Source organism: Veillonella parvula, assembly GCF_042850485.1.
GTDB lineage: Bacteria > Bacillota > Negativicutes > Veillonellales > Veillonellaceae > Veillonella > Veillonella parvula_Q.
In genome coordinates this window covers 483,698-599,040 of sequence record NZ_AP031417.1, presented here as the reverse complement: position 1 = coordinate 599,040, position 115,343 = coordinate 483,698, and the positions used below count along the sequence as shown (strand labels likewise).

Genomic DNA, 115,343 nt, shown 5'->3' with positions numbered 1-115,343 from the left:
CCACCCTTGGTAGCCATATAGAAGGCTTCACTTAGGGTGAGAGGTGCATAGTTTTTGTCTACTTCAACCCATTTCATTTTGGATAAACCAATAGCTTCAGTAAGGACCTTTGCCATCGATACAATATGTCCACCAGAAATATCGGAGCCTAAACCGATTGGTATATTCCGCTCAATCAGCTTACGAATCGGTGCAATTCCGCTAGAAAGATTTACATTCGAATATGGACAATGAGATACCATGGTCTGCGTTTCAGCCATGCGATCCATTTCTACGTCACTCAAATGAATGCAATGGGCCATTACAGTTGGCACGGTACCCATCAAATGATGTTCATAGTACACATCTGTATAGTTTGACGACTCAGGATGTAATGATGCGACCCAATCAATTTCACCGTGATTTTCCGACAAATGAGATTGAACAGGAACATCGTATTCTTTCGCTAATTTAGCAAGTCCTGTCATGAGTTCACTCGTACAAGATGGTACAAAGCGCGGTGTAATAATAGGTTTAACTAAAGGTCCAAATTGAGCTGACGCATCTAACCATACTTTAGTATCAGCTAAGGATTGATTCGTTTCTTCAATCAAAAATTCCGGACTATTACGGTCCATGTTTACCTTGCCCACATAAGCTGACAATCCTGCTTTTTGTAAAAGCTCCATCAACACCAATGTGCTGTCTTTATGGATTGTGCCAAACAAAATACTTCTCGTCGTACCATTGCGCCATAAATCGTGAACAAAGGCACCATATACTAGACGAGCATAGTCAGGATCAATAAATTTTGCCTCTTCAGGAAATGTATAAGTTTCAAGCCATGGTAACAGTTCCTTATCCATACCAAGTCCACGATTACAATATTGTGGTGCATGCGCATGGGTATCCACAAAACCAGGAATAATGAGATTATCACCGTAATCAACAACATCATACTCTGTATAAACTGTAGGAATACTTTCACCACAATGAACAACCACCCCATCTACAGCAATAACATAACCCTGTTGAATAGATACAAGTGCTGATGGATTCGGTGTATATAATATATTTCCTTTTAAAATAATCGTTGAATTCATATAACCTCCTCGCGTGATTAGAGCCCTAAAGTACTGCGCCCATATACTACGCTAGATTTTCATTTAATAGACTATGCTATATGATTCATAGTATATGCTATTTAAATAGCAAAGTGAATGATGAACGCCACAGTCATGATGTACATAATAGGATGAATTTCATGATGACGACCTGTGGCCAATTTAATTAATGTATAAGAAATAAAACCAAAGGATAAACCTTGAGCAATACTAAATGTTAATGGCATAAGAAGAATTGTTAAGAATGCAGGCAATGCTTCCGTGAAATCAGTAAAATCAATATGCGTTACCTCACTCATCATAAATACGCCAATAGTAATCAGTACAGGTGCAGTCGCTTGTACCGGTACCAATAAGAACAATGGTGCAAAGAATAAAGATACCAAGTATAAAAGGCCAGTTACTACTGCCGTAAGACCTGTGCGACCACCATCAGCAACGGCTGCCGCACTTTCAATATAAGAAGTAACTGTAGAGGTACCTACAACGGCACCTGCTGCGGCACCAATAGACGTACATAGCAAGGCACGATTCAAACCTTCAAATTTCCCTTCTTCATTTACTAAGTTTGCTTTTCTCGTTACACCAATCAATGTACCGATATTATCGAACATATCCACAATAGTAATGGAGAAGATAATGGAGAAAAAGCCATACCCAATAGCACTCATTACATCAAGTTGACCAAATGTGTCTACTGGAAATGGTGGTACCAAGTTAAAGATATCCGAACTAGATATAGGAACCTTAGTCAAACCTAACACCATAGCCAAAATCGTAGTGAAGGCCATACCAATTAACAATCCACCCTTAATCTGCTTAGCTAATAAAATACTTGTAATAAACAAGCCTAACAATGTTAATAGTACTGCAGGATCTTTCATATTCCCAAGGGTTACAAATGTAGCATTATCAGAAATAATTATATGAGCATTTTTAAAGCCAATGAAGGCAACGAATAAACCAATACCTACGCCAATAGAGGTTTTCAGCACTTGTGGAATACCATCTACTATTTTATTAAGAACTTTAGTAACTGTTAAAATAACAAAAACTGTACCGGAAATAAAAACGGCACCTAATGCAGTTTGCCAACTAAGGCCCATAGCACCGCAAATGGTATACGAGAAAAATGCACTTAGGCCAAGTCCAGGTGCTACGATAACCGGAACATTAGCAACAAAACCTATTAGCATTGTCGCAAAGGCAGTTGTTAAAATTACAGCCGCTACAGCACTACCATGAGGCATTCCTGATACAGATAATAGATTGGGTATTACTGCCAGAATGTATACTGATGCAATAAACATTGTAATACCCGCAAAAATCTCAGTCTTTACTGATGTTCCATGTTTGGTTAACTTGAAAAACCGATCAAGACAACCATTGGCTTGATTACCTCTTTCATAATCCATTGAACTCATCGCACTTACCTCCTAAACTTTTAGAAATATAAATTTAGTTAAATAAAAAACGGCTACAAGAGCATCATAAATAAGCTCTTGTAGCCGTAAATCTCGGTTCACGCTAGAGAGACTTGACCCATCCCGTCAAGGTTATACAAGGTATGTAGTAGTTCTATACAGTTAATCTATATCATCACATTCAGATTCGATAAAGCAAAGATAAATAAGAAAAACTTTATATGCATGAATTTATATCATATATATTATGTAAATACCACATCTCACACTTAGTATAAAATTATTTTTATACACTGTCAATAACAATTGATGAATAATCATAAACTATTTTATTATCCTAGAAATTATTTTCTATAGACTTTATATCGTTAATTTTGTTATATACTTATAGACTGATACAGGAGCTCAATATATTAACCACTCCATTAATCCATCGTATAAAATTACATATAGCATTCATGTTTCAATACATATTTAAAGGCAGTATCGTAGTAACAGGTTTAAAATGATATTTATATGATACTAACTATTTCATAAATATATAAAAAGCTCCCTACTCAAAGAATAGGGAGCCTTAATAGTGTCGATTATTATTCTGCTTCTTCAGCTTCAAAATGCTTAGGAGCTTCTGGTTTCATCAACGGGAACAATAATACATCTCGAATGGATGCAGAGTCTGTTAAGAACATAACAAGACGGTCGATACCAACACCTAAACCTGCTGTTGGAGGTAAACCGTATTCAAGAGCTGTAACGAAGTCTTCATCCATGCGGTGAGCTTCATCATCGCCCGCTTCACGTTCTTTTAATTGATCCAAGAAACGTTGTTTTTGGTCGATTGGATCATTTAACTCGGAGAAGCCATTTGCCAATTCACGACCATAGATAAAAGCTTCAAAACGTTCTGTAGCCAATGGATTTTCACGACTTGCTTTAGCAAGTGGAGAAATCTCTTTAGGATGACCATATACGATAGTTGGCTGAATCAAGTTTTCTTCTACATAATCTTCAAAGCAAAGATTTAAGATTTTACCAATACCATCATTTTCTGTGTATTCTACATTTAAGCGATCAGCAATAGCACGAGCTTCTTCTATAGTTGTGACTGCATCAAAATCTTCACCAGTGTATTTTTTTACACCTTCAGCCATTGTGATACGATTCCAAGGAGGAGTCAAATTAATTTCTGTACCTTGGTATGTAATTTCTTGTGTACCAAGTACTTCTTGAGCACAGTAGGACACAAGATTTTCTGTTAAGCGAATCGCATCCTCTACATCGCCATAGGCTTGGTAGGATTCGATAGTAGTAAATTCTGGATTATGACGATTATCGATACCTTCGTTACGGAAGCAACGGTTCATTTCGAATACGCGGTCCATACCACCAACGATTAAACGTTTGAGATACAATTCTGGTGCAATACGCATGTAAATATCGATATCAAGCGCATTATGGTGAGTGATAAATGGACGTGCAGCAGCCCCACCAGGGATAGCATGCATCATCGGTGTTTCCACTTCCATGAAGCCATCACGCATCATGTATTCGCGAATCTTAGCAACGATTTGAGAGCGTTTTACAAATGTATCACGCACTTCAGGATTTACAATTAAATCAACATAGCGTTGACGGTAACGAAGTTCTGTATCCTTTAATCCATGCCATTTTTCTGGTAATGGACGTAAAGACTTAGATAACAATGTTAATTTGTTAACTTTAATGGTAACTTCACCGGTATGCGTTTTAAATACGTGACCTTCTACGCCGATGATATCACCAATATCAAGCATTTTAACGTATTTATAAGCATCTTCGCCCAATACATCTTTACGGAAGTATACTTGAATATCACCAGATTTATCACGAATATTCGCAAATGCCGTTTTACCATGGGAACGGATTGTCATCAAACGACCTGCAATAACTACAGGCTGGCCATCATATTTCAAGAAGAAATCTTCTTTAATATCTTTTGCGTAATCTTTTACGACAAAACGTTGGCCAAATGGGTAAATACCATCAGCTTCATATTCGGCTAATTTATCGCGGCGAATTTGCATTTGCTCATTCAGCTCTTCTTGTATATTTTTAATTTCTTCACTCATGTTATCGCCTCTTTGTCGGTAATTGTAAATTATTGGATTGCTAACACTTTGAATGTTACAGGACCATCTGGTGTGGAAACCTCTACTTCATCGCCCTTACGTTTACCCAAAATAGCTTTACCTACAGGAGATTCATTAGAGATACGATTGTTAAATGGATCCGCTTCAGAGGAACCAACGATAACATATTCCAATTCATCGTTGTACATAGTGTCAAGTACAGTAACTTTACTACCTACAGATACAACGTCACCTTTTACAGATTCATCGATAATCTTCGCAGTGTTAATCTTATTCTCTAACTCTACAATATGACCTTCAATAAAAGCTTGTTCATTTTTTGCATCATCATATTCAGAGTTTTCACTGATATCGCCATATTCAATAGCAGTTTTAATACGTTCAGATACTTCAATACGGCGTACAGATTTATAGTACGCTAATTCTTCTTCTAACTTCTTTAAACCTTCGGCGGTGAGTAATGTTTCTTTTACGTCTGCCATGGGTACCCCACTCTTTCTACATATAAATAATAAGAAAAAGTGTCATAGTAAGATGACACCTTATCTCTTGTTTCTAAATTATCTCAATCATTATATAAAAATACTATTTATTTGTCAATCTGACTACCCTTCGGACAGTATTTTGCGATATGATTCTAGCTCATTGTGAAAGCTCGTTACAGTATGAATTGTATTCACTCGATTGCGCCAATATGCAGATTCCGGAAGTCCCTTCATATACCAGCCCGCATGAGTGCGTATCTCCTTAACGGCCATACTTTCACCCTTGTATTGGCATAACAAGTCAAAATGCTTTAATAACATATCTAGACGCTCTATATCGGTCGGAGCTGGCAATACTTCACCAGTGGCTAAATAATGATGAATACGACCAAAGATCCAAGGATTCCCCTGTGCACCACGGCCTACCATTACAGCATCACAACCGGTTTCATCAAGCATTTGCTTAGCATCTTCAGGTTTCACTATATCTCCATTGCCAAGTACGGGTACAGATACAGCTTCTTTCACAGCCTTAATATAAGACCAGTCCGCATGTCCACTATACATTTGCTCCTTTGTACGCCCATGTACGGCAATAGCAGCCACACCTGTAGACTCAATGCGTTTTGCAAAATCCACAACATTGATAGAGTCACTATCCCAACCAATACGCATTTTTACAGTAACCGGTACATCAACAGCCTCAACAGCGGCTTCTGAAACACGAGCCGCTAGATCAGGATTTTTCATAAGTGCCGAACCATCGCCAGAGGTAACTACCTTTTTTACAGGACAACCCATATTTATATCTACAATATCGGCGCCTGCATCGGCCACAACCTTAGCCCCCAAAGCGATTGCTTCTGGATTAGAACCAAAAATTTGCATGGATACAGGACGTTCTGCATCTTCAATACGCAATAATTCATGAGTACGCTCATTCTTATATTTAATACCCATAGCACTGACCATTTCGGTACATACCAAGGCGGCACCTTGTTCTTTGGCCAGTAGTCGATACGCAATATCGCTAACCCCTGCCATAGGCGCTAATATGGCTTGTCCGTCAATTTTAACGGACCCAATTTGCCACTGTTTATTATTCATATAATTCTATATCCCCTAATAAAAAAGGTACAGCATAAGCTGTACCTGAATGTACACTACTTCGTTACATATACGTAACTATATTATAGTAGCATTATTTATTTCTTTCGTAAATAAGGCGTAAGCCTTCTAATGTAAGCATAGGTTCTACATGGTCAATGCAGTCTGTAGCACTGCTAATAAGTTGTGCCAAACCACCTGTAGCCACTACAGTTACATGATTTCCCATTTCTGCTTTCATACGAGACACGAGTCCTTCTACTTGCCCTACATAACCGTAGAACATACCAGATTGCATAGAAGACACCGTATTTCGGCAAATGACTTGCCCTGGGTCTCTCACATCGATACGAGGCAATTTGGCTGCCCGTTGAAATAGAGCTTCTGCAGAAATGGTTACCCCTGGACTAATAACCCCGCCCATATAATCACCATTACCTTGTACCGCACAATAGGTAGTAGCCGTACCAAAATCGATGATAATTAAATCGCCCTTATAAAGCTCATGTGCTGCTACAGCATTTACAATACGGTCAGCCCCTACTTCACGAGGATTATCATACTTAATAGCGATGCCAGTTTTAGTACCTGGACCTACAATAAGAGGATTTACATTAAAGTAGCGCAAACACACGCGCTCTAATGTAGGCATTAATGGTGGTACAACCGAGGAAATAATGATAGCATTAATATCTTTTACATCAACCTTACGGTCGTGAAAGAATAAGTTCATCATCAGCATGCCATATTCATCGGTGGTACGGACCCGATCTGTGGAAATACGCCAGTGACCCACAAGTTCTGTCTTGTCGTATACACCGAGAACAATATTGGTGTTTCCCACATCAATTACTAATAACATTAATGCCTCCTATTTACGTGGACGAATTGATACGTCCCCTGCCACAATACGTTTAATTGTCCCATCTGAGATTCTTACTAATAAATTACCATCTTCATCAATATCTGTAGCTACCCCTTCATAGGTATTGCCAGGAGCACGCACTTCAATTTCTTCACCGAGCGTAACAGATAATTGCCTCCATTCATTAAGGGTTTCTTCAAAGCCGCTATCGAGCACTTCATAATATTGATGTTCTAATTCTTCTAATATAAGTCTAAATGCTTCTGTGCGCTCAATATCAATATCTTCCATCGCAAGGGATGTAGCAATTAATTTCAACTCTTCTGGTAATTCTTCTTGTTTTGTTTTTACGTTGACCCCAATGCCCATTACAATATGAGAAATTTCTTCCATAGAACCAGACATTTCTGTCAAAATACCTACTAGCTTACGACCATTCACAAGAATATCATTAGGCCACTTTATCCCCGCATCGGTGAGCCCCATCTTATGAAATGCCTTCGTCAAAGCTACAGCAGCCATCAAAGTACACTTTGGAGCCTCTACAGGTGGAAAATCAGGCCGTAAAATCAAGCTAAACCACAAGCCTTTGCCAAATGGAGAATACCAACCGCGAGATAAACGCCCACGACCAGCAGCCTGTTCCTCAGTAACCACAACCGTACCTTCTTCTGCACCTTGTTGAGCTAAACGACGAGCTTCTAAGTTCGTAGACTCCGTGGTATCCATATAAACATATCGTTTACCAAATACATCTGTTTTTAAGATTTGTTTCATTGCCAAGGGGCTCAACAAATCAGGTTCTTCCAATAATCGATACCCTCTCTTGGTATAAGATTCAATTTTGTAGCCTTTTTGACGTAACGCCTTGATATGTTTCCAAATAGCTGTGCGCGAAACATGGCAGGCTTCGGACATATCTTGTCCCGATACGAAACTACCTTGGTTTTGTCTCAAGAATTCTAGCACTTCATCACGCATAGTTTAGAGCCCCTTTCTTTGTCAACCTAGGTTTACAATTCGATTGTACAAGTGTACCTTGTAAAATGCAAGGATTATTTAAAATAATTAATGTTATAATGTATATAGTATAAAGGTATACATAAAAAAATAGATAACAATAATGCTATCTATTATCCTTCGGAGAGATATATGAAACAGTTTACATTAGAAGAGAAAAATCAAGTTTTAGAGAACCCTTTTATCCATATTCATCGAAAACTGGATGTACTACTCAATATAGGGAAGTTACTAATGGAATGTGGGGCAAATACAAATCGAATCATTGAGGAAATGCTAAAAGCCGCAACATTTATGGGAATTCCTCATGATTACTTAAATATCCATATTTCATATACCACTATTATGGTCAATCTATTACACAAAGAACGATCCATAACAGTCTTCAGAAAAACACCAGTTCATATTCCGAATATGGCTATGATCAATGCCGTATCAAAGCTCACATGGCGCGCCTTTGAGCGACATTACTCACTAACGACCTATGAACGACTAATTGCCAAACTGGATACAACTATACCAACGTATCCAAACTGGATAAAAGGACTAGCTTGTGCACTAGGTTCGGCAGGTCTTGCATACCTTTACAGTGGCGATATTATCGCATTCATCGTTACCATCATATGTTCTAGTATTGGTTATTTTACGCGCACCCTATCAGGCAGATTAGGGCTTAATGAATATGTAGGAATCGCATTAGGCGGATTTGGTGCCATGATATCGGCTTACGCTTTTTATAGTCATGTAAATAATGAATCCTTACTATATGTACTCGTTTGCTGTACCTTGTTCATGATTCCTGGGGTACCATTGATCAATTGTGTCATCGATATCATTAATAATCATATTTTATCGGGTATGACACGCGCTATTAGAACATTACTCATCGTGGGTAGCATGACTTTAGGTATGGCCATGGCACTCTACTTTAGCCCTGCACCAGCATTTAATTTTGTTGATATTAAACCTCATGTTATTTCCATTGAGCAAGTTATCGGTTCTTTTACAGCTGCAGCTGCTTTTGCGGTACTTTTTAATGCTCCTGTCAGACTATTAGTATCCATTGGTATTGGTGGCGTACTATGTGTATGTATTCGCAATATACTATCCGTAGAATTAGGATTTTCTACACCAGGTGCTACCTTTATTGGTGCTGCCATTATGAGTATTATTTTTGTAAAAGTTTCTACTTGGTTAAAAACATCTAGCACTATCATTATCGTGCCGTCTGCCATCGCATTAATGCCCGGTATACTGTACTACCGATTTCTCTTCGACATGTTACACATCAATGCATTAAATGATGCTAGTCTAATCCTTATGATACAAAATGGTGTAACTGGCACATTTACAACTATAGCTATAGCAATCGGTGTAGCTATACCAAATGTTTTGGCACAAAAATATTTGCAAAAACTAAAAGAACAACGCATGACAGAACTTCTTGCCACACGTCATATAAACGATGGACAGTAAAAAAGAGCTAGCCTTCTAAAAAGGCTAGCTCTTTTTCATTTGGACAAAATCCATTATTTAATTTCATTAGATGATGCTTCACTAGGATCTGCTACAGTACTAGTTATTTCTTTAGCATCAACACTCTCTGGTACTACGCTACCTTCTACTTCAGAAGCTACTTTAGGCTCCTCAGCTTCAGGTTCTTTTGTTGTACCATATTTGTAAAGATTATCTACCGCTTTCGCATCGATTGTTTCCTCTTCTAACAAAGCATTTGCCATGTCATGTAAGAATTTTTCATTATCGCTAAGAAGTTTTGTTACATCTTTATAAGCTTCTTCTACGATACGATGAATTTCAGAGTCGATTTTCGCAGCGATTTCTTCACTATAGTTGCGCTCATGGCCTAGGTTTTTTCCTAAGAAGATTTGTTCTTGTTGTTCACCAAACACGATAGGACCAAGCTCATCGCTCATCCCCCAACGCGTTACCATAGCGCGAGCAGTATTAGTTACACTTTGAAGGTCCCCAGAAGCGCCTGTACTGATTTCATCTAAAATCAAGGCTTCTGCAATTCGACCACCAAGAGCAACTCGAATATCTGCTAATAATTGAGATTTTGTTTTGTAGTTTTGTTCCTCAGTAGGAAGCATCATAGTGTAGCCACCAGCTGCACCACGAGGAATAATCGTTACTTTATGAACAGGATCTGCATGAGGCAATAGATGTGCCACGATAGCATGACCAGATTCATGGTATGCTGTCAATTTACGATCCTTATCGCTCACAATATGACTGCGGCGTTCAGGTCCCATACTAACTTTTTCACTGGCTTCTTCAACTTCAGCCATAGTAATTACTTTTTTGTTAAGACGAGCCGCCAAAAGAGCTGCTTCATTTAACAAATTGCTCAAGTCTGCACCAGTAAAGCCTGGAGTTTTCTTCGCAATTATTTTCAAGTCTACATCATCAGCCAAAGGCTTATTACGAGCATGAACTTTCAAAATTGCTTCACGGCCGCGTAGGTCTGGACGACCTACAATAACTTGACGGTCAAAACGACCTGGACGTAAAAGTGCAGGATCTAGAATATCTGGGCGGTTTGTTGCAGCGATAGTAATAATACCTTCGTTGGCACCAAAGCCATCCATTTCAACGAGCAATTGGTTTAATGTTTGTTCACGTTCATCGTGACCACCACCAAGGCCGGCACCACGTTGGCGACCAACCGCATCAATTTCGTCTATAAAGATGATACATGGGGCGTTCTTTTTCGCTTGTGTGAAAAGATCACGCACACGAGAAGCACCAACACCAACGAACATCTCTACAAAGTCAGAACCAGAAATCGTAAAGAATGGTACCCCTGCTTCACCAGCAACAGCTTTAGCAAGTAATGTTTTGCCTGTACCTGGAGGTCCTGCCAATAATACACCTTTCGGAATTTTAGCACCGATAGTTGTAAATTTGCCTGGATCCTTTAAGAACTCTACTACTTCTTCTAATTCTTGTTTTGCTTCTTCAGCGCCAGCTACATCTTTGAAGCTAACCTTTACATTGCCTTCACCCATCAATTTAGCACGGCTTTTACCAAAGTTCATCACTCGGCCACCGCCACCTTGCGTTTGTTGCATGATGAAGAAGAATAATACTACCAAGATGATAATCGGAATAGCAGAACCTAACAAGCTCATCCACCAAGCAGGTTGCTCAGGTGGAGCTGCAGTAATTTCTACACCATTATCTTGTAAAGTTTTGATTAATGTTTCATCAGTTGGCGCATAAGAATTGAATTCTGTTCCATTTTTTAGTTTACCTTTAATACCATGATCATTGGTAATCGTTACGGACTCAACCTTTTTCTGTTGTACTTGTTGAATAAATCCTGTATAACTGAGTTCAGATTTATTCGCACTTTGACCAGAGAAAGCGTCAATGGCGATAACGAAAGCGGCAATGATAAGTAAATAAAGGACGATATTTTTAGTAAATCGACCCAAAATATTACCCCTTTCAATAATAGTTTAGTGGCATAAACGAATTGAGTACATCTCGTTGAGAGATGCACTCATATATTATATCATATTTTTAATCTTGATACATTTCTTCCTTTAAAATACCTATATAAGGTAAGTGTCGATATTTTTCTGCATAGTCTAAACCATAGCCGATAACAAAGTAGTCAGGAATGACAAAGCCTACATAGTCTACTTCTACATCCATTTTACGGCGTTCAGGCTTATTCAATAACGCTGCAAGGCGTACACTTTTAGCTCCACGGGCATGTAAATTTTCTAGCAAGTAATGTAATGTTGTACCCGTATCTACAATATCTTCTACAACGAGTACATGCTTTCCTTCTACAGAGCGATCCAAATCTTTTAAAATTCGAACTACCCCTGTACTTGTTGTACCGCTGCCATAGCTAGAGCAAGAAATAAAATCGAAGCTTACATCCACATTCTCATCGATAGAACGAGCTAAATCTGTAAAAAAAACGATAGCACCTTTCAATACCCCTACGAGAACTACGGATTCCCCTTTATAGTCAGCACTGATTTGATGACCTAATTCAGCCACACGTGCCTTTAATTGTTCCTCTGTATATAAAATATCTTTTGCATCTTGATGCATCTATATGACCTCCGCAATTCATATTAATGTTTGCAATATACTTTTATTGTATCACATTGAGCACTTACTTTTATACTTTTTATATTGAAAGTTTTCTTTTCCCCAGTGTTAACAATGTCGAGTAATTGCTCTTGATGAGCAGTGGTAAGCTTGATTTCAGGATCAAAGATGCTCACCAGTCTTTGCCACAATCGACGTTGGATAGCCAACGGCTTCTTACGTAACCCCCTACGAGATATAAACGCGCCCTCATCAGAGATAGTTACTAACTCATCAAACGCCATATCCGTTAAATTAGAAATAAGAGAAATGTCTTCGCGTACAGAAGCCCCTAGCCTTACTATAGCATCGATAACGATAGGATTAATGGCTTTTAACTCAGGTATAATGCGATGACGAATTCTATTTCTTTGATATCGCACATCCTCATTTGTACTATCTATACAGTAAGAAATATCTTTCTCTTTTAAATATAGAAGTAATTCTTCTTTTGTGACATCTAACAGAGGTCTTACTACTGGAACAATATAATCATTACTAACAACGGCCATGCCTGTCAAACCATTAAGTCCAGTCCCTCTAATAAGATGTGCTAAAATTGATTCTGCTTGGTCATCTTTATGATGAGCTACTGCAATATAGTCATACCCCTCAGACTGTGCTATACCGGTTAGCCATTGATACCGAACTTGGCGGCCTATAGTTTCCTCTGATAGCTTTTGAGCTTGACTCAATTTAGGCACGTCAAAGACAGCCGTATAAAATGGCAGTCCTAGCACGTCCGCTTGATTTCGTAACCATAGGACCTCATCCTTACTTTCAAGACGAATACAATGATCTACGATAGCAACTCCAAGCTCATATACTGTATGGCGATGTGTAGCAATATCTTGCAATAAATGCAATAAAGCCATCGAATCAGGACCACCAGAACAAGCTACCAAGATACGACAATTCTCAGGAAATATATCATGTAATTTTAAAGTGTGATTAACGGTTCGAATGAGTGCTTTCACATTCACGGGCCATCGCCTCCATACCATCTTGGTCGCTCACAAATACATGAGGGACCTCATAGGAATCCATAAAGGACGTTAAAATCTCTGCCCCAGCAACAATAATGTCGGCACGCCCAGCGGGTAAACCTTTTACTTGTAGTCTCTCATCACGACTCATATACCGCAATTTCATAATAATGCCTTCCACTGTTTCACGGCTCAATTTATGACCTTGTACCTTTGTGCCATCATAATGGTCTAAACCTAAATCAATAGCAGCCAAGGTTGTTAGGGTTCCTCCAATACCGATAAATTCACCAAATTCACCTTCAATCCTCATCGGGTCCCAAAGAAAACGAGTTTCCTCCCACACTCGTTGAGGCCCTTCGTCAGATATAGATTGAAGGCGTACCGCTCCCACAGGATAAGAACGACTCCAGTACACTCCGTCCTTGTTACCTAATGCAAGTTCTGTACTACCTCCACCAATATCGATGGTCGTATAATGACGTCCATCCTTTAATTGATCTCCTAACGCACCATTAAAACCATAAATAGCCTCCTCAGCACCAGATAAAATTCGCCACTCCATAGGACAGTATTCATTAATACGTTCCATAAATGCAAGTCCATTGGCTGCTTCACGAACAGCACTCGTCGCAAAACCAAAGCAATAGTCAGCACCGTATTCATTTGCTATTTTTTGTATATCCGTAAAGGCTTGATAGGATGCTTCCATGGATTCATCTCGCAAGGTACCATCTGTATTTCGTTGACCTAAACGGGTAGTCCACAACTGCTTAGGCTCATAACGCCACTCGTTATTCTCATAGGTAGCCAATAATAAACGCACCGAATTAGAGCCAATATCTATAATTGCTAACTTCATAATTGCTCCTTACATATAAATAGCATTTTTCTAATACTATTATAGCGTTAATACTCTATACATAAGTAAAGAGATGGCTAGATGCCATCTCTCACTATTAATCTCGACGACCACCTCGGCCTCCGCGTTTTCCTTCGGTATTGCGTTTTAAATCGTGTAATCGTTCATTGCTATCGCGCAAGAATGATTTCATCTTCGCTTCGAAAGACTCTATGCTTTGTTTCGATTGAACACGATGAGGACGTTTTTCTTCGTCCATCCCCTCTTTAGGTTGTGTTTGACGAATGGAAAGTCCTATTTTATTACCATCAATAGATAAAACCTTAACCTTTACTGGATCCTCAACTTTTAAAAGGGTATTAATATCTTCGATATATCCATGAGCTACTTCAGAAATATGAACTAACCCTGTTTGCTTTTCTCCTAAATCAACAAATACGCCGAATTTTGTAATACCTGATACGGTACCATCAATAATGTTACCAACTTCGATTGCCATGCAACCTCCTAATTAATGCGGAAACCTTAAACTACAAACTGATGCAAAGAAAAAATAATAGAATACACTCTATTTTACATATGGTACTTCACCAGGCTTTACCAATCCTAACTCCTCACGAGCAACCCCTTCTATGGTCTTTGGATCTTGTAACCTAGCCTTTTCCTGTTCTAACTCTTCATTTCGCTGCTGTAACTCTTGCAATTGTTGCTCTATATGTTGTTTTTCTTGATATACAGCCACCAAGCGATAAGCCTGCCCTAACAGTAACAGCACCATAATCCCTATGCCAATTCGCTTGATCCACATGAGGATAATACGCTGGTCCTGTGCTTTGCGATTAGGACGAACCCGTTTGCGTGGCCTTTTTGGGCGTTGTACATCCATAGTGTCCTGAGTCATAATGTCCCCCAAATATTCATCATCTGTATACTGTCATTTTTAGATTATACCACATAACAGAGCTTGGGACTAAAGAAAATTACAGATATTTCTCATTAAGAACGGTAACATAAATCCGTATAAATTTAAAACTCCATATGCAATGTAAACTTTCTATATACAAAAGTAAATATCCACTTACATAGCCTCAGCCTTTGCAACATGTTCACGAATGACAGCACAAGAAGCTTTAAATAAAGCTAGCTCTTCATTAGTTAGTTGCAGTTCAAAAACATCTTCGATACCATCTTTACCAATAACAGCAGGAGTAGATGCAAATATTCCTTCTTCTCCATATTGTCCATTTAAATAACAGGAGCAAGGCAATACCTTCTTTTCATCATGGAATACGGCGCGAATCAATTCTGTGGTAGCACTCGCAATACCAAACTCCGTAGAGCCTTTACCAGCTAGTACATGATAGCCACCAATTTTAACATCATCTAGTACTTTTGTATGGTCAAGTTTAGGAAATCTATGAGGTAGCTCTCGATATAATTCTAAAAGTGGTTTACCTTGTACACAGACATGGGACCACGGCACCATGGCACTACCTCCATGTTCACCTAAACAGTAGGCCGTAATAGAGCGATTACTAATAGTAAAGATATGAGCTAATTCTTTTTGCAATCTAGCTGAATCTAGAGCGGTTCCCGTTGAAATAATACGCTTAGGATTCCACTCAAGATGTTTACATAAATAGGTAGCTACTACATCAGCAGGATTAGAAATGGAAATGATGAAACCTTGAAAAGAAGACTGCTTAATACGTGGAATAACGTCTTCTAGTACAGCCACTGTTTCACCAAGGCTCTCAAGGCGATCCTGATACAAATTCGGCAAAGGCCCCGCACTAAAAACGAGGATATCACAATCTCCACATTCTTCAATAGGACCTGATGTAGCAGTTACTTGATGTGGAATATAGCTAACGGCATCATTAATATCCATAGCTTGCGCCTGAGCTTTTTTCTCGTCAATATCCATCAAATATAATTCATCAACCTCACCTTGCAAGGCTAAAGAAAATGCCACATGAGAGCCTACATGGCCAGTGCCAATAATACCTACCTTACGTAACTTCATAAGAGCCTCCATACCTTAGCATAAAACGATAGCATATCCTCAAATGCCAATTATTTAAATCACGTATATCTGTATATGATTTATCTTAATAGAATCATAACTCATTTAAATTCATCTCATCCAAATTGAGTGGGAACAAATCTTTTCCTTCCATCGCTTGAGGAGATTTTTCTAAATATTGTTTACGCATGGACCATAAAATATCCAAATCTGTAGGATCCAATTTTGATAATGCATATATCATAGTAAAGTCAGAACCATAGTGCCCACGTAAGCTATCAGGTACACCCTTAGAGCCTTCACCACTAATGCGGTTATTAAAGAACCCTTGGATACGACGATTACCTAAATCTATAATAATAAAACCTGATCCATCATACACATATAATGTATGATTAACACGTTTTAATGCACGTACTGTATTCGTAATAAAATACTGGTCCTTCAAATCAATGAGGGACGACTCATAACCAGAATGGTAAAAGTCACCATAATAATGGGCCCCTCCATCAGTAGACTCCAACAAGCCTTTAAATTCTTTTTGCTCTTCAGCACTGAAATCGGATAAAGATTTTAGCTTTGTTATATTCCGTAAACCTCGTTGGTAATCATCCGATTTAGTTGGCTCTATATGTTGCCCCCTAAAGGTTATTGGCATTAAACGAAGTGCATTATCAGATAAATTATAAATCCCTAGTCCTTCATAACCTAAGAAATACACTTGTGATCCACTAGTCTTCATAGCTAATATTCGTTTTGAAATAATGGCATCACTAGAATTAACCAGTGTATGCGCTTCTGGATCAATACGTACTGTTTTACTATCATAATTTGCTCCTACAGCAAGCCAGTAAGATATCCCCATTATAATAAGTGCCAGTACAAATAATCCAATACGTTTTATATTCATCTACGCTCTCCACGACTTTCCAATCATAAAACGTAAAAGCATGCGTACAATATGTATCGTGTTTACAGTGTATCTAACATTAGATTATATACGATTCTAGCTTATGCACCCAATTGAGCTAATCGGTCAGCAATCTTAGTCCCTTTATATGTGAATGTTGGTAATAGCTGAGATAGCGGTTCTAGTACAAAATTACGATTCCAAAAATGAGGATGCGGTATCACAAGACTCTCATCACACAAAGAAATCATCTTTCCCTCTATATCGTACACTAAAATAATATCCAAATCTAATGTGCGAGGTCCCCAATGAATCAATCGTTTTCGTCCAGCCTCCTGCTCTAATTGCTGAATAAGGCTGAGCATTTGATGTGGATCTAGAGTGCTTTCACAAGACCATACGCCATTGACAAAGGTGTCTTGTTCCGTATATCCCCACGGCTCAGTTTCAATCAGAGGAGAAGTGACTAGCCTGGAAATTGCCTCATGATGTAGTAAGGATTGAAAAGCAGAACTGATGTAGCCTCTCTTATCCCCCATATTCGAGCCTACACCGATGTAATAGGTATACATCAAATTTGTCCTCTTGTGGTGATAACCTCAACATAATCTAAAATACCTGAAATCGGTACAGATGGTTTACGCACCGTTACAGATAGACCTACGATGCCTTGATAATATTGGTACAAGGAATCGGCAATAAGCGCCCCTAATCGTTCTAACAGATTATGCTTTTCACCAGTCATAATTGATTCTACAGTTTCATATACCTCTACATAATTGATGGAATCCTCTAATTGATCACTTTGACCAGCCTTTGTAAGATCAGTTATTATTTCTACATCTACAAAAAATCGTTGTCCTTGTTCTTGCTCAGATGCCAAATTTCCGTGATATCCGTAGAATGCCATATTTTTTAAAACGATTCTATCCATTATTCACCTCGTAACAAGCCGTCTGCTACAGCTAAGGCGCGTTTGTGCATTTTCACATTGTGAACTCGCACCATATCGACGCCTTGGAATACGCCTGTAATACAAGCAGCTACCGTACCTTCATCGCGATCTTCTGGAGGCAATCCGCCTAACATAGATCCGATGAAACGCTTGCGGCTTGGAGCAAGCAAAACAGGGTATTCATAAGCAGTTAACTCACCCAAGCGTTGCATAACTTCAATATTTTGTTCTTCAGTTTTACCAAAGCCAATACCTGGGTCAAGCCAGATTTGTTGTGGCGTTACACCCTCTTTCAACGCTTTATCAATAGCGCAGAAGAAGAAAGCTTTCATATCTTCAATGATATCACCATAGTTTGTATCATTACTATTATGCATGATGATAACAGGTACCTTATATTTAGCCACCACCGCGGCCATGTCAGGGTCATAATGTAAGCCCCATACATCATTTAGAATATGTGCCCCTTTTGAGAAAGCATATTCTGCGGTTTTTGCATGATATGTATCGATAGATACAGGAACGGTAGAGGCCTTTAACACAGGTTCTATCAATAAAGAAAGACGTTCTATTTCTTCGTCCGTAGTCAAAGGTGTAGAACCTGGTCGTGTAGACTCAACGCCTAAATCGATAATATCTGCACCATCTTCAATCATTTGTTTCACATGAGCAGTAGCTGTTTCTGGTGTATTAAATTGCCCCCCATCAGAGAAGGAGTCAGGTGTACCATTCAGTATACCCATGATAAGGGTACGATCACACAAAGATAAGTTTTTGCCATCATTCCATGTATAATTTCTACGTTTAAACATTTACCTGTCCTCCGCCTAACATTGCCAACGCTTCATCCCTTACTGTACCTGTTTCAGCTAATACGCCTCGGCTTTCTAATGTAATTACCTTTGAATCTTGCTGCATAGTTCCTTTAATAAGCATACATAATTGAGTCGATGTAATACGAACAAAAACACCATGAGCAGATAAATCATTCATTATCGCATCTGCTAATTCAGATGCTAACCGCTCTTGTAATTGCGGTCTGCGACTGAGTATATTAACAACATCTTGAAACTTACTGAGCCCTGCCACACATCCATCCTTGGGTTGATACACAATGTCTACAGTCCCAAAGAATGGCAATAAGTGGTGCTCACACATAGAATAAAAGGGAATACCTGTAACGGCTATAAGTCCCTTGTAATCAGTGCTAAACGTTTCACCCCATACCGATTTTGTTTCGACTCCTACGCCACTAAATAACTCACTATATAATTCTGTTACACGACTTGGTGTCTTTTCTAACTCTGGTGCCTCTGTATCAACAGATAAAGCCTCTAAGAATTGCTTTATCCCGTCATTTGCACGTTGATTCATCGGTCCTCCTAAACAATCTTTGTCGTCCAATCTTCAATATTCCAAATATCCGTAACCCAATCTTGATAGAATTCAGGCTCGTGACTTACCAATATAATTGTACCTTTAAAATCACGTAATGCACGGCTCAGTTCTTCTTTTGCATATATGTCTAAATGGTTAGTCGGTTCGTCTAGGACCAACACATTGTACTTATTCTGCATGAGCTTACATAGGCGAACCTTCGCATTCTCACCACCTGAAAGTACGCGCATTTGAGACGTAATATGTTCATTTGTAAGGCCACAACGAGCTAATGCTGCACGCACCTCTGCATTTGTCATCGCCGGATATTCATTCCAAATATAATCTAACGCTGTTTCGGAATTGGATGGCGTATCCTCTTGGGCAAAATAGCCAACTTGTAAGAATTCACCTTTTACCAACTCACCACTAACAGGCTTTAATAGACCTAAAATAGTCTTCAACAACGTTGTTTTACCTAAACCATTGACACCGCGAATAGCAATTTTTTTGTTTCTTTCAATTTGAAAGTCTACTGGTCTTGTTAATGGTTCATCATAACCTAATTGCAGTCCGAAAGCCTCTACGATAAAGCGACTTGGTGTACGGCCTTCTTTAAAGCCAAAAGTGGGCTTGATATACTCTTTTGGCTTTTCTAGAATTTCCATCTTTTCTAAGCGCTTTGCTCGAGAATTTGCCATACCACGTGTTGCAACGCGCGCTTTATTGCGCTGAATAAAGTCTTCCATACGCTCAATCTCTTGCTGTTGACGTTCATACGCCTTAGCTGCTTGCGCTTTTTTCACCTCGTAAGCAGCTTGGAACTGATGATAATCACCAGTATAACGCGTAAGCACCGCTTGTTCGATATGGTAAATAACATTGACTACGGAGTTTAAAAACTCCATATCATGAGAAATCAAGATAAAGGCATTTTCATAATTTTGCAAATAGTTTTGCAACCACTGAATATGCTCCACATCAAGATAGTTTGTCGGTTCGTCTAAGAGCAAAATAGTCGGTTTCTCTAGTAATAGTTTTGTGAGCAAAACCTTGGTACGTTGACCACCGCTGAGCTCTGTTACATCTCTATCTAAGCCGATATCCATAAGTCCCAATCCGGCAGCGGTACGCTCAATAACCGCATCAATTTCATAGAACCCACGTTGCTCAAGAATTTCTTGCCATTCCCCTACCTGTTCAAGTAGCTTATTCATTTCATCTTCGGATACATCACCCATACGATTATACGCATCGTTAATGTTTTGCTCCATGACGAACAAATCATCAAAAGCACGTTGTAATACATCACGGATGGTCATACCTTTTTCAAGAACAGCATGTTGATCCAAATACCCAACAGTTACCTGATTGGACCATTCAATTTTCCCCTCATCAGGTGGCAATTTACCTGTAATGATATTAAGAAACGTAGACTTACCTTCACCATTTGCACCAATGAGGCCTACATGTTCACCTTTTAGCAAACGGAATGATGCATCATCTAAAATTTGTCGTGCTCCAAAACCATGAGTTACATTTGAAACGGTTAAAACACTCATATCTATCTCCACCGGAATAAAAGCCGTCTTGTTGAAGACGGCTTATTTCATACTTACTTAAATATTATATCTATTGTACCTTTTTGACCTCTATATGTCAAAAATTGAACTTACTTACACATCGCATAACGCAAGGCTACAACAGCCATAATCTTAGCACCCTTAATCGCTTGGTCTAACCCATAGTCAGATCCAGCAGCACAAGTAAATTCTGGCGTATGCACTTCTAAACCTAATCCAATCTGCAAGGTAGGCTGTGCTGTTGGTACTTCGTAAGACACATTACCTACATCAGTGCTACCATCCGCCTCATCATCAGGCAATATTCGTGGGCTTTCACCAAATTCAGTCATCACATCTTTAAAGAGATTTAATAACTGTTTATCTTGACGCATATCCTTAAAGAGTGGCTCATAGTGATGCATCTCAACTTGAGCTCCATAGGATGAACCGATTTCTTGGGCTGCCTCTTTAATAGCCGGCAAAATAATACCTTCTAAATCATCCACTGTACTACCACGAACAGTCATACGAATCGTAGCCTTTGGTGTAACCACATTTGGTGCCGTACCTGCCTCTGTAAAGATGGCACCTACAATAGCACCTTTAGGAAAGGTCTTTTTTAAATCTTTTACCCTTTGATATAAGTCTACCGCACAATCTAAGGCATTGATTCCTGAGTCTGTTAAAGATGCAATATGACAAGAACGTCCATGGAACGTAACCTCTAGAGGATGTGTCGCCAAGGATGTACCTCCTACCTCATTTTCTCCACCTGGATGAATGATAAGTGCTGCCTCATAGCCTTTAAAAAGACCGGCTTCTGCCATATATACCTTACCACCAATAGTTTCCTCTGCAGGGCACCCAAAGAATGTTGTACCCCAATCCTGTGGTGCACTTTGACTAAAAGCAACAGCAGCACCTAAGCTCATCATAGCAATAAGGTTATGACCACAGCCGTGGCCTAGTTCCGGTAACGCATCATATTCACCTAAGAAGGCTATTTTATGCCGTGCAGTACCGTTATAGTCGCCCCGTAACGCTGTTTGTAACTCTGGCCGATTAGTTAGACTTACATGAGATATAAAATTATGTGTTTCTAAGAATTGGTGAATTACCTTTACTGCTTTATGCTCATTCAAGCCCAATTCAGGATTATCGTGTAAATATATGGAAACTGCACGCAATTCCCATGCCATACTATCTATGATGGCACAGGCGCGAGCCTCTCGTTCTTGTAGTGTCATAACTCCCCTTGTTATTATCTAATATCTTATTACCTATTATCTTATTACCTATTATTTTATTACCTAATATCACGGTAACTACTATTTTTATCTAATATCTATTTGTCTATTAAGTAAAATCGTTCATCCAAAAGCTCTTAACTATTTCGTATAAGGATGAACGATGATGGTATTAGAAATATATCTAAAGCTAATCGTCGCTCCTAGCGGTAATGTTTGATGTGGCGCCCCATGTCCCGTTGGCACATAGCATACAAAAGGATCTGGTAATTTTGGATTTCTATTTTCCTCCATATAGCGCAATGCTTCATAACCTAAATCGTAATCACGCTCATCTTCATCTCCTTCACAATCTGTAAAGGTACCAATGACTAAGCCTTTAATACGGCTCAACAAACCGCTGAGTCGAAATTGTTGTAACATGCGATCCAGCTTATAAGGAGCCTCCCCGACATCTTCAATAAATAGTAAGGTATCTTCCCATGATTCATTCTCTAAAAAATAAGGCGTTCCCGATAACATGGATAACATCGTCATATTACCACCTCGTAAAATACCCTCACCAAGTTCTGTGCCAATCGCACCTCGGGGAGGCTCTGGCAAGGGTTCTATAACTTTTAATTTGCCTTCTAAAGCATTAAATAGCGTATCAATATCTGACTTACGGTCTAATTTAAAATCTACCCCCATAGGTCCATGATACGTAATGAGGCGGCTGTATCGATTAATAGCCATATGAAGTGCTGTACAATCACTATATCCAACAAAAGCCTTCCGATACTTACGAATCGCTTTATAATCTAATAAGTCTAAATAGCGCATCGTGCCATAACCACCGCGCAAAGCAAGAACCGTATCACAAGGAGCCGCAGTCATCATGTACTGAAATTCTACGGCTTGCTCCTCAGGCGTGCCTCCATATAGCCCCTTTCTCCTTGCACTTTCACCTACAAGCACCTTATAGCCTTTAGTCTTACAAATTTCTTCTATTCTATGTAAATCTTCATCGCTAGCACTAGCAGGTGCCATAATACCTATGGTCATCCCCGGTGCCAAACGTTTTGGTTCAATCCAGTCCATATATCCTCAGAAAATACCTGTTAACTTATAATATATTAATAATCCCATGCAACAAAAGACTAATATATTAATATTCCCATACAACAAAAGACGTACACAAGGTGTACGTCTTAAGTGTATCTTATTTGTATGCTTTTTTAAAGTCAACAAGTCCCAATGTGGTCCAGAAATAATTTTGAATTGTTCCGTTTGTCACATATGGTTGTGTTGTAAAGTACAACGGCATAACAAGAGATTCATCAAAAATCATCTTTTCTGCTTCATGCATCAACGCATCACGAGCCGCCCCATTTGGAGTTGTACGAATACGTGCAATCAACTCATTATACTCATCACTATGATACTGACCATCGTTATCTTCAGCAGAGAATACCTCTAAAAAGTTTTGTGGATCGCTATAATCGGCAACCCAAGAAGCGCGAGCTACTTGGTACTTGCCAGCTTCACGGTCTGCCAAGAATACCTTTGTCTCTTGATTTTGTAAGCGTACATCTGCGCCAAATGCATTTATCCATGCATCTTGAATCGCTTCTGCAATAGCTTTATGTAATTCACTTGTATTATACAAAATCGTAATTTGCGGCAATGGACGATTCTTACCATAGCCAGCCTTTTTCAGGATTTCCTTGGCTTGCTCTACATCTTCGTATACGAGATAGCTACCAGCTTCACGGAAGTCTTCACGACCATTACTTTCAAGCATACCATATGGTACGAATGCATAAGCTGGTTCTTTACCGCCTCTAACAATATTATTAACAATATTAGCACGGTTGATAACCATAGAAAAGGCTTTACGCACATCTGGATCTGTGAAAGGTTCTGCTTTAACATTGAATACGTAATAATAGTTACCAAGCATAGGTCCAATATGTAATAGGCCGGCTTCTTCTAGACGTTTTTGATCCGCTACAGGAGGCTCAACCGTCATATCAGCTTCGCCACCTTCAACTAAGGTAAGGCGTGTACTTTGAGACTCACTAATAGGCCAATTCATTTTCTCTGTCTTCACAGATTCTGCATCCCAATAGTTTGGATTCTTAATGAAATCCATTTCCCCATTATGCTTCCAAGAAAGTAAACGATATGGACCATTAGATACTATTGTTTCCGCATTAGCCGCCCAGTTTTCGTGAGCTTCTACTGTTTTTTTACTCACTGGATAATAGCTATGAGACGCTAATAATTTCAAGAAATAAGCCGTTGGATTTTCTAAGGTAACTACCAATGTATCCTCATCAATAGCTTTAACCCCAACATCTTCAGCTGCAGCTTTCCCCGTATTAAAAGCTTCACCATTTTCCAATACATATAACATATATGCATTATCCGCATGGACTTCAGGGTCTAATACGCGCTTCCAAGCGTATTCAAAGTCATAAGCCGTCAAAGGCTCTCCATTGGACCATTTTAAATTAGGTCGTAAATGGAAGGTATACTCACGACCATCATCGGAGATGTCCCAATTTTTAGCAAGTGCTGCTTCAGGTTCACTTTCATCATTCAAACGAACTAGACCATCGAATAATTGAAGTTGAACCGTAGCCTCCGGAGAGGTAGTAGACTTTGCGGGATCCAATGTGGATGGTTCCTGCTCAATAACATAGCGGATTGTGTGTTCATCGATTGGTTGAACACCACGAGGGTACCCAAATACGAATAAGAGTACGCTCACCCCTAGAGCGAGGACAATGAGTTTTAACAAGTTTCGTTTATCCATCATGGCAATGCTTCCTCTACAAATTCTTTCATGATGCGCCCAACTTGAGCGCCTAACTCTTTACCTCGGTCATTATCGATATCGCTCATTAAAAGGATAAAACAAAAATAACCCCTAAATGTTTCTATTACACCCCCATCATGTTCTACACGATCAAGGGATCCTGTTTTATGGTGAAAGCGTATGCCTTCTCCCCAGTAAAATGGTAAGATATCACGGAATTGTTGGCGACCTAAGATATTCCACATTTCTCTGCCATAAGCATCTCTATCACGACATTCAAAAATGTGTTTATACAAACGAGCTAACGACATAGCTGTAATGTGATTATCACGACCTTCAGCTAGGGCGTTAAAGTCCATCATCATGCGATTAAGCTCCATCTCATCCACACCAAGCTTTTCTGCACGAGCATTGATATTTTCCATGCCGAGCACTGTGATGAGTAGATTTGTTGCAATATTATCACTAAGAACCATCATGAGACGGCATAACTCAAGATATGTAAAACTATGTTTACCAACTAACTCTTGTAGTGCGCCGCCACCTTCAACGCGTGGAGTTCTAGATAAAGAAACTGTATCATTAATGTCCAATTGCTCAGTACGAGCTAAATGAAAGACATATTCCATGATAAGTACCTTAATTAAACTCGCACTAGAATGTACAGTATTTTCACCTCTAGCTGCGATGAGTGTTGGTTCCTCTTCATCATCGAATTGTAGCACCGCATAAGAAATATTCCCTGCTGGTGCCAATTCTTTAATGACTGTATCTAGTTGATGTTCCAAGGACTTGCCAACAATTAGTTTTTCCATACTATTCTCCCATTATATGTGCCAGCATGCGATGCGGCGATCTGCCCAATCTCGAAGTGGCGGACGTTCTGTAAAACAACGACCTTCCGCTTCTGGACATCGACCACTAAACAGACACCCTTTTGGTGGGTCTAATGGATTTGGTGGATCCCCTTTAAGCGGTGCCCCAATTGGTGCATGTGGCATAACTGGACCATTTAAGGCCGTCAATGCACGGGTATACGGATGCTGAGGGAATTCATATAAGTCCAATGCAGGACCTTCTTCCATGACGGCACCTAAATACATAACAACCATGCGATGACTAATGTAGCGCACCATATTTAAATCATGAGAAATAAAGAGGTACGAAATACCATGTTGTTCTTGTAACCGTTCTAGTAATGTCATAATTTGCACTTGGATAGATACATCTAACGCAGAAATCGGCTCATCACAAATGATACATTGAGGCTCCATAATAAGAGCCCGTGCAATGCCGATACGTTGACGTTGCCCACCAGATAGTTCATGAGCATAACGCTCACCAAATGACATATTTAAGCCAACTTGGTCAAGCACCTCTTTTACACGAATCACGCGATCTCGGGGTGTATACTTTGGATCCAGTTCTAAAGGCTCCTCTAAAATTGCATTAACCGTAAGCCGCGGATTAAGGGATGCATAAGGATTTTGAAATACCATTTGCATCACCGGGTGAACAGACTCTCTATCCACATAAGGGTTGATATGTCGACCATTCATATAAATAGAACCAGATGTAGCTTGATATAAACCCATCAAAGTATAACCAAAGGTAGATTTACCACATCCAGATTCACCTACGATACCTAGGGTTTCCCCTGGTGATTGATATAGACTCACGCCTTGTACGGCGTGTACCGTTTGTTTTGGCTTAAATAAGCCACCTGACAGGGTGAACTCTTTAACGAGATTGTCAGTCTCCCATACGTAACTCATTAAAGTCCCTCCAACTTAGCTAACCAACATGTAAACTGGTGACTTTCACCAACATTTGTAACCATCGGAACCCGACTACCGCAGATTCGCATAGCCCATTTACAACGAGGATTAAATGCACATCCACGAGGTAAATCAAATAGATCAGGAGGTTGACCTTCAACGGCCTTCAATTCACCGTGCCATTTACCTTGAGGCAATGCAAGTAACAGCCCCAAAGTATATGGATGACGAGGCTCGCTAAAGATACCATCTACTGTAGCAGACTCAACACATTTACCTGCGTACATAACCATAACGCGATCACAAATTTGAGCAATAACACGTAGATTGTGAGAGATAAAGATAATCCCTATGCCAGCCTCTACGGCTAAGGTTTGCATAAGGCGCAAAATTTGCGCCTCAGTAGTAATATCAAGAGCTGTTGTAGGCTCATCACAAATTAAAATTTTAGGACGACCAGCCACTGCCATGGCAATACATACGCGTTGACGCATACCACCGCTCAATTCATGAGGATATTGAGATAATCGTCGTTCCGGAGTGGATAACCCCATTTTCTTCAACAAATCGATAGCAATGGCCCTTTCATCGTAATCTTCACCATACGCATTAGTACGATGGATAACCTCATACATTTGCTCCCCAATCGTCATGATAGGATTCAAAGAGGTCATAGGATCTTGGAACACCATGGCAACCGTCGTGCCACGAAGTTCATTCCAATCATCTTCTGTAAATCCTAAACAATCATGACCATCAATCATGAATGTATCCGCTTTAATTTTAGTTTTACCATATGGTAATAAGCCCATTAATGAGTTAACTAAAACGGATTTACCACATCCAGATTCCCCGACTATACCTAAAATCTCGCCAGGGTATAAAGAAATATCTTGATTGCGAATAACTCGCAACGGACCTTGGAAGGTATTGATGGTAATAGATACATTACGTACATCAACAATAGCGTTATTCATTATCTATCTCCTTCCTTAGGGTCTAATACATTACGTAAACCGTCGCCAAAAAATGCGAAACCAAGCATAGTAATACTAATAGCAACAGCGGGGAAAATCAATTGGAATGGATAAGAGCGCATGCTACTAATACCTTCAGAAGCCAGTACACCCCAGCTCGCCATAGGTGCATTTACACCTAAGCCGATAAAACTAAGGAATGCTTCTGTAAAAATTGCCTCAGGAATGGCCAATGTTAAAGTAATAATGATAGGCCCTACACAGTTTGGCAAAATATGGCGCAATAAAATGCGATGCTTAGGAATACCCATGGCTTCTGCTGCGATGATGTATTCTTCGTTCTTAACTTTCAAAATTTGGCTGCGTACGATACGGGCCATATTAAGCCAATACGCAATACCCAACGCTACAAAAATAGAGGTTAGCCCAGGTCCAAGTACAACCATCAATAAGATTACGTATAGTAAAAGTGGAATACCGTACAAAACATCTACAATCCCCATCATGATACGGTCTACCTTGCCACCTATATAACCCGCAATGCCGCCATAGGCAACGCCAATCACAAGATTAATAAAAGCTGCTACAAAACCAATGGTTAAGGAAATACGAGCGCCGTACATAACACGTGTATAGATATCACGGCCCAATGTATCCGTACCAAACCAATGGCTAAAGCTTGGACTTTGGTTCGCATCAATTAAGGATTGGTCCGCATAGGTATAAGGTGAAATAAGTGGACCTAGAATAGCAAGCACCATCATCACAATAATGATGGTTGCACCAACTACAGCTAAACGATTTACCTTAAATCGTTCCCATTTACTAGGACGTTTTATAAAGCTAGTAATCTCTTCTTGAGGGGCTCGTTCAATAGGTAAAAAGTCTTCCTTATTCATCTGTCCCCTCCTCCGTTGTAACTCGTGGATCGATTAATGGATAAATCATGTCCACCAAAATATTAAGAAATACTACAAGCGCACTATAGAAAATCGTAATACCAAGAATAACCGTATAGTCTCGGTTATAAATAGATGTTACAAAATACTGACCTAGACCAGGAATCGCAAAAATTGTTTCTACGATAAAGCTGCCTGTTAACAAACTAGCTGCCAATGGACCTAAGTACGTAATAACTGGCAAAATTGCATTGCCAAGGGCATGACGTGTCAAAATGGTCCAAGAACCTAGACCTTTTGCGCGAGCTGTACGAATGTATTCTTGTTGATACACGTCAAGTAAACCACTGCGCGTTAAGCGAGCAATAAATGCCATCGGTTGCGCTGCTAATGTCAACACAGGCAACACCATGTAAGATGGGCCACGCCATAAGGCTACCGGGAACCATCCCAATTCAAAGCCTACTATGTACACAAGAACAGCACCGATAATAAATGTTGGTACCGAAATCCCTATTGTAGATAATACAGTTACCGCATAATCTACAATACTATTAGGTCTCATGGCACTAATCGCACCAGCTGTAATACCACCAACTATAGCTACCATTAAGGATAATAAGCCAAGCTGTGCGGAAATTGGGAATGCATCACCAATTATATCGTTTACACTACGGCCTTCATATTTAAATGATGGGCCCAAGTCACCTGTAATAACGCCACCTAAATAATCTCCATATTGCTTCCACACGGGGTCATCAAGATGATATTTCGCCTCTATACTTGCTTTCACTTGAGGCGGTAATTTTTTTTCTGTTGTAAAAGGCCCTCCCGGTATCGCATGCATTAATGCAAATGTTACGGTAATGATGACCCATAAGATTATGATTGCGCCACCTAGGCGTCGAAATACATACCTCGTCATTGTCACTTTCCTCCATAAAAAGTCTATTCGTTTTATTATACTACATTATGAAGCTAATTTCATGATTAACATCATTACATTTACAGAAAGGCTTACATAACGTACAATAAAATATATGATTATTTGGAGGTGTCTATGATAGCAGTACCTAGAGTTTTAACAATTCAAGACATGAGCTCTATTGGACGCTGTGCCCTTACCGTTATGATTCCTATCATCAGTGCCATGCGCTGTCAGGCGGTTCCTTTGGCGACAGCGGTACTAAGCAATCACTTAGAGTATCCTCACTATGAATTTGTCGATTTATCTGCTCATATGAGAGATTTCATGGATTGCTGGGATAAAAACGAAATTGACTTTCACGCTATCGTAAGTGGATTCTTGGCCTCACCAGAACAAATTCACCTCGTTGAAGAAGCAATCAATCGATTTGCCTCTAATGGTCAGATGGTTATCGTCGATCCCGCAATGGCCGATGATGGTCGCCTCTATTCCATTTATACTCCTGATATGGTTGTAGCTATGCGCCAACTTGTATCTAAGGCCCACATCGTAAAGCCAAACTTTACTGAGGCATGCTTCTTATTAGATATTCCATTCTCAACAAATCCTATTAGCGAAGATGAATTACGTGAGCGATGTAAGCAATTACATCACATGGGCCCTGAAATGGTTATCATGACCAGCGTCCCATCGAAAACACATGCTGTTATTGCGGTCTATGATGGACCTACAGACTTTTTAAAAACATACTCTATACCTCTGGTTCCTGTAAAAGCTACAGGGACAGGAGATATTTTTACTGCTGTATTATCTGGTGCGGTAATGAGGGGATATTCTCCTTATGATGCGGCAGAACTGGCAATGAATTTTACTACCAAAGCGATTCAAGCAACATTAGATACAGTACAATCACTAAAACATGGAGTCGCATTTGAGTTAGTTTTGCCAGAATTAACTCAACTATAAGCTATAAATAAAGGGGAACTTATGGATTTACTTTATGTTGTATTACGAACACTGCTCATATGTACCATCGGTTTGCTCATTGCATTCCAAGGACGTCGCATGGGTTTATCGATTTTTAACTTAACGGGACGGTTAAATCGACTACAATTTATCATATGCTTCATCGCTTTAATGATTTTATTTCATATTGTCCACTACATCGATAACATATTCTTAGATTTTGTTGTATCACTACCAGCATATTGGTTGACTAGGGTCATTATTTGGCTCTTATTGGCAACCCTCTTTCCTTTATCTTGTGTCTTATTTGGCCGTCGTATTCACGACATCGGCTTCAATGCATGGGCAGGAATCCTCTGGTCGGTAATCATGATTTTCATCAATACCTACTCTGCCGTATCTCCATTCAATTACATGCTAGAGCTTTTTATATGGCTCATCGGCTTCCTATTCTGGGTATTGCCAGGACAACCTGAGCCTAATCAATATGGTAACCCTCCATTTATGACTGTAAATCGGACAGTTTATGAACCAATACAGACTCCTATATCTAACAAAAAACAAGAAGGTCGAAAAACAGTTCGTAAGCGACGCAAAAAGCGATAATTAAAAATTAACACCCTACAATAAAAAACGTATCTCTATAAGTAATATATACCTTCTTTACTGGACAACCAGTAAAGAGAGTACATATCAAAGAGATACGTTTTTATTATGTCTTCTGTTTTTACAACATTAGTTCATTAACAACATCAACTCAATCAAAGTACAACCTATATATGCAATAATAAACTTAACCTTTTGTTTACGCGCTCTATCATCATCTGCAATTTTAAGTCGATTTGCAAGGAATCGTTTATCTCGAATTTGCAACAAAAGGTGTTTAATTCGCTCTTGGCTTTCATTAGCAGTATACTCATCACAATCAGCTGTCAATGTAGCTTGTTGCATGAAGATGCGTCGGTGTAGTTTACGCATTTGAATTTTAATATTGTTATGTACAAATGCACTTTGCCACTGTTTGCGAGAATCAAAATACATGTACAAATACCGAGGAATATTCATAACTAAGAAGGAAATGATAAAAATCCCTAAGGAAATTAAAAAGTATGTAGAGAATGAAAATTCCAATGTTTCTGTTGGTAAATAGTGATGCAAGATAATAAATGTAATCCATACACCTATTGGCAATAAAAGAACTGCTGCAATATCGATAGAACGAAGCCAGCTAGTGCGAGTTGGCACATCAGGTACTGTAAAAGTATCTACAGGATCATGGAATGCATAGTAATCCAACTGTAACACAGATTGACTGGTCCGCGGGTTACCCAAGAGAACAGGTCCATTACTACCAATATGGCGCTCAGGCATGGGTATGAATTTCTTCACTTGTGTATTAGGTAATAAGTCAAATTGAATGATACCTTTCTTCTCAAAGCGTACAGTAGATCCTTTTTCACCTAATGCAATAGGGTTAAAGAAAATACCGAAGAGACTTAGACACCAGTTTCCCAACAAGTGTAAAATAGAGTTCAAAATAAACCCACCTGTATCTATATTATTTGTATCTAAACGAATGGCAAAGGATGATGAATAATCATCGAACCATAAATCCTCTAAGGTGAATTCCACATTAATCACATTCCCCCATTTTGTAATAATGGATAGGAATATTTGATTGTTTGGTTCAAATTCAAATGTTACAGCATAAAAGAACCAATGATTACGAAGAGCGGCACGCAACATGCGATTAACCATATCCTCTTCTATATATAGCAAACGGTGGTCAAACAAATCTTGTTCTAAAGGTGCTTTTTCTAATACGGGCGCCTTATCCACCACCGCATCTCGATCAGATAATGCTTCATCCACCAAAGCTCGTAATTTGGTGAAGATTTTAGTCATAACCCCTCCAAGGGTGAAATAATAGCTCTTAATACAAAAATTATACCATATATTGCATGATTTATCGATAAAAGTATACTACATATACTATTAAATATAAATATAATTAAAGCCCCTTTTTGCATAGCAAAAGGGGCTTCATTAATGTAGTTTAATATTGCTCTTATTATAATTTAATATTCATAATAGATCTTAAATTGCAACGTAATATTAAACATTGTCCAAATCTATAATTAAGCATTAATAATAGATACTTTAAATGATATTTAGTTTTATTGAATACTTGCCATAGATAAATAACAATATTCATAGAAATGACCTCGAAGAGCTATCAATTCTTCATACGTACCATCTTCAACAATTTGACCTTTATCCATAAACAAGATTCGGTCCATTTGTTCTAAACCTTCCAATTGATGTGTAATATATAGACATGTCCTACCCTCTACATAATGCATCAAATCACGATGTAAAGCTTTTCTCGTTACTTGATCTAAGCCCTCTAAAGGTTCATCTAATAAAACGATTTTAGGATTGCGCAAGAACAATCTAGCTAATGCAACTCTTTGACGTTCACCACCACTCAAACCTTGCCCTCCACTCCCTACAATCGTATTCATACCTTCTGGTAATTTTTCAACTACCGATCGCAATGATGCACGGTTAATGGCTTGATCTAAATCCGCCATAGAAGCTTCAGGTCTTGCAAGGCGTATATTATCCTTAAAGGAAGCATTAAAAATATACGTATCTTGAGTTATAGTCCCCAATGCATTACGCCAAGTATCAATTGAAATATCTTTCAACTCCACCGAGCCTATACGAATGGATCCACCATAATCATATAACCTCTCAAGCATATTAAATAATGTCGTCTTGCCAGACCCACTAGCACCAACGATAGCAATGGATTTCCCTTGCTGAATATGTAGTCTGAGATTCTCATAAATATGGCGATATTCATCATACCCAAAGGATACATCTGTAAAAATAATATCATCATTAGGGTTAAATGATTTTGGTGATATAGGTTCTACAATAGATATCGGTTCATTACTGAGAGCCATGAGACGACTTGTGGCAACTTTACTTTCTGCACCATGATGAACAGCAGCAATCATAGGTTGTAACGCTTCAAACCAAGCCTGTGTACCAATGGCAGCCACCGCTACCATAACACTAGCCCAAGCACCTGTTAACGCATTAGAGGCCATAATAGCTACAATAACTACAGTTAACTGAACGCCGCCTATGAATAGTGTATTACCCATATTCATGCCCCGCTCAATAGTACCTTTTTGAGCATCTACATTGCGCATCATATGCTGAATACGCTTATATACCATGTCTTCGTTGCCATAACTAATCACATCTTCCAGACTATCCATAGTATCACTTAAAAGCGCTTTATAATCGCCTTGTTGAGGCCCAATCCTACGTAAAGATTCTTTATTATACAAATAAACAACCAAAGGTACTATTACACCTAATACGAAGGCCGACAAAAGAATAGGTATAATCAAACTATTGTCAATTGTAGAAACTCCATATGCAATCAATATAGTCAAGGCAACGGCTGCTACGGGTGGAATCAAAGTGCGCAAGTAGAAGAATTGTAATACCTCTATATCCCCCATGATGCGTCCCAACATATCACCTGCCCCAAACCGTTTGAGTATAGCAGGTGCCAATGGTTCCAAATGAGCATAAAACCACAAGCGCAAGCCATAGAGTCCTTGGAATGCCATGCGATGAGATGTATAGCGCTCAAAATAACGACATACAGCACGACTAACACCGAAGAATCGAACTCCTACGATTGCAAGACTTAAATAAGTAAGTCCTGGTTGCAGTGCGGCAGATGCCAATAGCCAAGAGGATACTGTCAAAAGCCCCACATTCATAAACACTGTTAAGAATGTAAATAGCAAGGCCAATACTAATGACCACTTAGCGGGACTCAATACAGAAAACAACAACTTCCAACCTTGTAAGCTCATATTAGAACCTTTTGCATTATCTTTAAAAGTCTCAGTATATTTAACAGATTTAACAAAATGCTCTGTGCCATTGATAGGTTTATCTACGACCAATGTATTCTCTGAATCAAATTGTTTTCCAATATACAATGGTTCTTCAAGAGTTGCTGATAATTGCCCTAAGCCAGATGTAACAAGGTCTTTAAAATAACCCGCTTCTTGAAGTAGGTCATGATAAGAACCTTCTTGAATAATTGATCCATTTTTCAAGACATATAGTTTAGATGCCCAATGCATAGTTTGTAATCGATGCCCAATAATGATGACAATCTTATTTTCCATCAAACGCTGAATAGCCGTACTTATAATGGCTTCTGTTTTTACATCTAGATGTGCTGTCACTTCATCAAGAATCAATACCTGACCCTTCCGGAGGAATGCACGAGCTAAAGCAATACGTTGCCGCTCGCCGCCACTAAGACCTAACCCACCTTCACCAATAACCGCATCAAGCCCATCTTGTTCTCGATTAATAACATCTAATAGCTGAACTTCTTTGCACGCATCAAGAATCTCTGCATCACTTACATCCATACCAAAGGATAAGACCTCTCGCAAGGACCCTTTCATAATATGTGGATGTTGAGATACATAGATAATTTGCTGACGCCACCAGTTGATATCTAAATCACATATATCAATGCCATCGATAGTAACTGTTCCTTTCGGAGCCTGTAAAAACCCTCCAACAATATGGGCCATAGTAGATTTACCAGCTCCGCTTTCACCAACGAGCATAATAGGTGCATTACGTTCAGCCTGCAGCGTAATGTGGTGTACCCCATTCTCACTATTTTTATAGGTGAAAGTTAAATCTTTAATTGCAATTTCCTGTATAGGCTTATCAAGTTTAGACTCACCACCTACTGGTAAATAAGGTGGACGCTGCATGAATTCTTCATACTTCAGAATAGATGTTTTCCCTGCCATCCCTGTGTGGAAAGCTGCCCCCAATTGTCTAAATGGAGTATAGAACTCCGGCGCTAACAACAAAATAAAGAAGGCTGAAAAGAATGTGACTTCACCATCTAATAAGGTTAGACCTAAATATACCGCAATCAGAGCAGTACTAATTGTACTCACTAATTCAAGTACTAATGCAGATAAAAAGGCTACGCGCAACACGCGTAAAGTGGAATCTTTAAACTCTTGAGATAATCGACCAATAACCTTGATTTGATCCTTTGCACGGCCAAAGAGCTTTAGCGTAGTAATCCCTTGTAGTACATCTAAAAAATGCCCCGATAGGAAGCTCATACGTTCCCATTGTTCCTTATTTAATCGATCAGCTTGCTTCCCAATCAAGATCATAAAAAATGGAATTAAAGGCACCGTAACAATCAAAATAATACCAATTATTGGTAATGTATTTACAATGGCAATCCCCATAATAAGAGGAATCATAATAGCATATAAAATCTGCGGAATGTAACGTGCTATGTAAGCATCTACTTGTTCTAAACCATCGGTAAGCATATGGATGACATCGCCATGACGTTCCTTATGCTGTACACCGAGCTTAAACATATGCTCCAAAGAGCGTTCTCTAAAGGATGCTTTTACAGTACTTCCCAAATGATTTGCCACCGCCTCTTGAACATAATGAGCCACCAATCTCACAATAATAGCAATAAACAAATAAATAATGGTGTTCGTTTCATCAGCTAGTGTATGCTCCAAAAATATAAGATTATTTATTAAGGTTCCAAAGAACCAGGCTTGCCCAACAATGGACAGACTTTCTACTAAACAGGTGAAGCCGAGTAGCACAAGCTGTCCTTTATGTTCTAGCAGCGCTTTAAATGCGGTACGCTGTATCATACTATCCTCTACGGTAAATCTATTTAAATATATAAACTCAAACAAATTTAAATCCCTATTACTAAGCCTACAAGAGTCCAAGTGAATCTAAATTTATCAATATTATATTCATCTTACCATAAAAAAGAGGCGTGCCGCTACGGCACGCCTCACATTAAGACCTAATTTTTACAACTTACATAAGTTGTAAAGCTATACTATTAATAGTGTAAATCTTTTTCTGTTACACGATGACGGAATGTCCAATATACCCAAGATTGGTAAACCAAAATAATTGGCACAAATACGAAGGCTACACAAGTCATCAAAGTCAACGTATAAGTAGAGTTAGCTGCATTAGTAATAGTCAAGCTCCACTCAGGATTCAAAGAAGAAACCATGATGCGAGGGAACAAACCTGCAAAGTATGCAGCTGTTACAGAAATAACAGATAAACAACTGAATAAGAAACCCCATTTTGTATTTCGAGTGCGTGCTGCACCCCAAGAAATGAGGAAGGACACGATAGCTAATGCAAAGCAAACTATAGCTAATACAGAATTAAACAAATCTGTATACACGTAAGTTGCACCTACCAATGCCAATGCACCGATAGCTGTAGGAACACCTACTACCAAGGATGCCGCACGAGCGCGCTCAGAAACAGCACCAGCTGTTTTAATAGAAGTAAATAAACCACCATGGTATGTAAATACCAAAATGAACGCAATACCACAAAGTATGGTGTATGGACTTAATAAATCAGAAAAAGTACCAACATATGTCATACTTGCATCAATTGGAGTACCTTGAATCAAATTACCTACTGTAACACCCCACAATAGTGCAGGAATCAAGGAACCAAAGAAGATGCAGTAGTCGAATGTTTTACGCCATAACAAATTAGGGCTCTTAGAACGGAATTCAAAGGATACACCACGAATAATAAGAGCTGCAAGCATCAAGAATAGAGCCAAGTAGAATCCACTAAATAATGTAGCATACACGTGAGGGAAGGATGCGAATAATGCCCCTCCGGCAGTAATCATCCAAACTTCATTACCATCCCACACAGGACCTAAGGCATTGATCATTTGTCGACGTTCAACGTCAGTTTTACCAATGAATGGTAACAAAATACCAGTACCATAGTCAAAACCTTCTAATAAGAAGAAGCCAGCGAATAGTACAGTAATTAAGATAAACCATACCACTTCAAGGTTATTAAAAATTAATTCCATAATCTTGCCTCCTCTTTTTCAACTACATCATGAGATGGATTTCCATCTGGACCTTTTTTAATGTGTTCTACAGCAAGGTAGATAGCCGCGATAGCAGCCACGATATACACAAGTGTAAAGCCGATGATTGTAGTCATAATTTCTGGAGCCGTTACGGATTTAGACGCACCATCTGCAGTCAATTGCAAACCATATACAAGCCATGGTTGACGACCTGCTTCCGCTACAAACCAACCAGTGGAGTGAGCGATGAATGGCAATGGCAACATCCAGAACATAATTTTTAAGAATGTACGATTTTCAACAAGCTTGTCTTTTGCATTTAGGATAAGACCTACAAAGGCAACAAGTAACATAAGAGAACCGGATGCTACCATGACACGGAATGTCCAGAAGATTGCTGGAACATCTGGAATATAGTTGCCAGGGCCATATTGAGCCTCCGCTTTTGCTTGAAGGTCTTTGATACCTTCTACCTTACCAGACGTAAAGGAGTTTTGAGTCAAGAAGGATAAACCACCAGGAATTTCAAGAGCACCTGTATTCTTTTGTGCTTTAGTATCAATATTAGCTACCAAAGAGAATGGCGCTGGATCTTGTGTTTCCCACAACGCTTCCATAGCAGCCATTTTCATAGGTTGTACTTTTGTGATGTATTGACCTTGATGATGACCAGCTAATGCACCTAAAGTACCAAATACAAGTGCGATAACCATGCCCCATTTAGCGGAGCGGCGGTAGAACTCTGTCGCATTATTACGCAATAAGTGCCATGCACTGATTGCCATAATAATTACACCAGCTGTTAATAAACCATTCAATACGATATGGAAAAATTGTCCAGGTACATAGCCATTTTGAACGATGGTCAGGAAATTTTCCATCTCTGCACGGCCATTGCGTAATACAAAGCCTACAGGATGTTGCATAAAGGAGTTTGCTACGAGAATCCAGAACGCAGATAAGTTAGTACCTAACGCTACAAATGTAGCTACAAGGGCGTGAACACATTTATGTAAGCGGTCCCAACCGAAAATCCAAACGCCCATGAATGTAGATTCCAAGAAAAATGCCATTAATGCTTCAAGGGCCAATGGGGCACCAAAAATGTCACCCATAAAACGAGAATATTCTGCCCAGTTCATACCGAAATGGAATTCCTGAACAATACCAGTCACCACACCCATGGCAAAGTTAATTAGGAACAATTTCCCCCAGAACTTAGCCATTTTTTTGTATACTTCTTTACCAGTCGACACATAGGTCCACTCTAAAGCAGCAACAGTCACTGTCATACCTAGTGTGAACGGCACAAATAACCAGTGATAGATAGATGTTAGCGCGAATTGCAATCGGGCTAAATCTACAGCTTCAAACATGTGTTTTCCTCCTTAGAATAAAATACTAACATCACTTGACGAGCTTTTACAAAAAACCTTGCATCATTGCGACTGTAAAAAAGCTCAAGCCTCAGCACCAATCAACTGTTCTCTTTGGGCAAGGGTCTTAAAATTAACCGCTTCCAACTGATTAATCAATTGATGCTGAATCACGCCCATTGCTTCATTTATAGCGCAATGCCCCTTACAAGACTTAGAGCAAGAACCTACATCATATAAACAACGTTGTAAATACGCATCCCCTTCTACTGCTCTAATTACATCAAGCAACGAAATCTCTTGAGGGCTTCGATTCAGGGCAAACCCGCCATCTACACCTCGGAAAGATTTCATAATTCCTGCTGCAATGAGACTACGCATAATCTTGAGCAAAAAGCGTTCTGGAATCAACTCTTGCTCAGCCAATACAGCACCAGTTATCTTCGAGCCCGAAGGTAGTAGCGCCATATGCAAGACCATGCGAAATGCATAATCCGTGGCCTGATTTAACTTCATAAAGTCTCCTTTCTCAAGCACTCGGACAAACGTATTACTAAATCTAGTATAAATGAAATAAAACAATACTGCAATGGTATTGTTTTAAACAGAATAAATTAATTCACTTACTTCTCATGCTCATATTTTATGGATCAATTACCTACTTTTATATCCATCAAATATTGATTGTCATCATATATAAAAAGACTGCTCTCAAAAGAACAGTCTCCATTTATATTATTTTGTAATTTCTCGCACCAAATGGCCCATTTCAGGAATGATGAGTTTGCTCATCGCTAAGGTGACGGCCCCAACAGAGCCAGGAATAGAAAACATCAAAGTGTTATTCTTAACACCAGCTTCTGCACGAGATGCCATTGCTTTTGTTCCAATATCCTCCGTATAGGATAAATATCTAAAGATTTCACCAAAACCTGGAATATGCTTTTCATATAAGCTATTTACCGCCTCGATGGTAACATCTCTCATAGCAATACCAGTTCCCCCAGTAGATATAATGACATCAATAGACTCATCATTACACCATGGAGTCATAGCATTTATTATAGCCTCACAATCATCAATTACAATTTTTCGATCTGCTACAATATGATTTGCTGCTTCCAAAAATTCTTGAACTTTGTTGCCCCCTTTATCAGTTTCTAATGTACGAGTATCAGATACAGTTAATACTGCAACACGTAATGGTCTTGCTACAACTTCGTAAGACATAGTTCCTCCTAAAATAAAGGCACAATAGATGCCAATATCGGCCATCCATTATCGCGTAATGTATCACGCAATGCCCATGTATACTTAATAAGCGGTGCACAATGTAGGCGCAACCAGAAAGATAAATACGGTGTATCTCCTTGGAATACAGCTAGTCGATTTAGAGCATATAAATTCTCCCCTGGCTTTACTGTTCCTGGTTGAACTGTGAAAGCCATTTTATACCCAGACTGTTTAGTAACATATTGAACGAGCATATCATTAAAACCACCAGGATACGCCAAATAATTGATAGGTTCTCCTAAAATACCTTCCATAGATGTTTTACCACCGAGAATGGCATCAGGCAATTCTGTAGGATCTATATGAGTTAGTATCTTATGATGATTTGTATGCCCTTGAATATCAAATCCTGCCGTCTCCATTTGACGCATTTGTGCTGTATTTACAAAACCATGCGTATTGGCTGCGTCACTAATCATGAACAAAGTAGCTTTCATATTATATGCTTTTAATATAGGCAATGCATGTTCATAATTATCTACATAACCATCGTCAAATGTTATTACGATTGGCTTCTCTGGTAACTCCGTACCATTTTGCAAATACTCATACAATTGATCCAATGTTATCGTATGATATCCATGATTATGGAGGTATTCCATCTGCTCCTTAAACTGATCCACATGCAATGTTAACGCGGAGTGTTTCTCATCATTTATTTGATGATAATTAAGTACCGGTACACCATATAACTTATAATTTGAAGACAGTCCCCACATAGCCCCAATAGAAACCGCTAAAATTGCAATACATATTGCAATACAATATAACAACTTTTTAATGCAGCTCTTGCCATATTTATACATATAAAATAATCACTCCCATCGACTTACATACATAATGAGAATACCACATATAAGTGGCTATTATCAAGAAAATCCCTCATAAGATTAATATAAAAACGGTTGATGCAATGAATCTGTCGTCGCTTAATTCTTATTACCTTTAACTTTCCCTACTTGCTTCCTCACTGTGGATTTCCCTTCACCGCTTAGCAGTTTGGTAAATCTTACGTTCGGAAGAAGGTGGTGTGTGAGCCCCATACGTCGTTTAATCCTAATTACTTTTCGCTTGCCCTACTTGCTTCCTCACTGTGGATTTCCCTTCTCTGCTTCGCAGTTTGGTAAATCTTACGTTCGGAAGAAAGTGATGCAGTGAATCTGTCGTCACGTTGTTCCTCCATCTTCTACTGCCCTACTTTTCCCACGCCGTCTCTATTGATCAATACACATAGACAATACTTCTACAACCTTGGCTGAAAACGGCTCTAGAAGGAATTAGAATGTGCTCGTTAGAGCACAAAAATAGAGGGCCAACCCTTTATAGGGTTGACCCTCTATTTCGTTAATCAGCGAGTTCTTATGTACGGTTCTTTGCTCCAGGATACGGGGTGTTCGTCGCTGTGGAAGGACCTATGTAGCTGCGCTACATATCCATCTTACGCTCCGAACTAAGCGATGCAGTGAATCTGTCGTCGTTTCACTCCTCCATCTTCTACTGCCCTGCTTACCAGGTCCCCTGGGAGGATAGGAAGCTATACAAAAAAAAGACACACCCTCAGGTGTGCCTTTGCTTCAATCAGCAGCTTCCTATCCTCCCAGGCCGTCTCCAGCCAAGTACTTTCGGCGTTTATGAGCTTAACTACTGTGTTCGAGATGGGAACAGGTGGATCCTCATAGCCATCGCCACTGAATCTGTCAGAGTTTGTACTCTGAAAACCACATAGAAGTATATATATATTTATTGCACATTCTGCTTAATGTTTTACGTTGCTTAAGTAAAGCCCTCGATCGATTAGTACCAGTCAGCTCCAAACCTCACGGCTCTTCCACACCTGGCCTATCTACCATGTCGTCTACATGGGATCTTACTAGCTTACGCTATGAGAAACCTCATCTCAAGGCTGGTTTCACGCTTAGATGCTTTCAGCGTTTATCCGTCCCGAACGTAGCTACCCAACTGTACCCTTGGCAGGATAATTGGTACACCAGCGGTTCGTCCACTCCGGTCCTCTCGTACTAGGAGCAGCCCCCTTCAAGTTTCTTACGCCCGCGATGGATAGGGACCGAACTGTCTCACGACGTTCTGAACCCAGCTCACGTACCACTTTAATCGGCGAACAGCCGAACCCTTGGGACCTACTTCAGCCCCAGGATGTGATGAGCCGACATCGAGGTGCCAAACCTCCCCGTCGATATGGACTCTTGGGAGAGATTAGCCTGTTATCCCCAGGGTAGCTTTTATCCGTTGAGCGATGGCCCTTCCACTCGGCACCACCGGATCACTAAGCCCGACTTTCGTCCCTGCTCGACCTGTCCGTCTCGCAGTCAAGCTCCCTTCTGCCTTTACACTCTTCGAGCGATTTCCGTCCGCTCTGAGGGAACCTTTGGGCGCCTCCGTTACTCTTTTGGAGGCGACCGCCCCAGTCAAACTGCCCGCCTAAGACTGTCCGGCCGGTCGTTACTCGGCCCGTTAGAAATCAATTAATGAAAGGGTGGTATCCCAACAGCGACTCCCCTAAAACTGGCGTCCTAGGTTCTCCGTCTCCCACCTATCCTGTACATTCATTAACTAAGTTCAATCTTAGGTTGCAGTAAAGCTCCATGGGGTCTTTCTGTCCAGTCGCGGGTAACCTGCATCTTCACAGGTACTTCAATTTCACCGGGTCCCTCGTTGAGACAGTGCGCAAGTCGTTACACCTTTCGTGCGGGTCGGAACTTACCCGACAAGGAATTTCGCTACCTTAGGACCGTTATAGTTACGGCCGCCGTTTACTGGGGCTTCAATTCAGAGCTTCGACCGAAGTCTAACCCCTCCTCTTAACCTTCCAGCACCGGGCAGGTGTCAGCACCTATACATCAGCTTTCGCTTTAGCAGGCACCTGTGTTTGTGGTAAACAGTCGCTTGCGCCTCTCTTGTGCCACTCATTCATGCTCCAAGCGCTTCTGCTCTTCACACTACATGAGTCCTCCTTTTCCCGAAGTTACGGAGGCATTTTGCCGAGTTCCTTAACGAGGGTTTTCCCGCGCACCTTAGGATTCTCTCCCCGCCTACCTGTGTCGGTTTTGGTACGGGCGATGTGTCTCTACCTAGAAGCTTTTCTCGACAGTGTAGGATCAATCACTTCGCGACTATTGCTAGTCGCTCGTCATCACATCTCAGCTTTTAGAACTACGGATTTGCCTATAGCTCAACCTACCTGCTTAAACACGCTCTTCCAATCGCGTGCTGACCTACCTTACTGTGTCACTCCATCGCTCAAACGATTCACACCGGTACAGGAATTTCAACCTGTTGTCCATCGCCTACGCTTTTCCGCCTCGGCTTAGGTCCCGACTTACCCTGAGACGACGATCGTTGCTCAGGAACCCTTAGGCTTTCGGTGGAATGGATTCTCACCATTCTTTTCGCTACTCATACCGACATTCTCACTTCTCATCAGTCCACAACTCCTTACGGTACTGCTTCAGCCCGATGAGAACGCTCCCCTACCCATATACATTGCTGCATATGACACGACTTCGGTTTTACACTTTAGCCCCGGACATTTTCGGCGCAGAGTCTCTCGACCAGTGAGCTATTACGCACTCTTTAAATGGTGGCTGCTTCTAAGCCAACATCCTGGTTGTTTTGGAAATTCCACATCCTTCGCCACTTAGTGTAACATTGGGGACCTTAGTCGGTGTTCTGGGCTGTTTCCCTCTTGACAATGGACCTTATCATTCACTGTCTGACTCCCGAGTATAAGTATAGCCATTCGTAGTTTGACTAGGTTCGGTAACCGGTATGGCCCCTAGCCCGATCAGTGCTCTACCGCCTATACTCTCTACCTCGAGGCTAGCCCTAAAGCTATTTCGGGGAGAACCAGCTATCTCCGTGTTCGATTGGCATTTCACCCCTATCCACAACTCATCCCAAAGCTTTTCAACGCTCACGAGTTCGGTCCTCCACACAATTTTACCTGTGCTTCAACCTGGCCATGGATAGATCACTACGGTTTCGGGTCTACTATTACTAACTGAACGCCCTGTTCAGACTCGCTTTCGCTGCGGCTCCATGTTTTCCACTTAACCTCGCTAGCAACAGTAACTCGTCGGTTCATTCTTCAATAGGCACGCCGTCGTCCTGATATATATACAGACTTCGACTGTTTGTAGACATACGGTTTCAGGTTCTCTTTCACTCCCCGCCAGGGGTTCTTTTCACCTTTCCCTCACGGTACTATGCGCTATCGGTCGATATCAGTATTTTGGCTTGGAGGGTGGTCCCCCCTGCTTCCCACAAGGTTTCACGTGTCTCGTGGTACTCTGGATACAGTCCCGTGTATGCAAGGTTTCAATTACAGGGCTTTCACCTTCTGCGGCTGAGCTTTCCAGCTCGATTCTTCTACCTCATTTACACTTGATGACTGTCCTCAACCCCGGTGCGGTTGCCCGCTCCGGTTTGGCCTCTTTCCCGTTCGCTCGCCGCTACTAAGAAAATCTCGTTTGATTACTGTTCCTCCGGGTAATTAGATGTTTCAGTTCCCCGGGTGCCCTCCTCATACTCAAAGGTATGGGTGACAGTGCATAACCACTGCCGGGTTCCCCCATTCGGAAATCTACGGGTCACAGGTTGCTTGCACCTCTCCGTAGCTTATCGCAGCTTACCGCGTCCTTCTTCGGCTGATATCGCCAAGGCATCCACCGTACGCCCTTAAAATCTTTACTTATTTTACGCCATAATTTGCGGCTAACTTCGTTGTGCTGCGTTCGGTTTGTCTTGCGTACATAAGTACGCGGCGACATTCCCTCACTGGCACGCCTCGTTATCCATCAAATTCTGACGAAAATCTATTTTTAGATTTTATTGACATGCATTAGATACATTGTCGTTTTTTGTAGCCGTACATTTTCATGTACGTCACCATTAAGTCAGAGAATTATTTCCTATGTGCTCGGGTCAACCTACTTAGAAATTCTAAGAGATGACCTTACAAATATATATTAATTCTTCTATGCAGTTTTCAAAGAACAAACAATTAGTATATCACAGACTCGCTGTCAAATACTAAATGGTGGAGACGAGGAGATTCGAACTCCTGACCCCCTGCTTGCAAGGCAGGTGCTCTCCCAACTGAGCTACGCCCCCGTAATGGGTTCACTTAAGTCTCGATAATCCATTCCGAAGAATCCGTTATCTTTTATAAGCTTTTCCTATTATTTTAGCTCTTAATGTCTGTACTCTACACAAAAGTGTATTTCAAGTTATATGAGCCAACTGGTGGGCCTAGGTGGACTCGAACCACCGACCTCACGCTTATCAGGCGTGCGCTCTAACCAGCTGAGCTATAGGCCCATATCTGTAGATTGAGAGTCTTTACAGATCTCTCAAAACCAAACAATGATAAGTGTGTAAGTACAGCTAGCGCTTATGCTACGTCTACTTACTCGCCAAAGCGTCGACCTAAGTGACATCCAAGCTCTTGGCTCGGTGTATGTCTCCCTAGAAAGGAGGTGATCCAGCCGCACCTTCCGATACGGCTACCTTGTTACGACTTCACCCCAATCATCGACTTTACCTTAGACGGCTGGCTCCCGAAGGTTACCCCACCGGCTTTGGGCACTTCCGACTTTCGTGGTGTGACGGGCGGTGTGTACAAGGCCCGGGAACGTATTCACCGCAGTATGCTGACCTGCGATTACTAGCGATTCCGACTTCACGTAGGCGAGTTGCAGCCTACGATCCGAACTGAGAGAGTGTTTCTCGGGTTTGCTCCATCTCGCGATCTCGCTTCCGTCTATTAACTCCCATTGTAGTACGTGTGTAGCCCAGGTCATAAGGGGCATGATGATTTGACGTCATCCCCGCCTTCCTCCGCATTGTCTGCGGCAGTCTCTCATGAGTTCCCACCTTTACGTGCTGGCAACATAAGATAGGGGTTGCGCTCGTTGCGGGACTTAACCCAACATCTCACGACACGAGCTGACGACAACCGTGCACCACCTGTTTTCTGGCTTCCGAAGAAGAGGAACCATCTCTGGTTCTGTCCATCAATGTCAAGACCTGGTAAGGTTCTTCGCGTTGCGTCGAATTAAACCACATACTCCACCGCTTGTGCGGGCCCCCGTCAATTCCTTTGAGTTTCAACCTTGCGGTCGTACTCCCCAGGCGGGGTACTTATTGCGTTAACTCCGGCACAGAAGGGGTCGATACCTCCTACACCTAGTACCCATCGTTTACGGCCAGGACTACCGGGGTATCTAATCCCGTTCGCTCCCCTGGCTTTCGCGCCTCAGCGTCAGTTTTCGTCCAGAAAGTCGCCTTCGCCACTGGTGTTCTTCCTAATATCTACGCATTTCACCGCTACACTAGGAATTCCACTTTCCTCTCCGATACTCTAGATTGGCAGTTTCCATCCCATCACGGGGTTAAGCCCCGAACTTTTAAGACAGACTGACCTATCCGCCTGCGCGCGCTTTACGCCCAATAATTCCGGACAACGCTTGCCACCTACGTATTACCGCGGCTGCTGGCACGTAGTTAGCCGTGGCTTTCTATTCCGGTACCGTCAATCCTTCTCACTATTCGCAAGAAGGCCTTTCGTCCCGATTAACAGAGCTTTACAACCCGAAGGCCGTCATCACTCACGCGGCGTTGCTCCGTCAGACTTTCGTCCATTGCGGAAGATTCCCCACTGCTGCCTCCCGTAGGAGTCTGGGCCGTGTCTCAGTCCCAATGTGGCCGTTCATCCTCTCAGACCGGCTACTGATCATCGCCTTGGTGGGCCGTTACCCCTCCAACTAGCTAATCAGACGCAATCCCCTCCTTCAGTGATAGCTTACATGTAGAGGCCACCTTTCATCTATCCTCGATGCCGAGATTAGATCGTATGCGGTATTAGCAGTCGTTTCCAACTGTTGTCCCCCTCTGAAGGGCAGGTTGATTACGCGTTACTCACCCGTTCGCCACTAAGATTGATAGAAGCAAGCTTCCATCGCTCTTCGTTCGACTTGCATGTGTTAAGCACGCCGCCAGCGTTCGTCCTGAGCCAGGATCAAACTCTCCAAGATATCTTGAAGCTATTTGAATAGCTCATTATTTGTTGTCGTTACTTTTAAGTAACTTTGAATTATGGTTGGTTTTGACTATGTCAAAACCCGCACTCTGGCATATGTTCAATCGTTTTGATTGATTACCTATCATTGTTCAGTTTTCAAAGATCTGTTATCAATTTGCACTACTTCATTATTAAGTACTGTCGTAATTGACGACTTGATTATAATAACATTATGACCACTTTCATGTCAACACATTTTATAATCTTTTTTGAAGTTCATTTTAAACCTCTAAGTGTATTGCTACACTCATTAAGAAACAGCCGCTCAAACGACTGTATGCATATTATAGTACAATGAAAATATAATCGCAACCCCCAATTCTCAATTTTACAAAATCTTCATTTTATTTTCATTTTTAACTATAAACCTAATTATTGATTTTACACAATTAATCATGTACAATGTAAATGTAGCTGTAATAAAGAACTTTCAGCACAAATTAGTTTTCTTTTATAAGCGTTTACCAATATGAATATTACATTATTGTAAGGAGATTGAGTATGAAACTATCAAAACATTTATTATCAAAAGCTGTAGCTATAGCTACTATATGTGCTACTATGGGAACTACCACATTAGCTGCACCACAGGGCACATTTGATACTTCAGAAATTAATATTACTGGTCAATCGTCTCGATCTGTAGCACCTAACTATGCGATTTTAACCCTTGGTATTACAAGCCAAAATACCAATATCAATGCTGCAAAATCTAATAATGATCGTATTATGAGTAATTTAATTAGTCAATTAGCTAACTTAGGTGTTGCCAAAAAAGACATCTATACATCTAGCATTTCCATCAATCCAACGAGTGACTATCAAGACGGCAAACGCATCAATACAGGTTACAATGTATCAAATCATGTAACAGTTAAGATCAATAACCTTGATAACGTAGGAAAGGTTGTCGATGCCGCTGTTAGCGCTGGTGCTAACGACATCAACAACCTTTCATTCCAAAATGATGTGTCTCAACAATTATCTGATTCTTTAACTACAGAAGCGATTCAAAACGGTCGCCATAAAGCAGAAGTTATCGCAGCTGCCCTCGGTCGTACATTGGGACCAGTAAAAACTGTTTCCATTAGCACAACTGAAACTAGCACAATGGACTCTGGTTACTATCGTAACCCAGTAATGCTAAAAGCAGCTCTCGAAACTGCTACACCTGTAGAAAAAGGCTCTTTAATAGTTTCCCAAGACGCTAACATCACTTATTATCTACAATAGAATTTTCCGGTACCACACCTTCGTGTACAGCTACAATGCCGCCTGTCAATTCATGATAGGTGGCATTTTCATATCCTAGAGATTTCCAGATTTCTAAAATCTCACTTTGATGAGGGTATCTACGTAAAGATTCTGGAAGCCAGGCATAGGAAGAGTTATCTTTGCTCAATTTTCCTATAATAGGCAATATATATGAAAAATAGAAGTTATATAACTGTTTAAACCCAAACATACTTGGTTTTGCAAGTTCTAACACCACAACCTTCCCCCCTGGTTTTACCACGCGTTGCATTTCAGACAATACCTGCTTAATATCTGGAACATTTCGCATTGCAAAGCCACTCATTGCAGCATCAAATGTATTATCCTCATATGGTAAGGCCATGGCATCACCTTGTACTAAATTTACTTGATTAAGTAAACCAGCAGCCTCAATACGAACACGACCTTGATTTAACATTTCACTATTAAAATCTAATGCCTCTACCTTCAAAGTGGGCTCTTGACATAATGCTTCCTTCGTAAATACACAAGTGCCACATGCCACATCAAGTACATATTGGTGAGGACCGATATTCATCGCTTTTACAGAGAATTTACGCCAAAAATAATCTTGTCCAAAGCTTAACACCGTATTCATTAAGTCATAGTTTTTTGCAATATTAGAAAAAACGCCTTGTACAAATTTCTCTTTATCTGCATACGTTTTAAATTCTTTAGTATTCATTATGGACCTTTCACAAATCAAGAACTATGTTCAAGAATTATATATGGCATAGTATACCACACTATAGGAACGCTAAAAAGAATCCTAATATATATACTCTATATAGTGACTATGTAATATATACATACCTACTAAAAACACTGGTATTTAGTATTTTCCGCTACATAATATAAAACTAAACACACATATCTATTTTTTACCTATATTCATAATAAATATATACGACTATCGATTATAATATCTATTGCCACCATTTCATGTTCGTTGTATAATGACATATGTCCATGTTGAAAGGATACTTTATCATGGGATTTTATTTGTTTTTATATAAGTATTGGAGTGTACTATGAATCGATTTGTAAAATCAATCAATAGAGTCAGTCTAATCCAACAAATTATCATAGGTTTGATTATTGGTATTTTAACTGCTCTTTATGTGCCCGATGTGGCCAATGAACTTGCTTTATTAGGAGTCCTCTTCGTTGGAGCGCTAAAAGGTATCGCCCCTATCCTCGTATTTTTCTTAGTAATTGCTGCGATTAGTAAACATCGCTCTGGACAAAAAACAGGTATGGGCTCTGTTATAACCTTATATTTACTAGGTACATTCCTATCTGCGGCTTTAGCAGTAATCGTAAGTTTCTTTTTCCCTACTACATTACACCTAGCAACAGGTGCAGCCGATGCCGCACCACCTCAAGGTATCGTAGAGGTTATGACAACATTACTAAAAAATGTAGTTGATAATCCTGTAAAAGCATTAATGACTGCTAACTACATCGGTATTTTAGGTTGGGCACTTATCATTGGTGGTGCTTTACGCCATGCACCGATGAATACGAAGGAAGTTATGGAGTCCATTGCACAAGCTATTACTACTGTAGTAGGTTGGATCATTCGATTCGCCCCTCTTGGTATTATGGGCCTTGTAGCAGAATCCATTGCTACTAACGGCATCGAAGCCTTGATTGGGTACTTTCAATTACTCGTATTATTACTTGGTTCTATGATCTTTGTAGCACTAGTAATCAATCCAATTTTATCCTTTATTTACCTTCGTCGTAATCCATACCCATTGGTATTCAAATGCTTACGAGAATCTGCAATCTATGCGTTCTTTACACGTAGTTCTGCTGCAAACATTCCCGTAAACCTTGATTTAGCCAAACGATTGAAACTTAATCCAGATATGTATTCCGTATCCATTCCATTAGGAGCTACAATCAATATGGGTGGTGCAGCAATTACAATCACAATCATGACATTAGCTGCGGCGCATACATTAGGTATCGTTGTAGATATTCCTACCGCAATCCTATTATCTGTTATTGCCACTATTGGTGCATGTGGGGCTTCCGGTGTTGCAGGCGGTTCCTTGTTACTCATTCCATTGGCTTGTTCCCTATTCGGTATATCCAATGATGTAGCAATGCAAGTTGTAGGCGTAGGCTTTATTATCGGCGTATTACAAGATTCCACGGAAACTGCACTTAACTCTAGCACAGATATCCTCTTCACTGCTACTGCTGATTATGCAAAACGCGGTTATCATCAAGATTGGAACTAAAATTTTTTTAGACGGTCCTTTGGGGCCGTCTTTTTTTTGTAAACTAATTGTACATTCTTTTATAGGACTTTGTGAAAGTTACATATATCCGCGCCTCTTAATTTTCTGGAAATAATATTATGTATTTGGATCAACTAAATATAAACTTTCACCAATCACTAACAAACTATATTAATTTTCTTCAATGTAGTGGTATAATATAGTTAATGATAATAACTATTAGTAGATATATAGGAAGGAATCAACATGAAACAATACGATATTATTGTAGTTGGTACAGGCGGCGCAACCATCGTAGCTGATGCTGCGCTCAAAAAAGGCCTTAAAGTGGCAATCATAGAAAAAGGTAAATTTGGTGGTACATGTCTAACTCGCGGTTGTATTCCTACAAAAGTTATGGTTACAGCAGCTAATGCAATTCAAGAAACAAAAGAATTCAAAAAAATTGGCGTTAACGTTGGACCTGCTACTATGGACTGGCATACTGTGTCCAAGCGTACTTGGCATAAAATTGACGAATCTGCAGGCATCTATGATTATTACAATGCCTATGACAACGTAGATGTGTATCGTGGTGCAGCAAGCTTTGTATCTGATAAAGTGATGAACATCCATCTTAACGATGGGTCTGGCATTGTAGAAATTACAGCGCCTACAATTATCCTTGGTACTGGTGGCTATAGTAATGTACCTAATGTACCAGGTCTTCAAGAATCAGGGTTCCTTACTAGTGAAAGTCTCTTTGGTGATAAATTCCCTAAACAGCCATATAAATCCCTTGCTGTACTTGGTGCGGGTCCGATTGGTGTTGAGTTCGCTCATGTATTTGATTCCGCTGGTACAAAAGTAACAATTCTACAACATAATGTACGTTTAGTTCCTAAAGAAGATGCAGATATATCGGAACACTTGCTTAACAACTACAGAGAACGTGGTATTAACGTACTTCTAAACCAAGACACTGTTGAAATCCGTCAAGAAGATGGCCTTAAAGTGGTAGTTACTAAAGATCGTACTACTGGCCAAATTACAGAAACTAAAGTTGAAGAAATCCTTGTAGCTGCAGGTATCCGTCCAGCTGTGGAAGAGCTTCACCTTGAAAATACTGGTATCGAAACATGGCCTAAAGGCTGGATTAAAACTAATGAATTCTTAGAAACATCCGTTGATGGTATCTACGCTTTAGGTGATGTAAATGGTGAACCTGCATTCCGTCACCGTGCAAACTACGAAGCAGATATCATTGCTCACAATCTCTTCTATGCAACAAGTGAAGAGGATTACCGTTGGGCAAGGTATGATACATTACCTAAGGTTACATTCTCCTATCCTGAAATTGGTAGTGTAGGTCTCACAGAGGCAGAAGCTATCAAAGCAGGTTACAATGTAGGGGTTGGGAAGAACTTCTACTCCTCCACTGCAAAAGGCTATGCAATGGGTATCAACCCTGGAGATGTAAACGATGGCTTTGTAAAAATTGTAGTAGATAAAGACACCAACCATATCCTTGGTATGCATGTCGTAGGTCCTCAAGCCTCTATCCTCTTCCAGCCTTATGTGAACCTTATGAATAGTGGTGTAACTCCGTTGACAGCCATCAATGAAGAAATCGCTTCTGAACGCACTAAACGTTTACGTGAAAAAGGTATTACTCGTGAAATGGACCCTAGATCCGTTATCACTGTAGGCGAAACTATGAGCCCACATCCATCCCTCGTCGAGGTTATCATGTGGACACAAGTGTACTACGAAAATCGTTGGTAATACAACTATAGTTATAAATAATAAAAGGACTAAACCTAGGCGCAGTCCTTTTGTTGCAAACATATCTATTGTAAAAAAATATTCTAACATAAGAGCACTATCAACCGATATTTTATAGTATCGGAATCGCAAAAAAGAGCCAAAGGCATTGCCTTCGGCTCTTTTCTTATTAATCATCAATAGATAGGTTAGCGGCCCATATCTATATCAGAACCCCAAACGAGATTTGTTTTACGACCATCAAAGCCTTGATCTGGCTCAGGTGGTAATTTATAGGATTTAGATTGTTCTACATAAGCACCTGTCTCAGCATCTACTGTAACAACTACTTTTTTACCATCTTGATGCATAGTCACATAGTATAAAACTTTACCATTATGAGCTTCAATTTTCCAGCCCTTCATAACAGCATCATTTCCAAGTTGTTGTTTTGCAACACGTTCTGCTTGTGTTGATTCAATAACTTTATCTTTATTGAAAATCTCACCAATAACTTTCTTAGGTTTGCCCCCCTCTTCCATATCAGAAGCATTACCAGTGATTACGTCAATTTTCATCTTGTACTGATGATACTTACTATAACCAACTACTTTATAACCATAGTTCAAGTCATTAGAGTTGAGCTCTACAGAATGAAGCGCCGCATTTGGATAGCGATTTTGAAAAATAGTTCCAATTTGGCTCATAGTCATAACTATGGACTCGCCAGGTGCACGTTTTACAGAAATATCCGTACTTGTTTCAGGCTTTGTTTTGCGTGCATCTGCCACACTTGGTGTAGCAACGGATAACATGCCCACTGCTAATACCCCCGTTAATGCCATAGAAATCAACTTTTTATTCATTATAATCCTCCTACTAGATACTATGCTTCTATTAATCAAACTATTAGTACACTAGAATTTCTATAAGTTCATGCTATATTCAGCAACACGAAAAATATGTAAATAGTCATATCATTTAGACAATATACTATAAACCTTCATTAGATGCAAGTCGTCCATCTACATCAGTCATAATCAATTTATAGCATGTAGCCACTAAAGGTACACCGATCAACATACCAGTAACCCCCATCAAACTACCGCCTACGATAACAGCAGCAAATACCCACAAACCTGGTAATCCAACAGAGTTACCTACAATTTTAGGATAAATAAAGTTACTTTCAATTTGATGAAGTACCTCTAAAATAATTACATAGATGAGAGCATCCATAGGGCTAACAGTAAGTAGCATAACGGCTCCAATGATACCACCAACATAAATACCTAATAGTGGAATCAATCCAGTTAGACCAATTACACAGGCAATCGTTGTAGCATATTCAATATTAAATAGCCATAAAGTAATTCCTACCATCACGCCTAGAACCAAGGCATCTATAAACTGACCTACAAAAAAATTGCTGAATGTTTGAACTGCTACGCGAGTTACATAACTAACTCGATTTACCCACTCATCTGATGCATATGCCTTTAATATACGTTTACCTTGTAACATAAGGCGTTCCTTATCAAGCAACATATAAACAGCAAAAATTAAGCCAAGACCTATGTTCAAAGTCCAAGACAATACGGTGCCCATTGCATTTACAATATATGTGCCACCTTTTGTCCCCCATTCACGAGTATATTTAGCAATATTCTCTCCACTTAGGGCATCTATAATCGTTTGATTCGACGCCATTGGAATGGTTTCTGTAATATGTTGCATCCATGTTTGGAAATCCGTATACAATTGCGGTGATGCAGCTACAATAATCGACATAGAATGAATCAATTGAGGTAAAGCCATCCGAGCAATAAAATACACAATAACACTAATTGTTACAAAGGATAGCAAAAGACTCAACGGGCGACGTATTTTATACTTCCATCCAGAGTCACACTTAGGCCATAGCCATCGTTCATAACGAACGACTAGAATATCCAATACGAAAGCAATACAAGCACCCACAATGAGCGGAACAAAAGCCGTAAAGATAGCGTCAAGACCACTAGCAATATCACTTATACGTAGTGCCATCATAATCATAATGCCCGCTAGTATAATAGCTCCTATGAGCTGTTTGTAATATTTGAATTCTTTCATAATAACCTACTTCACATAACACTATTAATAAGCTACACCTATATAACTATACGATTCTCACATCGCATACATTACCAAAGCATAATGAACATTGTATGACCTAGGATTGTATGCAATTTTAGTATAACACAAAAGTCCACCTTATCGCATGCTCGAATTCTCGATAAATAAGAGAGCATGATTGAAGGTGGACTTATTGTAGGCCTAATCTAGATTAGTCTAGAGATTAGCGATGAATATAAACGTCTACACGACGGTTTTCAGCTTTACCTGCTGCTGTAGAGTTAGTTGCAACTGGTTTAACATCACCATTAGCAATACCGATAAGACGATCGGCAGATACACCATGGTTAACTAAATATTGAGCCACATGTTGTACGCGGCGTTCAGACAAAGCAATGTTGTATTGAGGATTTGCATCAGTATCAGCGTTACCCATCAATTTAACTTGGTCTTGAGAATATTGGTTAGCAGCATTTACAGCAGCTGTTAAGTTTGGATATTGGTCTGCACGAGCAACATCTTGGTCGGAGTCAAAGTAGATAGATTGTACATAGTAATCCAATTTAGGAGTTTTATATGCAGGCGCTTCTACAGTAGGAGCTGGAGCCGGAGTGTATACAGGAGCTGGCACTGGAGTGTATACAGGAGCTACGGATTTGTGACCACCGAAACGGTAAGATAATCCTACTACAGGACCTTGGAAGGAAATATTAGACTTATCATCACGTTTAGTATTGATATAACGATACCCTGCATTAATATCCCAGTCTTGGTTAACTTTATAACCTAAACCTGCTTCCCAAGTAGTAGTTCTCTTAGTCCCTACACCCGCTTTACCATAAACGTCTACTTTGGAGCCAAGGTTAGCTTTACCAATTACACCTAATTGAGCAATATTATTTGCTTTAGGGAATGTATCACCAGAAATGTGAGCATAACCGCCATATACTGCGAAATTTTTGTTCAAGGATTGAATCAAATTAACTTCTTGCATTCTGTCACTATAGCTCATACCGTTATATTTATCGTTCAAACCATGGTATTGGTATTGCAACGCTGTTTTATCTGTGAAAGCGTATGTTACACCACCATCAAAGTTCCATTTTGCATCAGAAGTCCAATCTTTAGTTTTTGCTTTAGAATCAGACGCACCAAGATCAACTTGAAACTCACCTTTATTGAATTGAGTTTGAGGAGTTGCACCTGCTACGGACACACCTACAGCAGCAACTGCCAATAAAGCTAATATTTTTTTATTCATTATAATTCCCTCCAAAAACAGCCCTTATAATACTTAGGCTTTGGTAATAATATGCTTATATTTTACACAATTTTTCAATATAATTCAACATTCTTCATGAATATTTGATGAATTTTTAGTTATATCTATCTATAAATATTATAAATATAAATATTTAAACCCTCTCTATTGCCGAATCACTGCGATTCTCTGCACATATTACATTCCGAAATTATAATACTATTTATCTTTTTTAAGATTCTCTAACAATAATAAAATTACTGGTCTTATAAGTTCATCAAAATCATTATTATATATACTAATAGATCTAACTATAATTGAACGAATAAAAGCTCCCTTATGCACTAAGGAAGCTTTTATCATTTCATATGTATATCCCTTACATATATACGTGAAATCAGAAGTTTCTGGTCAGATAACACATTCCCCAATGTGTCATTTTTTTCACATTACGTATTGTACATCAAAAATTTTTAATAGACAAGAGTTTATTCACTTCTTTTTCATGAATCCTTCTAAAACTTTCAATGTGAAAAAGAATTTACATCTCATTAAACAACCTTATGTTGCCATGTTCCTCGAATAAATCTCAAATAAGAACAACATAATCTTAGAGACTGATCGAAGCACAAAGATAACCATGCCCCAAAAAGCCCTAAACCTAGTGTAATGCACAATAAATAAGTAATAATAGGACGAATGATTGCTACGCTTACAAGAGAATATTTCATGATGTAATATGTATCTCCTGCCCCTTTCAACACACCGGAATACACTTGCTGTAATGCTTGAGGGAATGCAGCGATAGCCATAATGCCCATCAAAGTGGCTGAAAGTGTAACAACATCACTTTCACGAGTATATAACTGTACTAAAAAATCACCAGGACCAATAAAGATTAATGCACTTACAAGGCCCACGACTAAACCAATACGAGCACCAATTTTACCATAAGTACGTGCAATATCTGGTCGTTTGTGTCCCAGACTTTGCCCCGTATGTGATGCACCTGCAAATCCAAGACCCATCGCAAAATAGTAAAATATATCCATTAAATTCATACATACGTAATGTGCTGCTAAAGGTACCGCACCTAAGGAAGCAACAATCATAGTGTATGTATACATACCGAACCGCTCAAAGAACTGTTCTCCTAAAGAACTGCCACCGACATGAAACATTGTATGTAATACGGGCCTTTCAAAAGTCCATTTCGACGGATGGCGCAATGTTAATCCAGTAGAAGTATGTTGTGAAATCGTACGCAACAACAATAATGCAATAATAGCACTACTGATCATAGTGGATACACCTGCCCCCATAACGCCAAGTTCAGGGAAGAAACCAATACCATAAATCAAGAAGAAATTCATTATCGTATTCAAAATATTCCCTACTACATTAGATTTAAAAATAACTTTAGTGTTACCATATCCAATGAGTGCAGCCCCTACGATTTGGCTAAAGGACTGAAATATTAAGCTAATAACTATGAAACGACCATACCAAACGGCTGTTTCAATATAGCCATCTTCAGCACCCGTAAAACGTAGAATATGCTCTAAATTCAAGAAACATATCAATAATAACGGTACATAAATAAAAAAATTCAATAAAATAGATTGCTTGAGTACGGCATTCATACCATCTACATCACCTTCACCATGACGACGAGCTATAATTGCCGTCACAGCAATGGATAAGGCTCGACAAAAGATGAGCATTACCATCTCAGGTTGACCCATAATGCCTACCGAAGCAAGAGCTGACGCACCTAAGGCACCAACCATCGCCAAATCAATGGCAGTCATAAATTGTAACATCAAGCCTTGTAATGTAGCTGGCCAAGTTATTTTTAAATAATTACCATATAGCTGCTTTGTAGTTCCTACAGGTCCTAATCGTTCTGCAACAGGCAACATGGTATCTACTGAAAGCCATCGTTGTATACGGTCTAACATCCTATCTCCTATTCATGTAAGATCATATAGTAAAGGCATTACTTCACCTCTTATATCTATTGTATTATATCATATAACATATGAGAAATCATTCATATGTTATGCTTTTTAAATAAGAATATATATCAAAATAGCAAAAAAGAACCTCTTAGACGAAATGTATATACCCTATCAAGTAGAACAATGTATAAGAGGTTCTTTAGTTTTACAGGAAAATAACTATCTTAGACTATTATCAAAATTAGTTCTCAACTCTTAACCTTTAGAGGCTAATAATTGATTTACTACGGCACGCAAGTCATCTAAGCCTTGTTTAGTTTCAGCCAATTCTTGACGTTGACGTTCATTTTCAGCTTCTAATGTATTTAAACGTGCTGCTTGATTAGCAATAACAGTTTTCTGATTACTATTTTCTTTTTTGAGACTAGATACTTCATCTTGCATTACATAAACAGAGCTAATAGGACCTGCTTTATAACGCTCTGGGATAGCGTCTTTTCTTTCACGACTACCACCAAATTTATGCGTTACACCTGCATTTACCATGTTATGGCTAGTGCCAAGTGAAACACCTACGTTGAACATAGTATCTTCAGTTCGGTAGTGAGCAATACCGATGGCACCCGCAGTTTCACCACGGTAGTTACCGATACCAGCCATAATTTGTGTTGGTTCCAATGGATCATATTGAATTGGTTTCAACGCTGCCATAGCTGCCGCATGAGCACCAACACGTTGTGTTTCAGTACCGACACGGTTAACAGCTTCTTGTAAACCAGCATTAGATGCTTTCAATTGGCTAACATTTACTGCATCAGTATCAGCTGTGCCAGGCGCTACTCCATGAATTTTGTTGCCACCATTATTTAAGCCATCTACAGTAAGTGATACAGAGCTAGCTGCTGTATCTGCAGGAGTAATAGTCATACCACCCCCATTAATTGTAGTAGAGTTGCCAGCTGCATCTTTCACAGTTGTACCTGCAGGAGTGATTTTAGTAGATACACCGTTTTCATCACCTACAGTAACACTGTTTAGGCCTTTTAAGTCTTTAGCCAAGCCATATGTGAAAGTAGTTCTATCTTGGTTAACTACAAGATTATCACCAGCTTGGAATTTTACGGTATCACTACCTTGTACTTTTTCAACAGTACCTCCTGCAGCTGTTACCTTCCATGCAGATATATCTTTAACTTGTTGTTTACCAGCATCTGTCAAGTTGCTCAAGTCTTGATTTGCTGCATTATCAATTTTGCCTTTAGTTGCATCATCGAGTTTAACAGTTACATCGTCGCCATTAGCAACCGTAGTAAGGCCATTTTCACCTTTCACATTAAATTTCACATCACCTGTGCTCAACGATTTTTCATCGGTAGAACCAGTATTACCACCTAAAGAAATCTTGCGAGCAATAGCTGTCGTGTTTTTGTCGATATTAGCTTTATTGGTTGCGATGTTATCCTTATTAGTTGCAATATCACTAGTATTTTTAGTGATGGCCGCTTTGTTATCAGCAATATTGTCCTTATTAGTTGCAATATCAGCAGCATTTCTATCAATTGCAGCTTTATTATTAGCTATTTTTTGCTTGTTATCCGCAATGGCATCAGCATTTTTACCAATCTTATCTGTATTATCAGCAATGTTGGCTTTGTTTTCTGCTACTTGATCATCAACATGTTTCAATTGATCTTCTGTGGCGGCACGTCCAGAGACAGGCTGTGTTTGACCCGGAGTCCATGCAGTGTTAGTCAAACCCGTTACTTGAGGTGTTTCTACACCTTCTGTAGCTTTCACTTTTGGTGCTGTAATTGTTTGATTTGCTTTTACAGTATTGAAAGTTACGTCTTGTTTAGTAGCAATTGTGAAATCTTTACTATTTTGAGTAATGGAAATGTTATCACCATCGATAAACTTAACTGTATTGCCACCTTCAACTTTTTCGGCAGTATTACCATTAGCTACTACGTTCCATGCGGATAAATCTTTAACTTGTTGTTTACCAGCATCTGTTAAGTTGCTCAAATCCGTATTTGCTGCATTGTTGATTTTATTAGCCGTAGCATCATCTAATTTGACAGTTACATCGTCTCCATTAGCTTCAGTAACAATACCATTTTGCCCTTTAATATTGAATTTCACATCGCCTGTACTTAAGGATTTCTCATCGGTTGAACCAGTATTACCACCTAAGGAAATCTTACGACCGATAGCTTCTGTATTTTTATCAATATTAGCTTTATTGGTTGCAATATCGCCGGCATTTTTAGTGATGGCCGCTTTGTTATCAGCAATATTCTGTTTATTCGTCGCAATATCGTCTCTATTGGTAGCAATATCAGCAGCATTTTTATCAATTGCAGCTTTATTATCAGCTATTTTTTGTTTGTTATCCGCAATAGCAACAGTATTTTTACCAATCTTATCTGTATTATCAACAATATTGGCTTTGTTTTCTGCTACTTGATCATCAACGTGTTTCAATTGGTCTTCTGTGGCTGCACGACCAGATACAGGTTGTGTTTGCCCCGGAGTCCACGCAGTGTTAGTCAAGCCTGTTACTTGAGGTGTTTCAACTCCAGTTGTCGCTTTCACTTTTGGCGCTGTAATCGTTTGTATAGCTGTTACCGTGTCAAAGGTTACGTCTTTTTTAGTGGAAATGGTAAAGTCTTTACCATTTTGAGTAATAGAAATGTTATCACCATCAATAAATTTAACAGTATTACCACCTTCAACCTTTTCAGCCGTCTCATTATTAGCTACTACATGCCATGCTGCTAAATCTTTAACTTGTTGCTTACCAGCATCTGTTAAGTTGCTCAAGTCTCGATCAGCTGCATTCTCGATTTTACCTTTAGTCGCGTCATCGAGTTTAACAGTCACATCGTCACCATTAGCAACCGTAGTAAGACCGTTTTCACCTTTCACATTGAATTTCACATCACCTGTGCTCAAGGATTTTTCATCGGTAGAACCAGAGTTACCACCTAAAGAAATCTTACGAGCGATTGCTGTTGTGTTTTTGTCGATGTTATCCTTATTAGTTGCAATATCACTAGCATTTTTAGTGATAGCAGCTTTGTTATCAGCAATATTTTGTTTATTCGCAGCAATATTGTCCTTATTAGTAGCAATATCACCTGCATTCTTATCAATTGCCGTTTTATTATCAGCTATCTTTTGCTTATTATCTGCAATATTATCCTTATTAGTAGTAATATCTACTGCATTTTTATCAATTGCTGTTTTATTGTCGGCAATTTTTTGCTTGTTGTCTGCAATGGCATCAGCGTTTTTGCCAATTTTATCTGTATTATCAGCAATATTGGCTTTGTTTTCTACCACTTGATTATCAACTTGTTTCAATTGATCTTCTGTGGCTGCACGACCAGATACAGGTTGTGTTTGACCTGGAACCCATGTAGTGTTAGTCAAGCCTGTTACTTGAGGTGTTTCGACCCCAGTTGTCGCTTTCACTTTTGGCGCTGTAATCGTTTGTGTAGCGGTTACTGTATCAAATGTTACATCTTTCTTAGTGGAAATGGTGAAGTCCTTACCATTTTGAGTAATAGAAATGTTATCACCATCGATAAACTTAACTGTATTGCCACCTTCAACTCTTTCGGCAGTATTACCATTAGCTACTACGTTCCAAGCTGCTAACTCCTTAACTTGTTGCTTACCGTCAGGGGTCAAATTGCTCAAGTCTTGGTCAGCTGCATTCTCGATTTTACCTTTAGTCGTATCATCGAGTTTAACTGTCACATCGTCGCCATTAGCAACCGTCGTAAGACCATTTTCACCTTTCACATCACCTGTGCTCAAGGATTTTTCATCAGTCGAACCAGAGTTACCACCTAAAGAAATCTTACGAGCGATAGCAGCAGTATTTTGAGCAATATTAGCTTTATTAGAAGCAATATCCCCTTTATTTGTAGCAATGTCGCCAGTATTTTTAGTAATTGCAGTTTTATTATCAGCTATTTTTTGCTTATTATCTGAAATAGCATCAGCATTCTTACCAATTTTATCTGTATTGGCTGCGATATCAGCTTTATTCGCAGCAATATTGTCCTTATTAGTAGCAATATTACCTGCATTCTTATCAATTGCTGTTTTATTGTCAGCTATTTTTTGTTTGTTATCCGCAATAGCCTCTGCATTTTTACCAATCTTATCTGTATTGTCAGCAATCTTGGCTTTATTTTCTGATACTTGATCATCAACGTATTTCAATTGGTCTTCTGTAGCTGCACGACCAGATACAGGTTGTGTTTGGCCTAGAGTCCATGCAGTGTTAGTCAAACCTGTTACTTGAGGAGTTTCAACCCCAGTTGTCGCTTTAACCTTTGGCGCTGTAATCGTTTGAGTAGCTGTTACCGTATCAAAGGTTACATCTTTCTTAGTGGAAATGGTGAAATCTTTACCATTTTGAGTAATAGAAATGTTATCACCATCGATAAACTTAACTGTATTGCCACCTTCAACTTTTTCGGCAGTATTACCATTAGCTACTACGTTCCAAGCTGCTAACTCCTTAACTTGTTGCTTACCGTCAGGGGTCAAATTGCTCAAGTCTTGGTCAGCTGCATTCTCGATTTTACCTTTAGTTGCATCATCGAGTTTAACTGTCACATCGTCGCCATTAGCAACAGTCGTAAGACCATTTTCACCTTTAACATTGAATTTCACATCACCTGTGCTCAACGATTTTTCATCAGTCGAACCAGAGTTACCACCTAAAGAAATCTTACGACCGATAGCTGTCGTGTTTTTGTCGATGTTAGCTTTATTGGTTGCGATGTTATCCTTATTAGTTACAATATCACTAGCATTTTTAGTGATAGCCGCTTTGTTATCAGCAATATTTTGTCTATTGGTAGCAATATTGTCAGTATTTTTAGTGATTGCAGTTTTATTATCAGCTATTTTTTGCTTGTTATCTGCAATGTTATCCTTATTAGTAGCAATATCTGTTTTGTTCGCAGCAATATTGTCTTTGTTAGTGGCAATATCTACTGCATTTTTATCAATTGCAGCTTTATTGTCAGCTATTTTTTGCTTGTTATCTGCAATGGCATCAGAATTTTTGCCAATCTTATCTGTATTATCAGCGATAGTGGCTTTGTTTTCTGCTACTTGATCATCAACGTATTTCAATTGGTCTTCTGTAGCTGCACGACCAGATACAGGTTGTGTTTGTCCCGGAGTCCATGCAGTGTTGGTCAAACCTGTTACTTGAGGAGTTTCAACCCCAGTTGTCGCTTTAACCTTTGGCGCTGTAATCGTTTGAGTAGCTGTTACCGTACCAAAGGTTACATCTTTCTTAGTGGAAACGGTGAAGTCCTTACTATTTTGAGTAATAGAAATGTTATCACCATCAATAAACTTAACAGTGTTACCACCTTCAACCTTTTCAGCCGTCTCATTATTAGCGACTACATTCCAAGCTGCTAAGTTCTTAATCTGTTGCTTACCGTCAGGAGTCAAATTGCTCAAGTCTTGGTCCGCTGCATTCTCGATTTTACCTTTAGTCGTATCATCGAGTTTAACTGTCACATCGTCGCCATTAGCAACAGTCGTAAGACCATTTTCACCTTTCACATTGAATTTCACATCACCTGTGCTCAACGATTTTTCATCAGTCGAACCAGAGTTACCACCTAAAGAAATCTTACGGCCAATAGCTGTCGTGTTTTTATCGATGTTAGCTTTATTGATTGCGATGTTATCTTTGTTAGTTGAAATGTCAGCTTTGTTTGTAGCAATGTCGCCAGTATTCTTATCAATTGCCGCTTTATTATCGGCTATTTTTTGTTTGTTGTCTGCAATATTATCCTTATTAGTAGTAATATCAGCTGCATTTTTATCAATTGCTGTTTTATTGTCAGCTATTTTTTGCTTGTTATCTGCAATGGCATCAGCATTTTTGCCAATCTTATCTGTATTATCAGCGATATTGGCTTTATTTTCCGCTACTTGATCATCAACATGTTTCAATTGGTCTTCTGTGGCTGCACGACCAGATACAGGTTGTGTTTGGCCCGGAGTCCATACAGTGTTAGTCAAGCCTGTTACTTGAGGAGTTTCAACCCCAGTTGTCGCTTTAACCTTTGGTGCTGTAATCGTTTGAGTAGCTGTTACCGTATCAAAGGTTACATCTTTCTTAGCAGAAATGGTGAAGTCCTTACCATTTTGAGTAATAGAAATGTTATCACCATCAATAAACTTAACAGTGTTATTACCTTCAACCTTTTCAGCCGTCTCATTATTAGCGACTACATTCCAAGCTGCTAAGTCCTTAACTTGTTGTTTACCATTAGGAGTCAAATTGCTCAAGTCTCGATCAGCTGCATTGTCGAGTTTATTTTTAGTTACATCATCGAGTTTAACAGTCACATCGTCGCCATTAGCAACCGTAGTAAGACCATTTTCACCTTTCACATTGAATTTCACATCACCTGTGTTCAAGGATTTTTCATCGGTAGAACCAGAGTTACCACCTAAAGAAATCTTACGGGCAATAGCAGCAGTATTTTGAGCAATATTAGCTTTATTAGAAGCAATATCCCCTTTATTTGTAGCAATTTCACCAGTATTTTTATCTATTGTAGTTTTATTGTCAGCAATTTTTTGCGTATTCGCAGCAATACTGTTCTTATTGGTGGCAATATCTGTTTTGTTTGTTGTAATGTCACCTACATTTTTAGCAATTGCGGTTTTATTTGTATCAATAGCAGTTTTGTTAGCTTCAGTTTTATCGTCAACTTTTTTCAATTGGGATACATTGACAGCATCTTTATCAGCAACACCATCTGCTACATTGGCAACTTTCAAATTGCCAGCATTAATACCTTTATCACCATCAATTTTTACAGTTTCATTACCGCTAGCATTATTGAAAGAAGCACTGTTTAATTTAGAAAGATCTTTTTTCAAAGCTACAGAGATTTTCTTATCATTTCTAGCAACCGCAACATTATCGCCACCAGAAAAATCTACTGTATTACCTTTTTCAACCGCTACTGGTGTAGCTTCACCATTAGCAGAAAGATTCCAACCATATTTGTTTTGATCAATCGCTTGATTAATCGCATTAGCTACATTAGCAGAATCCGCCATACCAGCCGAGGCTGTAGCGCTACCATTTGCTACAGTAATGTCTTGCTTTTTACCAGAAACTGTAATTTTCTTACCATTAGCTGTAGTGCTAATGTATGTATTATCACCATTTACAGCCAATTTACTATTAGCAAGGTTCACATCGCCTGTACCAGTATCACCTGTAAAAGCTAGATTAACACTCTTTAACTGTGCCACGTTTACTGCATCTGTATCAGCAGTACCAGCAGCAACATAGTTAATTTGACGTGTTTGGTTTATCGTACCAACAGCAACACCACCTAATTTAGACGTTAGGGCAGCACCACTTAAACCAGCATATATATCTGTACGACTAGCATTAACATTATATCCCGCTACGCCTGAAGCAATATCAGCTATAGATTTTGAACCAACAGCTACACCATCTACTACTTTACCTCTAGCGCCATCACCAACAGCTACAGAACGACTCGCAGATGCGTCTGTTGCGGCATTTGGGCCAATAGCAATAGAATTATCGGCCGTAGCACCAGTATTATCTTTATTAGCAGCATCAGAAGATTTTATAGATATATATTTATAAGCGATTTGGTCTACAATAGCGCTAAGTTGAGAGCCATTAATTGCATCTGTGGAAGTAGCACTTACTTCGCCAGGAGCCACATGTTTCAACTGACGTTCATACCCTTTAGAACCAAAAGATACAACGTCACCTGGCAATGTTTTATCACCACCAGCCCAGGAAGCAACAACGTTATTTGGCAAAGTATAGCTAGATTGTTTTGTACCGCCTACATCAGTGTTAGAACCACCACCGATGGCAATAGCATTATCACGATTTGCCCTAGCCCCTGTGCCAATAGCAATAGCATTTGTTACATCATTATTGGCTTGACCAGAAGCCCCACTAGAAGTTCCTGATAAACGATCCTTCGCATTTGCACCTGTACCAATGGCAATGCCCACATTGCCTGACTGACCTTTCATGCCTAATGTGATACCGGATTCACCAGCCGTTGCCGATGTATATAGTGGGTTTCTCATATCAAATCCTGTTAAGCTTTGAACCGCACTACGCAAATCCCCAGTTTTATTCTCACCATTATTCGTAGTGTAAATAACTTTTACACCATCGGCTTTAACTACATCATCGCCACCAATAACAATAGAAGAGTTACCTTGAGCTATTGTATTTCCCCCAATGGCAATTGCTTGCTCCCCAATTACTCTTGCACCTTCATTAGCAGTATTACCACCACCAATAGCGATTCCTTGTGGACTGTTAACACTGGTACTAGAATTAGACCCTATTGCAATAGAATATCCACCTGCAGCTGCTGCATTTTGACCGAAACCTACAGCTTTATCACCAGTAACAGAAGCACCATCCCCTAAGCCTACTGCTGTTGCATGCATATTTGTAGGCAAAGTATTTGCCGCCATAGAGATGCTAGCATTAGTCATTGCTAATGCAGCCAAAATTGCTGCTACAACAATTTTCTTTTTGCCACTATTATTCTTAGCGAACTCAGATACTACTACGTAGCAGTTTTTTGATTTGCTCCAAACCACTTTAAAAATCTTATTCATACTTTCTCCTATAAAATATAGTAATAGTAATGCTCCCTCGATGTTTTATCATATGGTAAGTCATACGAGAATTCCAAAATCTTCAATATTATAAGTATATCAAAACCTTTAATACACTATCAAGCTTTTTCATTTTTTATTCATAATTCTACGCGGCGTACAAATGCAGCATTAATGCGTTTTATAGTGATTTATATCACAAATTTATATAAAATACGGGCTTATTTTATACCATAACGAAGAGATAAAATGAATATAAATTCATAATCATTATTTTAAACTTGTTTTATAAGATTATATTTTCCCACCACCTCATCAATTCATCTTACATTACATAACAAAAAGCTATCTCATAGAAATAACAATCTACAAGATAGCTTTATTGCTAGTTTATATAATTAAATAGGGAAAATCAATTAAGTTACATTAAAGGCATATACACTTTGTTCGTGTGCTAATTGTATGCGCTTATGTAAGCGTTTCATATATGTACGATATATCGCTTGTGCTTCTTCGACAGATATGATATCAAAATGAATTCCATCCCCTACTGGTAATTGGCTTAACCTAGGTAAATCTGCCGTAATCACAGTACCAATCTTTGTATAGCCACCTGTTGTTTGCCGATCTGCCATGAGCACTATAGGGTTTCCATCAGAAGGAACTTGGATAGAACCAAATACAGCGCCATCGGAGATAATATCTGCACCATCTATATGCTCTATAACAGGGCCATCCAAGCGAAAGCCCATGCGATCACATTGTACAGTCAATGTATATATTTTACTACCAAAGGTCTTAATCCCTTTCTCTGTAAAATACTTTGCTTGATTTCCGAGAACAACACGCAAAGGTTCGTGACACTCACGACCGCCGCGGTTATATAAAGCAGTATTGAATAAGTTATGACCACCATAGAAGTCGCACACATTCACTTCGTCTCTAGTAAATGCTTTAATGCCAAACTGATCGCCCGCTTGTAATGAACGCCCCTCAAAACCACCTATTTTAGCCTTTGTATGAGTGGATACGCTACCGTTAATAGCAGGAACATCGATACCACCAGAGAAAGCAATATACATACGCACTCCACATTGGCTGAAGCCACCAGAAATGATATCCCCTTCGTGACAAATAAAAGGTATATATCTAGGCACGACTAAATTGTTAATGGTTGGGTGCATGTCGGCCCCTGTAAAAGCAACAATACATGTACCTTGAACCGTTAGTGTAGGAGGTAACACGGTACATTCTAAAGCACCTAGCGGTTCCTTGTTTCCTACTAGAGCCTGTCCCAAGAGATAGCTTTCACTATCCATAGGACCTGCCACAGGCATACCATATTGTTGAAAGCCAATACGCCCTAAATCTTGAATCGTTGTATACATACCCGGAGCATCTACGCGGATTAAAGCGCGTTGAAACTCATTTATATCCACGTAAATCACCACTTTCTATTTCATATATAGATGGAATATATTCCATACCCAAGGATTTAATCCTATGGAATTCGTTTTCATCGATAGGCACATAACGAACGTAGTCCCCTGCCCTTAATAGGGCAGCTTGCTTTTTAGACATGTCATACATAGTCAAAGGTGTGCGTCCAATAATCTGCCAGCCCCCTGGAGAATCTGATGGATATGTGCCAGTCTGTTCTCCTGCAATACCTACAGACCCGGCAGGAATCAAAGTTCTTGGCGAAGACAAGCGCGGAGTTGCAATGCGAGGATCCATCCCACCTAAGTAAGTAAAACCAGGAATAAAACCTAACATATAAACCAAATAATCAGTACCACTATGAATGGATACAACTTCAGCTTCACTTATATGATTGTGAGAGGCTACAAAACCTAGATCTGGACCATACTCGCCACCGTATATGGTCGGGATTTCAACAATCGTAACACGTTCATTTCCGCTGTCTGTTACAGATTCTTGTAATATTGGATTAAGAGTTCCACAAATGTCGGAATACGTATATACCATTGCATCATATTGAACAAGCAATGCACAGTATGTAGGAACTAGTTCAATAATTCCATCTAGCTGTAAGAGTTTAATCTGCTCTATAACTTGTCGGATTTGTCGATTAATCTTTGGATCGATTGCTTGACCAAAATCAATAGAGATAGCGCAATCCCCTACAGGTGAAATTGTAGGTTTCATATGTACCTCCTGCTATAACTAGAAAGGACCATCACATTCAAGATGAACGTAATGGTGCTTTCACAGATAATTAATTAACCTAGTAACTTAGCAATACCTTTTAAAGATGTAACACCAATGTAAGATGTTACGAGCACTACAATCCACCCTGTATAATATAAAAGTTTATTGTGTTTATATGTTCCTACGATTTCAGATTTATGAGTTGCGACAAGCATAACTGCCAATGTAACAGGTAGTATTAACCCATTTACAGAACCGGCTAAAATCAATAGAGATGCTGGTTTACCAATAAAAATCAGGATACATGTGGAAATAAAGATAAATGCCATAATAGTCAATTTTTCATTTCGTTCTACCACCTTAAACAATGTTTTTAAGAAGGATACTGATGTGTAGGCAGCCCCTACTACAGAGGTCAATGCGGCACAGAAGAACACTATACCGAATAATTTATGCCCGATTTCACCAGCTCCTAAAAGAAAAGCAGAGCCAGCTGGATCCTTAGCATCTAGTACAAATCCCATAGATACCACACCAAGAACAGCTAAGAATAATAATATACGAACTAGCGCATCAACAGACATGCCCATAATCGCTGCACGACGTACATCCTTTAAATGTTCTTGACCTGTAATACCAGCATCAATAAGGCGGTGCCCACCAGAGAATGTTATATATCCACCTACGGTCCCTCCAATAAGAGTTATCGTAGCAAGCCACGGATAATTCGTAGGTACTATAGCATGAGTCACTGCTGTCCCTACCGGGGGATTCGTTGAAAATGCTACATAAGCAATGAGGACGAGCATAACCGTACCGAGTACTTTAGCCGTATTATCTAGAACACCACCCATCTTCTTAGATGTAAATAGTAAGATGCCCAAAATACCACTAATAGCCGCTGCTGTTGTTGTGTCGATACCAAATATAATATTGAGGCCCATAGAAGCACCACCAATATTACCGATATTAAAGGCTAATCCACCAAGGGAAATTAAAAATGCCACTATATACCCAAGGCCTGGTAATACCTTATTCGCAATATCTTGACCGCGCATTTGGGATACACCAATAATTGTCCACACATTAAGCTGTGCAATAATAGAGAAAATAACGGATATAACGATAGCAAATGCAAAGTCTGCTTTCAACTCATTTGTAAACGCTGCTGTTTGCAACATAAAGCCAGGCCCAATAGATGACGTGGCCATTAAGAAAGCTGCCCCTAATAGGACAGAGAAACTCACTTTACCTGTAATTGGTTTCATAGGAACCTCCAAAATAATAATTAATCTATGTCATACTTATTGCTTAAAGCTCATACTTGCTTTTAATACTTATATTCGTATTTTCTGTTAGTATTAATTAAGCATTTATTTTAATGTTCTTAATAGTATTATCGGTGTTGAAAATTCGCCACCGTTATACCAGCTTTTGATAGCCCTTCCCGAATATACTTTGTGAAAGCTATCGCTTCAGGATTATCTCCATGAACACATATGGAATCTGCCACAATATCAATGGTCTTCCCCGTATTAGTAACGACCTTACCCTTTGTAACCATCATCAGTACTCGGTCTAAAGCCTCTTGTGGGTCTTTGATGAAAGCACCTACTTCTGTACGAGGAACCAATGTTCCCTCCTCTGTGTAGCCACGATCGGCAAACACCTCCTGTATAACAGGAATACCTCGTCGCTGTGCCTCTTGAGCAATATAGCTACCGCTCAATACCATAGCCGCAATTTTGGGATTTACTGCTTGTAAACCATCTAAAATTGCATCAGCTATTACAGGCGTAACACAAGCTGTATTGTAAAAGGCACCGTGTAACTTCATATGCTGTAAAATAAGGTCATGGCTATCACAAAAAGCTTGTAGTGCGCCCAGTTGGTATATCATATAGGCTTTTGCCTCAGCAGGATTTACTGCCATCGCACGACGACCAAATCCCATCAAATCTGGATAACCAGGATGTGCCCCTACGGCTACGCCCTTTTCTTTACATATGCGGACAGTCGCATCCATAATAAGAGGATCTCCAGCGTGCCAACCACAAGCAATATTAGCACTTGTTACGTGATTTAATACTTCACTATCCATACCTAATGTATAATTACCAAAACTTTCGCCTAAATCACTATTTAAATCTACATAATGAGACATATACTATTACCTCTCCATCTTCATCTATTTTATAAATTCTATAGAATATTGAATTTAATGATATGATTATACTAAATAAACCTATATCTTAGCAAGGATATTTATCAAATCTACAAAATTATTTTATAAATACAAAAACCACAAGATTTTAATCTTGTGGTTTTTATGTAAACTCAATTTTTTATCTCACTCTACTATATCCAGTCATAAGCTCATAAACCGTATTTTGTATATTGTCCGACTCTGTTATTTCAGAAACGGCACAAATAAAATCGGGATGCGCTTGCCAAACGGTATCAGCATTTGTAGTTTTAATGCCCCCAATAGCAACAATAGGAAACTTACTAAATTGCTTTGCCCAATATATATAAGAAATTCCTACAGGATTAGCATTGGGTTTTGTCTGTGTAGAAAAAATAGGCCCTACCCCAATGTAATCTATAACACCCGTATATCTGTTTGCCGCTTTTAGGTCGGATATACTATGGGTTGACCACCCAATCAACATATTAGGCCCTACAATCCGTCTTACCGTATTAGGCGGCAAATCATCTTGTCCAATATGAACACCATCAGCATGTACAGCTAGCGCAAGATCAACATAATCATCAATAATTAATAGAGCATGATAATCATAGGTCAACCGCCTCAAAATCATAGCCTCTTGATATCGCAGAATAGGCGTTTTTCCCTTTTCACGATATTGAATAATTCGTATCCCTGCGCTTAGCATATCTTTCACAAGCGGGACCACATCTCGAGTACCGCCAGTAATTCCATATATAGGGCAAGCATTTATTACCTCTGTTAGTTTGTCTTTTCTATTCACCTATTACACCTCATTAGACATGGTCTTCTCTAGTAAAAGTGATAACGCTAGATCCGCCTGTTTTGCAGCAGCAATGGCCACACGTGGTGCATAAGGATAGGCATTATCTACACCGGAATGCTCGTCACCAACAATATATAAATTTTGACCTAGCTTTTTAGTTCGTAATGCATCGGAATTACCTATTCCAGCCAATCCGGATACCATGATTTTAGGTACATCTACTGGGGTTGCAGCTTCTAAAAACATAGATTTAGCTTCTACCGCATCAAAGGCTTCTATCAAAATATCGGCTTTTTTATAGATTTCAGGTATATTCTCGGTTGTCAATTTATCCTTATAAATCTTAACGATAACATTTGAATTAATGGCAGTTAACACATCTTGTAAAGCCTCTACCTTATACTGCCCCACATGAGACGAAAAATAGTATTGTCGATTCAAATTACTCCACTCTACAATGTCATAATCTGCAATAATTAGATTTCGAATACCACTACGGACAAGATTAACAGCACAGTTAGATCCCAATCCACCAGCGCCTAAAATACCTACTACTGAATTCTGCAATTTACGAAACTCCTCAGAACTATAGAAGTGAGATATGGCCGTTTCAAATTCGTTATTCATATAAGCCATACACATATCTCCTCATAGTACTTGCCAATCTTTATAAATAGGTTGGTATCCATTATTTTCAAGCATTGTTGCCATTTCACTTACACTGCGATTATCACTAATTGTAAATTGGCTAGAATCATCTTGTTTTGTATGTCCTCCTACAGAAGTCGTTACTCCAGCTGAAACTTTTGTAATCCCCAGTCTCACCAGATTGTCACGCATATACTTGCTTTCACGAGAGGAAAGCGTAATTCCCACACGGGGGAACAAAAGACGCAAAGCCAAAATATATTGAACCAATGCCGTATCATCTACAGGATATTTTGGTGAATAACCTACTGCACAAGGTCGAATTCTTGGAACGGAAACAGATAATTCTACATCTAAATAATGTTGCATAAGATAATTAAGATGTAACATCGTCTTGTATGCCTCTCTATGCCATTCATCAAGCCCCATTAAAGCACCAATATTGACTACTCTAAATCCAGCCTGACAAGCCAACTCAGGCGTATCAATACGCTTTGCAAAATCACTCTTAGGCCCAAATGGATGTAATTGCGCATACAAAGTCGGATTATATGTCTCTTGGAACATCGTTATTCCATCTGCTCCAACTGCGACTAATCCTTTATATTCCTCCAGCGTAAGCGAATACACCTCAATACTAACGCTACTAAAAATAGGAACCAATTTTTCTACGGCGGCCTGTATATACGACGGTGGACTGCAGGATTTAGACTCACCAGTTAGCACCAAAACTTGTTCTAATCCCGTTTCAGCAATCGCTTTCGCCTCAAACTCAATATCGTCTAAACTTAGTTTTTCACGAGCAATCCCACTATGATGGCTATATCCACAATACACACAACCATTGTCGCAATAGTTTGAGATGTACATAGGCGTGAACAGCTGTATAGTATAACCAAATTGCTGTACCGTCCGTTCATGAGCTAACTGCGCCATATTTTCTAAATATGGTAGGGCTTGAGGTGATAATAGAATAAGTGCATCATCAATATCAAGTACTGCTTTAGAGAGCGTTGAAAGTATTTCATCGTCAGTTACAACATCTAATGTTTTAGCTATATCTTCGTCAGAAACTCTTGAAAGCACATCTAAAAATGACATATTCTCACCTTACTTTCGCAAGAAACCAGTTAACGGAGAAGATGCACTGCCTACCAACTTCTTAGGTGCACATTTTGCTAGATATGCCTTACGTCCAGCCTCTACGGCATGATAAAAAGCCTCTGCCATACCTACTGGATCTGAACTCGTAGCAATAGCCGTATTAACAAGAACAGCACTAGCTCCCATTTCCATAGCTATTGTTGCATCGGAAGGTCTGCCTATTCCCGCATCAACAATAATTGGCACATCAATAGAGTTGATTAAAATTTCTATCAATCCTTTTGCTTCAAGTCCACGATTGCTACCAATAGGCGAAGCGAGGGGCATAATACAACTAGCACCAGCATCTACTAGTCGCTTTGCATCCATCAAATTAGGACTCATATAAGGAAAGACGATAAACCCTTCCTTTGCCAACACTTCAGTAGCTTTAATAGTCTCTAGATTATCGGGCATCAAATACATCTGATCTTGAATGACTTCAATCTTAATCAAATCACCACAGCCTAATTCTCTTGCCATGAGTGCAATACGTATTGCTTCGTCTGCATTTCGAGCACCCGATGTATTCGGTAATAAATGCATTCTATCAGGGATATAATTTAATATATCCTCTTCACTTTGTGTTGTACCTGCTCGTCTAAGAGCAACCGTCACAATGTCTGATTTCGATGCTACCAGTGCATCTCGCATCAAATTATAGGATGCATATTTCCCTGTTCCTACTAATAAGCGACTAGAAAATGTTGTATTACCTACAGTAAATGAATCCAACATATCAACCACCTCCTACAAAGCTAACAATCTCTAATCTATCAGCAGCCGTTAATTTAGTGGTTGTATATGCTTCCTTACTAAGAATCTCGCCATTAAGCTCAACTACAAAGTGTTTACCAGAATAGCCTAATTCATCAAGAACCAAATGAAGTTGCTTACCTACAACATGCTTTGGCTCTCCATTAACAATCAAATCCATCATGACCTCCCATATGAAAAAGCTTATAAAATATCAATATATTCTTCTTGTAAAGCTTTATTCATACTGCGTACAGCACAAAACTTGCCGCACATCGAACAGGTTTCACTATGATCTTCCTCTGGTGCTCTACTTTCACGAATAGAACGAGCCCGTTCAGGATCAAGGGCACAAGCATATTGTGTCTCCCAATCGAGAACTTGACGTGCCTTAGCCATAGTGTCATCTATATCTCTTGCATTAGGAATACCACGAGCAATATCTGCAGCATGCGCCGCTATTTTGAAAGCCATAATTCCATCTTTTACATCATCTGCATTTGGTAAGGCTAAATGTTCCGCTGGTGTAACATAGCACAAGAATGACGCCCCATGCATACCCGCTACAGCCCCACCAATGGCAGCTGTAATATGGTCATAACCAGGCGCAATATCTGTTACGAGCGGTCCCAGCACATAGAATGGCGCTCCATCACACAAGGACTCTTGTATTTCCATATTCATTTGTATTTGATGTAAAGGTACATGCCCAGGTCCTTCAATCATAGCTTGTACACCATATTGTTTCGCTCGTTTTGCCAATTCACCAAGCCTTACAAGTTCTTCAATTTGGCACACGTCAGTTGCATCCGCCAAGCAACCCGGACGACAAGCATCACCTAAAGACAAAGTAACATCATATTCTTTGCAAATCTTTAAGATTTCATCAAAGTATTCATAGAATGGATTTTCATGGCCTGTCATGCTCATCCATGCAAATACCAAACTCCCTCCGCGGCTAACAATATTAAGCATCCGTTTATGATTCTTGATTTGATCTATTGTTTTCCTCGTAATACCACTGTGGATAGTAATAAAATCTACACCATCTTGAGCGTGTAATCGGATAGTGTCCAAGAAATCTTGAGCCGTTAATTCACCCAAATCTTTTTGATGATGAATGACACTATCATAGATAGGCACCGTACCAATCATTACTGGCGATGTCTCGATTAATTTACGTCTAAAAATACGAGTGTCACCATGAGTGGAAAGATCCATGATCGACTCTGCGCCAAGTCTAATAGCTCGATTAACCTTTTCAATTTCACTATCATAATCAGTAACGTCTTTCGATGTACCTAAATTAACATTGACTTTCGTTCTAAGGCGTTTGCCAATCCCCTCAGGCGAAATATTAGTATGCTGCTTGTTACAAGGAATAACAACCTTTCCTGCTGCCACTAGGGACCGTAACACCTCTTCATCCATACGTTCTTTTTCCGCGACAACTTTCATTTCCTTCGTAACTACACCAGCCACAGCTGATTCCAATTGTGTCATAAACATTTTTACATCCTCCTATATAAAAGACATATATAGTTAGGTATGCAAAAACGGGTATCGAACAAAATGATCGATACCCGTATTAAGTATTAGCGTGCTTCCTACGCGGGCATGATCCCGATCAGGTATAAAGGTCAGGTGCTCGCAGCCCTTTCTCAGCCTATATAATAGGCTCCCTTGCATACTCCCTATATAATTATGCTATTAATATTACTACTTTATTCAGATTTGTCAAATGATTATTCTGACACTTTTACGTCTATTCTTTATTTCTCAGCCTTATCTTGGTCTTTGCTATTATCGGAATCTGCTTTTTCAGAGATTACAATATGCCCATCCTTAACATCAGCAAGCAAGTGTTTAGCGTCGATATGATCCAAGTAGAAATCAGTTACATTATCGCGGATTTCAGATTCTATAACACGACGTAATGGACGAGCGCCCATAGTTTTATCATACCCTTGTTCCATCAACAATTCTTTAGCTGCATCTGTTACATCAAGAGTGATGTCTTTCTTAGCCAAAGTCTTATTAACTTGGTCGAGCATCAAATCTACGATTTTCTTCAAATCTTCTTTGCTTAATTGATTGAACTCGATAACTGCGTTGAAACGGTTCAAGAACTCTGGACGGAAGAATGGAGCAATGCGTTCCATTACATCTACTTTATTTTCATCATCATTGTCACTACCATAACCGAAACCTGCATTGGATGTAGCGATGATAACGGTATTTTTAAAGTTTACTGTGTTACCTTGACCATCTGTTAAGCGACCATCATCCAATACTTGAAGAAGTAATGTAATAACTTGAGGGTCTGCTTTTTCGATTTCATCGAATAATACGATGGAATAAGGATTACGACGTACGCGTTCAGTCAATGTGTTAGAGTTATCTTCATAACCAACATAACCAGCTGTAGCGCCGATTAATTTAGATACGGCTGTGCGATCACTATATTCGGACATATCCAAACGAATGATTGCATCTTTGTTACCGAACATATCTAGAGCTAATTGTTTAGCTAATTCTGTTTTACCAACACCTGTAGGACCTACGAATAAGAAGCTACCGATTGGACGGTTGCCTTCATCAAAGCCTGCGCGGTTACGACGAATTGCTTTAGATACAGCTTCTACGGCTTTATCTTGACCAATTACATGAGCTTCTAAACGAGATTTCATGTCTTTCAAGCGCTCGATATCGGATGCACCCATTTGAGATACAGGAATACCAGTCATTCTTTCAACGGCTTCGGCTACGTCGTTTACTTGAGCTACCACCTTTTGATTTTCTGTATGGTTATCAAGCTCTGCTTGTAACTTTTGAATACGCATTTTTTCATTAATCGCAGATTCATAGTCTTCTTTTTGAGCATATTCCTCTTGTTTTGCTTTAGCATCAGCAATATCTGCTTCCAATGTTTTAATATCTGTTACAGGATGTTGAGATGCCAAGTGAGCTGCTGTTACATCGATTAAATCAATAGCTTTATCAGGCAAGCTACGTTGTGGAATATACTGTACGGAATAATCTACAGCGGCTTTCAACACCGCATCTGGCAATTCAATGTTATGATGCGCTTCGTACAATGGACGAATGCCTTGTAAGATTTTGAAAGTATCTTCTGCAGATGGTGCATTGACCTTAACTTCATTGAAACGGCGAGCAAGAGCTGCATTTTTCATGATTGTGTTACGGTATTCATCTTGTGTTGTAGCACCGATAACTGTCATTTCACCACGGGACAAAGCAGGCTTCAAGATATCTGCCAAGCCTTTGGATCCTTGACCATCACCTGTGGACCCAGCACCCAAAATTTGGTGAATTTCATCGAAGAACAAGATAATATTGCCTGCGGCTTTTACCTCTTTAATAAGGTTTTGAATGTTTTCTTCGAAGGAACCACGGTATTGAGTACCAGCTTCCAATCCGGAAATATCGATGGAAATGATTTCTTTATTTTTAATAGCTGCTGGAACGTCACCATTTACAATAGCTTGTGCCAAGCCTTCTACTACTGCAGTTTTACCAACACCAGCATCACCTACAAGTACAGGATTATTTTTAGTACGACGTGCTAAGATTTCTGCTGTTTCTTGGATTTCTTTGTTACGACCAATTACAGGATCGAGTTTACCATCACGAGCTTGTTGAGTTAAGTTTGTCCCCAAACGAGCAAGGATGCCATCTTGTTTAATTTTACCTTGTTGCGCAGCTTGAGCAGCTTGCATTTCCTCATTAGATGGTAATCGACCAGTTTGACGATAAAACGCAAATTCTTCTGGAGTTACTTCGCGACCATTAATCTTATAACTACGTCGTTCTGTGGAATACCCCCCCATATTACCCATCAATTGATTAAACAAATCATTCATGCTAGAAAATTCATTACCAAAATTGTTAAAGTTGTTGTTCATATATTTTACCCCCTCATACATCATAGAGTTTAACTATTTGACTAATATTATTTTTACTGGGTTTACTTACCCTATGACATTATAATAACCCTTAAAAGTCAAAAAGTCAATAAGTCAAAAGATAAATTTTCAAAATATTTTTGACCTTATATTCTAACAACAAAAAAGTTTGTAATACAATGTAATCTTTCTACATTGTATTACAAACTTAATCAATCCTATTAAATTTAATATTTATCTAATCGTTTCTTTTTAGAACGTTTCCGTTTTTTATGTTTAACTCGTATTTCATCCCTAAGAATAGCATAACGTAATAAATTTCTTATAAAATTTTGCACATCTGTATTACCCCATTCTAACAATCTAGAATTATCTATTGTTCCAAGATATACTGTATCATTTTGAATTAAGTCTGGTGCTTTCTCTCGTATATAATCAATAACAACTTTATGGCTCATAGATCCACCTCTACCAAAGGATAATGCTCCATTATGTGTAACTGTTATCATATTTGTAGCGGAATCATATTCACAAAATTTATCCATGTTTAATTGTAAAGAATGATGTCCTTTTTTCTTATTTGTTATGGATATATTCAATTGTGTATTATAATCCCCAATCATACTAAGTCCACAAATTATATCTTTTCCTTTATTATCTTTTGCGATGAACAAACGAGTCAACTCTTGATAATTATAACCAGCACTATTGCCAAATCGAGTTCGTTTTATACCAAAATCCTCTGATACGCCTATTCTCATCAAATCTTCAATACTAATAAAAGACTTAAGTAGAATTAAATTCAAAAAATTAAGTACAAATGATTTTATATCATTTGGAGTGAAATCACCTATATAATGCTCTTTTACAAATGCACGTTGAATATTTTTGGATACGATATCAAGATAGCTATATGGTTTTACTTGCAATAATTTAGTATACTCTACTTTATTGTTTAAAAGCTCTATATATGAAGGGATGCCATCAAGCTCTATTGCTAATCCATCATTATATTTATACATCATAATCTGGCGTCCATTAATTAACATACAGTAATTAGCACCTAGAATTTTCTGATACCTTTCTGACTGCTCACGTACTATATAACAGGACACATCTACTTCAGGCGCCTTACATTCGATCACTAAAAGAGCATCTTTTTTCTTGTCATCTCGATAAACAACGATATCCGCTCTACCTCGTGCCCCTCGTTTAACATGAGCCATAGACTCTTCAACGCTAATCCTCTCAAGTGGCACTCCTAAGTCACTCTGTAAAAAATGAATTGTTTTTTGCCGTACCACCTCTTCTGGTGTGCATTGGACAAATATATTTCGTATAGGATCAGCAAAGGATGTTCCTCCTGGTTTATATTTCTGTAATCTGATATTTTTAAATATCTTTTCTATATTCTCCACAATATAAATCCCTTTATAACAGCTGTTCGAAGTTCATTATTTCTTCATTTTTAACATTATATCATACATAAATATTAGTAGTCTTATAAAGGGACACTACAGTTAAAACCAAAAAGGTTCCGTATTTCAGTTGAGGCTTATCGTCCATCAACTTCCTACGGAACCTTTTTCCTTTACGACATCGGATAACACTACAAGAATGTTATAACAAAATCATCGTTTCAATTACTATATTTAGTTATTAACCTTTAGTTGCTAGTAAACTATTAACCATAGCTTTCAACGATTCGATTTCAGCTTGTTGTTTATCCAATACTTCTTTCTGTCTACTATTCTCTTGTTTCAAAGAGGTCATTTCATCTTGCATCACATAAATGGAGCTGATTGGACCGCCTTTGTAGCGTTCTGGTACAGCTTTTTTAGCATCGCTGTTACCAAACTTATGAGTATAACCGGCATTGATCATATTATGACGTCCACCTACGGAAACACCCACGTTGAACATTGTATCTTCATTAGTATAATGAGCAAGCCCTAATGCTGCTGCACTCTTACCACGATAGTTACCATATCCAGCCATCACTTGAGTTGGTTCTAATGGATCATATTGAATTGGTTTCAACGCTGACATAGCCGCCGCATGAGCGCCTACTCGTTGTGTTTCGGATTCAACATTAGCAATTGCATTAGCAAGTTGAGCATTAGATTTTTTCAATTGACCAAGGTTAACCGCATCTGTATCTGCTGTACCAGCTGCAACACCCTTGATTTGATTGTTGCCATTATTCAAGCCTTCAGTAGTTAAAGACACTGTACCAGCATTTGGATTTTGCGGATTAGCAGGTGTAATAGTCACACCAGAGCCATTTACAACAGAAGTATTTCCTGCTGCATCTTTGCTCTTAATAGTGTCACCTTTCATAACAGTAGATGCACCATTATCGTCCTTCACTTCCACACTAGACAAACCATTCAAATCTTTAGCTAATTGTACTTGTAACTTACCGTCTTTTGCATTAACACCGATATTGTTATCGGACAATTTTGCTGCATCAGCACCACCAACAATTTCAAGTTTTTCATTCAAGGTCTTATCGATAACTGTATTCCCATTATCACCAGCGAAATGTAAACCATCATTCATAGTCGCTACGGTTTCTTTTACAGGATTGCCTGCTGCGTCTTTCGTTTCATAAACGATACGATCTTTACCAGCACCAGTACCTGTCAATCCGTCAGCACCTTTAGCCGCTGTGATAGATGCATTCGCACCATCTTTACCGCGTACGCCCATAGTGCCGTCAGCACCGTTCAATACAACGCCCGGTTTATCATTTGCCACATCACCTACGGATACACTTTCAAGACCTGTCATATTTTTATTCAAGGAATACGTGAAAGTAGTACCTGTTTGGTCAATAGTGAGGTTATCACCGGCACGGAATTCTACTTCCGTTTTATCGCCAACTTTAGTTGCTGTATTATTGCCTGTCGCTTGGCCTGTGCCTATAGCACTGCTCTTTGCCATCCAGCCGAAGTCCGCTACCTTATCTTCTACGGCCATTACACGAGTATCTACCGCTTGGATTTGGTCTTCTGTCGCTGCTTGACCGCTCACAGGAGCCTGTCCGCGAGTCCAAGTCTTATTAGATAAACCGTTCACAGTCCCTTTATTGTCCTTGTTAACCGTTACATCGCCCGCTTTAAGATCTTTGCCTTCTACAGTGCCTTCGGATGTAATATTGCCTTTAGTCTTAACAGTACCATCTGCACCATCAAGCACAATATTATCATTTCCTAAGTTAACTTTATTTGCCAACTTGATATCGTAATTCGTATGACCATCAGCAGGATCTACGGTTTCTTCCAGTACCAAATTTGGTGTTTCTGTATCTTTCTTATTAACAGATACTGTCGTTTTAGATGCTGCAGCTGCTTTCTTCACATCACCAATGTTCGCCGCATTAGTATCAACATCACCGCCGCTCGCTACATTGGAGATGACTTTACCACCATTGTTTAAGCCTTTATCGGTAAGAGATATTTCATTCGCACCTGGATTAATGGTCATGCCTTTAGGACCGTATTGAGTTGTATTCGTACCGTCTGTCACAGTTGTGCCTGCACCACTGATTGTGGACACTGCATTACCATTTTTGAATTGAGCGCTAGTCAAGTCATTTAATTCTTTAGACAATTGCACGTGCAACTTACCGTTTTTCGCATTAACACCGATATTGTTATCGGATAATTTCGTTGCATCAGCACCACCAACAACTTCTAGCTTTTGATTCAATGTCTTATTAATAACTTCAGGATTATTATCGCCACCGAATTGCAAACCGTCTTTTAATGTTGCTACCTGTTCTTCAGTACCAGCTGCATTAGTATAAACAATGCGATCCGCTTGGTCTGTTTCACCTATATGAGCATCACCTTTTCCAGTCTTAATAGTTGTCTTTGCACCATCCGGATTTGTAAGACCTAAACTAGTCATATCAGAGATCTCTTTATTTAAGGAGAATGTAATATCTCTACCAGTTTGGTTTACATTTAGGTTATTACCTGCTTTAAAAGTCACTGTATCAGACCCTGTTACAGTACTTGTGGAGTCACCAGAATGAGTTCCGCCATCAGCAGCAGTAGCGACATTCCATGTTGCCAAGGTCTTAACCTTCTGTTCGCCTTCCGGTGTAAGATTATCTAGCTTATTCGTTGCAGCGTTATTGATCTTAGCCTTTGTATCATCATTAATATCAACAGTTACTACCCCATCTGCAGCAGTTGTAGCAGTCGTCATAGTACCGTTTTTAAAGTTCAAACCTTTCTTTAATGTAACGGTCTTATCTGCACCATCATTATCCTTATAAGTCAGGATAGTAGATTCTGCTACCTTAGTTGGATCGATACCAATTTTGTAAGTTGCTGTATCTTTGTCCGCACTAAGCTCCGGTGTCACAGTGATCGGACCATTAGGATCCGCTGCTGCCATTGTAACTGCTTTAACAGCCTCTTGTTTAACTGCTTTTTCTGTCACGGTTACTGTTACATCATCACCAGCTGCAGAAGTCGTTACAAGGCCTGCACCTTTTACATTAAACTTAACATCACCTGTACTTAAGGATTTTTCTGTTGTATTACCTGTATCGCCACCTAAGGAAATCTTACGAGCCAAGGCTGCCGTATTAGTTGCAATATTCTGCGTATTGATTGCAATATTACCTTTATTTGTGGCAATTTCTGTAGCATTTTTCGTGATATTGTCCGCATTCTTTGCAATATTATCCTTGTTCTTATCGATATTAGCCTTATTCGTAGCAATATCATCTTTATTTGTTGCTACTTGTGTATCAACGGCTTTCAATTGATCTTCTGTTGCCGCACGGCCACTAACAGGAGTTGTAGTACCAGGTGTCCAGGACGTATTAGTAAGCCCTTCAACTGCAGGCGCTGTCACTTTTGAACCAGCTGTTACACTGTTAAACGTCACATCATCTTTTGTTGCAACGGTGAAAGTTTTGCCATTTTGCGTAATAGCGATATTAGAACCATCATTAAATGTAACGGTATCGCCACCTGTTACTGTTTCAGCATTACTGTTATTAGCCTTCACCTTCCATGCGGACAAGCTCTTAACCTTTTGTTCACCATCTGGAGTAAGGTTGTCTAACTTATTCGTTGCAGCGTTATTGATTTTAGCCTTTGTATCATCATTGATATCAACAGTTACAACCCCATCTGCAGCAGTTGTAGCAGTCGTCATAGTACCGTTTTTAAAGTTCAAACCTTTCTTTAATGTAACGGTCTTATCTGCACCATCATTATCCTTATAGGTCAAGTTAGTAGTCTCAGCTACTTTAGTTGGATCGATACCAACTTTGTAAGTTGCTGTATCTTTGTCCGCACTAAGCTCAGGTGTCACAGTGATCGGACCATTAGGATCCGCTGCTGCCATTGTAACAGCTTTAACAGCCTCTTGTTTAACTGCTTTTTCTGTCACAGTTACGGTTACATCATCACCAGCTGCAGAAGTCGTTACAAGACCCGCACCTTTTACATTAAACTTCACATCACCTGTACTTAAGGATTTCTCTGTTGTACTACCAGTATTACCTCCTAAAGAGATCTTACGAGCCAAGGCTGCCGTATTAGTTGCAATGTTCTGCGTATTGGTTGTAATATTGCCTTTATTTGTAGCAATTTCTGTAGCATTTTTCGTGATGTTGTCCGCATTCTTTGCGATATTATCTTTATTCTTATCGATATTAGCCTTATTCGTAGCAATATCATCTTTATTTGTTGCTACTTGTGTATCAACGGCTTTCAATTGATCTTCTGTTGCCGCACGACCACTAACAGGAGTTGTAGTACCAGGTGTCCAGGACATATTAGTAAGCCCTTCTACCGCAGGTGTTGTCACCTTTGTCGTAGCTGTTACAGTATTAAAGTTTACATCATTTTTAGTCGCCACAGTAAATGTCTTGCCATTTTGAGTAATAGCGATATTAGAGCCATCATTAAATGTAACGGTATCGCCACCTGTTACTGTTTCAGCATTACTATTATTAGCCTTTACCTTCCATGCAGATAAGCTCTTAACCTTTTGTTCACCATCTGATGTAAGATTATCTAACTTATTTGTTGCAGCGTTATTGATTTTAGCCTTTGTATCATCATTGATATCAACCGTTACGACCCCATCTGCACCAGTTGTAGCAGTCGTCATAGTACCATTTTTAAAGTTCAAACCTTTCTTTAATGTAACGGTCTTATCTGCACCATCATTATCCTTATAGGTCAAGTTAGTAGTCTCAGCCACTTTAGTTGGATCAATACCAACTTTGTAAGTTGCTGTATCTTTATCTGCGCTAAACTCAGGTGTCACAGTAATCGCACCATTAGGATCCGCTGCTGCCATTGTAACCGCTTTAACAGCTTCTTGTTTAACTGCTTTTTCAGACACAGTTACGGTTACATCTTTACCAGATGCAGTAGTTTTAGCAAGACCAGCACCTTTAATATTTAAAGTACTATTAGCAAGATTAACATCACCTGTGCCGGTATCTCCAGCTACTTTCAAATTCACACTCTTTAACTGTGCCACATTTACAGCATCTGTATCAGCTGTACCAGCAGCCACACCTGTAATTTGACGTGTATTCGTCTCATTACCTACAGCAAAGGCACCTAAAGTAGATGTCAATGCTTTACCGGATAAAGCACCATATTTATCGGTTCTAGAGTCGTTTACATTATAGCCTGCTACACCACTAGCTGTGCTCGCTTTAGACTGTGAACCTACAGCTACACCATTCGCTACAGTAACAGTTGCACCAGTACCTAAAGCAGCCCCTTTAGTAGCAGCAGTTGTTGTAGATGCATCCGGACCTATAGCCATAGAATCAGTCGCTTCTGCACCTTTATTAGATTTATTCCCAACCAAATCAGATTTAATAGAAATATATTTAGATAAAGTCTTCTCAGCTATTGCATATAACTGAGAGCCATTCACCGCATCTGTAGAAGTTGCACTGACAATACCAGGAGCTACATTTTTAAGCTGACGTTCATAACCAGGAGCACCAAAGGATACAACGTCACCAGGCAACACATTTTCACCACCGGCCCAGTTAACCGTATCTCCATTACTCATAGTATAGCTTGTTTGTGCCACACCCGCTGCATCAGTATTAGCACCACCACCGATTGCAATGGAGTTATCCCGATTAGCTTTTGCACCGGCACCAATAGCGATAGCGTTAACTACATTACCAGCCTTACCATCTAGGCGAGTAGCGGAATCCGCCCCCATGCCAAGAGAAAGACCCAAGTCACCAGCTTTAGTTTTCATCCCAATGGCAGTCCCTGCATGACTAGCTGTAGCGGTGATATATTGAGGCAATTGGATATTCGCCAAATCAATAGATGCCTGTCTCAATGTCCCCGTTTTAGCTTGTCCAGTGTTAATATCTGTATAAGTTACAGTTCTAGCAAATGCAACCTCTACGTCATCACCACCTACTACAATAGAGGAATCCCCACTAGCTACAGTATTACCGCCGATAGCAATAGATTGAGAACCCGTCGCTTTAGCACCACTATCATCAGAAGCTCCACCAATAGCAATTGCCTGATCTTCTGTTGCTCGAGAATGTCCACCGATAGAAACACTATTATTACCACTAGCAATAATCCCAGAGCCAATACCAATTGCCCTATACCCATCAACTGAAGAAGTTCTAAATTGACTGCTTGTCCCTATAACTATACTAGACATATTACTTGTAGTTGCATACTGACCGATTTTAATAGAGCCTTTGTCTGTTAGCTCCGATGGTAAAGTCGCCCCCATAACATGAGCTGCACCACCAGTTACCGCCAACACAGCAAAAACACTAGTCAATACAGCCTTTTTAGCACTATAATTATTTGCTATCTCAGACACAACTACATAACACTCTTTGCTTTTACTCCAAATCACCTTGAAAATCTTATTCATGAAACACTCCTATTACAACTATAACCTAGATATCCATTTATAAAACCTCATACATACATATGAAAGCTTATAATTAACCATAATATTTATAATTATATAAAATCATCAATATAACAATCAAGGTAAATTCATTTTTTATTCATGCTTTATCATCATACAAAAATCCAGTATTTATAGTATTATTTTAATTCTATTTTAGACTTATACCATCTTATAAGTACATTTTTTTACTCATTCATATATTAGTTTATGAAATTTTATTCATTTTTAATACAGGTTTATCTTTTTACAGTTTTTTTATGTGTAACTATGCTAAAAACGCAAACAAAAACGGATAGCTCATTACGAGCTATCCGCTTATTTCTTTGGTGATCCAGGAGGGATTCGAACCCCCGACCCACGGCTTAGAAGGCCGTTGCTCTATCCAACTGAGCTACTGAACCATGTGGATTCCCTATATAATTATCTATTATAGTATAAATTATGTACTATGTATCGTCAACTACACCCTATCTTAGTATACCCTAAAAAAGGCAAAAAAAAATGGAGCGGGTGAAGGGAATCGAACCCTCGCGACCAGCTTGGAAGGCTGGGGCTCTACCATTGAGCTACACCCGCAAATAAAAAATGGTCGGAGCAGCAGGATTCGAACCTGCGACCCCCTGGTCCCAAGCCAGGTGCGCTACCAAACTGCGCTATGCCCCGTCATTAATTACTTTGCTATTATAGCAAACCCGGTAGTTGATGTCAACCACTACTCTTGCTGAGTTCTTACTCTTTCAAGTATCGCTCTGCAACGAAAATTATTATATCATTGATAGAAACTAGTGACAAGTACTTTTTTACAACTTCATTAATTTTTTTACTGATACATTAATACATTCTTTAATATATATCTATCCTTACTTCTATTATCCTATACGCCTACGCCTCTATATCATTTTAATCTATAGATTATTCGCCCTAATAGTATAAAGCCAATCATATACTTAATCGATCATATAAAAACATGCACCCCTTTCGAGGTGCATGTTGTATTGTTCTATGGTTATATAAGATTATAAAATGCTAGTAAAGCAAATAAATTAACCTTCGTAGCTACCATCTTCTATTGCTTGAGGATTTTTAGCAATACCTTGTTTTACAGCAACTTCAGCAACTGCTTTAGCAACAGCTGGAGCTACACGAGGATCGAATACGGATGGCATTACGTTTTCTTCGTTCAATTCACTATCAGGAATCAAGTGAGCCAAAGCGTCAGCAGCAGCTAATTTCATTTCGTCAGTGATTTGAGACGCACGAACGTCGATAGCACCGCGGAATACGCCTGGGAATACTGCTACGTTGTTGATTTGGTTAGGAGCGTCGGAACGACCTGTACCAGCAACGCGGATACCAGCAGCTTTCATATCAGCATATGTAGCTTCTGGGTTAGGGTTAGCCATTGCAAATACGATTGCATCGTCAGCCAAGTTTTCCAAAATTTCTTTTGTGAAAGCACCTGCTGCAGATACACCAAGAAGAATGTCGGCGCCTTTAGCATTTTCAGCCAAGTTGCCATGTTTTTCTTCAAGTTTGAGCAAATCAATCAATTCAGCTTGCAAAGAGTCAAGTCGTTTGTAGTCTTTGTGCAATACGCCAGAGGATACCAACAATGTGATATCACGAGCACCTGCAAGGTACAATAAGCGAGCAATGTTTGCACCAGCAGCACCAGCACCGTTTACAACGATTTTAGCAGTAGCTAAATCTTTTTTAACTAAACGAAGAGCACCTTTTACACCAGCTAAACATGCAATTGCAGTACCGTGTTGGTCATCATGGAATACAGGAATTTCCAATTCTTCTTTCAAACGATTTTCAACTTCATAGCATTTAGGAGAGGAAATATCTTCTAAATTAATGCCAGCAAAGTTTTTTTGCAATAATTTTACTGTATTGATCAATGTATCAGCATCTTTTGTATCTACAACCAATGGAATGCAGTCTACATCACCGAATTTTTTGAACAATAAGGATTTACCTTCCATTACTGGCAATGCTGCTGCAGCGCCAATATCACCAAGACCAAGTACACGAGTACCGTCAGATACAACGGCAACCATGTTGGAACGGCAAGTTAATTCGAAGGATTCTGCCTCATTATCTTTAATACGCAAACATGGTTCTGCTACACCTGGTGTGTAAGCTACAGATAAATCATGAGCGTCTTTTAATTCATATTTAGTTCCTACAGTAAGGAAACCTTTTAATTCACGTTTTTTTTGTACAGCTAATTCACGTACGTCCATAACAATTCTCCTTTGTGGATACACTCGGACTCTTTAGAGTCGGTAATTTATACCTTTAACTAATTGTATTATACAAAATGCTAAATCATAATTCAAGTTTTTTCGATATAGTTTTTCGAATTTTTTAAAAACAACTATCATTAAGCTCCAGTAGTAATAAAGATTAAGCTCCAATAGTAATAAAGTAAATTATAAAAAAGTAGATAAACCATATAAGGCTTATCTACTTCAAGTCGATCTTCGTATTATACGATAAAAGCTGTCACACCAATGTTATAAAAGCGGTCTTTAAGCTTTTACAGATGGCAAATTGCGTCCATAGAAGATTTCCATCATTTCTTGTTTTAATTGATGTTTAATTTGCTTGATTTCACGATCGCTCAACTCAGACTCAGTGATGCCAAAGAGATAATTATCTAAATCAAATTCTTTTAACATCATCTTTGTATGAAAAATATTTTCTTGATATACATTTACATCAATCATGTTGTACATATTGCGAGTTTTCGCACTGATGTAGTTTTGAATAGAATTGATGCGATGATCGATATAAATTTTCTTACCAGATACGTCACGAGTAAAACCACGCACATGATAATCTAAGGTAAGAATATCAGAGTCAAAACTTTGAATTAAATAATTCAGTGCATTTAGTGGAGAGATTTGTCCACATGTAGAAACTTCAATGTCGGCACGGAATGTACTAATCCCTTTGTGCGGATGACTTTCAGGATAAGTATGTACAGTGAGATGCGATTTATCTAGATGCATAACTACATCTTCTTTTTCAATTTCCTCTTCAGAAATCAAAATCGTAACAGACGCACCTTGAGGATCGTAATCTTGTTTCGCTACATTAAGGATGTTAGCGCCAATAATATGGCTAACTTCCGTCAAAATAGCCGTTAAACGATCCGCATTGTATACTTCATCAATGTACTGAATGTATTGTTTTTTCTCTTCTTCCGTACGAGTATAACAAATATCATAAATATTAAAACTCAATGTTTTCGTGAGATTGTTAAAACCATATAACTTCATTTTAGGCTTTGCTTTAACTGGTGTATCCATGATATGTCATAACCCTTTCCATGTATAGACTTACTATTTCTTTTGAAAGTTTCGCAAACGAAGCTTTCACCATATAACTAAACAATATCTTGTTTATACACAAACTCTACATCAAACTGTCCATTATCGTAGGTAACGATGGCAAAAGTACCACCGGAGCGATCACGAGCCAAAGAAATACTGCCAGGATTTACAAATACCGCATCACGGGCACGAACCTCACCATGATGATGGCTATGACCGGACACGATGAGTCGCGCACCCATGTCAGTTCCTAACTCAATCAGTTTTTGTATTCGATTATAATATGATACCTCATGACCATGAGTCATGTAAATATAGGTATCTTCAAGAGGAATTAATTGCTCTCGTGGTTCAAGCGGTTGCACACGGTCGTTGTTCCCACGCACAGCATATACAGGAATATCCGTATGTTCCTGCATATAACGTGCGTCATCTCCAAAATCGCCAGCGTGAAGCCACATATCAATGTCTTGATCAGCGGTAGCAGCCAAGACGAGGTCGATATCCTCTAGATACCCATGAGTATCACTTAAAATGCCAATTCGTTTCATTGTATTTAATCTCTAATGCCACTATATTATATATTTATATGAACTATACCATATAGTTCAGAAATATCAAAGCTTACTAATTAATTCGCGTAATGCTCGACCACGATGGCTAATCGTTTCTTTTACGTCGATGCTAAGCTCTGCCATCGTCTTTTCAAATTCAGGTACATAGAAGTATGGATCATAGCCAAAACCATTCTCCCCTTTTGGCTCATCTTGAACAAGTCCATCACAATAGCCTTCCGCAGTAACTTCTCGACCATCAGGATATACAAGCGCTAAAGCGCATACATAATGGCCTGTACGGTCACGTTTACCCTGTAGTTCACGAATTAATTTCTCATTATTTGCATTATCATCACCATGATGACCTGCATAACGCGCAGAATATACACCTGGAGCCCCATCAAGAACATCTACAGTAAGACCAGAATCATCAGCTAAACAAGGTCGATTTGTAGCCTTAGCGTAGTATCGAGCTTTTAACAGAGCATTTTCCATGAAGGTGGTGCCAGTTTCCTCTGGTTCCTCAACGGAAATCACTTCTTTCACAGGTACGCAATCGATAGACAAATGAGAGAATGCCTCTGAAAACTCACGAATTTTTCCTTTATTGCCTGTAGCAAGTACAAATTGTTCCATCTTACACCTCTGGCGCTGTTGGATATACCTTACCAACTTTATCTGCTGTCGCACCAAGTACTTCACGTTGTTTAGCCATGAGCTCATCAGTAGCAGTTTCTGCTAGATCAAGTAAAACATTGAGTTCATCACGGTTAAAGGTACCGTGTTCGCCTGTACCTTGTACTTCAACCATATTGCCAGAACCGGTACGAACTACATTCATATCTACGATGGCAGCACTATCCTCTTCATAGCAAAGGTCCGTAATAGGACCTTCTGGACCAATACCTACAGAGATGGCTGCACAAAAATCAGTAATTGGGAATTTTCCTGCTCCGCCAAAGGTGAAGTCTACTGCATCAACGAGGGCTACAAAAGCACCCGTAATAGATGCTGTACGCGTACCGCCATCCGCTTGGATAACGTCGCAATCAATAGTAATAGAGCGTTCGCCTAAGGCTTCAAGGTCTACGACAGCGCGCAAAGCACGGCCGATAAGACGTTGAATTTCTACGGTACGACCAGTTTGCTTCCCCTTTGCGGCCTCACGACTCACGCGAGTTTGCGTAGAACGTGGCAATAAGGAATATTCCGCAGTTACCCATCCTTGTCCAGAACCTTTTAGCCAGCGCGGCACAGAATCCTCAACAGTGGCCGTACAGATAACCTTGGTCTTACCGCACTCAATGAGTACAGAACCTTCTGCATACTCTGTAAAATTCCGTGTTATTTTAATAGGTCGCAATTGACCGGCTGTTCTATTATCGCTGCGCATAGGAACCTCACCATTCTAAAAGTAAATATTAGAACGCCCCTTACATAAAGGGGCGTTATTTCTTATATTATATCACAATTTTACTATTTTTCAGCATTACGAATTATATTGTAATTCGCGATTCTAACATGATAACTCGCGTTATCATTTACGGAGATTAACATTATAGTTCATATTGGCCGTTGCCGAGTGGATCCACCACAACATAACGGCTAGCTCCCCCTTCTGCTTTGGCTCGTTTTGCTTCTACAATAGCATCTTGACGCGTCCCTCCATCTGCTTGCCAAGGAATGAACATAGCATATACACTTTGCGGTCCATACGGTCCATATTGTCCTCGTGAAAGCACGCTATGCCAGCCTACTTTGTTTTCATACATGCGCACCTTTTCAAGTCGCTCCTCTTGTACACCCGTTTCATCGTAGTACACGTTATAATGATTAGACCAAACATCCCCTGCACGTACGCGCTCGTCTTCGGCCATCTTATGCCGGTTAGCCCATTGTATTTTCCACTTGGCGATTAAATCATCTATGTAACTAGTTACATTTTGACTCTGTTTGTATTTAACAGGATCAAAGGCAGGTTCTACGACTTTGCTATAATCAAGACCTGCCATGGATAAAATGATACCCGTATTTACATATGGCAACGCTTCTTGTACGGAATAGCCTCCTTCAAGTACAGCTATATCCGCTTGTAACAAATCGACTAATTCTGCATACCCCTTCGCAGTTACCTGCATATTAGCCAACGGATCACTAAAGTGATTATCTTGTCCTGCCGAGTTAATGACAATATCTGGATTAAACTCTTCAAGAATAGGCAATACAAGCTCACGCATGACCTTCATCAAACCTTCGTCACCGGTACCAGGAGGTAGTGGAATATCTATATTACTACCGATAGCCTGAGGTCCACCAAATTCATCCATAAAGCCTGTTCCTGGATAGAGGGTTCGTCCATCTTGGTGAAAGCTAATATACAATGTATCTGGATCGTGGTAAAACACATCTTGAGTGCCATCACCGTGATGTACATCAGTATCTACTACGGCAATGCGTTTGATTCCATAGGTTTGGCGCATGTGTTGAATCATAACGGCTTCAATATTAATCGTACAGAAGCCACGAATACCATGAACCATAGCCATTGCGTGGTGACCTGGTGGTCTTACTAACGCAAAAGCACGGTCTACTTCACCGCGCATGACTGCATCAGCTGCCGCAATAGCACCTCCAGCAGATACCCGATGAGCTTCAGTCACCCAAGACTCTAAATCTGGAGCACCAACGTGAACCCGCTCTATTGTATCCCAATCCGCTACTATTGGATTATATTCTCTAATATTGGGTATATCTAACAGACCTTCCTCTACGATTTGATCTCGCGTATAGAGTAAACGCTCTTGTCGTTCAGGATGTGTTTCAGAAATTTTCCAGTCAAAAGCAGGGAAAAAGACAAGGCCTAAACTGTGATGATATTTAGCTTTATCAATAGTAGAGCTCGTAGCCTCATCCTGTTTAGTATCCATATTCAGAATACCATGACGCTCTCGATAGGATAGTCCTTTATTCCACATAGTGTTTCACCCCCGCCGCCAGTTGTACTTTCACAGTAATTAAACGCTCCATAGATTGCCATCCCTCTACTACAGGGAAATCCTCAATGCTAATGACCTCTATCTCTTGCACCGTATCTAAACCTAAACGTATCGCCTCTTCACTAAGAGTTTCTTTTGCTCGTTCCACAACTTGTTCCGCTCGTTTCAAAGTACATTTTTGTTGTTTAACACCTAATTCAGGAATGACTAGCAACCGACGTTTTGTGTCTACATGAACAGTGAGTTCGATGGTAGATAAAGCTAGTGCAGCGCCTATAGCATTTGCTACGGCAGCATTCTCAGGAATCGTAACAGGTAACTCTAGATACTCCCCGATACTCGGACCTAAACTTGGTGCTGTGCCCCCTACCACAACGATATGTTCTGGTACAAATACATCAGGATTTACAATATCTGCTACCACATAAATAGGTCGTTTATTTTCTACTTTTACGACCTCGTTAATACCATGTTGAATCGTTTGCAACGCTTTTTCTACGATTAGTCGTGCTACATCAGAGGCAGTCTTAATAAGAGTTAATTGATTATTTGAAGTATTTACATTATTAGATCGTAATGTAGCCTGTATAGCATCCGCTAAATCTTGTAAAGCTCGTGATGCCAGATTAAAGTCACCATAGTTTGCATGACCGAGCACGATAAGTGCATCCCCCAAGGTAGGTTCTATCCCACCTAGAGCCACTGATGGTCCCACTCGTTCAGGACCTACGGTAAGATTACCATTTTTAAGGCGAATTACAGATTCCCCACCAATACCGACGGAAGTAACGGCGAAGGATCGCACTGCACTTGGATACTCACGGATAGATACACCATTTTTTGTCATCAATGGTTTACCATGCTTCCAAAGGGATATATCCGTTGTAGTACCTCCAATATCTAGAGCCACTGTATGCTGATTACCTATAACGCCGAGAGCAGATAGCCCAAGAACTGTTGCTGCAGGGCCTGTAAAAGCTGTTTCTACGGGTCGACTTACCATGTGTTCTATTGGAAGAGAGCCTCCATCTGCTTTTAAAATGTGAAGTGGGGCCACTATATTCCGTGCACGGAGAGCGTCTTCGACATTTTCCTTAAATACCGTAAATACGGGTGTCACAGCACTATTAAAATAAGCGCTAATAGTACGACGAGGGAAATTTAAAGAACCGCTTAACAAACTGCCATTAGAAATTGTATGATACGTATTTTTCAATTCCTCTGTAATAGATAGTTCTTCGTGAGGATTCCGCACCCCAAATTTAGCGGACACAGCAGCTAAATCGGTACCACTATGTGCTTGAACCATGTTGGCTATACCACGTACAGCATCAGCAGGGGTACCCTCTACAACGATACCTCTATGATCTGTATAACCTTGAAGATATATAGGTTCCACGGGGAATATATCATCTACATTACGGCCTGGACCTGTAATCACATAGAGATCTACTACTTGCTCCTTCTCTTCTACGATGGTATTCGTCACCACGGTAGTAGATAAGGTTACTTGTTCAATATTTGATGTATCATAGCCCTCCAAAACCGCATCTAAGGCCTCACCTATACCATTCATTAGATTATCCTTTGTAGTCCGCCTTTTGGCAGTTGCCACTACACGATGTCCATCAATGATAACAGCATCGGTAAAAGTTCCACCTACGTCTAACCCTAGTAACATATAACCTCCTTTTAGCATTAATAAAGAATCCATACAAACTCAAAACGGAGTAAAGAAAACTCCATTTAAGCTAGCATATATTCTCTAATCTAATATGCAATCCCTATTCAAACCTGCGTATAGTCCATATTCAAGCTCATTATATAAAAAAGCTGTACCCATCTCTATGTGATGAGTACAGCCTTCTGTTATTTACCAGATACAGATGCGTAATTTTTGATGATAACAATCGGAGTCATTTGGCTATCATTACCAAATGGATTATCAATCAACAATTGTGCAATTTTTTTAGCGTCAATGCCACGACTTGTACCTAAAATAGCGGACCGTTTCAAGTCATTAACGTCAGCTACAACGGCACCATAACAACCGGTGCGAGATACAATTTTCTCAGCCACTTTATCAGGATCCTTGGGACCAAATACAATATGCTTATCAAATGGAGGCATAGTCCCCGTTACATCATCGGTTAAGGATGCAGCACGAGCAATTGCATAGAACACGCCAGGTTTACGGAAAATTTTAGCAATAGCACCTAAAATAAAAGCACCTAACACCTTCCATTTACCGTCCAAATTCATAGCCGATTGCATACCATAAATAGATGCCATAGAGCCATCTGGATGGATAAAACGATTAATTAAACGAGCTTGCCAGCACACATTTAACTCTTCAGGACGTGTAAAACGGCCTTGTGTAATAGCTACTACTGATTCAGCAACGCATACGATATCTTCAGGTCCAATATTATGGCCCCCAAATTCAACGATAGCATCAACGATGTCATCATTATCTGTAAGAATACGTGTTGGCACACATACTAACTCTAATTCTGCCATTGTTATGCCTCCTTATTGAACCATTGCTGCTTGAACTTCTTCAGCAGTCAAACGAATACGCTGTTTATCGATATGATAGTCTGTCCGACCTACGATTTGGTAGTAAATATCGATGTCCATATAAGGGAATCCCTTAATATCTTCTCGAATATTGCCAGTTTTACCTGTTAATGTAACATATACACGAATTGTGCCACCTTTGCGTGGTTTGATAATTATAGCTTCAAAGTATCCATCTTGACGCGGACGATTAATATCCATAGCCCAAGCATTTACCTTGACTGCATCAAAGTGTTCTTCAGGTAATAATGGACGTGGAAATAAGTCCATTATTGTGCCCAATTGGCGCCCTTTATTTACAAATGGTATATCACAGAACAACGTAATGGATTCAAAACTACGATCAGATACTTGAAAGTTCGTTGCTCGTTTCGCTAATAAGACAATATTTTCATTACCTTGTTTCAATACAAACAAACGGAATAATAAGTACAGAGCTGCAACAGCCACAATAATAGCTATTACTGCACTGAGGATGTTATAAAACCACATAGGGTATCTCCTTTATAATGTAATATGTTCAATGGTACGACGGCTTGTATCAAGAAAGGATGCACTCAATGCATCACCAAGTTCGACATCCTTTGTAAAACACAATGTCACGGTGCCTACAGTATCTTGAGGATTGAAAAGATTTTTACTCTCAAGTCTGTGACGAACCAATTCACTTGTTTCAAAAGCAGGATCAATGAACTGAATGCGACATGACGTTAGTTCCTCTAGTAAAGGTTGTACAAATGGGAAATGAGTACAACCCAAAACGACTACCTCAATTTCTCGAGATAATAAAGGTTCTAAATACTCCTTACATACTTCACGAACAAAGTAATCATCTAAATGACCTTGTTCAATAAGCCCCGCCAACTCTGGACAAGGTTGTTCCCAAACCAAAACCTCATGATCAACTTCTAAAGCCACATGCTTATGAATATGACTATTTACAGTGGCTACGGTTGCCATAATACCGATAGTCTTGCTTTTACTTTTATTAATGGCTGTTTTCACACCTTGTGATACACCAATAACTGGCACAGATACAAGTTCACGTACCGCATCAAGAGCCACAACGGTGAAGGTATTACAGGCAATCACCATCAACTTAACAGGCTGCCTTTCTAGCGTCTCCGCAATACGACACGCCAAATAAGTGATTTCATCATCACTGCGATTACCTACAGGATTATTCGCATTATCACCGATATAGATGAAATCTTCGTTAGGAAATTGTTCTTGTAACACCTTTAACACAGATAATCCGCCTACACCAGAGTCAAATACACCGATAGGCAATTGTTGTACATTACTCATGCGGCATCTCCTCAACAGCTGCTAACATAGGCAGATAAAAAGTATCGTCTAATCGCACAATTTTTCCTGTTAATTTTGACATAAAGGCGTTCTTAGTTTCCCCCGTAGCAAGTAACGCACCATCACTAGCACGGCGCATGCGATAGCGAAACACCATTTGAGCCCTCGTCATCTTAACCAAATACGTTTCGATGTGAAGTTCATCATCGAAATTCGCAGGTTCTTTATAATTGCAAGATACATTCATGATAGGAAATACAATATCCTCATTCATCATATCCCACAAAGTGACACCGATCTTACGAAGGAATTCAATGCGCGCCATTTCAAACCATCTAAAATGGTTACTATGGTGAGCAATCCCCATCATATCAGTTTCATAAAATCGTACATTTACTGAAGCAATATGCATAAATTCTGTCCTTTTTAAATAGTATACAATTTTTATTCTATATCTATTACTTTAGTGTGTCAAATAAATAAAGGCAGTTCAATCACTGTGGATCAAACTGCCTAAAATGGTAAAAGTTAGCGACTGCTACCAAATGGAAAGAATTTTTTTGCCTCTTCTTGATGACTCGTTTTGATATAACGATTCGCAATCTTAAAGGCTAATCCGAGTACTGCCACATCATCTACCCAACCTAATACAGCAATCGCATCCGGCACAATATCAATAGGTAATACCAAATACCCTAAGGCACCTGCAATGACCGCTTTTACATATTTGGGAGTATCCTTGTCACGAAAACAAAGGAACAAGGTTACTGCTTGTTGTACAAAGGCAAGTTTCTTACCATATCGACCAAGAAACCCTAAAAATCTTGATTCGCTAAAATACTTACCATATTTAATAATATTAAATGGATTCATAGTAATAATAATCCTTCAGCGTTTATTTACGCAAACCGCCAATTTTTTCTTTCGCTGTATTAACAGTGTTTGTAGCAACATCTTTTGCTGTCTCTACGGCATCAGAAGCTTTAGTTTTTGCAGTTTCTACTGCTACTTGTGCAGAAGCTTTTGCCACTTCTACACCACCTTTTGCGAATTCTTTGGCTACTTCAATACCTTCTTTAGCAGAATCAATTTTTTCTTTCGCTGCATCAGAAACCTTTGCTACAACCTCTGCTGCGTTATCATGGATTTGGTATTTTGTTTCATTATTCCATTTATTGATGGCAGGTGTTACTTTTTCATCGTAAACTTGCTTTAAAGATTCTTTAGCAAGACCTGTTTCGTTAGCAATCCCAGCCCATACGTCACGTTGACCTTGAGTGAAAGGAATGCTAGCACTTGCATCACGAACGATTTCAGAAGCAATAGCTTTGCCATTTTCAAGGAATTCAGCAACCATCGGTTTGTAACGTTCGATATCAGAAGGCATGCCATCTTGAATCCAAATATGTGCAATTTTACCAATAGCATAAGTTAAACCGATAGCTACAGGAACGCGAACAGCTTTAATTGGAATTAGAAGGGATACTGCAGCTGTACCTACAGCTGTGCTAAGACCACCTACTAAACCAACTACAGCACCTGCTTGCAATTCTACATCATAAAGATGAGCAATGCGAGTTACCATGTACGTAGCATTGGCGCACAAAGCGACACTGCTGAATTTAGAGGATAATGCCAATGCTGCCGCACGACCTGCCCCCCAGAAGATAAATTGTTCAACTTGATAGTCACGATCTTGAGATCCATCCGTAAGGGGCTCAAGTGTTACGCCATTATATTCTGCCATAAGTATTCTCCTTTGTTGTGAACCAACTATAGGTCTTATTATTAGTATTATTATACCATTCTATTGATAGAAGTGAAATGAATTTTTCTAATTATCCATATATAATAGCTTCTAATATTTTCTATATTACCAACTTGTGAGTCCTCCATCGATTGTCCAGGCTGCACCTGTCACAAAAGACGCCTTATTACTCAACAAAAATACAATTACTTCTCCAATTTCATGAGGCTTAGCAATACGACCTAATGGGTAATGTTGGCCCATTTCAGCCTTAGCAGCCGCCGCATCTTGGTGAGCATTAGCAATCTGTTTATCTACTAATGATGTATCTACATCACCAGGACACACACAGTTTACACGAACACTGTGAGGTGCCATTTCAAGGGATAGAGACTTTGTAAAGCTCACTACAGCCCCCTTTGACGCACCATATACAGAACACGCTACATTACCTTGTAAACCTGCATCACTAGCGATTGTTACAATACTGCCCTTTGAGGCTCGTAAATAGGGAAGCGCCGCTTGACATAAGAATACAGTACCTTTTACATTGGTCCCAAACATTTCATCAAAAGCTGCTTCTGTAACATCAGCTAGTAACTCTTCTTCATAATAGCCTGCAGCTGTTACAAGAGCAGACACCCCACCAAATAAATCTACTGTTTCTTTTACAATTCGCTGACAGTCCTCAATTTTAGATACATCACCTTGAATATATTGTACCTTAGAGGAATAACGACGTAGCTTAGTTTTAGCCTTTTGACCAACTTTTTCATTTCGACCATTGATGACTACACACCAACCTTCTTTGAGTAAAAGCTTTGCCGTAGCAAATCCAATACCCGATGTACCGCCACTAATCAAGGCCACTTGAACATCACTTTTATGAGGCATACCTTGCCCTCCTATAATGTTGAAACATAGTCATAAACTAATTTCAACAACATAACTGTCGTTACCGACAAGAATACAACTCGCACCAAAGATGAGCCCTTTGCAATTGCCAAATGCGAGCCTAGATAAGCTCCTATAATTTGACCCGCCCCAGTGGCAAGGCCGTACTTAACATTGACATGTCCTAAATATAAAAATACCAATAAAGACGCCAAATTACTAGTAAAATTCAATATTTTTGCATTAGCAGAAGCATGCAAGAAATCAAAACCTGTAAAGATAAAGCCCATAATCAAAAATGTACCTGTACCAGGGCCTATAAAGCCATCATATATACCGATACCAAGAGCAAAAGCCATACAAATATATAGCGCTTTTCCTGCTACCTGAGATGTACGATTGATTTCACCCCAGTCTTTTTTGAACACCACAAAGAGTGTTACGCAAACAAGTAATATGATGATAATAGGCTTTACATATAGCGGTGGTAAAGAAACAACCGCCAATGTCCCCATCATAGATCCCACAAAGGTAAAAGGCAATAATTTGCGAACTAGGGAAAAATCAACCATGTGATTTCTTAAAAATGTAATCGATGCACTGCCAGCACCAAAAATACTGGATAATTTATTGCTGCCCAGAGCCATACTAGGTGGAAGATTTGTTAATAACATGGCAGGTACAGAAATGAGGCCTCCGCCGCCTACAATGGAGTCTACAAAGCCAGCAAACGCACCAGCTACGGCGAGTAAAACGAGTATAAGGATATCAAATGGTAAACCTGTTACCGCAATGAGCCACTCCATAATAAACCTCCTACAGATAGCACATCAACGGTCGCCAAAGGCCACCGTTGTCATGCTAGTTTATTTTATTTTGCACCTAGACGATTGAGAGCCAATGTATAACCATCCGCACCATATACTAAACAGCGCTTTACACGACTAATCGTAGCAGTACTCGCGCCCGTTTCTTCTACGATTTTCTCATAGCTATCCCCTGCGCGAAGCATTTTTGCTACTTGTAAGCGTTGAGATAATGCTTTTAATTCGTTAATCGTACAGATATCTTCAAAAAATGCATAGCATTCCTCTGTATTTTCAAGCGTTAAAATGGCGGTGAACAATTCGTCATTTTGTTGACTTCTCAATTTTTCATTGATACTCATAGGATCCTCCTACTTCTTATTCATCGCTTTAGACCAAGCATCACCAATCATTTGTACAACTTGTACCAATACAATCAAGATGATGATTGTAGCGATCATAATATCGGCTTGGAAACGTTGGTAACCATATCGGATAGCAATATCCCCAAGACCACCACCACCAATAGCACCAGCCATCGCAGAGTAACCGATGAGGTTAACGATAAGCACCGTTACATTGTCAATAATTGTTGGCAATGCTTCTGGTAATAATACTTTCCAAATGATTTGTAATGGGCTTGCCCCCATGGATTGAGCCGCCTCGATAACGCCAAAATTGATGTCCTTAATAGACGTTTCTACTAGGCGTGCCAAAAACGGAATTGCCGCAATGGTCAACGGCACACATGCTGCAGTTGTACCAATGGAGGTACCTACCACCATACGAGTAAACGGAATGATGGCAACCATCAAGATGATGAAAGGTACAGAACGCGTGGCATTGACAATGGCACCCAATACTTTATTGAGTGTTACATTCTCCAAGATATGACCTTTAGAAGTAACGACCAGAACAACACCAAGAGGAATACCTAATAACATTGCCATTACAGTAGAAATTATCGTCATTTGCAATGTATCAAGGGTACCAGTTATGAGTAGATTAATGATTTGCTCTGACATAACCGATCACCTCGCTTTCAATTGGTAACGTTTTGATGTAGTCCAAACCTTCTTGCGCATTTTCTGGGTCACCATTCAAGATAACGATGAGGCGACCAACGCTCGTATTTTGGATGTAATCAATGCCGCCAAAAAGGATGCTTACATCTAAATTAAAGCGTCTCACAAGGCCTGCTACTACAGGCTCATCTGTTGCTTGTCCTGTAAATTTGAGGCGCACTAAAGGTGCTGTCCCTGCAATCCATTGATCATGTAATTCCAAGTGTTCCAATGCTTCTGGAGGTAAGTTATCACTCACTACAGAGCTAATAAACTCTTTTGTCGTATTTTCGCGAGGATGTGTGAATACTTCAACCGTGCTACCTTCTTCAAGTATTATGCCGCCTTCAATAACCGCCACGCGATCACAGATTTCACGGATAACGTGCATCTCATGTGTAATGAGCACAATAGTGAGCCCCATCTTCTCGTTAATATTTTTCAACAATTTCAAAATAGAATCTGTTGTTTGAGGATCAAGGGCAGATGTAGCTTCGTCACAAAGGAGAACCTTTGGATTAGACGCTAAAGCACGAGCAATACCAACACGTTGTTTTTGACCACCAGACAATTGAGATGGATAGTTGTTCATCCGGTCTGTAAGGCCTACGATATCAAGAATTGGCGTAATGCGTTCCTTGATTTCAGATTTGCTCATTCCTTGTAATTCCAACGGAAATGCCACATTGTCATATACGGTACGAGAAGACAATAGGTTAAAATGTTGGAAAATCATGCCAATATCTTTTCGCGCTTTACGCAAATCAGATTTGCTAAGTGTAGTTAAGTCTGTACCATTTACGATAACAGAGCCAGATGTAGGTGCTTCGAGCATATTGATGCAACGAATCAATGTGGATTTACCGGCACCGGATTGACCGATAATGCCAAAGATTTCGCCTTCTTTCACATTTAGGCTAATATCTTTCAACGCTTCCACACGAGTAGCGCCTTCATAGACTTTACTAATGTGTTCTAATTGTATCAAAATAATTTCCTTTCTTAAGGTAAATGTTTAACATTTGATGAAAGCAGCTTATCTATCAAGGTAGTCCTTCTTCCATCAATTTTTCTAGTGCTTCGCGTAGACGAAGTGTAATAGCACCTGGTTTACCACCAGATACTGGATTTCTGTCTAGCTTAGTAATTGGGATGACACCACCAATTGTATCGGTAAAGAATAGTTCGTCCGCTTCATCTACAAAGGTGCGGTCAAATTCTTTCTCAATAATGGTAATACCTAAAGATGGTGCTACACGGGTTAAGATCATTTGGCGCGTAATACCTTTTAAGATATGATTATCCGCTGGATGCGTGTACAAGATACCATCTTTAACAGCAAACACATTAGATGTAGCGCCCTCTGTACAAATGCCATCACGGAACAAGATGGCTGTATAGGCAAATTTCTTTTCTGCTTTTGTTTGCGCCAAAATATTCGGGATCAAGTTAGTGGTCTTAATATCTACATGTTCCCAACGTTCATCAGGCAAAGCTATCGCTTTTACACCTTCACCCAATTTATTGACTTCATCTAAATCCAAGGTACGGATAGACATAAGCATTTGTGGTTCTAATTTAGAGCGATCATAAGCATGATGACGTGGTGCTACACCACGAGAGATTTGTAAATAAATATAGCCCTCTTTGATTTCACTTTGCTCGATCAAAATTTCGTGCAATTCTGTCAAATCATCAGGGGTCATTTTTACAGGGATATCCATTTCACGCATAGAGCGATACAAGCGATCTTGGTGGTAAGACAAAGCGAAGCAACGGCCTTTTACGACGCGAACAACTTCATATACAGAGTCACCAAATAAATAGCCCCGGTCATCAATGCTGATAACTTTGGCACCTGGTTCGACGAATTCACCGTTAAAATATGTTAATTCTTGCATAGGAGCACCTCTTTTTCTATTCCGTTACTCTATCAAGTGGTAATCATCATGGACTTATTATAACACAATTACTTTTAAATTTTCACACTTTACTTTGTGAAAGATATTAATTCGATATACAAAAATCCGCTAGGATACCATAGTTAAAAACTATATCCTAGCGGATGTATAACAAATATTATGTTTATACTAAATCAGCACTACAAACTAACTAAAACTACGTACACCATTAACGTACTAGCACCAATTAGGTCTCTCTATAAAATAGTTCTCATACTAGACTAATGCCCCAGTATAAATTTACGGATAGATTTAGGCACATTATTAAGGCCTACTGTAGTCAAATAAGATAATGCCAACGCCATACCATACATAATTAACACGTTGGCCACCGTATACAAGAGATTATATTTAGCCATCGCACCCGAAATGATTAACAACCAAAATGGATGTGATAAATAAATACCATACGATTTATCGCCTATCTCAGACCAAATGGACTCCATCGTCACATTCATAGGTAGCCTTTGGAATAGGAACAAACTAAACATCGTCCCCAATCCTGTATAAAGAACGCCCATAGGACTCATTTGATGTACCGTGTAAATTGCTTCCAACACAGTGTAATGCCATACGTCCATGACATAGTAATAGGAGCCAAGCATCAACAATATGGAGCTTACCGCACTGATGCCTAAAAGGTAACGATAACGCCACATATATTCGCAGACGGTTTCATATCGTTCAGCACATACGGCACCTAAAAGGAAAATCCACACATAATGAATAACCCAATAGTTGAGTCGCATATCAAAAAGATATTTAAGAACTGGCTGATTGCTTAAATTTTCTGTTACCCAACGGCCAAGCATGTAAGACGAAACATAATCGATACCAACTTGGATGACAAATAGTAACACCAGCCAAAATACAGGCCGTTTTAAGATGACTTTCACCATGGCCCGCCATAATGGCATCATCACGTAGAACCATAGCAAAATTACCATAAAATATAGATGATACATAGAGGTACCAAAGAGTAGATTTATCGCCAACGGCCCTGGATGTAAATTGCCAAGGTTATGAGCTGTCACCCCTGTATATAGCAAGTAAAAGATGGACCACGTAATATATGGAAATAGCACCACCTGAATGCGGCGGTGCATAAATTCCTTATATGAGAATGGTCCCTCTACCGAGGTATGATAAAACAAGCCAAATGCAGAGAGGAAGAAAAACGCAGGCACTCCAAAGCGAGAGAGAATTTCTAACACGCTGATGAGTTCTAAATTTACAAAAGGATTTTGCAATGCGTAAGATCCTACATGAATGCCGATAACACCGAGCATACAGAGGCCTCGCATATAAGTAATTTCCGGTAAAAACGCTTTTTTCATAGCCATTCCCTATTCACTATTGACCAGGTGCCACTGCAGGTGTCGGTACCACACGTGGACCTTGAGACTCTGTAGCTGGTTGTTTAACTACAGGAGGGGTAGATGTAGGTGTTTGAGGCGTTGCAGCTTTTTCAGGTTGTGCGGCTTGTGCTGGTACAGCCTGACCATTTGCTTTAGCAGCCGCTTCTGCCTTAGCCTTAGCTTCTGCTTCAGCCTTAGCTTTTGCTTCAGCTTCTCGTTTCAAGCGTAATTCTTTTTCAAGTGGTACCACTGGTTTGTCATAAACAGTGATATCCGTTTCAAATAGACGTCCCCATGGGAATGTAGCTTTTACTGTACGAGGATTGATTTTAAGGTATTTTTCAGCGAAATCTTGAATGCGTTCACCTAAATAACTTTCAAGACGTTCATTTAATTCACCAGAGTAACGAACATTGTCTGTTCTGATAGAATCTTGCATACGATAAATATCTTTACGGATATTTGCTTGATATGCCCAGTTATCCAAATATTGTTGCGTCAACATATCACGATGACCTTCTGGACTCATAGATTTAAGCAATAATCCTTGAGCAATAGCGTAACCTACTGTGTTACTTGCTGTATTCCAACCATTATACGCACCGATTTTGTACAACAAATCTCGTTTATACATAGCGGATACCAATGTATTATCTGCACCATTATTGAAAGCAATATCTGCAACGCTTACGTTCACACCAGAGTCAACAGCTTGCTGAATGCGATCTACGAAAGCATTTGTAGAGTTGGAGATCATTGGGAAGTTTTCGAAGTTTTCAGACTCGCCTGTACTCGTAGTAAGAGGTGTATTAACAGCCAATAATACAGTTGGTTTACCTTGTGTCACCATCGTGCCACCTACAGCCTCAACGTGTTGAGCAATTGTTTTATCAATCGTTTGATCTTCGTAACCTGGTAATGTTTTACCTCCGCCACCGAGTGGATAAATTACGGAGAATGTAGGTTTTTCTGTGCTCACATCGGTACGGGAACGCGCCATCAATAAGAGACCAAGTTGGTCAGCACCAGGGAAGCTACCGTATTTTTCAGCAGAAATATCCTTGGAATATTTGTTGAGGTAACGACCTTCTAGAGCGGATTGAGATAATTGAGATGTATCATCATGACCTAATGCAAAGTAGTCGAATACACCACTGCGAGTTTCATCAATCAACTCTTTGTTGATTTTCATATTTTTTTGACGGCGGTCAAACCAGTCTTGCAAGTATTCCACAGGAACAGAGGCTTGTAAGCTCATCAATTTTTGAGTTTCTTCTTGCGTTAAAGAGCCAGAATCTAATTTATCTTGTAATGCAGCAATTTGGAAGATTGTTGGGCCATATTCCGCATAGTAGGCCGGTTCAGTACCGCCACCACTCGCACGTGGGGAACGCATTACGGTGCCAAAGCCATAGATGCGTACATTTTTATTACGCGCTTTTAAACCTTCAATACGTTTCAAGCGATTTTGCAATGTGCTAAGTGGAATATTATGTTTACGAGAATCTACAAGACCTCCATAAATAAGAGTATCTGTACTTAATACCATAACATCAGCACGACCTGCATTTTGCTCTACCCAAGCCATAATTTGATCAGCTTGACCTTGGTACGTCTTACCAGAAATCAAGTGTTGAGGTGGTGTCAACACAGTCATACCCGCCTCACGAGCTGTATCAACTGTATATTGCAAACTTACAGGACGATCATCTTGAGGTACATATAATACGGTTTCTGCATCAATTTTGATGGATGTACCTGTAGCAATGGCTGTAACCATTAATGCTACTTTCAACCATTTATTTGTCATAAAGCAAATCTCCTTCTGTGTACACGAGTACTCTCGACTCGAAAATTAACTCTTATATAATACTCTTTTTTTCTGACACTTTTATGAAATACTTAATAGTATAATTATATCATTTACCTGTTATTTCTCAAATGCAGTGCCTTTAGCTTTAGCGCACTTTGGGTAAGCTCCAATTATATTTAATAGCTAGTAAACGGATAACTAGTACAACGGTAAACGCACCATATACAGCCTCTCCAACCCAGTTAGAAATAACCATTAAGTAATAAACGATGCCCCCAATAACACTAGGTAGAGCATACACATCTTCTTTTAAAACAGACGGAATCCGTTGAGCCAGCATATCTCGGATAATACCACCACCAACAGCAGTAATAGTTCCTAATAAAACAATGAAAATTGGCAACTCAGGATATAGTTTAAATCCTGCAGATGCTCCGGTTACAGTAAAAGATGCCAACCCGACTGCATCGGCTAATAAATAGCTTGCTCGGCTACGAGGGCCCATAGCATGCTTGCGATAACGGCTGTTATAGATAATAAATACGATAATTGTTACGGAAATAACCACAGTTACATATACAATATTGCGTAACGAATTCGGCGGAAAATACCCCAAGAGAACATCACGTACAATTCCACCACCGATTGCCGTGGCCAGTGCCAATACAGCCATACCAAATATATCCATTCTCCGCGCCACCCCAACAAGTGCTCCGGAGATAGCAAAGGCAATAGTGCCAATCATATCAAATATATACCAAATAATATCCATAATACCCTCACACAATCTATTCGCATAACTGCGCACACTATGATAGACTTTATGTAAGATATTATACATTAAGAGGTATGAGAATGACAAAGAACATTACACCTATAGAGATTAAAAATATGGATGAGCGTAGCCGTGATGAATATTTTATGGGTTTTGCCCTAGAGGAGGCCCACAAAGCTTATGCTCTAGGAGAAATTCCTATCGGCGCCATTTTAGTTCAAAACAATACAATCATTTCACGCCACCATAATCGCCGCGAATTAGATCACGATGCAACGGCTCATGCAGAAGTGCTCGTCATCCGCGAAGCATGCGATGTACTCAAGCGCTGGCGGTTGACTGGTTGTACCCTGTATGTTACGATAGAGCCGTGTCCGATGTGCGCTGGAGCCATCATCAACAGTCGTATTGACCGTGTTGTATATGGTGCAAGTGATTACAAAGGAGGCGCTGTAGAGTCTCTTTTCAATGTACTCTCTCACCCTGGTTTAAATCATGAACCCGAATTAGCATCGGGGGTCCTTGGTGATGAATGTAGTCAAATCATGAAAGACTTTTTTAAAGAGCGCCGTAAAACACGGAGGAGTACCCAAGAGGCTGAAGGGTCCGCACTCGAAATGCGGTAGGTCGGGCAACCGGCGCGGGGGTTCAAATCCCTCCTCCTCTGCCATATAAAATATATAAAGCGCTAACCGTGGTTAGCTCTTTTTTGCGAAGGGACCACTACTATGAAAAAATATTACCCTTATCTCATTACGGTGAGTCATATGATTAACGACTCCTGTCAAAGTGTATTACCTGCCCTCTTGCCATTATTTATCTACACTTATGGACTTAGTTTAGAGCAAGCAGGCTTTCTCATATTAGCCAATACAGCATTATCTTCATTGTTACAGCCATTATTAGGTTATGTCTCTGACAAGATCAATCAGCCACGGCTCATCACCTTAGGTGTTCTGCTCTCAGCTTGTAGCACAGGTGCCATGGGGTTTGTAACCTCCTATGAAAGCTTGCTTGTTTGTGCTACCTTAGCTGGTGTAGGCTCCTCTATCTTCCACCCTGAAGGAGCGAAAATCATGAATCGCCTCGGAGGTGGTAAAAAAGGTAAAGCCATGGGTACCTTCGCCATCGGTGGTAGCTCTGGTTTTGCCATCGGTCCACTCTTTGCGGGCTCTATTGCCTATACAGTAGGTCCTCATGGACTGGCAGCTTTCACCATAGTAGGTCTTATCATCTCAACGGTTTTATTCGCCCTCATGCCGCGCATAGTAACTTGTGCACGCACTATCGACCAAGCGGTAGCTTTGGAAAATCCTACATTAGTGGCTAAGCCGCTCAAAAATTACTGGAAATACTTTGGTATTTTGTTCGTTATCATCCTAAGCCAATCGGTAAACTTCCGCGTTATCAATGCATTCATTCCTATCTTCTGGACTCGTGAACTCGGCACTAGCCCAGAGCAAGGTAGCTTTGCATTAACCATATTCTTTAGTATTGGTATCTTCATGACATATATTGGCGGTCTACTAGGCGACAAATATGGTCCCATCAAAATCATTAGACTATCCCTATTGATTTGGTTGCCAGCTATGTTCCTATTAACAGAAGTGCCAACCTTCTCCCCTGTTATCATGATGCCTATAGCCTATATGTTACTACTCATGATTGGCGCTGCTAAAGCTCTTAGCTACAGCCCCGTTATCGTACTAGGCCAAACCTACCTTGCTAAAAGCATCGGCTTTGCCTCTGGTATTACCCTCGGTGTGAGCCAAACTATCGGTGGTATCATCGCACCTGTAGTAGGTAACCTTGCGGATACCTATTCTTTACCTGCCGCTATGATGACACTCGTACCATTCCTAGTAGTGGGTCTTGGGGCTTCATTGATACTTAAAGATCCTAAAAAATTACAATAAACAAAAAAGAACCCTTCACGTGAACTGTACCCCAAAAATTGGACACAATTTTTGAAGGTACAGACCAACGAAGGGTTCTTTTTATATTCAGCTAACCACGCCACTTGCAGTTTAGTGTTTTAGCATTTCATTCAATATAACTACATCCGTTTCTTTCATGCCTTGTGCCACAGCACCAATACTGCGGATAGTTTCATCAACGGAGTATGCTACAAGGCCATCGCCTTTTTGGTAGTTTTTGTTAAGGCGAGCTTGTTTATATCCCATAAAGGCGCCATCAAGGGAAATTGCAATTTTACCTGCACAGGATGGTTTCGCACCATCACATACGATACCAGATAGACTTGCAAGACCATTTACAAGAGTGTTCTCGATTATATCTTTACTATCACCTTTCAAAAAGGCTATGCCTGCTACGCTTACCACACCGGCAGATACAACCCCGCAATATGCGGATAGTTTACCAATACCAGATTTAACGTAAAGCGTTAACAAGTTAGCAAAGACGAGAGCGCGATACAATTCATCATCACTTTTACCAAGTTCATCGGCAGTCGTAATGATTGGTACAGACACGGTTAAACCTTGATTACCAGAGCCAGAGCAGATAACGACAGGCAATGGGCAACCACTCATACGCGCATCAGAGCCAGCTGCGGCACGAGCCTTGCATTTCGTTTCGAGAGATGGATTTTCTTCATCTAACAATAACAATTGTCCAATATTAGATCCATAATCATTGGACAGACCTTCCTTAGAAATTGCAGTATTATACTCAACTTGCTGTTTAATTTGAGGTAGGATACCAGAAATATCACCTGTTAAAGCAAATTCGTAAATGCTATCGAAGGTCATGGCATATTCTGTTTTAGCCGCTTTCTTAATTTCATTGACTGTTTCAGAGACAATCTCACCATCTACTGATACATAGGTTACATTCGTATGGTCATTTTCAATGCGAACAACCGCTGTATGTTCATCTGTTTCTGCAGTGATTTCTATATATAGATTATCTACGCCTTCAGCAAGTGAAACGGTACAGAAGTTAGCATCAAGCAATGTACCAAGCCATTTGCGATCTTCGTCTGTAGCAGATTCCAACACCTCTAGTTCACGCTCTGGATGACCTACAATAGCACCCAGTGTAGCGGCCGCCGTTAGTCCTTTTCGCCCCCCAGAATTTGGAATGACTACAGATTTTACATTTTTGATAATATTCGCGCTGCATCTTGCGTGAATATGGTTAGGAAACTCATCTAAAACAGAGACTGCCTTCGCAGCCGCATAAGCCAATGCAATTGGCTCAGTACAACCGAAGGCAGGACGCATCTCTGACTGTAACAAAGAAATATAATCCATCTTATACTTCCGCAATAATTTCCACTTCTACAATAACGCCTAATGGAAGGTCTTTTACTGCTACACATGAACGAGCTGGTTTAGAAGTGAAATATTTAGCATACACTTCATTAAATGCTTTGAAATCACCAATATCAGCTAAGAAGCAAGTTGTTTTAACAACTTTGGAGAAGTCTGTACCAGCTTCAGTCAATACGGCTTCAATATTTTTGCATACTTGTTCAGTTTGCTCTACAATGCCCCCTTCAACAACTGTACCAGTTGCAGGATTGAGTGGAATTTGACCAGAAGCAAATAATAAACCGCCAACCACTTTAGCTTGAGAGTAAGGGCCTACTGCTGCTGGTGCTTTGTCTGTAGAAATTGTTTTCATGATAAATCTCCTTTTATAAATAAATATAAATTAATATGACTATATTTAAGGTGCGAAACTCATGTTGATGCCTCAATATATATGACTTACCTCAATATATCACATATAAAATAAAAGTACGTATATAACCAATTATTTAATTGATTTGAATGCATTGTCAAATATTGGTTTGAAATAATCACGTTGTACATCAGTTGTTATACCTACATACAACACTGGTTTTCCTGGCTTCAACACAAATGCAGCATTTGCATAGAGTGGAGTTTGTACATTTCCATCTGCATATAACAAGCGAGAGCTTGCTGCATATGTTTGATATTTTGTACCAGCCACCGGATGTACTTGTTCTGCATTTTCTACGGTTAGAGTTTTAAGTGTTTTAGGCATAATCGTTGCTTTTTGGGGATCACGACTAGATACATTAATTGGTCCATTTAAAGGAACTACCGTTGTGCTAGTGGGAATCTGTTTATTTATTGTTCCTAATAGAAGTTGCTCTGTTACAGGATCAATTTGACCTTTATCAAGAGCGGCCATTGCCGCTATAAACATAGGGTCATTAGCCTTTTCTTTAGCCACTTGTTGAGCTATTTGTTTAACATCTACAGCTACTACGAATGCATCTTTTTGACCAGTTTTATCTGCCCCTTGCAATTGGTATATATCAAAATTAGTACCAAAGTTTTGGAAAAATTCCTTTGCCATCATATTCGACATCGTAGATTTTGAAGATTCCTCATTTAATTGTTTTTCTACAAAATCACGTGTATTTGTTTTGGATGCAGAAACAACAGTTACATTGTTAGGCACTATCATGGATCCTGCAATTGTTTGTACATCCTTAGCAAAACCTACGCCAGATACAGTACCCATTAGGCAAGCTGCACAAGCCAATACTTTCAAAGATTTCATATTATTTTCCTCCCTTGAGAGATTGTGTTTGATACATATGATTCAACTCATTAGCCCAATAATCATGGCTAGAATCATCAGACATTAAAAGCTGTAAAGATACACCTTTATCTGTAGGAACAGCATAACCAATTAAGGAATAGGTATTTCTAAAGCCATCATATTTTAGACTACCGCGTAAATCGCCTGTCACAGCCGTACCATAGCGAGTTTGAACAGGTTTATACGCTACATGAGTTGCATCTAGGCTCACTTGTTTTGCCACAAAGTCTACATAAGAACGGACCTCTTCTATACTTTTAGGAGATGATTTCTTATCTGTGGCAAGCATTTTATCAAAGACACCTATAATTTGAGAAGGTAACTTGTCATTTATCGTTTTTAGATCTTTAGCTAATTTAGTACCTTCAACAGTACTGCTTTTTAAGCCTTGTAATTGTTGTTGGGCCGTCTCTTTAGAGTAAGATTCTACATGTTTAGAGATGGAGTGCTTTAATGCAGCTTTTTCCGCATCTGACCCCTTCTCTAAAATAGTCTTATTCATACCTATAACTTGATCAATAGCATTTTTAGAATAGTTAATAACAATTAAACTACCTGTATGATGACCTTGTTTATCAGTACCTTGCAGTTGATAGAAGGAGTAACCATCAAGAAAATCCCCCTTCACTGGTTCAACAGCTACACCAGTCTGTACTTTCACAACATTATTAATAGTATCAACAGCAGATTTATTTGCTACTTTGAGAAATTTATCTTGTTCTTGATTACGCAATCTTGCATCAGTAGAAATGTGCACAACTTCTACAGCTTTCACAGTTGGGGAAGTACTGCCGTACATACCATAACCTAAATCTACCGTATCAGCACATGCCACTGCCCCCATACCCACAGTTAAACAGGTGGCACAAGCCAATGTCATCAACTTTTTATTGAGAGTTCTCATAAGACACCTCACCTTTTTAACAATACACTATGTATAGATTGTTAGATAATCCGTGCAGTATATATTAAAAGTTTAAAAGATAATCATCTATACTGCATATATTAATTATTATACTATATCGACATATATAACTGTATAGTATAATTTACAAGCTTACCTTTCTGCTATACAATACATAAATAGACATGTAAAGATGATATATGTATGAGAAATGGAAAGGAGTGCACACTCGGTGTGCTTTTAACATGATACAAGAATTAATTCCCCTCACTAGGCCTCGCACATTAGCTGCTGCATTAGGGCCTACCATTTTAGGTGCCGCCTTTAGTTATTACGCATTTGGTGCTGCTCAGGGTACAGGTCTTGCCATTTTACATACAGTGCTCATATTTTTAGCTGTTGTAACAGCCCAAATTGTAGCTAATTTATGGAATGAATATAAAGACTTTAAATCTGGACTTGATGCTGGTCAAAAGGTAGGTAATGCTGGTTCTATCACACGTGGCGTTATAACACCAGAGCTCATTATAACGATGATTAAAGTACTCATGTTTGTACCCATTATTATTGGTCTTTATTTATCTGCTACTATAACTTGGTACTACATTCCTGTAGGCTTCTTATGTATTCTAATTAGTTTTCTTTACTCTGGCGGTCCAAAACCAATTTCTCGAACACCATTTGGAGAAATTTCCTCTGGTATCGCCATGGGTTTTGCTATCGTACTCATTACAGGCTATGCCTGGATACGAGAATTATCCTTAGCCCTGTTAATTCCTGCAATTCCATCTACATTGCTAGTTGGTTCCATCATGTTGACGAATAATATCCGAGATATTCGTAATGATGAAAGCCATGGACGTCACACGTTGCCAATCGTGCTTGGTCGTGAAAGAGCACTCAGCTTAATGAGTATCTCATATATTTTCAATTTTATTTGGATCATTGCTTGGATTATAGTAGGCCATATGACATGGTTCACCTTATTAGCATTCCTTGCAGCACCACTAGCTTTCAAAACAATTCATACATTATCTACCAATACAGATGAGTTCCAACTAGATAAGGCTATGGGCACTACCGCTGGGGCCGCTATGATTTATCAACTAATGTGGGCGATTGGACTTATCATGGGCAAATTGTTTTAAAAATGAACATACTTATATTATAGGTTCTCCATAGTTTTTAGTTATGGAGAACCTATAATAATTCCTTCTTGATAGATAGGAAATTATTTAGTACTATAGATTTAATATTTTATATGTAATTATTGTATAAGGAGTGTGTCTAATGAGAAAATTTTTAGCATTGGCAGCTACTGTAATCCTTGGCGGCGCTTTATTAATCGCAGGCTGTGGTAACGACAACAAACAAGCTGCTAGCGATGGCAAACAAGTATTAAAAATTGGGGCAACAGCAGTACCTCACGCAGAAATTTTGGAACAAGTTAAACCAATCTTAGCAAAAGATGATATCGAATTAAAAATCACTGAATTTACTGATTACAACACACCTAACTTGGCTTTAGGGGACAAAGAGATTGATGCCAACTTCTTCCAACACGTACCTTACATGGAGGAATTCGCAAAAGCTCACAAACTTGACTTAGTATCTGCCGGTGGTGTTCATCTTGAGCCAATGGGTTTATACTCCCGTAAAATCAAAGATTTAAAAGATCTTCCAAAAGGCGCTAAAATCGCTATTCCTAATGACCCTACAAACGGTGGTCGTGCATTATTGTTGTTACAAAAACAAGGTCTAATTACATTAAAAGACTCTACAAACATCTTATCTACCGTACAAGATATTACTGCGAACCCTAACGAATATCAATTCGTAGAATTAGAAGCAGCACAAGTACCTCGTTCCCTTGACGATGTAGCCTTAGCTGCTATCAACACTAACTTTGCATTAAACGCAGGTCTTAACCCTGGCAAAGATGCATTGGCAATTGAAAATAACGATTCCCCTTATGTAAATATCGTAACTGTACTTAAAGGCAATGAAAATGACCCTCGCATCAAAAAATTGATGGCTGCACTTCATAGCCCTGAAATTATCAAATTCATCCAAGAAAAATACCAAGGTGCTATTGTTCCTGCATTCTAAGGTATACCAAAAAGAGACCACATCAACGTGGTCTCTTTTTATATGTTATCAGCCCCAAATCTAAAAGGTAATAAACCTTCTAATTCAACAACTGTATAGTCCCCTCTTAAATTCGCCATTATAATACGAGGTATTTCAAATTCAGAAATCACCTGACGACAAGCACCACATGGTGCACAAGGCCCTTCCGTATCAGCAACTACGGCAAGGGCTTTAAATTTTGTTTGCCCTTCCGACACGGCCTTAAATATAGCAGTTCTCTCCGCACAATTAGTTAATCCATAAGAAGCGTTTTCTATATTACACCCTTCATAGATGGTTC

91 protein-coding genes, 6 tRNA genes, 3 rRNA genes and 2 riboswitches (2 of these 102 running past the window's edge) are annotated in these 115,343 nt (G+C 39.5%); of the genes, 11 read left to right on the top strand and 89 right to left on the bottom strand.

Annotated features, from left to right (window positions below):
- From guaD to ACGHIY_RS02535, 7 genes are all read right to left on the bottom strand, one after another.
- Positions 1-1,082, bottom strand: partial view of a guanine deaminase gene (gene guaD, locus ACGHIY_RS02565; protein ID WP_119562106.1) — the 5' portion only. 199 nt of this gene lie to the left of the window's left edge; only the first 1,082 of its 1,281 coding nucleotides appear in the window; the start codon lies at positions 1,080-1,082; its stop codon lies off the left edge, out of view.
- Positions 1,083-1,183: 101 nt separating this feature from the next.
- On the bottom strand, positions 1,184-2,527 hold the full coding sequence (locus tag ACGHIY_RS02560; RefSeq protein ID WP_060919854.1) for an NCS2 family permease: 1,344 nt from the start codon (positions 2,525-2,527) through the stop codon (positions 1,184-1,186).
- A 61-nt stretch (positions 2,528-2,588) separates the two neighbouring features.
- Positions 2,589-2,687: riboswitch (purine riboswitch) on the bottom strand.
- A gap of 430 nt (positions 2,688-3,117) precedes the next feature.
- Positions 3,118-4,635: a lysine--tRNA ligase gene (lysS, locus tag ACGHIY_RS02555; protein WP_008715811.1), complete on the bottom strand. Its 1,518-nt coding sequence runs from the start codon at positions 4,633-4,635 to the stop codon at positions 3,118-3,120.
- 29 nt (positions 4,636-4,664) lie between these two features.
- Positions 4,665-5,138, bottom strand: coding sequence for a transcription elongation factor GreA (gene greA / locus ACGHIY_RS02550; protein ID WP_004695428.1), 474 nt, complete (start codon positions 5,136-5,138; stop codon positions 4,665-4,667).
- A gap of 123 nt (positions 5,139-5,261) precedes the next feature.
- Complete coding sequence (gene dusB / locus ACGHIY_RS02545; protein WP_270279376.1) at positions 5,262-6,248, bottom strand: tRNA dihydrouridine synthase DusB; 987 nt, start codon at positions 6,246-6,248, stop codon at positions 5,262-5,264.
- 94 nt (positions 6,249-6,342) lie between these two features.
- Positions 6,343-7,110, bottom strand: a complete 768-nt coding sequence (locus ACGHIY_RS02540; protein WP_123138497.1) for a type III pantothenate kinase — start codon at positions 7,108-7,110, stop codon at positions 6,343-6,345.
- Between the two features lie 9 nt (positions 7,111-7,119).
- A complete protein-coding gene (locus ACGHIY_RS02535) occupies positions 7,120-8,094 on the bottom strand; it encodes a biotin--[acetyl-CoA-carboxylase] ligase (RefSeq protein ID WP_004695422.1) in 975 nt (324 codons plus the stop codon).
- Positions 8,095-8,265: 171 nt separating this feature from the next.
- On the opposite strand from ACGHIY_RS02535, the gene ACGHIY_RS02530 reads away from it, so the two are divergent.
- Positions 8,266-9,609 (top strand): threonine/serine exporter ThrE family protein, encoded by a 1,344-nt coding sequence (locus ACGHIY_RS02530; RefSeq protein ID WP_004695419.1) that lies wholly within the window; start codon positions 8,266-8,268, stop codon positions 9,607-9,609.
- Between the two features lie 53 nt (positions 9,610-9,662).
- Here the strand turns inward: ACGHIY_RS02530 and ftsH are convergent, their stop codons facing one another.
- The 21 genes from ftsH to ACGHIY_RS02425 form a co-directional block, all read right to left on the bottom strand.
- Positions 9,663-11,591, bottom strand: coding sequence for an ATP-dependent zinc metalloprotease FtsH (gene ftsH / locus ACGHIY_RS02525; RefSeq protein WP_004695418.1), 1,929 nt, complete (start codon positions 11,589-11,591; stop codon positions 9,663-9,665).
- A gap of 88 nt (positions 11,592-11,679) precedes the next feature.
- Positions 11,680-12,225 (bottom strand): hypoxanthine phosphoribosyltransferase, encoded by a 546-nt coding sequence (gene hpt, locus ACGHIY_RS02520; protein ID WP_004695416.1) that lies wholly within the window; start codon positions 12,223-12,225, stop codon positions 11,680-11,682.
- A 23-nt stretch (positions 12,226-12,248) separates the two neighbouring features.
- Complete coding sequence (gene tilS, locus ACGHIY_RS02515; protein WP_004695413.1) at positions 12,249-13,247, bottom strand: tRNA lysidine(34) synthetase TilS; 999 nt, start codon at positions 13,245-13,247, stop codon at positions 12,249-12,251.
- A complete protein-coding gene (locus tag ACGHIY_RS02510; protein ID WP_004698482.1) occupies positions 13,216-14,112 on the bottom strand; it encodes a phosphatase in 897 nt (298 codons plus the stop codon). The genes tilS and ACGHIY_RS02510 overlap by 32 nt, the downstream gene beginning before the upstream one ends.
- Positions 14,113-14,209: 97 nt before the next feature.
- Positions 14,210-14,611, bottom strand: a complete 402-nt coding sequence (locus tag ACGHIY_RS02505) for a S1 RNA-binding domain-containing protein (protein WP_004695410.1) — start codon at positions 14,609-14,611, stop codon at positions 14,210-14,212.
- A 69-nt stretch (positions 14,612-14,680) separates the two neighbouring features.
- On the bottom strand, positions 14,681-15,013 hold the full coding sequence (locus ACGHIY_RS02500; protein WP_004698500.1) for a septum formation initiator family protein: 333 nt from the start codon (positions 15,011-15,013) through the stop codon (positions 14,681-14,683).
- Positions 15,014-15,190: 177 nt separating this feature from the next.
- A complete protein-coding gene (locus ACGHIY_RS02495; RefSeq protein ID WP_004695406.1) occupies positions 15,191-16,138 on the bottom strand; it encodes an L-lactate dehydrogenase in 948 nt (315 codons plus the stop codon).
- Between the two features lie 94 nt (positions 16,139-16,232).
- The gene (locus tag ACGHIY_RS02490; protein WP_004695404.1) at positions 16,233-17,048 is read right to left on the bottom strand and encodes a hypothetical protein; all 816 of its coding nucleotides are present in this window, start codon (positions 17,046-17,048) and stop codon (positions 16,233-16,235) included.
- A gap of 101 nt (positions 17,049-17,149) precedes the next feature.
- Complete coding sequence (folK, locus tag ACGHIY_RS02485) at positions 17,150-17,620, bottom strand: 2-amino-4-hydroxy-6-hydroxymethyldihydropteridine diphosphokinase (RefSeq protein ID WP_004695402.1); 471 nt, start codon at positions 17,618-17,620, stop codon at positions 17,150-17,152.
- A complete protein-coding gene (gene folB / locus ACGHIY_RS02480) occupies positions 17,620-17,982 on the bottom strand; it encodes a dihydroneopterin aldolase (protein ID WP_004695400.1) in 363 nt (120 codons plus the stop codon). Before folB ends, folK begins: the two co-directional genes overlap by 1 nt.
- On the bottom strand, positions 17,982-18,815 hold the full coding sequence (gene folP / locus ACGHIY_RS02475) for a dihydropteroate synthase (protein WP_004695397.1): 834 nt from the start codon (positions 18,813-18,815) through the stop codon (positions 17,982-17,984). The genes folB and folP overlap by 1 nt, the downstream gene beginning before the upstream one ends.
- On the bottom strand, positions 18,808-19,377 hold the full coding sequence (gene folE, locus ACGHIY_RS02470; RefSeq protein WP_060919845.1) for a GTP cyclohydrolase I: 570 nt from the start codon (positions 19,375-19,377) through the stop codon (positions 18,808-18,810). The genes folP and folE overlap by 8 nt, the downstream gene beginning before the upstream one ends.
- An 8-nt stretch (positions 19,378-19,385) precedes the next feature.
- Positions 19,386-20,942 (bottom strand): ABC-F family ATP-binding cassette domain-containing protein, encoded by a 1,557-nt coding sequence (locus ACGHIY_RS02465; RefSeq protein ID WP_004695392.1) that lies wholly within the window; start codon positions 20,940-20,942, stop codon positions 19,386-19,388.
- Positions 20,943-21,052: 110 nt separating this feature from the next.
- Positions 21,053-22,192, bottom strand: a complete 1,140-nt coding sequence (locus ACGHIY_RS02460) for an amidohydrolase (RefSeq protein ID WP_270279379.1) — start codon at positions 22,190-22,192, stop codon at positions 21,053-21,055.
- A 141-nt stretch (positions 22,193-22,333) separates the two neighbouring features.
- Entirely contained in the window at positions 22,334-23,272 is a 939-nt protein-coding gene (locus tag ACGHIY_RS02455; RefSeq protein WP_270279380.1) for an LD-carboxypeptidase, read from the bottom strand.
- Positions 23,273-23,393: 121 nt separating this feature from the next.
- Positions 23,394-24,995, bottom strand: a complete 1,602-nt coding sequence (locus ACGHIY_RS02450; protein ID WP_390525651.1) for a peptide ABC transporter substrate-binding protein — start codon at positions 24,993-24,995, stop codon at positions 23,394-23,396.
- On the bottom strand, positions 24,992-25,810 hold the full coding sequence (locus ACGHIY_RS02445; RefSeq protein WP_390525650.1) for a serine hydrolase: 819 nt from the start codon (positions 25,808-25,810) through the stop codon (positions 24,992-24,994). The genes ACGHIY_RS02450 and ACGHIY_RS02445 overlap by 4 nt, the downstream gene beginning before the upstream one ends.
- A 12-nt stretch (positions 25,811-25,822) precedes the next feature.
- Positions 25,823-26,770, bottom strand: a complete 948-nt coding sequence (locus tag ACGHIY_RS02440) for an ABC transporter ATP-binding protein (RefSeq protein ID WP_004695381.1) — start codon at positions 26,768-26,770, stop codon at positions 25,823-25,825.
- Entirely contained in the window at positions 26,770-27,750 is a 981-nt protein-coding gene (locus ACGHIY_RS02435) for an ABC transporter ATP-binding protein (RefSeq protein ID WP_058948494.1), read from the bottom strand. Before ACGHIY_RS02435 ends, ACGHIY_RS02440 begins: the two co-directional genes overlap by 1 nt.
- On the bottom strand, positions 27,750-28,649 hold the full coding sequence (locus ACGHIY_RS02430; protein ID WP_060919840.1) for an ABC transporter permease: 900 nt from the start codon (positions 28,647-28,649) through the stop codon (positions 27,750-27,752). Before ACGHIY_RS02430 ends, ACGHIY_RS02435 begins: the two co-directional genes overlap by 1 nt.
- Positions 28,642-29,574, bottom strand: coding sequence for an ABC transporter permease (locus ACGHIY_RS02425; RefSeq protein ID WP_004695374.1), 933 nt, complete (start codon positions 29,572-29,574; stop codon positions 28,642-28,644). The genes ACGHIY_RS02430 and ACGHIY_RS02425 overlap by 8 nt, the downstream gene beginning before the upstream one ends.
- A 135-nt stretch (positions 29,575-29,709) precedes the next feature.
- Between ACGHIY_RS02425 and ACGHIY_RS02420 the strand changes: the two genes are divergently transcribed.
- Positions 29,710-30,543, top strand: a complete 834-nt coding sequence (locus tag ACGHIY_RS02420; protein WP_270279382.1) for a pyridoxamine kinase — start codon at positions 29,710-29,712, stop codon at positions 30,541-30,543.
- A 21-nt stretch (positions 30,544-30,564) separates the two neighbouring features.
- A complete protein-coding gene (locus ACGHIY_RS02415) occupies positions 30,565-31,149 on the top strand; it encodes a DUF805 domain-containing protein (protein WP_004695370.1) in 585 nt (194 codons plus the stop codon).
- A gap of 129 nt (positions 31,150-31,278) precedes the next feature.
- On the opposite strand, the gene ACGHIY_RS02410 is transcribed toward ACGHIY_RS02415, so the two are convergent.
- The 12 genes from ACGHIY_RS02410 to ACGHIY_RS02355 all read right to left on the bottom strand — a co-directional run bounded on the left by ACGHIY_RS02410 (position 31,279) and on the right by ACGHIY_RS02355 (position 47,252).
- Positions 31,279-32,448 (bottom strand): hypothetical protein, encoded by a 1,170-nt coding sequence (locus tag ACGHIY_RS02410; protein WP_004695368.1) that lies wholly within the window; start codon positions 32,446-32,448, stop codon positions 31,279-31,281.
- A gap of 272 nt (positions 32,449-32,720) precedes the next feature.
- A complete protein-coding gene (gene cydD / locus ACGHIY_RS02405) occupies positions 32,721-36,308 on the bottom strand; it encodes a thiol reductant ABC exporter subunit CydD (protein WP_390525649.1) in 3,588 nt (1,195 codons plus the stop codon).
- Positions 36,309-36,508: 200 nt separating this feature from the next.
- Complete coding sequence (gene cydB / locus ACGHIY_RS02400; protein ID WP_004695365.1) at positions 36,509-37,528, bottom strand: cytochrome d ubiquinol oxidase subunit II; 1,020 nt, start codon at positions 37,526-37,528, stop codon at positions 36,509-36,511.
- Entirely contained in the window at positions 37,519-38,907 is a 1,389-nt protein-coding gene (locus ACGHIY_RS02395) for a cytochrome ubiquinol oxidase subunit I (RefSeq protein WP_004695363.1), read from the bottom strand. Before ACGHIY_RS02395 ends, cydB begins: the two co-directional genes overlap by 10 nt.
- Before the next feature lie 84 nt (positions 38,908-38,991).
- On the bottom strand, positions 38,992-39,423 hold the full coding sequence (locus ACGHIY_RS02390; RefSeq protein ID WP_004695360.1) for an Rrf2 family transcriptional regulator: 432 nt from the start codon (positions 39,421-39,423) through the stop codon (positions 38,992-38,994).
- A gap of 219 nt (positions 39,424-39,642) precedes the next feature.
- Positions 39,643-40,137: a molybdenum cofactor biosynthesis protein B gene (locus tag ACGHIY_RS02385; protein ID WP_060919836.1), complete on the bottom strand. Its 495-nt coding sequence runs from the start codon at positions 40,135-40,137 to the stop codon at positions 39,643-39,645.
- Positions 40,138-40,145: 8 nt separating this feature from the next.
- Positions 40,146-41,006: a polysaccharide deacetylase family protein gene (locus tag ACGHIY_RS02380; RefSeq protein ID WP_390334711.1), complete on the bottom strand. Its 861-nt coding sequence runs from the start codon at positions 41,004-41,006 to the stop codon at positions 40,146-40,148.
- A 770-nt stretch (positions 41,007-41,776) separates the two neighbouring features.
- Positions 41,777-41,893: ribosomal RNA gene (rrf, locus tag ACGHIY_RS02375) — 5S ribosomal RNA — on the bottom strand.
- Positions 41,894-41,974: 81 nt separating this feature from the next.
- Positions 41,975-44,909 (bottom strand): 23S ribosomal RNA (locus tag ACGHIY_RS02370).
- A 345-nt stretch (positions 44,910-45,254) separates the two neighbouring features.
- Positions 45,255-45,330: transfer RNA gene (locus tag ACGHIY_RS02365), tRNA-Ala, on the bottom strand.
- A gap of 130 nt (positions 45,331-45,460) precedes the next feature.
- Positions 45,461-45,537, bottom strand: a tRNA-Ile gene (locus ACGHIY_RS02360).
- 151 nt (positions 45,538-45,688) lie between these two features.
- A 16S ribosomal RNA gene (locus ACGHIY_RS02355) occupies positions 45,689-47,252 on the bottom strand.
- The 16S, 23S and 5S rRNA genes sit together here with 2 tRNA genes alongside, the layout of an rRNA operon.
- 548 nt (positions 47,253-47,800) lie before the next feature.
- Between ACGHIY_RS02355 and ACGHIY_RS02350 the strand changes: the two genes are divergently transcribed.
- On the top strand, positions 47,801-48,532 hold the full coding sequence (locus ACGHIY_RS02350) for an SIMPL domain-containing protein (RefSeq protein ID WP_278617858.1): 732 nt from the start codon (positions 47,801-47,803) through the stop codon (positions 48,530-48,532).
- On the opposite strand, the gene ACGHIY_RS02345 is transcribed toward ACGHIY_RS02350, so the two are convergent.
- Entirely contained in the window at positions 48,513-49,259 is a 747-nt protein-coding gene (locus tag ACGHIY_RS02345; RefSeq protein ID WP_077708221.1) for a ubiquinone/menaquinone biosynthesis methyltransferase, read from the bottom strand. The two genes, ACGHIY_RS02350 and ACGHIY_RS02345, sit on opposite strands and share 20 nt — an antisense overlap.
- 346 nt (positions 49,260-49,605) lie before the next feature.
- On the opposite strand from ACGHIY_RS02345, the gene sstT reads away from it, so the two are divergent.
- On the top strand, positions 49,606-50,826 hold the full coding sequence (gene sstT / locus ACGHIY_RS02340; RefSeq protein ID WP_278617857.1) for a serine/threonine transporter SstT: 1,221 nt from the start codon (positions 49,606-49,608) through the stop codon (positions 50,824-50,826).
- 246 nt (positions 50,827-51,072) lie between these two features.
- A complete protein-coding gene (locus ACGHIY_RS02335) occupies positions 51,073-52,590 on the top strand; it encodes an NAD(P)/FAD-dependent oxidoreductase (RefSeq protein WP_287510974.1) in 1,518 nt (505 codons plus the stop codon).
- A 188-nt stretch (positions 52,591-52,778) separates the two neighbouring features.
- Here the strand turns inward: ACGHIY_RS02335 and ACGHIY_RS02330 are convergent, their stop codons facing one another.
- The 43 genes from ACGHIY_RS02330 to ACGHIY_RS02120 all read right to left on the bottom strand — a co-directional run bounded on the left by ACGHIY_RS02330 (position 52,779) and on the right by ACGHIY_RS02120 (position 107,403).
- Complete coding sequence (locus ACGHIY_RS02330; protein ID WP_004692962.1) at positions 52,779-53,435, bottom strand: PepSY domain-containing protein; 657 nt, start codon at positions 53,433-53,435, stop codon at positions 52,779-52,781.
- A 127-nt stretch (positions 53,436-53,562) separates the two neighbouring features.
- On the bottom strand, positions 53,563-54,684 hold the full coding sequence (locus ACGHIY_RS02325; protein WP_123138480.1) for an AI-2E family transporter: 1,122 nt from the start codon (positions 54,682-54,684) through the stop codon (positions 53,563-53,565).
- 226 nt (positions 54,685-54,910) lie between these two features.
- Entirely contained in the window at positions 54,911-55,948 is a 1,038-nt protein-coding gene (locus tag ACGHIY_RS02320) for an OmpA family protein (protein ID WP_278617854.1), read from the bottom strand.
- A gap of 551 nt (positions 55,949-56,499) precedes the next feature.
- Positions 56,500-57,909 carry an MATE family efflux transporter gene (locus ACGHIY_RS02315; protein WP_390525648.1) on the bottom strand — a complete coding sequence of 470 codons (1,410 nt, stop codon included), beginning with the start codon at positions 57,907-57,909 and terminating at the stop codon, positions 56,500-56,502.
- 255 nt (positions 57,910-58,164) lie between these two features.
- Positions 58,165-66,603, bottom strand: coding sequence for an ESPR-type extended signal peptide-containing protein (locus ACGHIY_RS02310; protein ID WP_390525647.1), 8,439 nt, complete (start codon positions 66,601-66,603; stop codon positions 58,165-58,167).
- A 416-nt stretch (positions 66,604-67,019) separates the two neighbouring features.
- Entirely contained in the window at positions 67,020-67,991 is a 972-nt protein-coding gene (locus tag ACGHIY_RS02305; protein ID WP_390525765.1) for a biotin-dependent carboxyltransferase family protein, read from the bottom strand.
- Between the two features lie 37 nt (positions 67,992-68,028).
- On the bottom strand, positions 68,029-68,772 hold the full coding sequence (gene pxpB, locus ACGHIY_RS02300) for a 5-oxoprolinase subunit PxpB (protein ID WP_038125839.1): 744 nt from the start codon (positions 68,770-68,772) through the stop codon (positions 68,029-68,031).
- A gap of 74 nt (positions 68,773-68,846) precedes the next feature.
- Positions 68,847-70,043 carry an NRAMP family divalent metal transporter gene (locus tag ACGHIY_RS02295; RefSeq protein ID WP_390525646.1) on the bottom strand — a complete coding sequence of 399 codons (1,197 nt, stop codon included), beginning with the start codon at positions 70,041-70,043 and terminating at the stop codon, positions 68,847-68,849.
- Positions 70,044-70,171: 128 nt separating this feature from the next.
- Positions 70,172-70,939: a LamB/YcsF family protein gene (locus tag ACGHIY_RS02290; protein ID WP_390525645.1), complete on the bottom strand. Its 768-nt coding sequence runs from the start codon at positions 70,937-70,939 to the stop codon at positions 70,172-70,174.
- Positions 70,940-71,120: 181 nt separating this feature from the next.
- Positions 71,121-71,768: a thiamine phosphate synthase gene (gene thiE / locus ACGHIY_RS02285; RefSeq protein WP_390525644.1), complete on the bottom strand. Its 648-nt coding sequence runs from the start codon at positions 71,766-71,768 to the stop codon at positions 71,121-71,123.
- 3 nt (positions 71,769-71,771) lie between these two features.
- Positions 71,772-72,407 (bottom strand): sulfur carrier protein ThiS adenylyltransferase ThiF, encoded by a 636-nt coding sequence (gene thiF, locus ACGHIY_RS02280; protein WP_243624577.1) that lies wholly within the window; start codon positions 72,405-72,407, stop codon positions 71,772-71,774.
- 12 nt (positions 72,408-72,419) lie between these two features.
- Positions 72,420-73,520 (bottom strand): 2-iminoacetate synthase ThiH, encoded by a 1,101-nt coding sequence (gene thiH, locus ACGHIY_RS02275; protein WP_390525643.1) that lies wholly within the window; start codon positions 73,518-73,520, stop codon positions 72,420-72,422.
- 9 nt (positions 73,521-73,529) lie between these two features.
- On the bottom strand, positions 73,530-74,300 hold the full coding sequence (locus tag ACGHIY_RS02270; protein WP_390525642.1) for a thiazole synthase: 771 nt from the start codon (positions 74,298-74,300) through the stop codon (positions 73,530-73,532).
- Between the two features lies 1 nt (position 74,301).
- Positions 74,302-74,502, bottom strand: a complete 201-nt coding sequence (gene thiS, locus ACGHIY_RS02265; RefSeq protein WP_243624575.1) for a sulfur carrier protein ThiS — start codon at positions 74,500-74,502, stop codon at positions 74,302-74,304.
- Between the two features lie 20 nt (positions 74,503-74,522).
- Entirely contained in the window at positions 74,523-75,827 is a 1,305-nt protein-coding gene (thiC, locus tag ACGHIY_RS02260; RefSeq protein ID WP_390525641.1) for a phosphomethylpyrimidine synthase ThiC, read from the bottom strand.
- A gap of 78 nt (positions 75,828-75,905) precedes the next feature.
- Positions 75,906-76,013, bottom strand: a riboswitch (TPP riboswitch).
- A gap of 77 nt (positions 76,014-76,090) precedes the next feature.
- Positions 76,091-78,244, bottom strand: a complete 2,154-nt coding sequence (locus tag ACGHIY_RS02255) for an ATP-dependent Clp protease ATP-binding subunit (protein ID WP_390525640.1) — start codon at positions 78,242-78,244, stop codon at positions 76,091-76,093.
- Between the two features lie 227 nt (positions 78,245-78,471).
- Positions 78,472-79,662 (bottom strand): type I restriction enzyme HsdR N-terminal domain-containing protein, encoded by a 1,191-nt coding sequence (locus tag ACGHIY_RS02250; RefSeq protein WP_390525639.1) that lies wholly within the window; start codon positions 79,660-79,662, stop codon positions 78,472-78,474.
- Between the two features lie 241 nt (positions 79,663-79,903).
- Positions 79,904-86,161, bottom strand: coding sequence for a YadA-like family protein (locus tag ACGHIY_RS02245; RefSeq protein ID WP_390525638.1), 6,258 nt, complete (start codon positions 86,159-86,161; stop codon positions 79,904-79,906).
- Between the two features lie 366 nt (positions 86,162-86,527).
- Positions 86,528-86,604 (bottom strand) — tRNA-Arg (locus ACGHIY_RS02240).
- 101 nt (positions 86,605-86,705) lie between these two features.
- A tRNA-Gly gene (locus tag ACGHIY_RS02235) sits at positions 86,706-86,779 on the bottom strand.
- 10 nt (positions 86,780-86,789) lie between these two features.
- Positions 86,790-86,866, bottom strand: a tRNA-Pro gene (locus ACGHIY_RS02230).
- A 380-nt stretch (positions 86,867-87,246) separates the two neighbouring features.
- On the bottom strand, positions 87,247-88,452 hold the full coding sequence (locus tag ACGHIY_RS02225; RefSeq protein WP_155086409.1) for an NADP-dependent malic enzyme: 1,206 nt from the start codon (positions 88,450-88,452) through the stop codon (positions 87,247-87,249).
- A gap of 288 nt (positions 88,453-88,740) precedes the next feature.
- Positions 88,741-89,523, bottom strand: a complete 783-nt coding sequence (gene speD, locus ACGHIY_RS02220) for an adenosylmethionine decarboxylase (protein WP_008715652.1) — start codon at positions 89,521-89,523, stop codon at positions 88,741-88,743.
- A 77-nt stretch (positions 89,524-89,600) separates the two neighbouring features.
- Positions 89,601-90,098: a metallophosphoesterase gene (locus ACGHIY_RS02215; RefSeq protein ID WP_004693585.1), complete on the bottom strand. Its 498-nt coding sequence runs from the start codon at positions 90,096-90,098 to the stop codon at positions 89,601-89,603.
- A 66-nt stretch (positions 90,099-90,164) separates the two neighbouring features.
- On the bottom strand, positions 90,165-90,740 hold the full coding sequence (locus ACGHIY_RS02210; protein ID WP_077708203.1) for an XTP/dITP diphosphatase: 576 nt from the start codon (positions 90,738-90,740) through the stop codon (positions 90,165-90,167).
- Position 90,741: 1 nt separating this feature from the next.
- Positions 90,742-91,497, bottom strand: a complete 756-nt coding sequence (gene rph / locus ACGHIY_RS02205) for a ribonuclease PH (RefSeq protein ID WP_278466842.1) — start codon at positions 91,495-91,497, stop codon at positions 90,742-90,744.
- A gap of 163 nt (positions 91,498-91,660) precedes the next feature.
- Positions 91,661-93,079, bottom strand: a complete 1,419-nt coding sequence (locus tag ACGHIY_RS02200; RefSeq protein ID WP_278466844.1) for a histone deacetylase — start codon at positions 93,077-93,079, stop codon at positions 91,661-91,663.
- Positions 93,069-94,781 carry a hydantoinase/oxoprolinase family protein gene (locus tag ACGHIY_RS02195; protein ID WP_390525637.1) on the bottom strand — a complete coding sequence of 571 codons (1,713 nt, stop codon included), beginning with the start codon at positions 94,779-94,781 and terminating at the stop codon, positions 93,069-93,071. The genes ACGHIY_RS02200 and ACGHIY_RS02195 overlap by 11 nt, the downstream gene beginning before the upstream one ends.
- Before the next feature lie 188 nt (positions 94,782-94,969).
- Positions 94,970-95,620 carry a coenzyme F420-0:L-glutamate ligase gene (locus ACGHIY_RS02190; protein WP_004693597.1) on the bottom strand — a complete coding sequence of 217 codons (651 nt, stop codon included), beginning with the start codon at positions 95,618-95,620 and terminating at the stop codon, positions 94,970-94,972.
- A gap of 12 nt (positions 95,621-95,632) precedes the next feature.
- On the bottom strand, positions 95,633-96,172 hold the full coding sequence (locus ACGHIY_RS02185; protein ID WP_004693598.1) for a hypothetical protein: 540 nt from the start codon (positions 96,170-96,172) through the stop codon (positions 95,633-95,635).
- Between the two features lie 12 nt (positions 96,173-96,184).
- On the bottom strand, positions 96,185-96,988 hold the full coding sequence (gene murI / locus ACGHIY_RS02180; protein WP_039965340.1) for a glutamate racemase: 804 nt from the start codon (positions 96,986-96,988) through the stop codon (positions 96,185-96,187).
- Positions 96,981-97,400 carry a thioesterase family protein gene (locus tag ACGHIY_RS02175; RefSeq protein ID WP_004693602.1) on the bottom strand — a complete coding sequence of 140 codons (420 nt, stop codon included), beginning with the start codon at positions 97,398-97,400 and terminating at the stop codon, positions 96,981-96,983. Before ACGHIY_RS02175 ends, murI begins: the two co-directional genes overlap by 8 nt.
- 116 nt (positions 97,401-97,516) lie before the next feature.
- The gene (locus tag ACGHIY_RS02170; RefSeq protein WP_004693603.1) at positions 97,517-97,861 is read right to left on the bottom strand and encodes a YkvA family protein; all 345 of its coding nucleotides are present in this window, start codon (positions 97,859-97,861) and stop codon (positions 97,517-97,519) included.
- Positions 97,862-97,883: 22 nt separating this feature from the next.
- Positions 97,884-98,735: a hypothetical protein gene (locus ACGHIY_RS02165; RefSeq protein WP_004698348.1), complete on the bottom strand. Its 852-nt coding sequence runs from the start codon at positions 98,733-98,735 to the stop codon at positions 97,884-97,886.
- A 126-nt stretch (positions 98,736-98,861) separates the two neighbouring features.
- On the bottom strand, positions 98,862-99,629 hold the full coding sequence (locus ACGHIY_RS02160) for an SDR family NAD(P)-dependent oxidoreductase (protein WP_004693607.1): 768 nt from the start codon (positions 99,627-99,629) through the stop codon (positions 98,862-98,864).
- Positions 99,630-99,640: 11 nt separating this feature from the next.
- A complete protein-coding gene (locus tag ACGHIY_RS02155) occupies positions 99,641-100,435 on the bottom strand; it encodes a TSUP family transporter (RefSeq protein WP_316063699.1) in 795 nt (264 codons plus the stop codon).
- Positions 100,436-100,500: 65 nt separating this feature from the next.
- Positions 100,501-100,797, bottom strand: a complete 297-nt coding sequence (locus tag ACGHIY_RS02150; protein WP_278452056.1) for a YerC/YecD family TrpR-related protein — start codon at positions 100,795-100,797, stop codon at positions 100,501-100,503.
- Positions 100,798-100,806: 9 nt separating this feature from the next.
- Positions 100,807-101,460, bottom strand: a complete 654-nt coding sequence (locus tag ACGHIY_RS02145) for a methionine ABC transporter permease (protein ID WP_008715638.1) — start codon at positions 101,458-101,460, stop codon at positions 100,807-100,809.
- Positions 101,441-102,487 (bottom strand): methionine ABC transporter ATP-binding protein, encoded by a 1,047-nt coding sequence (locus tag ACGHIY_RS02140; RefSeq protein WP_039965347.1) that lies wholly within the window; start codon positions 102,485-102,487, stop codon positions 101,441-101,443. Before ACGHIY_RS02140 ends, ACGHIY_RS02145 begins: the two co-directional genes overlap by 20 nt.
- A gap of 55 nt (positions 102,488-102,542) precedes the next feature.
- Entirely contained in the window at positions 102,543-103,400 is an 858-nt protein-coding gene (locus ACGHIY_RS02135; protein WP_008602746.1) for an aminotransferase class IV, read from the bottom strand.
- Between the two features lie 281 nt (positions 103,401-103,681).
- Positions 103,682-104,803: an acyltransferase gene (locus tag ACGHIY_RS02130; protein WP_390525636.1), complete on the bottom strand. Its 1,122-nt coding sequence runs from the start codon at positions 104,801-104,803 to the stop codon at positions 103,682-103,684.
- Between the two features lie 10 nt (positions 104,804-104,813).
- Positions 104,814-106,628 carry a DUF4127 family protein gene (locus ACGHIY_RS02125; RefSeq protein WP_390525635.1) on the bottom strand — a complete coding sequence of 605 codons (1,815 nt, stop codon included), beginning with the start codon at positions 106,626-106,628 and terminating at the stop codon, positions 104,814-104,816.
- A 148-nt stretch (positions 106,629-106,776) separates the two neighbouring features.
- Positions 106,777-107,403, bottom strand: a complete 627-nt coding sequence (locus ACGHIY_RS02120; RefSeq protein ID WP_004693621.1) for a trimeric intracellular cation channel family protein — start codon at positions 107,401-107,403, stop codon at positions 106,777-106,779.
- An 83-nt stretch (positions 107,404-107,486) separates the two neighbouring features.
- Here ACGHIY_RS02120 and tadA point away from each other — a divergent pair, with 83 nt between their 5' ends.
- From tadA to ACGHIY_RS02105, 3 genes are all read left to right on the top strand, one after another.
- On the top strand, positions 107,487-108,032 hold the full coding sequence (gene tadA, locus ACGHIY_RS02115) for a tRNA adenosine(34) deaminase TadA (RefSeq protein WP_004693623.1): 546 nt from the start codon (positions 107,487-107,489) through the stop codon (positions 108,030-108,032).
- A tRNA-Ser gene (locus ACGHIY_RS02110) sits at positions 107,986-108,076 on the top strand. The genes tadA and ACGHIY_RS02110 overlap by 47 nt, the downstream gene beginning before the upstream one ends.
- Before the next feature lie 58 nt (positions 108,077-108,134).
- Positions 108,135-109,322: an MFS transporter gene (locus ACGHIY_RS02105; protein ID WP_390525634.1), complete on the top strand. Its 1,188-nt coding sequence runs from the start codon at positions 108,135-108,137 to the stop codon at positions 109,320-109,322.
- A 111-nt stretch (positions 109,323-109,433) separates the two neighbouring features.
- Here the strand turns inward: ACGHIY_RS02105 and ACGHIY_RS02100 are convergent, their stop codons facing one another.
- The 4 genes from ACGHIY_RS02100 to ACGHIY_RS02085 all read right to left on the bottom strand — a co-directional run bounded on the left by ACGHIY_RS02100 (position 109,434) and on the right by ACGHIY_RS02085 (position 112,912).
- A complete protein-coding gene (locus ACGHIY_RS02100) occupies positions 109,434-110,681 on the bottom strand; it encodes a serine dehydratase subunit alpha family protein (RefSeq protein ID WP_024061300.1) in 1,248 nt (415 codons plus the stop codon).
- A gap of 1 nt (position 110,682) precedes the next feature.
- Positions 110,683-111,054 carry a RidA family protein gene (locus ACGHIY_RS02095; protein ID WP_004698345.1) on the bottom strand — a complete coding sequence of 124 codons (372 nt, stop codon included), beginning with the start codon at positions 111,052-111,054 and terminating at the stop codon, positions 110,683-110,685.
- A gap of 132 nt (positions 111,055-111,186) precedes the next feature.
- Positions 111,187-111,966 carry a hypothetical protein gene (locus tag ACGHIY_RS02090; protein WP_004693632.1) on the bottom strand — a complete coding sequence of 260 codons (780 nt, stop codon included), beginning with the start codon at positions 111,964-111,966 and terminating at the stop codon, positions 111,187-111,189.
- Between the two features lies 1 nt (position 111,967).
- The gene (locus tag ACGHIY_RS02085) at positions 111,968-112,912 is read right to left on the bottom strand and encodes a hypothetical protein (RefSeq protein ID WP_004693634.1); all 945 of its coding nucleotides are present in this window, start codon (positions 112,910-112,912) and stop codon (positions 111,968-111,970) included.
- A gap of 245 nt (positions 112,913-113,157) precedes the next feature.
- Between ACGHIY_RS02085 and menA the strand changes: the two genes are divergently transcribed.
- Positions 113,158-114,060, top strand: a complete 903-nt coding sequence (menA, locus tag ACGHIY_RS02080) for a 1,4-dihydroxy-2-naphthoate octaprenyltransferase (protein ID WP_314051018.1) — start codon at positions 113,158-113,160, stop codon at positions 114,058-114,060.
- A 142-nt stretch (positions 114,061-114,202) separates the two neighbouring features.
- Positions 114,203-115,021: a MetQ/NlpA family ABC transporter substrate-binding protein gene (locus tag ACGHIY_RS02075; RefSeq protein ID WP_314051019.1), complete on the top strand. Its 819-nt coding sequence runs from the start codon at positions 114,203-114,205 to the stop codon at positions 115,019-115,021.
- 38 nt (positions 115,022-115,059) lie between these two features.
- On the opposite strand, the gene ACGHIY_RS02070 is transcribed toward ACGHIY_RS02075, so the two are convergent.
- Positions 115,060-115,343, bottom strand: the 3' portion of a protein-coding gene (locus tag ACGHIY_RS02070) for a cytidine deaminase (RefSeq protein ID WP_349234142.1). The gene runs 133 nt beyond the window's last position; 284 of the gene's 417 nt are visible here — the last part of the coding sequence; its start codon lies beyond the right edge, outside the window — the gene reads right to left on this strand; the stop codon is at positions 115,060-115,062.

Excerpts from the sequence above, each read along its gene's own strand:
- ACGHIY_RS02195 (WP_390525637.1), bottom strand. The coding sequence starts at position 94,781 with ATGTTACTAGGGTTAGACGTAGGTGGAACTTTTACCGATGCTGTTATC.
- ACGHIY_RS02320 (WP_278617854.1), bottom strand. The coding sequence starts at position 55,948 with ATGAATAAAAAAATATTAGCTTTATTGGCAGTTGCTGCTGTAGGTGTG.
- tadA (WP_004693623.1), top strand. The coding sequence starts at position 107,487 with ATGACAAAGAACATTACACCTATAGAGATTAAAAATATGGATGAGCGT.
- thiH (WP_390525643.1), bottom strand. The coding sequence starts at position 73,520 with ATGTCATTTTTAGATGTGCTTTCAAGAGTTTCTGACGAAGATATAGCT.
- ACGHIY_RS02290 (WP_390525645.1), bottom strand. The coding sequence starts at position 70,939 with ATGTCTCATTATGTAGATTTAAATAGTGATTTAGGCGAAAGTTTTGGT.
- ACGHIY_RS02425 (WP_004695374.1), bottom strand. The coding sequence starts at position 29,574 with ATGACGAGGTATGTATTTCGACGCCTAGGTGGCGCAATCATAATCTTA.
- ACGHIY_RS02395 (WP_004695363.1), bottom strand. The coding sequence starts at position 38,907 with ATGTTTGAAGCTGTAGATTTAGCCCGATTGCAATTCGCGCTAACATCT.
- ACGHIY_RS02210 (WP_077708203.1), bottom strand. The coding sequence starts at position 90,740 with ATGGAACAATTTGTACTTGCTACAGGCAATAAAGGAAAAATTCGTGAG.
- ACGHIY_RS02530 (WP_004695419.1), top strand. The coding sequence starts at position 8,266 with ATGAAACAGTTTACATTAGAAGAGAAAAATCAAGTTTTAGAGAACCCT.
- menA (WP_314051018.1), top strand. The coding sequence starts at position 113,158 with ATGATACAAGAATTAATTCCCCTCACTAGGCCTCGCACATTAGCTGCT.
- ACGHIY_RS02190 (WP_004693597.1), bottom strand. The coding sequence starts at position 95,620 with ATGGCAGAATTAGAGTTAGTATGTGTGCCAACACGTATTCTTACAGAT.
- ACGHIY_RS02270 (WP_390525642.1), bottom strand. The coding sequence starts at position 74,300 with ATGTTGGATTCATTTACTGTAGGTAATACAACATTTTCTAGTCGCTTA.
- ACGHIY_RS02215 (WP_004693585.1), bottom strand. The coding sequence starts at position 90,098 with ATGAAACGAATTGGCATTTTAAGTGATACTCATGGGTATCTAGAGGAT.
- ACGHIY_RS02085 (WP_004693634.1), bottom strand. The coding sequence starts at position 112,912 with ATGAGAACTCTCAATAAAAAGTTGATGACATTGGCTTGTGCCACCTGT.
- ACGHIY_RS02410 (WP_004695368.1), bottom strand. The coding sequence starts at position 32,448 with ATGACTAAAATCTTCACCAAATTACGAGCTTTGGTGGATGAAGCATTA.
- ACGHIY_RS02535 (WP_004695422.1), bottom strand. The coding sequence starts at position 8,094 with ATGCGTGATGAAGTGCTAGAATTCTTGAGACAAAACCAAGGTAGTTTC.
- thiS (WP_243624575.1), bottom strand. The coding sequence starts at position 74,502 with ATGATGGATTTGATTGTTAATGGAGAGCCAAAGCATGTTGTAGGTAAG.
- ACGHIY_RS02090 (WP_004693632.1), bottom strand. The coding sequence starts at position 111,966 with ATGAAATCTTTGAAAGTATTGGCTTGTGCAGCTTGCCTAATGGGTACT.
- ACGHIY_RS02155 (WP_316063699.1), bottom strand. The coding sequence starts at position 100,435 with ATGGAGTGGCTCATTGCGGTAACAGGTTTACCATTTGATATCCTTATA.
- ACGHIY_RS02175 (WP_004693602.1), bottom strand. The coding sequence starts at position 97,400 with ATGCATATTGCTTCAGTAAATGTACGATTTTATGAAACTGATATGATG.
- ACGHIY_RS02390 (WP_004695360.1), bottom strand. The coding sequence starts at position 39,423 with ATGAAGTTAAATCAGGCCACGGATTATGCATTTCGCATGGTCTTGCAT.
- ACGHIY_RS02500 (WP_004698500.1), bottom strand. The coding sequence starts at position 15,013 with ATGACTCAGGACACTATGGATGTACAACGCCCAAAAAGGCCACGCAAA.
- ACGHIY_RS02460 (WP_270279379.1), bottom strand. The coding sequence starts at position 22,192 with ATGACACTACAAGAACGAGAGGCTCGCGCCTGTGCCATCATAGATAGT.
- ACGHIY_RS02450 (WP_390525651.1), bottom strand. The coding sequence starts at position 24,995 with ATGATGGATAAACGAAACTTGTTAAAACTCATTGTCCTCGCTCTAGGG.
- folE (WP_060919845.1), bottom strand. The coding sequence starts at position 19,377 with ATGAATCAACGTGCAAATGACGGGATAAAGCAATTCTTAGAGGCTTTA.
- ACGHIY_RS02330 (WP_004692962.1), bottom strand. The coding sequence starts at position 53,435 with ATGAATAAAAAGTTGATTTCTATGGCATTAACGGGGGTATTAGCAGTG.
- ACGHIY_RS02125 (WP_390525635.1), bottom strand. The coding sequence starts at position 106,628 with ATGACAAATAAATGGTTGAAAGTAGCATTAATGGTTACAGCCATTGCT.
- rph (WP_278466842.1), bottom strand. The coding sequence starts at position 91,497 with ATGCGCAGCGATAATAGAACAGCCGGTCAATTGCGACCTATTAAAATA.
- ACGHIY_RS02095 (WP_004698345.1), bottom strand. The coding sequence starts at position 111,054 with ATGAAAACAATTTCTACAGACAAAGCACCAGCAGCAGTAGGCCCTTAC.
- cydB (WP_004695365.1), bottom strand. The coding sequence starts at position 37,528 with ATGGAATTAATTTTTAATAACCTTGAAGTGGTATGGTTTATCTTAATT.
- ACGHIY_RS02385 (WP_060919836.1), bottom strand. The coding sequence starts at position 40,137 with ATGTCTTACGAAGTTGTAGCAAGACCATTACGTGTTGCAGTATTAACT.
- ACGHIY_RS02560 (WP_060919854.1), bottom strand. The coding sequence starts at position 2,527 with ATGAGTTCAATGGATTATGAAAGAGGTAATCAAGCCAATGGTTGTCTT.
- ACGHIY_RS02185 (WP_004693598.1), bottom strand. The coding sequence starts at position 96,172 with ATGTGGTTTTATAACATCCTCAGTGCAGTAATAGCTATTATTGTGGCT.
- cydD (WP_390525649.1), bottom strand. The coding sequence starts at position 36,308 with ATGATACAGCGTACCGCATTTAAAGCGCTGCTAGAACATAAAGGACAG.
- ACGHIY_RS02225 (WP_155086409.1), bottom strand. The coding sequence starts at position 88,452 with ATGGACGTACGTGAATTAGCTGTACAAAAAAAACGTGAATTAAAAGGT.
- sstT (WP_278617857.1), top strand. The coding sequence starts at position 49,606 with ATGAATCGATTTGTAAAATCAATCAATAGAGTCAGTCTAATCCAACAA.
- ACGHIY_RS02135 (WP_008602746.1), bottom strand. The coding sequence starts at position 103,400 with ATGCAAGAATTAACATATTTTAACGGTGAATTCGTCGAACCAGGTGCC.
- ACGHIY_RS02455 (WP_270279380.1), bottom strand. The coding sequence starts at position 23,272 with ATGGACTGGATTGAACCAAAACGTTTGGCACCGGGGATGACCATAGGT.
- ACGHIY_RS02120 (WP_004693621.1), bottom strand. The coding sequence starts at position 107,403 with ATGGATATTATTTGGTATATATTTGATATGATTGGCACTATTGCCTTT.
- ACGHIY_RS02540 (WP_123138497.1), bottom strand. The coding sequence starts at position 7,110 with ATGTTATTAGTAATTGATGTGGGAAACACCAATATTGTTCTCGGTGTA.
- ACGHIY_RS02510 (WP_004698482.1), bottom strand. The coding sequence starts at position 14,112 with ATGAAGTTAGCAATTATAGATATTGGCTCTAATTCGGTGCGTTTATTA.
- ACGHIY_RS02170 (WP_004693603.1), bottom strand. The coding sequence starts at position 97,861 with ATGAATCCATTTAATATTATTAAATATGGTAAGTATTTTAGCGAATCA.
- ACGHIY_RS02105 (WP_390525634.1), top strand. The coding sequence starts at position 108,135 with ATGAAAAAATATTACCCTTATCTCATTACGGTGAGTCATATGATTAAC.
- ACGHIY_RS02165 (WP_004698348.1), bottom strand. The coding sequence starts at position 98,735 with ATGGCAGAATATAATGGCGTAACACTTGAGCCCCTTACGGATGGATCT.
- ACGHIY_RS02490 (WP_004695404.1), bottom strand. The coding sequence starts at position 17,048 with ATGAATATAAAACGTATTGGATTATTTGTACTGGCACTTATTATAATG.
- ACGHIY_RS02255 (WP_390525640.1), bottom strand. The coding sequence starts at position 78,244 with ATGAACAACAACTTTAACAATTTTGGTAATGAATTTTCTAGCATGAAT.
- pxpB (WP_038125839.1), bottom strand. The coding sequence starts at position 68,772 with ATGAAACCTACAATTTCACCTGTAGGGGATTGCGCTATCTCTATTGAT.
- ACGHIY_RS02435 (WP_058948494.1), bottom strand. The coding sequence starts at position 27,750 with ATGAATAACGCTATTGTTGATGTACGTAATGTATCTATTACCATCAAT.
- ACGHIY_RS02430 (WP_060919840.1), bottom strand. The coding sequence starts at position 28,649 with ATGAATAAGGAAGACTTTTTACCTATTGAACGAGCCCCTCAAGAAGAG.
- ACGHIY_RS02325 (WP_123138480.1), bottom strand. The coding sequence starts at position 54,684 with ATGAAAGAATTCAAATATTACAAACAGCTCATAGGAGCTATTATACTA.
- thiC (WP_390525641.1), bottom strand. The coding sequence starts at position 75,827 with ATGTTTATGACACAATTGGAATCAGCTGTGGCTGGTGTAGTTACGAAG.
- ACGHIY_RS02100 (WP_024061300.1), bottom strand. The coding sequence starts at position 110,681 with ATGGATTATATTTCTTTGTTACAGTCAGAGATGCGTCCTGCCTTCGGT.
- speD (WP_008715652.1), bottom strand. The coding sequence starts at position 89,523 with ATGGATACACCAGTTAAAGCAAAGCCTAAAATGAAGTTATATGGTTTT.
- ACGHIY_RS02310 (WP_390525647.1), bottom strand. The coding sequence starts at position 66,603 with ATGAATAAGATTTTTAAAGTGGTTTGGAGCAAATCAAAAAACTGCTAC.
- ACGHIY_RS02305 (WP_390525765.1), bottom strand. The coding sequence starts at position 67,991 with ATGTATACAACGATTCAAGATTTAGGGCGTATTGGCTTTCAACAATAT.
- thiF (WP_243624577.1), bottom strand. The coding sequence starts at position 72,407 with ATGGCTTATATGAATAACGAATTTGAAACGGCCATATCTCACTTCTAT.
- ACGHIY_RS02315 (WP_390525648.1), bottom strand. The coding sequence starts at position 57,909 with ATGTTAGACCGTATACAACGATGGCTTTCAGTAGATACCATGTTGCCT.
- folP (WP_004695397.1), bottom strand. The coding sequence starts at position 18,815 with ATGTTTAAACGTAGAAATTATACATGGAATGATGGCAAAAACTTATCT.
- dusB (WP_270279376.1), bottom strand. The coding sequence starts at position 6,248 with ATGAATAATAAACAGTGGCAAATTGGGTCCGTTAAAATTGACGGACAA.
- greA (WP_004695428.1), bottom strand. The coding sequence starts at position 5,138 with ATGGCAGACGTAAAAGAAACATTACTCACCGCCGAAGGTTTAAAGAAG.
- ACGHIY_RS02505 (WP_004695410.1), bottom strand. The coding sequence starts at position 14,611 with ATGGCAATCGAAGTTGGTAACATTATTGATGGTACCGTATCAGGTATT.
- murI (WP_039965340.1), bottom strand. The coding sequence starts at position 96,988 with ATGAGTAATGTACAACAATTGCCTATCGGTGTATTTGACTCTGGTGTA.
- ACGHIY_RS02350 (WP_278617858.1), top strand. The coding sequence starts at position 47,801 with ATGAAACTATCAAAACATTTATTATCAAAAGCTGTAGCTATAGCTACT.
- ACGHIY_RS02465 (WP_004695392.1), bottom strand. The coding sequence starts at position 20,942 with ATGAGTGTTTTAACCGTTTCAAATGTAACTCATGGTTTTGGAGCACGA.
- ACGHIY_RS02335 (WP_287510974.1), top strand. The coding sequence starts at position 51,073 with ATGAAACAATACGATATTATTGTAGTTGGTACAGGCGGCGCAACCATC.
- ACGHIY_RS02245 (WP_390525638.1), bottom strand. The coding sequence starts at position 86,161 with ATGAATAAGATTTTCAAGGTGATTTGGAGTAAAAGCAAAGAGTGTTAT.
- ACGHIY_RS02075 (WP_314051019.1), top strand. The coding sequence starts at position 114,203 with ATGAGAAAATTTTTAGCATTGGCAGCTACTGTAATCCTTGGCGGCGCT.
- ACGHIY_RS02420 (WP_270279382.1), top strand. The coding sequence starts at position 29,710 with ATGATAGCAGTACCTAGAGTTTTAACAATTCAAGACATGAGCTCTATT.
- ACGHIY_RS02145 (WP_008715638.1), bottom strand. The coding sequence starts at position 101,460 with ATGTCAGAGCAAATCATTAATCTACTCATAACTGGTACCCTTGATACA.
- ACGHIY_RS02445 (WP_390525650.1), bottom strand. The coding sequence starts at position 25,810 with ATGGAAAAACTAATTGTTGGCAAGTCCTTGGAACATCAACTAGATACA.
- ACGHIY_RS02345 (WP_077708221.1), bottom strand. The coding sequence starts at position 49,259 with ATGAATACTAAAGAATTTAAAACGTATGCAGATAAAGAGAAATTTGTA.
- ACGHIY_RS02495 (WP_004695406.1), bottom strand. The coding sequence starts at position 16,138 with ATGAAGTTACGTAAGGTAGGTATTATTGGCACTGGCCATGTAGGCTCT.
- ACGHIY_RS02415 (WP_004695370.1), top strand. The coding sequence starts at position 30,565 with ATGGATTTACTTTATGTTGTATTACGAACACTGCTCATATGTACCATC.
- ACGHIY_RS02130 (WP_390525636.1), bottom strand. The coding sequence starts at position 104,803 with ATGGCTATGAAAAAAGCGTTTTTACCGGAAATTACTTATATGCGAGGC.
- ACGHIY_RS02295 (WP_390525646.1), bottom strand. The coding sequence starts at position 70,043 with ATGAAACCAATTACAGGTAAAGTGAGTTTCTCTGTCCTATTAGGGGCA.
- ACGHIY_RS02200 (WP_278466844.1), bottom strand. The coding sequence starts at position 93,079 with ATGTGGAATAAAGGACTATCCTATCGAGAGCGTCATGGTATTCTGAAT.
- ACGHIY_RS02440 (WP_004695381.1), bottom strand. The coding sequence starts at position 26,770 with ATGAGTTACGTATGGGAGACTGACAATCTCGTTAAAGAGTTCACCCTG.
- ACGHIY_RS02160 (WP_004693607.1), bottom strand. The coding sequence starts at position 99,629 with ATGCCTCATAAAAGTGATGTTCAAGTGGCCTTGATTAGTGGCGGTACA.
- lysS (WP_008715811.1), bottom strand. The coding sequence starts at position 4,635 with ATGAGTGAAGAAATTAAAAATATACAAGAAGAGCTGAATGAGCAAATG.
- hpt (WP_004695416.1), bottom strand. The coding sequence starts at position 12,225 with ATGCATCAAGATGCAAAAGATATTTTATATACAGAGGAACAATTAAAG.
- folK (WP_004695402.1), bottom strand. The coding sequence starts at position 17,620 with ATGTATACCTATTACATCGGTGTAGGCTCGAATATGGGGGATAAGAGA.
- ACGHIY_RS02150 (WP_278452056.1), bottom strand. The coding sequence starts at position 100,797 with ATGAGTATCAATGAAAAATTGAGAAGTCAACAAAATGACGAATTGTTC.
- ACGHIY_RS02380 (WP_390334711.1), bottom strand. The coding sequence starts at position 41,006 with ATGTATAAATATGGCAAGAGCTGCATTAAAAAGTTGTTATATTGTATT.
- folB (WP_004695400.1), bottom strand. The coding sequence starts at position 17,982 with ATGGATAGAATCGTTTTAAAAAATATGGCATTCTACGGATATCACGGA.